General features: G+C 41.9%; 62 protein-coding genes, 2 tRNA genes and 1 rRNA gene. 26 read left to right on the top strand and 39 right to left on the bottom strand.

Going from position 1 to position 85,334, the window contains the following annotated elements:
* Positions 1–402: 402 nt before the first annotated feature.
* Positions 403–663 (top strand): helix-turn-helix transcriptional regulator, encoded by a 261-nt coding sequence (locus JMW90_RS08945; RefSeq protein ID WP_201563344.1) that lies wholly within the window; start codon positions 403–405, stop codon positions 661–663.
* Positions 664–818: 155 nt separating this feature from the next.
* Here the strand turns inward: JMW90_RS08945 and JMW90_RS08940 are convergent, their stop codons facing one another.
* The 3 genes from JMW90_RS08940 to JMW90_RS08925 all read right to left on the bottom strand — a co-directional run bounded on the left by JMW90_RS08940 (position 819) and on the right by JMW90_RS08925 (position 3,627).
* Entirely contained in the window at positions 819–962 is a 144-nt protein-coding gene (locus JMW90_RS08940; RefSeq protein WP_201563342.1) for a hypothetical protein, read from the bottom strand.
* 529 nt (positions 963–1,491) lie between these two features.
* Positions 1,492–3,144, bottom strand: a complete 1,653-nt coding sequence (locus JMW90_RS08930; protein ID WP_201563340.1) for an RNA-binding domain-containing protein — start codon at positions 3,142–3,144, stop codon at positions 1,492–1,494.
* A gap of 72 nt (positions 3,145–3,216) precedes the next feature.
* Positions 3,217–3,627, bottom strand: coding sequence for a DUF3293 domain-containing protein (locus JMW90_RS08925; RefSeq protein ID WP_201563338.1), 411 nt, complete (start codon positions 3,625–3,627; stop codon positions 3,217–3,219).
* 182 nt (positions 3,628–3,809) lie between these two features.
* Here JMW90_RS08925 and JMW90_RS08920 point away from each other — a divergent pair, with 182 nt between their 5' ends.
* Complete coding sequence (locus tag JMW90_RS08920; RefSeq protein WP_201563336.1) at positions 3,810–4,547, top strand: CBS domain-containing protein; 738 nt, start codon at positions 3,810–3,812, stop codon at positions 4,545–4,547.
* 527 nt (positions 4,548–5,074) lie between these two features.
* Here the strand turns inward: JMW90_RS08920 and JMW90_RS08915 are convergent.
* From JMW90_RS08915 to JMW90_RS08870, 10 genes are all read right to left on the bottom strand, one after another.
* The gene (locus JMW90_RS08915; protein WP_201563334.1) at positions 5,075–5,914 is read right to left on the bottom strand and encodes a M48 family metallopeptidase; all 840 of its coding nucleotides are present in this window, start codon (positions 5,912–5,914) and stop codon (positions 5,075–5,077) included.
* A 6-nt stretch (positions 5,915–5,920) separates the two neighbouring features.
* Entirely contained in the window at positions 5,921–9,262 is a 3,342-nt protein-coding gene (locus JMW90_RS08910) for a type I restriction endonuclease subunit R (RefSeq protein WP_201563332.1), read from the bottom strand.
* Between the two features lie 17 nt (positions 9,263–9,279).
* Positions 9,280–10,437, bottom strand: coding sequence for a ComEC/Rec2 family competence protein (locus JMW90_RS08905; protein WP_201563330.1), 1,158 nt, complete (start codon positions 10,435–10,437; stop codon positions 9,280–9,282).
* Entirely contained in the window at positions 10,434–10,571 is a 138-nt protein-coding gene (locus JMW90_RS08900) for a hypothetical protein (protein ID WP_201563328.1), read from the bottom strand. Before JMW90_RS08900 ends, JMW90_RS08905 begins: the two co-directional genes overlap by 4 nt.
* 12 nt (positions 10,572–10,583) lie before the next feature.
* Positions 10,584–11,951, bottom strand: a complete 1,368-nt coding sequence (locus JMW90_RS08895; protein WP_201563326.1) for a KAP family P-loop NTPase fold protein — start codon at positions 11,949–11,951, stop codon at positions 10,584–10,586.
* Positions 11,952–12,089: 138 nt separating this feature from the next.
* Positions 12,090–13,082: a restriction endonuclease gene (locus tag JMW90_RS08890; protein ID WP_201563324.1), complete on the bottom strand. Its 993-nt coding sequence runs from the start codon at positions 13,080–13,082 to the stop codon at positions 12,090–12,092.
* Between the two features lie 212 nt (positions 13,083–13,294).
* Positions 13,295–13,975 (bottom strand): hypothetical protein, encoded by a 681-nt coding sequence (locus JMW90_RS08885; protein WP_201563322.1) that lies wholly within the window; start codon positions 13,973–13,975, stop codon positions 13,295–13,297.
* 729 nt (positions 13,976–14,704) lie between these two features.
* A complete protein-coding gene (locus tag JMW90_RS08880; RefSeq protein ID WP_227691917.1) occupies positions 14,705–15,496 on the bottom strand; it encodes a PD-(D/E)XK nuclease domain-containing protein in 792 nt (263 codons plus the stop codon).
* Complete coding sequence (locus tag JMW90_RS08875) at positions 15,493–16,776, bottom strand: restriction endonuclease subunit S (protein ID WP_201563320.1); 1,284 nt, start codon at positions 16,774–16,776, stop codon at positions 15,493–15,495. Before JMW90_RS08875 ends, JMW90_RS08880 begins: the two co-directional genes overlap by 4 nt.
* 3 nt (positions 16,777–16,779) lie before the next feature.
* The gene (locus tag JMW90_RS08870) at positions 16,780–18,288 is read right to left on the bottom strand and encodes a type I restriction-modification system subunit M (protein WP_201563318.1); all 1,509 of its coding nucleotides are present in this window, start codon (positions 18,286–18,288) and stop codon (positions 16,780–16,782) included.
* Positions 18,289–18,568: 280 nt separating this feature from the next.
* Here JMW90_RS08870 and JMW90_RS08865 point away from each other — a divergent pair, with 280 nt between their 5' ends.
* The 3 genes from JMW90_RS08865 to cls all read left to right on the top strand — a co-directional run bounded on the left by JMW90_RS08865 (position 18,569) and on the right by cls (position 23,269).
* Positions 18,569–20,230, top strand: coding sequence for an RNA-binding domain-containing protein (locus JMW90_RS08865; protein WP_201563316.1), 1,662 nt, complete (start codon positions 18,569–18,571; stop codon positions 20,228–20,230).
* A gap of 721 nt (positions 20,231–20,951) precedes the next feature.
* Positions 20,952–21,746: a YdcF family protein gene (locus JMW90_RS08860; RefSeq protein WP_201563314.1), complete on the top strand. Its 795-nt coding sequence runs from the start codon at positions 20,952–20,954 to the stop codon at positions 21,744–21,746.
* A gap of 83 nt (positions 21,747–21,829) precedes the next feature.
* Positions 21,830–23,269 carry a cardiolipin synthase gene (cls, locus tag JMW90_RS08855; RefSeq protein WP_201563312.1) on the top strand — a complete coding sequence of 480 codons (1,440 nt, stop codon included), beginning with the start codon at positions 21,830–21,832 and terminating at the stop codon, positions 23,267–23,269.
* 202 nt (positions 23,270–23,471) lie between these two features.
* Here cls and JMW90_RS08850 read toward each other — a convergent pair whose 3' ends face one another.
* The 7 genes from JMW90_RS08850 to rsmH all read right to left on the bottom strand — a co-directional run bounded on the left by JMW90_RS08850 (position 23,472) and on the right by rsmH (position 33,012).
* Complete coding sequence (locus JMW90_RS08850; protein WP_201563310.1) at positions 23,472–24,443, bottom strand: putative RNA methyltransferase; 972 nt, start codon at positions 24,441–24,443, stop codon at positions 23,472–23,474.
* Positions 24,444–24,593: 150 nt separating this feature from the next.
* On the bottom strand, positions 24,594–25,712 hold the full coding sequence (gene mraY / locus JMW90_RS08845) for a phospho-N-acetylmuramoyl-pentapeptide-transferase (RefSeq protein WP_201563308.1): 1,119 nt from the start codon (positions 25,710–25,712) through the stop codon (positions 24,594–24,596).
* Between the two features lie 3 nt (positions 25,713–25,715).
* A complete protein-coding gene (locus JMW90_RS08840; protein ID WP_201563306.1) occupies positions 25,716–27,152 on the bottom strand; it encodes a UDP-N-acetylmuramoyl-tripeptide--D-alanyl-D-alanine ligase in 1,437 nt (478 codons plus the stop codon).
* A gap of 103 nt (positions 27,153–27,255) precedes the next feature.
* Complete coding sequence (locus JMW90_RS08835) at positions 27,256–28,977, bottom strand: UDP-N-acetylmuramoyl-L-alanyl-D-glutamate--2,6-diaminopimelate ligase (RefSeq protein ID WP_201563304.1); 1,722 nt, start codon at positions 28,975–28,977, stop codon at positions 27,256–27,258.
* A gap of 71 nt (positions 28,978–29,048) precedes the next feature.
* Positions 29,049–31,124, bottom strand: a complete 2,076-nt coding sequence (locus JMW90_RS08830) for a peptidoglycan D,D-transpeptidase FtsI family protein (protein WP_201563302.1) — start codon at positions 31,122–31,124, stop codon at positions 29,049–29,051.
* On the bottom strand, positions 31,121–31,633 hold the full coding sequence (gene ftsL, locus JMW90_RS08825) for a cell division protein FtsL (RefSeq protein ID WP_201563300.1): 513 nt from the start codon (positions 31,631–31,633) through the stop codon (positions 31,121–31,123). The genes JMW90_RS08830 and ftsL overlap by 4 nt, the downstream gene beginning before the upstream one ends.
* A 212-nt stretch (positions 31,634–31,845) precedes the next feature.
* Complete coding sequence (rsmH, locus tag JMW90_RS08820; RefSeq protein ID WP_227691916.1) at positions 31,846–33,012, bottom strand: 16S rRNA (cytosine(1402)-N(4))-methyltransferase RsmH; 1,167 nt, start codon at positions 33,010–33,012, stop codon at positions 31,846–31,848.
* Between the two features lie 277 nt (positions 33,013–33,289).
* Here rsmH and gltX point away from each other — a divergent pair, with 277 nt between their 5' ends.
* From gltX to JMW90_RS08785, 7 genes are all read left to right on the top strand, one after another.
* A complete protein-coding gene (gene gltX / locus JMW90_RS08815; protein WP_201563298.1) occupies positions 33,290–34,819 on the top strand; it encodes a glutamate--tRNA ligase in 1,530 nt (509 codons plus the stop codon).
* A gap of 119 nt (positions 34,820–34,938) precedes the next feature.
* Positions 34,939–35,304 carry a hypothetical protein gene (locus JMW90_RS08810; protein ID WP_201563296.1) on the top strand — a complete coding sequence of 122 codons (366 nt, stop codon included), beginning with the start codon at positions 34,939–34,941 and terminating at the stop codon, positions 35,302–35,304.
* A gap of 132 nt (positions 35,305–35,436) precedes the next feature.
* A tRNA-Ala gene (locus JMW90_RS08805) sits at positions 35,437–35,512 on the top strand.
* Between the two features lie 157 nt (positions 35,513–35,669).
* Positions 35,670–35,745: transfer RNA gene (locus tag JMW90_RS08800), tRNA-Glu, on the top strand.
* A gap of 233 nt (positions 35,746–35,978) precedes the next feature.
* Positions 35,979–36,632, top strand: coding sequence for a LysE family translocator (locus JMW90_RS08795; protein ID WP_201563294.1), 654 nt, complete (start codon positions 35,979–35,981; stop codon positions 36,630–36,632).
* A gap of 587 nt (positions 36,633–37,219) precedes the next feature.
* The gene (locus JMW90_RS08790; RefSeq protein ID WP_201563292.1) at positions 37,220–39,754 is read left to right on the top strand and encodes an ATP-binding protein; all 2,535 of its coding nucleotides are present in this window, start codon (positions 37,220–37,222) and stop codon (positions 39,752–39,754) included.
* A 5-nt stretch (positions 39,755–39,759) separates the two neighbouring features.
* On the top strand, positions 39,760–41,448 hold the full coding sequence (locus JMW90_RS08785; protein ID WP_201563290.1) for a hypothetical protein: 1,689 nt from the start codon (positions 39,760–39,762) through the stop codon (positions 41,446–41,448).
* A gap of 242 nt (positions 41,449–41,690) precedes the next feature.
* Here the strand turns inward: JMW90_RS08785 and acnA are convergent, their stop codons facing one another.
* Together acnA and JMW90_RS08775 are read right to left on the bottom strand one after the other, a co-directional pair.
* On the bottom strand, positions 41,691–44,531 hold the full coding sequence (gene acnA / locus JMW90_RS08780; RefSeq protein WP_201563288.1) for an aconitate hydratase AcnA: 2,841 nt from the start codon (positions 44,529–44,531) through the stop codon (positions 41,691–41,693).
* Between the two features lie 303 nt (positions 44,532–44,834).
* A complete protein-coding gene (locus JMW90_RS08775) occupies positions 44,835–45,860 on the bottom strand; it encodes a DUF3025 domain-containing protein (RefSeq protein ID WP_201563286.1) in 1,026 nt (341 codons plus the stop codon).
* 114 nt (positions 45,861–45,974) lie between these two features.
* Between JMW90_RS08775 and JMW90_RS08770 the strand changes: the two genes are divergently transcribed.
* Together JMW90_RS08770 and JMW90_RS08765 are read left to right on the top strand one after the other, a co-directional pair.
* Positions 45,975–46,691, top strand: a complete 717-nt coding sequence (locus tag JMW90_RS08770; protein ID WP_201563284.1) for a metal-dependent hydrolase — start codon at positions 45,975–45,977, stop codon at positions 46,689–46,691.
* 44 nt (positions 46,692–46,735) lie between these two features.
* On the top strand, positions 46,736–47,314 hold the full coding sequence (locus JMW90_RS08765) for a YchJ family protein (protein WP_201563281.1): 579 nt from the start codon (positions 46,736–46,738) through the stop codon (positions 47,312–47,314).
* Between the two features lie 10 nt (positions 47,315–47,324).
* Here JMW90_RS08765 and JMW90_RS08760 read toward each other — a convergent pair whose 3' ends face one another.
* The 3 genes from JMW90_RS08760 to JMW90_RS08750 are packed head-to-tail and all read right to left on the bottom strand — an operon-like array spanning position 47,325 to position 49,802.
* Positions 47,325–48,248, bottom strand: a complete 924-nt coding sequence (locus JMW90_RS08760) for a class II glutamine amidotransferase (protein ID WP_201563279.1) — start codon at positions 48,246–48,248, stop codon at positions 47,325–47,327.
* Positions 48,249–48,581, bottom strand: a complete 333-nt coding sequence (locus tag JMW90_RS13735) for a hypothetical protein (protein WP_227691915.1) — start codon at positions 48,579–48,581, stop codon at positions 48,249–48,251.
* Between the two features lie 51 nt (positions 48,582–48,632).
* Positions 48,633–49,802, bottom strand: a complete 1,170-nt coding sequence (locus JMW90_RS08750) for a homoserine kinase (protein ID WP_201563277.1) — start codon at positions 49,800–49,802, stop codon at positions 48,633–48,635.
* Positions 49,803–49,990: 188 nt separating this feature from the next.
* Between JMW90_RS08750 and hisF the strand changes: the two genes are divergently transcribed.
* The 7 genes from hisF to glmS all read left to right on the top strand — a co-directional run bounded on the left by hisF (position 49,991) and on the right by glmS (position 58,190).
* Positions 49,991–50,773, top strand: a complete 783-nt coding sequence (gene hisF / locus JMW90_RS08745; RefSeq protein ID WP_201563275.1) for an imidazole glycerol phosphate synthase subunit HisF — start codon at positions 49,991–49,993, stop codon at positions 50,771–50,773.
* Positions 50,774–50,997: 224 nt separating this feature from the next.
* A complete protein-coding gene (ribH, locus tag JMW90_RS08740; protein WP_201563274.1) occupies positions 50,998–51,519 on the top strand; it encodes a 6,7-dimethyl-8-ribityllumazine synthase in 522 nt (173 codons plus the stop codon).
* A gap of 234 nt (positions 51,520–51,753) precedes the next feature.
* Positions 51,754–52,854 (top strand): transcription antitermination factor NusB, encoded by a 1,101-nt coding sequence (nusB, locus tag JMW90_RS08735; protein ID WP_201563272.1) that lies wholly within the window; start codon positions 51,754–51,756, stop codon positions 52,852–52,854.
* A 2-nt stretch (positions 52,855–52,856) separates the two neighbouring features.
* The gene (gene thiL / locus JMW90_RS08730) at positions 52,857–53,876 is read left to right on the top strand and encodes a thiamine-phosphate kinase (RefSeq protein ID WP_201563270.1); all 1,020 of its coding nucleotides are present in this window, start codon (positions 52,857–52,859) and stop codon (positions 53,874–53,876) included.
* Positions 53,877–53,879: 3 nt separating this feature from the next.
* On the top strand, positions 53,880–54,470 hold the full coding sequence (locus JMW90_RS08725; protein ID WP_201563268.1) for a phosphatidylglycerophosphatase A family protein: 591 nt from the start codon (positions 53,880–53,882) through the stop codon (positions 54,468–54,470).
* A 322-nt stretch (positions 54,471–54,792) separates the two neighbouring features.
* Complete coding sequence (glmU, locus tag JMW90_RS08720; RefSeq protein WP_201563266.1) at positions 54,793–56,169, top strand: bifunctional UDP-N-acetylglucosamine diphosphorylase/glucosamine-1-phosphate N-acetyltransferase GlmU; 1,377 nt, start codon at positions 54,793–54,795, stop codon at positions 56,167–56,169.
* A 176-nt stretch (positions 56,170–56,345) separates the two neighbouring features.
* The gene (glmS, locus tag JMW90_RS08715; RefSeq protein WP_201563264.1) at positions 56,346–58,190 is read left to right on the top strand and encodes a glutamine--fructose-6-phosphate transaminase (isomerizing); all 1,845 of its coding nucleotides are present in this window, start codon (positions 56,346–56,348) and stop codon (positions 58,188–58,190) included.
* Positions 58,191–58,614: 424 nt separating this feature from the next.
* Here the strand turns inward: glmS and JMW90_RS08710 are convergent, their stop codons facing one another.
* The 6 genes from JMW90_RS08710 to recG all read right to left on the bottom strand — a co-directional run bounded on the left by JMW90_RS08710 (position 58,615) and on the right by recG (position 69,569).
* Positions 58,615–59,571, bottom strand: a complete 957-nt coding sequence (locus JMW90_RS08710; RefSeq protein ID WP_201563262.1) for an EamA family transporter — start codon at positions 59,569–59,571, stop codon at positions 58,615–58,617.
* Between the two features lie 289 nt (positions 59,572–59,860).
* Positions 59,861–60,475: a YceI family protein gene (locus JMW90_RS08705; RefSeq protein WP_201563260.1), complete on the bottom strand. Its 615-nt coding sequence runs from the start codon at positions 60,473–60,475 to the stop codon at positions 59,861–59,863.
* A 134-nt stretch (positions 60,476–60,609) separates the two neighbouring features.
* The gene (locus JMW90_RS08700) at positions 60,610–63,705 is read right to left on the bottom strand and encodes an efflux RND transporter permease subunit (RefSeq protein WP_201563258.1); all 3,096 of its coding nucleotides are present in this window, start codon (positions 63,703–63,705) and stop codon (positions 60,610–60,612) included.
* A complete protein-coding gene (locus JMW90_RS08695; protein WP_201563256.1) occupies positions 63,702–65,048 on the bottom strand; it encodes an efflux RND transporter periplasmic adaptor subunit in 1,347 nt (448 codons plus the stop codon). The genes JMW90_RS08700 and JMW90_RS08695 overlap by 4 nt, the downstream gene beginning before the upstream one ends.
* A gap of 541 nt (positions 65,049–65,589) precedes the next feature.
* Positions 65,590–66,711: an OmpW/AlkL family protein gene (locus JMW90_RS08690; RefSeq protein WP_201563254.1), complete on the bottom strand. Its 1,122-nt coding sequence runs from the start codon at positions 66,709–66,711 to the stop codon at positions 65,590–65,592.
* Positions 66,712–67,160: 449 nt separating this feature from the next.
* The gene (gene recG, locus JMW90_RS08685) at positions 67,161–69,569 is read right to left on the bottom strand and encodes an ATP-dependent DNA helicase RecG (RefSeq protein ID WP_227691914.1); all 2,409 of its coding nucleotides are present in this window, start codon (positions 69,567–69,569) and stop codon (positions 67,161–67,163) included.
* A gap of 266 nt (positions 69,570–69,835) precedes the next feature.
* Between recG and JMW90_RS08680 the strand changes: the two genes are divergently transcribed.
* On the top strand, positions 69,836–70,840 hold the full coding sequence (locus JMW90_RS08680; protein ID WP_201563252.1) for a patatin-like phospholipase family protein: 1,005 nt from the start codon (positions 69,836–69,838) through the stop codon (positions 70,838–70,840).
* A 118-nt stretch (positions 70,841–70,958) separates the two neighbouring features.
* Here JMW90_RS08680 and JMW90_RS08675 read toward each other — a convergent pair whose 3' ends face one another.
* Both JMW90_RS08675 and JMW90_RS08670 read right to left on the bottom strand, forming a co-directional pair.
* Entirely contained in the window at positions 70,959–72,752 is a 1,794-nt protein-coding gene (locus JMW90_RS08675; protein WP_227691913.1) for a choice-of-anchor I family protein, read from the bottom strand.
* A gap of 220 nt (positions 72,753–72,972) precedes the next feature.
* Complete coding sequence (locus JMW90_RS08670) at positions 72,973–73,560, bottom strand: hypothetical protein (protein ID WP_201563250.1); 588 nt, start codon at positions 73,558–73,560, stop codon at positions 72,973–72,975.
* Positions 73,561–73,959: 399 nt separating this feature from the next.
* Here JMW90_RS08670 and argA point away from each other — a divergent pair, with 399 nt between their 5' ends.
* The gene (gene argA / locus JMW90_RS08665; RefSeq protein ID WP_201563248.1) at positions 73,960–75,282 is read left to right on the top strand and encodes an amino-acid N-acetyltransferase; all 1,323 of its coding nucleotides are present in this window, start codon (positions 73,960–73,962) and stop codon (positions 75,280–75,282) included.
* Positions 75,283–75,421: 139 nt separating this feature from the next.
* On the opposite strand, the gene JMW90_RS08660 is transcribed toward argA, so the two are convergent.
* Entirely contained in the window at positions 75,422–76,153 is a 732-nt protein-coding gene (locus JMW90_RS08660; RefSeq protein WP_201563246.1) for a BamJ family beta-barrel-assembly machinery protein, read from the bottom strand.
* A gap of 427 nt (positions 76,154–76,580) precedes the next feature.
* Here JMW90_RS08660 and JMW90_RS08655 point away from each other — a divergent pair, with 427 nt between their 5' ends.
* A complete protein-coding gene (locus tag JMW90_RS08655) occupies positions 76,581–78,329 on the top strand; it encodes a mechanosensitive ion channel (RefSeq protein ID WP_201563244.1) in 1,749 nt (582 codons plus the stop codon).
* Between the two features lie 162 nt (positions 78,330–78,491).
* Here the strand turns inward: JMW90_RS08655 and JMW90_RS08650 are convergent, their stop codons facing one another.
* A complete protein-coding gene (locus JMW90_RS08650; RefSeq protein WP_227691912.1) occupies positions 78,492–79,787 on the bottom strand; it encodes a hypothetical protein in 1,296 nt (431 codons plus the stop codon).
* 323 nt (positions 79,788–80,110) lie between these two features.
* On the opposite strand from JMW90_RS08650, the gene JMW90_RS08645 reads away from it, so the two are divergent.
* Positions 80,111–80,908 carry an SDR family NAD(P)-dependent oxidoreductase gene (locus JMW90_RS08645; RefSeq protein WP_201563242.1) on the top strand — a complete coding sequence of 266 codons (798 nt, stop codon included), beginning with the start codon at positions 80,111–80,113 and terminating at the stop codon, positions 80,906–80,908.
* Positions 80,909–81,195: 287 nt separating this feature from the next.
* Here the strand turns inward: JMW90_RS08645 and JMW90_RS08640 are convergent, their stop codons facing one another.
* From JMW90_RS08640 to JMW90_RS08630, 3 genes are all read right to left on the bottom strand, one after another.
* Positions 81,196–81,891 (bottom strand): lysophospholipid acyltransferase family protein, encoded by a 696-nt coding sequence (locus JMW90_RS08640; protein ID WP_227691911.1) that lies wholly within the window; start codon positions 81,889–81,891, stop codon positions 81,196–81,198.
* 145 nt (positions 81,892–82,036) lie between these two features.
* On the bottom strand, positions 82,037–83,923 hold the full coding sequence (parE, locus tag JMW90_RS08635) for a DNA topoisomerase IV subunit B (RefSeq protein ID WP_201563238.1): 1,887 nt from the start codon (positions 83,921–83,923) through the stop codon (positions 82,037–82,039).
* Between the two features lie 110 nt (positions 83,924–84,033).
* Entirely contained in the window at positions 84,034–84,681 is a 648-nt protein-coding gene (locus JMW90_RS08630; protein ID WP_201563236.1) for a YqiA/YcfP family alpha/beta fold hydrolase, read from the bottom strand.
* 187 nt (positions 84,682–84,868) lie between these two features.
* Here JMW90_RS08630 and JMW90_RS08625 point away from each other — a divergent pair, with 187 nt between their 5' ends.
* Positions 84,869–85,129 (top strand): DUF1289 domain-containing protein, encoded by a 261-nt coding sequence (locus JMW90_RS08625; protein ID WP_201563234.1) that lies wholly within the window; start codon positions 84,869–84,871, stop codon positions 85,127–85,129.
* Between the two features lie 93 nt (positions 85,130–85,222).
* On the opposite strand, the gene rrf is transcribed toward JMW90_RS08625, so the two are convergent.
* A 5S ribosomal RNA gene (gene rrf / locus JMW90_RS08620) occupies positions 85,223–85,334 on the bottom strand; the annotation flags it as partial.

The raw sequence follows: 85,334 nt of genomic DNA, 5'->3' as shown, positions 1-85,334 counted from the left end.
GCACTGTAAGTTCTACGTTTGGGTTTGTTAGGTGGTTGTGTTGTCATGTTAGTGTCCACGATTATTAATCGTGGACACTATCTCGCATTTTTTAAGTGAGGGAAAGATGGGATGGTCGGATGCTTACGTTAAAGAATATATTTATAAAGAAGCAAATATCTGGCTAAATGATAGGCTAAGAAAAGCAGGTCGTATTTCGCAGTACTGAAGAGAGTGAGATTATATATTGAGGCAATATATGTTGCTGAAAGCAATTTATTTTAAGGGAGCTGAATATTCAGCTCCTTTTTTTATTGCTTCAATGAAGCCAAACCGTTGGACGGAATGGGATGCCGTAAAAAAATATAGGACTCGGTAACTGTATGAGAGGAAACGCTCTCATACACTTATAAGGAATAAGTCATGGAAAACTTGAATACTAAAAACCAAAATAACACCGCTAATCTCAGTACATTATGCTTACCACGAATGTTGCCATTGAAAGAAGTAACGTACCATACGGGACTTAGCAGTACTACCATTTACGATATGCTAGACAAAAAATCTAAACGCTACGACCCTACCTTCCCTGTTCAAGTAAAAATTTCAAAGGGTCGCGTAGCATGGGTTGAGAGCGAGGTAGCTGGATGGATTAAAGGGAAGATATCTGCTCGGGTTCACTAATCAAGGATAAAAAAGGCGAATCACTCTAAATGACTCGCCTTTTTTTATAGTGATTTTTCTGAACAGATTTTTGAGTGATAACAATCCCAAAAACCTTAAACGATATATCGAGTGAACGCTTAGTAAGCATAGCCACTCAAAGATTTTAAATACTTTTACGGATTTTTATGAACAAAGGTATTGTCTGGCGCATCAGTGTCATCACCGAATAAACCAATCTTAGCTTTCTCCCTGGTAACCTCAGGATCTTCGTTTTGATCATCCTCATCGTCGTTTTGATCATCATATGGATCGCTCATCATACTTTCCTTATAGTCACTAAATAAGAAAGTAGTATCAAATGATTAAGCTAATATTTCAAGCATGTTTTTAACAATTTGTCGAAAAATATTTTTGTTAGGCTCTGTCATAATACAATCTTAAACTTTTCTAAAAACCTTCATTAAGATCATGTTCGGCAGTATGATGTAGCTCATGCAATATTGCATAATCAATGCATTCTTTTGATTTTTTTAGAAGGGTAGATTAATTCTTGAAGCCATTTAATAATTACAATTATGATTATTTTCAATTAAAAAAAGATTATTTAAACCCTCTAACCCTTATATAACAAGGGTTTAAGCCTCTCTCTAGAGATCGCCACTTCTTTATTTTTCTACCGTTTATTAGAAGACTTCCTAAGCTGCGTCAAGTGGAATTATTATAGATAATTTATATTTATAAGTAAGCAGAAGATTGGCGAAACGATAGACTCAGACAGCTACTAGGCTCTTTTTAAAACACTTTAAATAGCTGAACCTAGCTAGGCTTAGCTGTTTTTAGCTATCCTTAGCTATTTGGAAGAGACCAAGACCAACCCTCAGAAACGACTAAACCATCTCGGCGCATTTTCTGTAATAGGTTACGCACTTTATGTTTGCGCTGTTTTTCATCTAACACTTGCGGTAATTTATTAGTCAGCATCTTATCAAAGTCAGCTAATCTCCCTCGCTCAAACGTCTTGAGGTACTCTATAATTAAGCTTTGATAATGCATGTCATCTAAGCCGCGCATCTGCATATACTCTGCCTGTTGCTCTGTATGCCTCGCAACATCAGCGGCTATGATATAGCTATTTTTGCGCCCTTCAATCAGTGACTTTTTGCGTAGTGCTTCTGCTTCGTTTTCAGTAATCGCTTGTCCTTTTTGTACTTTATCAAGCGCTATGATATCGTTTAATGCGAGATTATCGACTGTCGCTAGCTGCTTGGCATACTCTTGATCAAGCACTTTACCTGTGAATTTTACGCGTACTCTTTCATGGGTCAAGTCATAATCTGGTAAAGGAAAAAATCGCTTATACTGAATCTGATACATTTTTTTGATGCCACTACCAATGGTGTCCATCATATTTAGACTAACCATAGCATTAACCAAAAATGGATTACGATAGCTCGCTTCAGGCGCATCTTGTAGCAAGACGTTTTCGATGGTCTTAGGGATAAACTCACCACTATTTTGAAAAATCAGTGTCGAGTCTTCTTTTTCAACCACCGTAATACGTCCACCCAGACGATAGTCTTGATGACCAATGGCATTGCTTAATGCTTCACGGATGATATAGGGATCATACTGCTGCACCTCTTCAGGAAACAGCGTACCAGCAAGCATGTAGCGGTAATTTAGGTTTCGGATTTTGTTATATACCTCGTCCAAGGCTAACAAAAACGGCGGTTCAAAATGCTGATAGTCTTTTTCAAACCCATCAACACCTTTTAGTATCCAAGTAATACGCGCTTGCGCTGGGCTCAGAAAATGAGTGGACTCAGGCAGTCCTAGTAAGATAATCGCCGTGTTGGTGACCTGACCACCAATGGTAATTTTGGCTTTATTTAAAAAGGTGATGTCATCCCATTCTTGGATGTCTTCAGCCAAACGCTTGTTTTTGTCAGCAAAGACTTGTCTGGCAACAGAAATGGCTTTAGGGTCAAGGTCTTCAAGCCTCGCCTCGTGACAAATCTCAGCACTCCAGTCATCCGCTCGGTTTTGCCACAACTTACGGCTTTGATCTGGGTATTGCTTAAGCAGTTTTGTGAAGCTACCAATACGGATATAAGGCTCATGCAAAAAACTAATAGGAATATCGGTGGCTGCGGGAATTTCGAACATTACTACCGCTTTACCATCAATCTGTAGCTCATGAATTGCAAAATGAATCTTAGGGCTTAAACGGCTAACCAGCCAATGCTCTAAGTCTTCGTTGCCTTTGGCTTTTTTTGTCTTCGGGCTAAAGCTTGTACCCACCATGTGATGCGTACCATCCTCTACACCAAAAACCAAGTAGCCAAACTTCTTGTCAGCCAAACAAGCCCCATTGGCAAGCGCAGATATCCGCTTGCCGATCTCATCAGCACTATGAAAGTTATGCTTAAACTCAAGCCATTCTTGCTCGGTGGGCTGTTGAGTCAGACTTAGGACAAGGCCTTGGTAATAGTTGGACATAAGAACACTCTATAACTGACTAATGTAAGTGATTATAGTTAAAAAAACAGATTATAATAAATACTATGATTTTTAAACAAAGCCTGGGTTCAATAAAAGCTCAGGTAGACCGTCTGGGCTAATATAAACCACAGCATTCTGTTTAAAATGGCAACACAAACTCAAGCTAGTATTTTTGTCAACTGGATAAGCACAGAAGCTATCTTCTCGCCATTGTCCATCAGGACTCTCGCCATAACCATCGATTATATTTAAACCTTGCTTGATAAGCTCTTTCTTTAACTCAACATTAGCCCTTCTATTTTCTGTATCAGTAATCTTTTTACCTAATGGGTTCCACGCAGTAATAAAAACTGCGCCTTTGGGTGACGAAGGTTCCAATAAAGTCCTAGCGTCTGTAGAGTATTGCATTATTCTTAAAACAGTAACATTAAAACAATAGTGAGTTTGCTCATAGATTCGGATTAAGGTAGGGCTTAGCATTGAAAAATCTCTTAAAGTTTGAAGATGGGTGTTCAATCAACACTATGGGTTGATTGGAAATATTAGTATTATGTAATAACTATTTGATATAGGATTAACAAACATTAAAAATTTTACATTAATAAAGGAGGTAGATATCAAACTTACCTGCTACAAATAGACCTTAATTCATTAGGAATAATATGAATAATATGAATAATATGAATAATATGAATAATATGAATAATTCTGAAGGTTTTTTAGAGACTTATAACAACCTTGATCAGTATCTTAAAAAAGAAATCAGAGCTGATGATTATGTCAGTTATGCAAATAAAGTAAGAAGTTCAAAGAACACTGTTGTAAATAAATTTAAGGATGAACTGCTATCTTTCGGCAATTTAAGAAACGCAATAGTACATAACCCTAAAGTAGATAATAAGGTTATTGCTGAACCTCATGATAGTACAGTTGAAAGGTTCAATAAAATTTATGAAATGATAACTAACCCTAAAAAAGTAATCCCCACCTTTCAATTTGATGTTTTGGGGGCACATGAGGATGATTATATCAATAATATCCTTAAGGAAATGAAGCAAAAATCATTCTCTCAATTTCCAGTGTTGGGTTCAAATGGAACTATTATAGAGTTAATTAATAACAATACTATCTCACGTTGGTTGGCTTCTAAAATAGATGAGAATGGAGAAATTATCATAGACGGTGTAACCGTCGAAAAATTAATTCCAGAAATTGAATTTAAACGTAATTATAAGTTTATTTCTCGTGAGACCTCGATATATAAAGCTTACGATTTATTCTTGAAGCATATAAACGAGGAAGGAAGAAATCTTGATGCTCTGTTTATTACTCATAATGGAAGAGAAACAGAGAAGCTGTTAGGTTTAATTACTATTTCTGACTTAGCTCTTTTGACATAAAGTGGCTCAAGCTTGTTTAAACCTAATGGTTATGTCAGTCAAGATGCCAATACTATCGCAAATAGCTCTGTCAGTACCAACTGCTGGATATTGCAGTGTGGACGAAGAAACGGGTAATACGGCTTGTTATATTTATAAGGATAATAAGCTTATACAAACCATGAAGTGTAAGTACGATTATACTGAAGGAGCTTCATCTTCATATAATTTTACGTATTTGACCTAAACAGCGAAAGCCTTTAATAATATAGAAATAACGAGTGATTATGATGAGGCTGATGATCTAATTACTTTAAATATTAAACTTGCAATCGAGCAATATCGTCATCCGAAAACCAAAAATATTATCAGCGATGAATACGCACAATCAGGTAAAGACACTTTAATCTGCTATAAAAATATCAAGACAAAATTTGAAACTTGCAGTTAATTATTATTAGGTCTGAAAAATCAATAAAGATAAGCCACTTCATTTACGAAGTGGCTTATCTTTATTGCGAACCATAGACATACTCTTTTAGTCTACTTCACTCATTCAAATAAAACTCGGCCATCCCATCAAGCTTGGCTTTAACCTCTTTCCAATTGGGCATAACTTGCGTCAATAAACGCCAGAATTGCTCGCTGTGGTTGTACTCAGCTATATGACATAGCTCATGCAGGATGACATAATCAATGCATTCTTTTGGTGCTTTGACTAAATGCGGATTAAGTATTAAATTGCCTTTAGTTGAGCAGCTCCCCCATTGCTTTTTCATTACCATTAATTTAAATGAAGGACTATTCTCGACCCATGAAGCCTTATAAATCAATGACTTAAGCCTCTCTCTAGAGATTAATTCAGCTCTATTTTTATACCATTCATTAATAAGGCTTTTCACGAGAGCAGCTCGTTCATCCAAGCCTAATTCAGAATCAATTTGAGACAACTCTACATTCAGCTTACCGCGACTAAGCTTCACAGTGCGGTTTATTGTATCGTCAGCCCCAGAATTAATGATCACTTTTAAGACATAACGACGACCCAGATAAAACTGGGTCTCACCACTGACGTAACGCTTAGGCAATACATGATCTTGTTGCTTGGCAAAATCTTGTAAGCTTTGCCATATCCAGCGAGCACGTTTCATCATCGCATCATATATCATCTCGTCACTAGCATCGATAGGTGCTGTGGCGACCACACGCTGATCAGGATGTACCTTGATAACAATTTTGCGAGGTTTGGTCTTTTCGGTGAGAGGTTTATCGCTTTCGGGCTTACCAACTACTTTCTTGTGAGCGGAGTGTTTGCGGGTAAATTCCTTACGTACTACTTTATAATGGATCTTGTCTTCACCATAATAAAAGTCGCCATTATCAGTCATTGCCTACTACCCTCTTGCTGCTCGTGGCCTACTTGTTTCTCTCGACAGCCCAAGTCGGGTAATCTTTAGCACCTCTTCAATGAGCTGTTGCGCTTTATCGATACCCAAGTCAACAAACAATATTGGCAATAGCTGTCTATTAATCGCATTTTCAATCTCACTGGCATTGATGGAATATTCCGCCACATTGGTTTTAACCACTTCATCAATCTCAAAGGCGTAAGCGACTAGCTTGTCATTATCTAGATCTTTATCCGCTAAGAAGTCAGCGTCAAATAAATACTTAAACAAACCAAAGTATGCCTGAGCATGTTTGTTTAATTTGCCACTATCATCGATAAAGTCATTCGGTACATCAGCGACATCACGGTCTTTGACGGCTTGCTCAAAGTCAGCAAACATCATGTACTGCTTCACGGGTGCATCGAACATCGCCTTAGCTTCTTCAATGGCTTTTTTTAGGAGCTTAGAGAAGTACTCTTGCGCATACGGATCATCAGCCAAATCTTGCTCAATCATTCTAGTGACACGACCAGTAATTTTATCGGTTTGGTTACGGGCTTCATCGTCACTCATCGCTTCAGGCTTAATATTTTTTCCTAGGTTATCGACTAGGTAAACGCCTTTTGCTTCTTTAACCTCAAGCCCTGCAATGTGCTTATCGAGTAAGCTACGAATATCCGCTTCATACTCATCGTAGTCGATGGTTTCATCAGCATCTTCACGGACTTGCTTACGTAGATTGATAAAGGCTTTTAGATCGGCTTTGTAGCGATCACGCTTGCTATCAAATGATTTATCTTCAAAGAAGGACGCTGATTGCAAGGCAATCTTCATAGCGTTAGAAAACTCGGTCAAGGCAGCATAAAAGTCGTCACGCGCTTTAAGCTTGGTATCGACTACTCTGCCGTCGATCTCTTGCATCTTTGGCGCAAGCACCTGCCTTAATGCTTGTCCGTCTTGCTTATTTTTTACTGATGAGAAGATCGCCCACAGCTCGCTATGCAACCTTGGTAGCTGTTTGTATTCGGTATCCATGGCGTTATACAGACCTTTAAGATCTTCGATATCAAAGCCACCTTGCGTACGCTCGGCAAGATCCTGGTATTTCTCAATGGTGATATCCAGCTCTTTTAAGATGCCCCGATAATCAATCAGATAACCAAAGCGTTTTTTCTCATGCAAGCGATTCACCCGCGCAATCGCCTGAATGAGGTTATGCTGCTTTAACGGTTTATCGATATACAGTACCGTGTTTTTAGGCTCATCAAATCCCGTTAATAGCTTATCAACAACGATCATAATGTCAGGACCATCGTCCTGACTAAAGGCTTCTATGATGGCTTTGGTATAGGATTTTTCATCACCGCCGTATTCAGTAGCGACATTATCTTGCCACCAGTTTTGTACGATGTCTTTTGATTCGCCATCGACAGTATCATGCCCCTCACGGGTATCAGGCGGTGACATGGCAACCACTGAGGTCACTTTGCCAATCTTATCTAAAGCGATCTTATAGCGGATAGCTGAGGCTTTAGAATCACAAGCCAGTTGACCTTTTAGATGCTGCTGTTTAAAGTTTTGAAAGTGATCAGAGATGTCATGAGCGATCAGCTCAATACGACCTTCAACCTGATAGATTTGACCTTTTTGGGAGAACTTACGTTTGAGATCACTCTTTTGATCATCGGTAAGCTTTTGGGTGATACGGTCAAACCACGCATCAATGGCTTGGTCATTGGTATTGAGCTCAGGGATACGCTCTTCATATAACAGTGGCGTGACGGTTTTGTCTTTGACCGCTTGCTGCATGGTATAGGAGTGAATGATGCTACCGAATTTGTTTTCGGTCTTATCATCTTTCAATAATGGCGTACCGGTAAAAGCAATAAAGGCAGCGTTTGGCAGGGCTTGGCTCATGCGAATATTATTCTCACCATTTTGGCTACGGTGACCTTCATCGACCATGACGATGATGTTTGGGCTGTCGTTGTAGCATTCCTCATACTTAACGGCTGAGCCAAACTTATTAATAATGGAGAAGATGACGCGCTCATTACCACGACCGATTTGCTGCGCTAGGCGGCGACCAGAGGTTGCCATCGCATCTGTTTTGTCACGATCACTGAGCACACCACCAGAAGCAAAGGTTTTACTAAGCTGAGTTTCAAGATCAACACGGTCGGTGACGACAATAACACGGCACTTCGCGAGCGCTTCTAACCAAATAAGCGCTTTGGAGAAGAACACCATAGTAAAAGATTTACCACTGCCTGTAGTATGCCAAATCACCCCACCTTCACGGCTACCCTTGTCGTCAAAAGTGCTGATACGTTCAATCAGAGCTTTGATACCAAAGACTTGCTGATAACGGGCAACGATTTTGCCCGCCTTTTTATCAAACAAGGTAAACATGCGCATCATTTCAAGCAGGCGTTCAGGCTGCAAAAGACTGATAATTAAGCGATCTTGATCGGTAACGACTAGATCACCGCCATCAATCAATAACTGATATTCTTTTTTAGCAAAAGTAGGACGATGAGCAAACAGATTCTCAATCTGCTCAGGACTGAGCGGTTGGTTTTTTATACGGGCAAACTCAGACTCAGAAATCTCTTCCTCGACCCATTTTGCCCAAAACTTCTCTGGCGTGCCGCAGGTGGCATACAGACCATCATTACCATTAACCGCTAGCAATAACTGGCTATAAGCAAATAGATGTGGGATTTGTTTTTGACCTTGGTTACGGATGTGCTGAGAGACAGCTTGCGCATTGGTCGATTGGCCTTCTCTATTGGAATCAGGGCGTTTGGCTTCAATCACTGCCAGCGGTAGACCATTCACAAAGCAGACGATATCAGGAATGATATTACCTGTACCCTCAGCATTTTGTACGACAAACTCTTCGGTAACGTGAAAGCTGTTGTTATCTATATTTTCCCAATCTATCAGGCCGATGGTTTGGGAGGTTCTTTTGCCGTCGATAAACTCGGTCACGGTCACGCCATAGAGCATGGCGTTATAGAGGGTTTCATTAGCTGTCTGCAAGCCTAAGTTCATGGCTGGATTTATCTCGTGCATGATCTTGTCAATGGCACTGTCTGATAAATGCTGCGGCTTACCTTCAAACATGAAGGTTTGCTTGGCTAAGAACGCACGCATGATGGGCAATAACACCACTTGGTTAGTGGCTTTGTTAATATTCGCCTGATTCGCTAGCAGCTTACTGCTACGCATGGCGTTACATTGGCTAGGCGGAATAAACTCATAGCCTAGCGTAGTAAGCAGTGTTAAGGCAGGGATTTTTGAGGCAAACTCTTCTGCAAAATTAATGCTATGACTACTCACTTACAACTCCCTACATTTTACCCACGGTCAATTAAACAATCAAAGGTCTGTTCAAATTTGGAGTTTTGTTGCTCAGTCACTGATAAAACACTAAAAGGACTGAGGAAAAGCTCTTTTATAACTTCTGCTGATGGATGTCCATAACGATTGTTCGTGCCGTATGAAACAGGACATATTAGATTAGTAAAACCGTCCAATGACTTTAGATCAAAGCTATGTTTAGAACCATGATGAGGTACTTGAGTCACTCCAACATATCTTTTATACGATGAATATATGTTACTTAATTGAATTTTTTTAAAGTCGCAGTCTCCAGTATAAATACACCCAGCTTTGCACAGGTAGGGGTGTGGATCTGAAAGGTCTAACAACTCTGATACGGTTTTACAGCCGCATGAATCCCTTTGATTTATCGTTTCGTCAGGCCCCGAATAAAGCAACATTGAGTTCTCGTTAACAGTTCCATCTAACGAATCATAAATTTTTCTAAGCGTTCTGCGTGTAGTAGGCTTAATTATTTCATGAATAGTATAGGTTGAGTCAGTTTGTAATTTTTTAACGTTAAAATTTTGAAGTTTAAGCTCTTCAACTAATTTGGCATGACGATTTCTATATTTGTAATTATAAGGAACGAAAACCCATCTTGATGCTCTTCCAAGAGTCAAAGGCCTACCGCTATTAATTGTCATAGTGTTCGAGTTTTTTCTGTTAAATTGTGGAGATGGTTCTATAGGAAGTTCTATTAAATCTATAGGATCATCACTCTCATCTCTATCTGGACTTTGACTGGACCTTACTCTAATAATGTTGGTATGCTTACCAAAGAACGATTCAGGGCTATCAATCATCCTCAGAATATTTAGTGATAAAGCACGATTGATATTAACCAGCACGTTTCTATGCTCATCTTTTAATAAAGGAATAATAACAGTACGAATACTGTGAACTGACTTTATCAACGTTGCAATTGCAGAAATATGGTCATAATCGAAATGAGATATAAAAAGGGCATGTATAACCTCTTTTTTAGAGAATGCTGATTTTACTACTGGGTCCGCATGGCGTCTTGGTGTGGATCCACAATCATAGACTATATTAAAGCTATTATGACGCTCAGTATAAAAACCACCTTGCCCTATAGGATGAAATGTACGAGTTACTTTATAGCTTTTCATTCTTCATCAACCATAAACAGCTTCTCACATGTCAATGGTTGGTTTGAACCAAATTGATAGCCCAGCGTAGTAATCAAGGTTAAGGCAGGGGTTTTTGAGCTGAATTCTTCTGCAAAATTAACGGCTGATATCATCACATACTCCTATTATTCAAATGCCATTATATTTGCCGTTTCTAAAATTTCAGCTACAGCTCTATCCCTATATGGGATTTCTTCCATAAAATTCACATGTTTCATGTATGAATTCCATTTTTTCTGCTGATCGTCTGATATAGCATAGTTATCCTTATTTTCATTGAAGTCAGTAGTCAGAGAAGCCATGATAAATTCACATACTTCAGGTATTTCACGACCGTCATCTTCAAGGTAAGGTAATTTTGTTACACCCAAGAAATTACCTAGCAAATCAGCATCAACAACGCCTTTTCTAATCTCTCTTAAAATATCAGGTCTAAAGCAAACTAGCATGACACCAACTAATCTCAACAACGAATAACCAATATATTGGTTAGGAATAAAACGATGCGAATTGGATAGTACTTGTACAACTTCTATATGTAGAACTAATGTCTCTATCTCTCTGAGAGAAAGACCTTGGTGCCTAATAACTTTTATAAGAAATTTTATTAAAAAACTATCTGATAGTAAGTCACTATGTAAGAAACCTTTTTCTCTTATAAGCTGTTGAAAATAAGCACTAGCAGCTAAAATAGGATTCGCCATATGTCGCTGAGAATGCGGTGATAACTCAAATCGAAATTTAATAAACTTATCTAAATAACGCTGTGCATCAACTGCCTGACCATAACAATGATTTATAGACGCTTTCAATTGCTGAGTATTAGTAATAAGTACGAAGCTAACATCTGGTACATCAAACGTATGCTTGATTATCTCGAGCATGTCGACTGCAAAATTTGGTCTACAGCGATCAAGTTCGTCTATAAATATAATAATAGGATCTTGAGATGCAATAGCAGTTAGAGCGGTTTGTAATGTTTTTAAGCTCTTTTCTGCCTCCACATGATCTTTGAGTATTAACTCTGCTGTTTTATCTATTGAATCGTCAGCTGCTTTTTGAATTACCTCATCAAAATCATTTGCAATATCAGCAAAGTCTTGTCTCAGAAGATGAGAAACACCAGCTTTAGCAACTGTTTTCAAAGTGTACCGTACAGCTGGCAATACTCTATTTATAAAAGCCTTTCTACGTGGACCGTCAGGTAAGATTTTAATAATTTCTGCGAGTACAGTCATCAAAGGCTCATCAACATGATCAGCTTTGAAAGCGTCAATATAAATTATATTGTGTGTATTATCTTGCTTCATTAGATTTATAAGTTTATGGCAAAACTCGGTTTTACCTGTGCCCCAGCTGCCATCAATAACCATTGGTGAAATATCTATATCAGACTTCAGAAGCTTAATAACTTTTTCAGCGATACTTTTACGTTGAAACTCATCACGCCCACCTTGTCCATCGAATGTTTTTGCCGTAATGTCCATATCCATTTCACTGTTCCTTTGATTGAACTTAATAAATTATTATTAGAAGTTAACATTAGCGACTGACATCCGTACGATCACTCGATATCTATGAATACTTATGACGGTTTATACAACCCATGTCGCACATACATTTTATCTTTGTTATAGCAACGTAGGTAAGTTCGATATACCAAGTGCTAGAAGGCTTTGTTCTGATAAATGTTCAAGGTTATCAAATATCCAGTTGATAAAATCTGCGCCTGCCAACACCGTCACATCATACAGTTCTGCAAAATCAGTATTTTTAAATTCTGCCGTTGTGATGAGTACTCTATCAATGTGCGTGTAATCATCTTCATTGATCTCGTACTCTGCCACCTGTCTAACACCATGATTCCCTGTTGTACCCTCATGATGTTTTACTTGAATAAAAATGCCTTCTGTTTTATCTGAAAACTCCGATAGACGTGTGGCAATGATATCCACGTCTTGTATGCCCGCTTTTTCATTTTTTGCAGGTATACGAGCTTTGTAGCCTTTGGCTTCTAAAATTTCTTTAATCAGTTGCTCAAGACCGATACCGCCAGATTGTAGATTGATGCCTTTATTATTGCGTAATCTCGTCAGCAGCTGCGCTTTAAACTTCTCTGTGTTTTCTTGTAGTTTCAGCTCCTGTTCGTTATTCCACGTATATAGCTTGTCGTTTTTAATAGACTCAATGTGCTTATACAGCTCTTCTGAGAATTCATTTAAATCACAAATAGTCGTGCGAATCTTCAACCGATTTTGAAGTGCCGTTGATAAACTGCCTCTAGGAATAAAGTAGCCGTCCTTATGCTTTAGATAGCTAACTGTGATTCTATTTTCCCCATATTGAAGCCCTTCTGTGCTCGGATGATAATTTTTTTGCCCGACCACTTCAGCAATAGCGATCGTGCCAGAGAACGGTACAATCACATAGTCATCTTGCTTAAGATTAAAATAGCGCTTTATTTGATTTGTTTGTCGTCCTCTGTCTATACCTTGAAATCCTTGGTCAATTAAATCTTTGACAGTTTCAAATTGAGAGAAATTAACACTCGCCCAACCATAGCCGATCTGACTATCTTTAATGAGCTTCGGGCTTCTGACCATCACAAAGTTGACTTGAGTCATTTACCAATTTCCTTTTAAGTGAGATATAAAAACCAACCGTATTCTATATGTATATTGATGTCCAACCACCAATCCACACTTACTCTTCAATAAGCGCTAATAGTCCAGCTTGGTGAGCAAAGATAAGGCGGAACACTTTGAGCTGAATTCTTCTGCGAAGTTGATGCTAGGGTTGGTCATATTCTTATAGTTATTGCATAATGAACGTAGAGCTAGTCACGACATTTTTTATAAATTGATGAATTATCGTTCCAATCAGCTTTAATACGCACACTCTTATCTGGTAAATATTTATAATTTATCGTGTGTATGACTGGGTCTGCTTCATAATAAAAAGCGCCTATGACATTCAATTCATTCGAAGATATAGGATCTACTTTGATAACGTCGAATCGCTGAGTACCATTTGAAGAACCTTTGTTCTCACTTAAAAATGCTTGCTCGCGACTTGATTTGGGATACTGACATTCACCCCAAGCGCCTTGATACTTCTTAGGAACAATGCTGGACTGCTTAGAATAGACGTAAGAACCGTTAAACGCCCTTTCAGTAGACGTACAATTACTTAAGTTCCTTAGTTGAATTTCGTTAGATAAAAAATCAACCTCGACTCTGCAACCTAAGTTTGATTGATAGTCTAGATAACCACTCTCTGGTACCGTAAAAATAACAGTGCTACCGTCTTGAATAGGCTTAGCTTTGCTAGCGATAACAAAGCTAGAGTCACCAATCATATTGGCAAGAAACAGCTCGTAGTGTTTAGCACCCTCATATTCAAAACTGCTTAGATGTACTCGTTTATTGGTGCCGCTGACATAGACGCCTTCTACTACAGGAGCAGCCATAGCGGTCAAAGGTAGTATGGAAAATATTACTAAAGCTTGTTTTAACATTAAATGACGCCTTTTTAAGATGCACTTTTCTTAATAGTAGTTTAATGGTTCTTACAACGCACCTCTACTCTTCTTTCCAATCGAGACATAGCGTTTGTTTGGTTTTATTTATTGTAGCTGATACTGTCATAAAAAAGACAACAAAAAACCGCCAAGGTTGCGCGTTACCCAAAGGGCTTAGCAGCGTGGCGGTTATATTGAATACAGACTAATCAATAATGGCTATCATATCAATATTTATTAACTCTTGACTATGGTTGGGTCGAATGAATATAATTGCCATATGCTAATGCTTTTGTATAATTTATTAGCAAACGACTTCTCTAGTGGTTGGGTTTACACTTAGTGCTCTCTTACTGATTCCCATGGATCTATCCTTTGAGCTACAAGTCAAAGTGTTGTTTTCTGTACTTAGAACGTATAGATACTTAAAAAGGAGAAACGGCGATGAATAAGTTGAAAAATTACGTAAGTTGGAGCGCGGTATACTGGGAGTGCAGCTGCAAGTAAGCACTAGTGCCAATCCGTTGTGGAGAGTAGTACCGTAGGTGCAATTCCTTAGCTCCCTCCAAATTCAAAACCGCCTAAATTAGGCGGTTTTTCTATTCTGTAATTCAGTGATATTTTAAGGCATCTAACCACGTAACAAGTTGTGTAGAGTCAGTTCAATATACCTAACTAAGAAATTATGAAAATTGAAAGTAAGCGTATTAATTTTTTTGCAATTCCTTACGACTTTGGACGAATAAACACCGACACAGGAATACCATTCGTGTCTTTACTCAAATCGTTCTCTATTCCTTTAGGATTAGCTATAAAACCGTCAGGATCGTAAACAAAACAAATAATCCGTTTGCAATCTGGATGTGCTTGATACCGCTGCGAATCAACAATAAGCTGCTCACCAACCTCTTTCGCTCTAAGCGTTTTACGGCTTTTTTTGAGCTCTATAATAATCTGTTCTTTCTTCAATAAGAAGTCAGTTCGAGAAGCTGCGCCTGCATAACTTGGCGTATATTCTTCAGGTCGAACATCATCAAAATATAGTTTCAATAAAGCATGAAATAAATCTTGTACGTCATACTCATCATTTATATCAAGAGTATCTCTATTGCTATACCTGTGACTTAACTGTCGACATACTTGATGAAAACGGTTCATAATACGTTCAATATTTTCATTTGCTGAAGAATCATCTTCCATATTTTCTTTAGACTCTTTCCAAAATTCTTTAACTTCATCTCTCATAGATTGCAAAATAGTCATTGCTGAAGTAATTCCTTTTTCATAGACTTTTTGTGTATCAGAGCTTGTGGTATTGCCTGTTGCATAGCGTAAAGAATACCTTACTTTCGAAAAATCTATCTTTTGATTTGACTCTTCTCCAAAAATATAACCTATAGTTACTAGAGTATCTCTTTTCCATTTTTCAAAATCTGATTCAAATCTGGTTTTGTTTTTTAAAGATTGTGCTCTTTCTATTAAGCTCTCTAGCTTTTCAATTGCATCTTGTTTTTTCATTTTAATTCCCCATCAACCACCACCCGCTTCTTACCCGTCAACAAAACCTGCATCAACGCCTTTTTCTCTTGCTGCAAATCAGTTAATTGCTGCTCAAGCAACTCAATTTCTTTATCGGCATTGGTTAACACGGTGGCGATTTTTTGTTGTTCAGATAGTGTAGGTATTTTTAATTTGATATTTTTCAGATCTTTCCAGTAAATTGCAGCAACACTGGTACTACCAGCAGACAAAGAGCTGATCAAAGACTTTCCTTTACCATACGTCAGATACAAACACATAAAATCAGTATTGATATTTCGATTAAAAGTTATCCTATTAATATTATTATCGAACGTTGCTTCTACTTGCTGCTCTTTCCAGACAGCCGACTTCCCAACTAATTCAGGAGTGTTTCTCGTATTAAATAAGAAGTCACCATTTTTAAGAATAAGGCTTTCATCTACTTTAGACTTAGGTAGAGTCTCTAATTTGTCAAAACTAAATCCACCCCAAGTTAAATTACCCATTTTTATAAGGGGAATAGTACTTGTCTCTTCTACATCTTTCGTTCTTTCACTAGTACCAAGTTGAGTTTTTATTACAATATCTTCTAGCTTAAGCCTTTCCCACTCACCCTCAAAGCTTTTCCCTGACTCATCAAGCAACCGCTTTTTACCCTTCAGCAACTGCTGCATTAAGGCTTTTTTCTGCTGGGTACTATTGTCAATTAAACGCTCAGTCGTGCTAATCGCTCTATCCCAAGTCGATAGGATTTTGGCGATTTTTTGTTGTTCTGGGAGAGGTGGAATTTGAATTTCTAAATCAAGGTATTCTGGGGTGCGGATGTGGACTTGGGTACTTCCGACCATAATTCTTTGCATTACTTTTCTATAAAAAGACGTATTACTCAAATATGAAAGATACTTTTTATCAAGATCATCATTAAGTTTTAGCCCGTATACTCCTTGAGATAGAATATATTTTTCTTCACTAGTAAAATTAACTACCGTTCCTATAGTTGGTCCGGTTGGAACAAGATCTCGAAGAGTAGTTATAGTATAAGAATTATCGACAATAGAACGCTTGTTATTACTAGCAAATTCATTAGTACAATAGGTAGGGCTTTCAATCAACAATTCGCCAGTAGGCTGGATAGCTTTTTTTGGTATGACAGGAAATCCAACATCACTGAAGTCACTTGGACGTAGTGCAGCACCACCTTTATGCCCTAAAACATAAGAACCTATTTTTTTAGAAGTCCAGTCTAAAGGTGTTTCTTCTTTAGCTAATAGTCGCATAGATCAATACCCCAAACTGTTTAAAGAATCCGCCATCTCAATCTCTAAACTTTCTAATTCAGCCTTTAACTCAAGACGCTCAGCACGCACCGCCTCCAAATCAATCTCCGCCTCTTCCTCAAAGGTATCGACATAGCGTGGAATATTTAGATTAAAATCATTTTCTTTAATCTCATCGAAACTTGCCAGATACGCGTATTTATCGACGCTTTCCCGCGCCTTATAAGTCTCAATGACTTTAGCAATATTATCCTCAGTGAGCTGGTTTTGATTTTTACCGGATTTGAATTCATTACTCGCATCGATAAACAATACTTTGTCATCAGTTTTATTCTTTTTAAACAGTAATATCGCGGCTGGAATCCCCGTCCCAAAGAACAGCTTTTCCGGTAAGCCAATCACCGTATCGAGTAAGTTTTCTTCGATGAGTTGCTGACGAATTTTGCCTTCACTAGATGCACGGAACAGTACGCCATGCGGTACGACCACACCCATTCTGCCAGTGCTTGGCTTTAGCGTTTCGATCATATGACTGATAAAGGCATAGTCGCCCTTGGTCTTGGGCGGTACACCGCGATGGAAGCGACCATAGGGATCACTACTGGCATCTTCATGACCCCATTTATCCAGCGAAAACGGCGGGTTGGCGGTCACCACATCGAACTGTAATAAGTGCTTGCCGTCTTTGTCGAGGAGCAGCGGATTACGGATGGTATCGCCCCACTCGATACGGTGGTTGTCCTCACCGTGTAGGAACATATTCATCTTTGCCAGTGCCCATGTCGAGCCAATGGCTTCTTGACCGTATAGCGCATACTTTTTAGAATTTGAGTTTTTGCGTACCATCGCCCCGCACTTGATGAGTAGCGACCCTGAACCGCAAGCAGGATCACAGATTTCATCACCTTCGACAGGCTCAAGGATAGTCGCCAGTAAATTAGATACCTCGGGCGGTGTATAAAACTCACCAGCCGTCGCCCCACTACTGGCCGCAAAGTGCTTGATTAAAAACTCATAGGCATTACCAATCACATCCAAGCTACCCACGCGCTCAACGCTTAGGTTGAGGATCTCTTTGCCAAAGTCTTCTAATAAATGGCGTAGTAGCTCGTTCTTTTGCTTTTCTTGACCCAATTTATCGGTGTTAAAGCTGATATCTTGGAAGACGTTTTTAAGCTTAGTACCGTTGGCTTCCTCTAAAGCATGGAGCGCCTCATCAATGCGCTGACCATTACCCGGCTGATGACGCTGCTCGTATAGATCCCAAAAGCTGGCACCCTCAGGCAACACAAAACGCTGTTTCGACATCATGGCGTGAATCAGCTCTGGATTGTCGCCAAACTGCTCAACCAGCTTGTTGTACTCATCGCGATAAACGTCAGACAGATACTTGAGAAATAGCATGGTTAAGATAAAGTCTTTATAGGTATCGGCGCTGATGACCCCACGGAAGGTGTCACAAGCGTTCCAGACGGCTTTATTGATATCGTCTTGATTGATTTGGCTGGGCATTTATTATTCCTAGATACTTTTGAAGGGGTGCATCGTTGTAGTGATTAAGGACAGTGCGATCAACTCGCTTTGCTTAGAAGTATAGCGCACATTGCAGCTTCCCATCAGGCGCGATCCGCTACAACTTTTAAGTTTAGAAGAGTTTTATTAGTTGTAATATACGCTGGTAGTCTTTTAACTATTTAGTAGCACTTCTATATATGAATTTACAATTAGTGTCACTCAAGGTTGATTCTCGCTTATAATCGTATTACAAAATTATTTTAGTAATGAAAACGATATGAACACCCAGGATATTAGACATCTTATAAGCCTAGGCGAAAGCTTAACGACTGAATTTAAAAGTGACCTTAGTAAACTACCTGACAACGATTTAGTTGCGGCTGTAGTTGGTCTTGCCAATACGCAAGGTGGATATCTAATAGTCGGGATAGAAGATAACGGTAAGATTACTGGCTTACATAAAAAACACCAGAATATGCAAGGCTTAGCTAGCCTAATTGCTAGTCGTACTGTTCCCTCGTTATCAGTTAAAACTGAACAGATTACAGTCAACAGCTTACCCATTGCCATTATTTATGTTCCAAGCTCTAATACTCTTGTTGCTACTTCTGATGGGCTAATACAAAGAAGGCGCTTGAAAGCTGACGGCTCCCCTGAATCTATTCCTTTTCATCCACATGAGTTTATGCAAAGACAGTCGACTCTAGGTGTAATAGACCCTTCTGCAATACCTATGATGGATATTTCATCTGATGCTTTAGACCCTTTACAAAGACAACGTTTACGCAACGCTATCAAACGATATGGTGGTGACAACGCACTTGCTGCTCTTGATGATGAACAACTAGATGGCGCATTGCGTTTAGTCATTGAGGTTGAAGGTAATAAGCATCCTACACTCACAGGACTACTTTTTTTAGGCACAGTAGAGCTGCTAAGAGATTATTTGCCTTCTCATGAAGTCGCATTTCAAGTATTGAATGGCACTAATGTTAAAGTTAATGAATTTTTTAAAAAGCCTCTGCTCGAAACTTTTGAAGAGGTAGAGCTACTCTTTCGTGCCAGAGTAACTGAAGAAGAAATCCAAATTGGATTGTTTCGTACCCCCATTCCTAACTATGATCGTCAGGCTTTTAGAGAAGCATTTGTTAATGCCTTGGTTCACAGAGACTATCATCGCCTAGGTATGGTACAAGTTAAACTTGATGACACGGGCCTTACCATAAGTAGTGCAGGTGGGTTTGTCGAAGGTGTTAATCTAAATAACTTATTAGTTGTAGCACCTCGATCTCGTAATCCTTTGCTTGCTGACGTAATGAAGCGTATTGGGCTGGCTGAACGGACTGGGCGAGGTATAGACCGAATTTATGAAGGGATGTTGCGTTATGGTCGCCCTGCGCCAGATTACAGTATGTCAGATACTAGTGCTGTGAGCTTATATATGGCTAATGCTGGTGCTGATGTAGAATTTGTAAGAATGATTGTTGAACAAGAAGAAAGAACAGGTAATATGCCAATCGATTCCTTAATTATCCTAAGTCGATTACGAGATGAACGCCGTTTAACCACTGCTGAACTCATACCCTCTATCCAAAAGCCTGAAACACAAGTTAGATCTGTATTAGGACGGCTCACTGAAACAGGGCTTATAGAAGCTCATGGTCAAGGGCGCGGTCGCAGTTACACTCTAAGCAGTCGAGTGTATAAAGAGTTGGGCGAACAGATTAAATATGTTCGGCAAACTGGTGCTGACGCTATCCAACAAGAGCAAATGATAATTAGCTTTGTTAGATTAAATGGCTCAATAAGGCGTGCTGATGTAATGGACTTATGCAAACTAGATAAAGACAGAGCTTCTCGATTATTAAAAAACATGAAAAAAAACAACTTACTAGAGCTACATGGTCGTGGTGGAAATGCACATTACACGGCGAAATAGGATACGCACTATCACGCACTATCACGCACTATCACGCACTAACGCGCACTAACGCGCACTAATCTCGGCTCATGAGCAAACTGCAAAATTGTGTAAGGATGCTATAGAAGACAATATATTTCATTTTTTGATGATAATATATATCTCATCTCTACTGGCTATAGACTCTCGTCCGTGATGAAACCTTATGTAACATTTAGTTACAATTTATTGTAAGATAAATCTTACTATTTATCTTACATCCAACACTTGAATTATGTTGGTCTAATAGTTGGTCTATAATGATTAACATTAATAAAAACCCCTATAAATCAATAACCTGTAACTATAGTTTGACTTCCTCCTTCACCGCCAATCTTATCAGATCTAATAATTTCTCCTGCTTCCCTAGCTGTCTGAACACCGCCTAAACACCTTTTAGAGTGCTTAAAATAAGTATCATAGATTCTTCACACTTATTTTTTAACATTCATCTTCTGCGACTTTCCTATCATTAAACTCACTTTAGTAAACGATTTCTCCAACTTTTAACTGCTCTAACCCTATCTTCTATATTTGGTATGACATCCACCTTTCCTAGTAACAACAATGAGACGTCATCTAAAAACAGGATGCGTTATCATGGTATTCTTTGGTCTCTTATCAGACACTTTATTGTGTCTAAACCCATATCATCGTAGAAGATTCATTGAATATATTGCACTTAAATAATCGTATGCTCATGCCAAAAAATCCAACTATAGTAGTACGAGTTGTATTAACCATTATCGGCAGCGTTATGATTGTCGACTGTTTAGTTTTAATGGTGTTGGGGAAAATTAACTTTGGCTCTGTTGTACCTTTTCTAGTGGGCATGGTATTTGTGATTCATGGTATTTTTTGGCATGACATTGGCAAGTTTGTCCACCAAAGCCGTTGGTTAAGCCTTATGTGGTATGCACTATGGACAATGTTTTTTATCTGGCTTATCAGTTTTGGCGTTTTTATTTATATATTACAGCAGCAGATTAAATTAAGCGCCAAACCCATGCCTGAAGTCGCTGCCATCATTGTGCTAGGGTCAGGTACGGTCGCAGGCAAACCCACACCAACACTTGCCAAGCGCTTGGATACTGCTGCGCCCCTTATCGATTCACAAAAAAGCGCGTTGGTCATTACTAGCGGTGGCATGGGTTTTGGTCAGACACGCAGCGAAGCCCACATTATGGCAACCTACTTGTACGATTCATATGACATTCCTCTTAAGCATATTTTTCAAGAAAGTCAGAGCACAAGCACAGCAGAAAACCTCATTTATAGCCAAGAGATATTAGCGGCAAAAGGCATTTCTATCGCAGCACCCATCGCTATCGTGACCAGTGACTTCCATATTATTCGCGCGGCAAACATTGCTCGCCATCAAGGCTATCAGCAGCCCATTATGCTCGCCAGTCCTACTCCGTTATCAATTCGCTATAACGCGTGGTTTCGAGAGTACTTCGCCTTTGTCAGTGGCTGGCTTTTTGGAGAATACTAGACGGTTTGCATGCCACTTCTCTTCTTGATGAATTAGAGCGACTGAAACTTTTTGGATATAAAACAATAATAAGGGATACCGTTATGATCGTAGATATTTTGTTGACCATACATTTTATCCTGCTGATACTGATTTCTCTACGGGTCTTATCTCGTCATGATTTGACCTCGCCTGCCAGATTGGCATGGATTGTCATCCTATTTATTTTGCCTTATTTTGGCGTGCTGATTTACTGGATGTTTGGTGAGGTACATTTAGGTCATGACTTTGGGCAAAAACGCGACGATATTATTAAGCAATTAAATACTCATAGCCCAAGCGTTCTTGGTCATGAGGCGACGTTAGAGAAGGTTATCAAGCCCGCCTATCAAGCCTCCTTTGCCTACGCGGCAAAAGCCACCGGTTTCCATACCATGGAGGGCAATCAGGCGGAGCTCATGGCAGATGCAAGCGAGACCCGTAGACGCATGATTGCCGATTTTGATGCTGCAACAGACCATATCCATGTACTGTATTACATTTGGCTCGTTGATGGCATGGGTATTGATACCGCGCAAGCCCTCATCCGAGCAGCAAAGCGCGGTGTCATTTGTCGGGCGATGGTCGATGGCATGGGTTCACGGAAGATGGTAAGCTCAAAGATATGGCAAGAAATGAGAGATGCTGGCGTACAAGTCAGTGTCGCTCTGCCTTTGATCAATTTTGTAAAAGTCATGCTGTTTAGCCGTATTGATCTGCGTAATCACCGCAAAATTACTGTCATTGATGGCAAAATTGGCTACTCTGGCAGTCGAAACTGCGCCGATCCTGAATTTATGGTGAAACCAAAATATGCTCCGTGGGTCGATATTATGCTGCGTATCGAAGGACCTGTCGTTGCACAAAACCAGATGCTCTTCGCCAGTGATTGGCTGATTGAAAACCCTGATACTCCGCTTGATAGTTTCTATTATGACAGCACGCCAAAGCCAAACGGCTTCCCCGCCCAAGTCTTTTCAGATGGTCCCACTCAACGTCATGGCAGCACGCCGCAGTTTCTGGGTGCTTTAATTAGTCAAGCCCAAGATACACTGATTATCTCAACACCTTATTTCGTGCCCGATTATTCACTCGTTAGCATCTTATGCGCGACTGCCTATCGCGGGGTTGACGTGACGATGATTTTTCCAAAAAACAACGACTCTTTTATCGTCGCCGCGACCAGTCACAGTTATTATTGGCAATTGCTTGAAGCGGGGGTAAAAATTTATGAATACAGACCAGGATTGCTACACGCAAAGACCCTGACGGTCGATGGTGAGATTGGCTTGATTGGCTCGACCAATTTGGATTTGCGTAGCTTTGATTTGAATTATGAGAATAACATCGTTTTTAGTGATAAAAAACTGACTGCTGATATTGTGGAGCGCCAACATCAGTATATTGCTGATTCAGATGAAGTGACGCGTGAGGAAGTCAAAAGTTGGCCATTGTCTTATAGAATTTGGAACAACATCGTTGCTACGATGGGACCTGTTTTATAGACCATGTTTGATAAGTTACAACTTAATGGAGTCAGTCATAAACAGTCAGTCATAAATAATAGAAATACAAATATTATAGCGCACTACTGGGGTTAATTTCTCTTGCTTGCTATGCCTACGCAAACAAAGTCTGCGAATAATTAATCCCAGTGGCGCTGTACTCTTTTAAAAATGGGTCAACTATAAGCTCAGTTAATCAGCCTTATGCAACCGCTATTTTCTGCAAAACATACACAACAAACTTAGCTTCAGTTATAAATATTTCGGTTGCCACTTTTGCTAATAACGCTTGTCTTTTTTCGCTACGCGCACGATAAGCATAGGGGGTCATGGTCATCAAATCAGCCAAATCATTTATTGCTAATGTCATCTCAGTACTGACATGATACGTATTCATCAGCGTAAAATAGGGTGCTAATTCGTGTAAAAACTTATCAGAATCATGCTCACGGACGTCATCAAACAAAGCGTCACGCATCGTCGCTAAGTGCCCGACATCTGGCTTAGCAATGATTAGATAACCCTCAGCGCTTAGCACTTTATTGAATGCTTCTGGCAAGATAGGACTAAAAATGCTGCTTATCCCCGTCACACTATGCGCGCGTAATGGTAAATGAGCAGCACTGGTTACCAGTGGATAAATCGCTGCTGTTTTAGAGCCGTCAGCTATTTTAGAGCCGTCATGCTGATTTTGCTGATACCAGAGACTACCTTTCGCCTTACTCGCTTTAGCAAGCTCTACCACGGCAGGTTTACTAATGTCTGCAGCAAGGAGAATATCCATGCCAGTTTGTGCCATTGTCTGGGTGTAATAGCCTTCACCGCAACCGATATCCAGCCAAGGAATAGGCTTGTTATTTGTCTTAGCGATTGGGGTATTGACCAACTTATTTTGCGCCAGTAATTCCGTTATCTTTTGACAAATGAGCGCCTGTAATGACTGATAATGTCCTTTATTCAAAAATCGCTTTCGCGCCTCAATAGATGCTTGGCTGTCTCCGGGATCTTTAGAATTTTTTTGTTGCACAGGTAACAGGTTGACGTAGCCTTGACGCGCCACATCAAACGGATGATTAATTTTCTTAGGATTTAGGCTGCCATCACAACGCCACGTATCTAATGCAGGCTGTAGTGGCGATTGACAAAGGGGACAAATAAATAAGGACACAAGCATCTCAAATCATAGCAATATGACTGCCATTTTACCAAAATTCAGCCATGCTAAGTAATATAAAGGTATCAGAAAAATCGATAGAAAATAAACACTAAAAAAGCCATCTCAAATTGATTGGGATGGCTTTTTTATTCATATCTTGTTGACGATTTAACGCAGCTTTAAGGTCATTAAGCCAAGAATGACAAGGACGATGGCGATAATCCAAAACCTTGCGACCACTTGGGTTTCTTTCCAGCCAATCTCTTCAAAGTGGTGATGCAATGGGGCCATGCGAAAGACGCGTTTTTTGCGTAGCTTATACGAACCCACTTGTACTATTACCGACAATGCTTCGGCGACAAAGAGTCCACCCATAATCGCAAAAGCGATTTCTTGACGGGTCATGACGGCAATCGTACCGAGCATCGCGCCCAGTGACAGCGCACCCACATCACCCATAAATACTTGCGCTGGATGAGCATTGAACCATAAGAAGCCAAGCCCTGCACCAATCATCGCGCCGCAGACAATAATCACCTCAGAATTATAGGCAATATAAGGGACATGCAAGTAATCAGCAAAGCGGACGTCACCGGAGACATATGCCATGGCCCCTAAGCCTGCCGCCACTAGAACTACTGGCAAAATAGCCAAGCCATCCAAGCCATCGGTTAAGTTGACGGCGTTAGATGCGCCATTAATCACAAAATAAGTAAAAATAATAAAGCCAATACCAAACGGCACTGCCGAAAATGGAATCATCCAATCTTTAAAGATAGGTATTAATAAATCCTGCATCTCGCGAGTCGTCGCAATATCTGGCTGCAGTGTGGCAATATAATATAAAGAAATGCCGACGAACAATGCGCCCATCGAAAGCCAAAAATATTTTTTGCGAGCGATTAGACCTTTTGGATTCTTATATTTAATTTTGAGCCAATCATCCGCCCAGCCAACCGCGCCAAAAATAATCATGACGATGAGCAAAATCCAGACATACGGATTATTCAAACGCGCCCAAAGCAAGGTTGATACCCCAATCGCACTTAAAATCAACACCCCACCCATGGTCGGGGTGCCAGTTTTGACCAAATGCGATTGTGGTCCATCATTACGAATGGCCTGACCGTACTTCAGCGACCGCAAGCGCCGAATAACGCGACTACCAAAAATCATGCTAAAGGCAAGGGCGGTAACGACCGCCAGTAACGCGCGCAGCGTCAAAGAAGAAACCGCATAAAACGGGGTATAATAATGACCAAGCCAGCTAAACAACCAAACTAACACCGCCTACTCCTCGACTAGCGCATTAATAAGTGTTTCCATTTCCATGGAACGAGAGCCTTTGAACAACACCGTACAAGGCTGAGCCTGCTGCGCTTGTAAATACGCCTGTAAATACTGCAATAAACTGTCTTTATCAGTGAACGCATGGGCACTGATATCAGAAATCTCTTGCGCACCTGCCACAGTATAAGGTGCATATTCACCAACGCAAAGCAGCACGTTAATACCCGTGGTCGCGATAGTCCGGCCCAAGCTTTGGTGCTCGCTAACTGCCGCCTCACCCAGCTCAGCAATATCGCCTAACACCATCACTTGCGTGCCGGTTTGCGCCGCCAATACTTTGGCAGCCGCCCGTACTGAGTGCGGATTGGCATTATAAGTATCATCAATCAAGCGATGCATACCAAGCAACTGACTGTTCAAACGTCCTTTGGCAGGACGTGCGTTTTCAAGCCCGATAACAATGTCACTAACATCAATATTTAACGCATGCGCACAAGCAGCAGCAGCTAACGCATTATTGACGTTATGCTCACCCGCTAGCGGCAAACTAATATCATGTACTTGGTTGCCGATATTCAGCTTAAATTCACTGCGTTCAGGCTCGACATCTAAATGGCTGGCACTGACATCGGTATTACCAAAGCCAATGACATGTGAGGTATAATTTTCCGCAATACGGCGTAGCTGATTGGTAAAGTCGTCTTTATCAGGCACAATCGCAAACTGGTTATCATTCAAGGTATGATAAATCTCAGCCTTGGTTTGGCAAATACCGTCACGGCTACCAAATTCACCCAAGTGCGCCGTTCCAATATTCAAAATACAAGCGACATCCGGCTGCACAATTTCTGTGGTATAAGCAATTTCACCAATATGATTGGCACCCAATTCCAGAATGGCATAGCGATGATGATCGGATAACTCAAGCAACATCATTGGTACGCCCAAGTCATTATTTAGGTTGCCACGGGTAATCAGCGTTGGGGCAAGTCTGCCAAAGATACTACCCAGCATCTCTTTGCAGGTGGTTTTTCCACTTGAGCCTGTAATGGCAATCACAGTCAAATCTTTATGCTGCTGACGACGATAAGACGCCAACTGCCCTAAGGCTAAACGGGTATCACTGACAACCAATTGTGGAATATCAGTAGAGATAGGACGTGAGACGATAGCAGCGACCGCGCCTTTTGAGGCAGCTAGCTCAATATAATCATGACCATCGAAATTGCCACCCGTTAGCGCCAAAAATATATCGCCCGCTTTTATCGTGCGGGTATCAGTGGCGATACGAGTGCTATTAACGCCATTGCTTGATTCTGCTTGCCCTGTCGCTGGCTGCCAATGCCCATCAAGTGCCGCTGTCGCCGCAAGCATATTATCTGCTTGCCAAACATACAGCCCTTGCGACTGAATCGTATTATCGTTTTCGGCTGTCATAATGATTACCTTATATGATGACTACTTAATATAAAATTAGTTATTTTTATCGTTAAATATGAATATGTGCAAATATAAAGAATTGGTTTAATACGGTTATGTTTTATACGCGTCCAGCTTGAGCCAAAGCTTGTTGCAAAATCACGCTATCATCAAAATCATAACGGACGTTATCAATTTCTTGATAAGTCTCATGACCTTTACCGGCGATAACCACGATATCATCGGCTGCTGCTTGACTGACGGCATATTCAATCGCTGTTTGGCGCGCAGGCTCAATATGGGTGCGCTGATATTGCTCAGCACTCATTCCTGCCTGCATATCTTGCAAAATCATATTTGGGTCTTCGGTACGTGGATTGTCCGCCGTCAAAACAACTTTATCCGCGCCTGCCAGCCCTGCTTGTGCCATCAATGGCCGCTTGCCGGTGTCACGATCGCCGCCACAGCCAAACACTGCCCATAACTGACCCTTACAATGGGTTTTTAAACTGGCGAGTACTTGGCTTAACGCATCTGGAGTATGGGCATAATCAACGATAAAGCAGCCATCATTAGACGGTACACGCTGCATACGTCCCACAGCACCTTGCAGCTGCGGGATAACGGCTGCAATGCGCTCAAGATTAATCCCTGTTTTATTACCAAGTGCTACGGCTGCCGCAATAGCGGCAAGCAAATTCGCCACGTTAAAACGCCCCAGTAATGGGCTAACGATATCTAAATGATTAACTTTGCCATCATCGAAATCTGTACGCAAGCTAACCTCAACACCTTGCAGACTTGGCTTGATATCAGCGGCGACAAAGGTAGCCTTTTTTGATGCATCCAAACTATATGTCCACACTATCAATTCGCTGGCGTGCGCCGTATCAAGCATAATCTGCGCATATTCGTCATCGATATTGATAATGGCATGGGTCAAATCTGCAAAATGTGCTTTATCAAAGAGCTTGGCTTTGGCTGCCGCGTACTCTGCCATATCGGCATGATAATCCAGATGATCACGGCTCAGATTGGTAAAAATTGCCACCGATACCGGCATACCTTGCAGACGCTGCTGATCCAAACCGTGTGAGCTGGCTTCCAATGCTAGTAGTTCAGTATTCTCAACTCCCATCTGATACAAGAACTGTTGCACAGCTAATGCGTCACCCGTGGTATGGCTGGCTTGTACCAAAGCACCTAGCTTGCCATTACCCGCCGTACCCATAACCCCGCTGCTCATGCCGGTGAGCTGGGTAAGTTGCGCAACCAATTGACTGATAGTCGTTTTGCCATTGGTGCCCGTCACGGCCACGACAGCTGGCAATGTCACAGGCTGTTGATACTGCAAACGCGCTTGAATCAAATCGCCCAAAAAATTACGAATATTAGGTACATATAAAACTGGGCAAGGTAGCGCTGTGAGTTGCTGCTGTGCGATGGATTTTGTATTATCAGTAGTCAATTCAAGATTAGCATGAGGCGGGACATGAGCGGTAGCAAGCAAAGCTAGAGGGTCGATTTCTGATAGGATAAAAGCCGCATTGTTAGCGGCTTGATACAGGTAGGCACGACTTTTTTGGCAGTTGGCTATATGACTTTTTAATAAGACAAACACATCGTTCGGCTCTAGCTGACGACTGTCTAAACGAAACTGCAGGAATGGAATATAAAGAAACGAATTCATTGGCTTTGAATCCGCCCCAATCAATGTCATCTGAGTCGATATTTTTTGCAATGCCTGCTCTATACCTACACCATGCCTGCTATTGCTGCTAGCTTCAATCAGCTGTTGTAAGGTGACTGTGATACTGCTTGGCGACGAGGGTGACAGGGTCATTGGCAAATCCTAAACGGTTAAGACACATCAAATGGTTAAGAGCTGCATATTAAAAAAACTTACTTTGATATCTACTGAGCTTCGGTTTTGAGCGGCTTATCTAAAGGCACATTATATAAGCGCAATGCCTCTTTCATGACGTTATGAAAAACAGGTGCCACTGTTAAACCAGCATAAATCTGACCTCGCGGGTCTTCGATTAACATGACACCGACTAGCCGTGGATTCGACGCTGGTGCCATACCCGCAAAGACGTTACGATACTGGTCGGTATAGTAGCCACCTTTTGGATTGATACGGCGCGAGGTCCCTGTTTTACCAGCAACGCGGTAACCATCAATAGCCGCCCCTTTAGCCGTACCGCCGTCTTCAGTGACGCTTTCCATCATCTGTACGATGGCCATCGCTTGTTCATGCGCCATAATACGTTTGCTTGGTAGCGCTTTGTCATTTTTATTCAACGTTAGCGGATGCATGACGCCACCTGCCGCCAGCGCTGAATAAGCTTGCGCTATCTGTGCCAGCGTCACCTGTATGCCATAGCCATAACTGACCGTTGCCCGTCTTGAGGTCTCTTTTTCTTCCGGTGTAACTACAAGCCCACTGCCTTCACCTGGGAATTGCAGCGGTGTTTTTGCCCCAAAGCCAAACTGCCTTTGCATGTTGGTAATGCCGTCAGCCGGTAGAGACAAAGCAATCTTGGTCGAGGCGACGTTACTAGATTTCTGTAGTAACGTTGCCATCGTGATCCGTCCTAGATTATTATGGTCACGAATCGTATAACCACGGACACGGATAGAGCCAGGATTGGTATCAATCAAGGTGGTAGCAGTATATTTCCCCGAGTCTAAAGCCGCAGCAACAGTGAACGGCTTCATGACTGAACCGGGTTCAAAGACATCAAGGAGCGCACGGTTTCGCTGATTTTCACCCGTCATCTCATTCAGATTATTTGAGTTAAATGACGGCCATGTCGATAGCGCCAATACTTCACCCGTTTGTACATCAACCACCATGCCCGTCGACCAGCGCGCTTTTTGTAAACGCCCCGCTTTCTCTAACTCTTTATAAAGCAAATATTGCAAACGCGAATCAATGGTCAATGTCACATCTTTGCCTGGTACTTCTGGCTCAACCTGCTTGATTTCTTTAAGGCTGTTTTGTTTGGCATCTTTGAGCACCAACACCTTACCATCGTCGCCCGCCAGCTGAGTTTCATACTGACGTTCGATACCAGCACGCCCCTCGTAACCACCTTCCGGATCGTTGGCATTTTGCCCCATGAAACCTAACAGCTGCGAATTGGGCTGTGGCTGCGGATAATAGCGCTGAAAGAAGTTTTTTTCATTAACACCAGGAAAATCCAGCGAGCTAACGCTTTCTGCAATCTCTGGCGTGACTTTATTCAATAGTGGTAAATAATGCGAGCCTGCACCCGATGGCAGTGCTGCTTTGACCGCTACTTCATCCGTTACATCGATAGTAGGGTCGATAGCCGTCACTCTTTTTAGCTCATCGACTGAGATATTGGCAGCAGCTGCAAGCGTCATCAGATCCATATTATCCAAGCGCTTTTGCATACGTGCGATAAGCTGGGGACTTTCAGGATTGGTGATAATAATACGCTTAAGCTCGTAGTATTCACGGGCATAGTCATGCGGGCTAAAAGAGACCGTCGCAAGTGGCGCACTAACAGCCAATGGCAGATCGTTGCGATCCGTAATCATGCCACGATAGGATTTTTGCGTGCGCACGCTGGTGATCAGCTCATTGCCTTTATCTTGATAAAACTGAGTATGAGCAACTTGAATATAGTAAGCACGACCGATAAGCCCCACTAAAATAAGCAGCGCTATGCCCCAAATCAGACGAAAACGGTTCTTATCCTGCTCAACACCGCCGCGAGAGGAAGCGCCAGATGCCTTACCCAAAAATGCTCTTTTGCTTTTTAGATTTTTAACACTGGTGTAAGCACCCTGCTCTTCATTCTTTTTTAAGCGACCAAAAAGTTTGGCTTTGCGACTGTCTGAGGCGTTGCTGTCGGCTTGCCCCGATTTGGCAGCACTAGCACGGCGTAATGGCTTAGTAACCTTGCCGCTAGCTGATTTTTTGCTGGTCGCTTTAGCATTGGGTTTTTTATCACTCATTGTCCTGCCTCCGCTAGGTCAGAATCGGTAGCAGCAGCCTTAACGGGTACATCACTCACAGCATCAGCTTCCAAAACATCAGAATCATTCGTCGTTACGCTATCTGAAGTACTGGCATCAGGGTTAACCAGCGCAACTGCTGTCGCAGCACCTGGCTGAATAATCAGCTTATCTTTGAGTGTTGGCGAAAACATCCCAAGCTCAGCAACGGCACGACTGGCAATCTGCGGCGTCGCACTAAAAGTCTGCTGTTCAATAAGCAGACGCTGATGCTCAACTTGTAATTTTCGCTCTTGTTTTTTCATGTCTTGCAAGGTTTTATAATCCTGATGATATTGCTGAACACCTTCAGCCGTTTTGATGCCACTCCATACAATACCAGCTGCCAGCAGTACCAATATAGCCACATAGATATTTGATATTTTAAATTTACGCACAAATAAGTCGCCAACATCGGTATTCGAGGGCGTTGCGGCGCGGCGGTTTGCAGGTTTGTCGGATATTGCCATGACAATCTCAAAAAAGTGAACTTCAAAATAGAAAAAGCGATAACCATTTACGAGTTATAAAACTCTTATAAGCCATCAGCACCATCAACAAAAACAATACCAAGCAAAAAAGTAACTGCTGAGCCTAGCAGATAATGTTTACAGCTTTTTAACAGCCGCGTAATCATTAAAACATTCAGTCATATTTAAGCCACATAATTTAATACTATTATTTATGGCTCAATATCTGTTAAATAATCAACATCGGTACGAGTCGCCATGCGTAACCATGCACTACGCGCGCGTGGATTATGGCTTGTCTCTGCTTTACTTGGACCGACGCGTTTGGGCTTACTAAAGTAACGCGGACGCTTGGGCGGCATTGGCAAATTCTCATCTTCTGGATATTGCCCTTTACTATGACGCTGCAAAAACTGCTTAATACGGCGGTCTTCCAACGAGTGAAAGCTGATGACTGCTAGCTGTCCGCCTGATTTTAATATCGGAATACTTTGTTCTAAAAAGTTATCGACATCACCAAGCTCATTGTTAATAAAAATACGCATCGCCTGAAAGCTTTGGGTCGCCGGATGTTTGCCACGTTGCCAATTGGGATGCGCAACTTTTATTACTTCTGCCAGCTCAAGCGTGGATTTATAACTGTCCATCTGCTTAATCGCACGCGCAATACGGCGGCTGTGGCGCTCTTCGCCAAACTCATAAAGCACATTGGCTAAGGTATCATCATCGACCGTCTCAAGCCACTCGGCAACCGACTGCCCGCGACTGGTGTCCATACGCATATCGACCGCACCATCGCGCATAAAGCTAAAACCACGACTGCCATCGTCAATCTGCGGTGACGAGATACCCAGATCTGCCATCAATCCATCAACTTGAGTGATACCCATTGCAGCGAGACTGTCCGTCAAGGTCGCAAAGCTATCGTGAACAACCTGCACGCGACTGTCTGTGCTTGCCAGCTCTTGCGCCACACGAATAGCGGTCGGGTCTTTATCAAAGACAATCAACGTGGCATCATCAGCAAGCTGGCTTAATAGTAGCCTACTATGACCACCGCGCCCAAAGGTCGCATCGACGTAGATGCCACTCATGTTTAAGCTGTTTTGACGATCACTACTTTGTTCGTCACTGCCTGTTTGCTTCGGTAGCGCTTTGACACCCAATACCGCAGCGACTGCTTCTTGCAATAGCACCGCATCATGCACAAAACTTAATTCATCAGGGTTTGCTGGTTCTTTAGCAGACTCTTGCGTGAGATTTTGAGTAGAATTATCTTCTACAGAAGACAGACTCGCCGCTGACATAGAATTATCAGGGTTAGAAGGATGGGTGCTAGCATTTGGCGGTTTTTTTGGCTTACTATTCGATATGGACACAAACAACTCAATAGATGATGGTCAAATTGACCGGTAATAGTAAAAAATCAGATGAAAATAAACAAGTTATGACTTTTCTAACATTATTATCGCAAGGATACACAGGTAGTCAAGCGCTAGAAGGGCATTTCGTCAAAAATATCCCATCTCTCTGTTATACTAGCGCTATATTTTACGCTATTTTTTAATGTTGACTGCCATTCTTTCGTCCATATTTTCACTTTTCACTACTACTTTTCACTGCCACATTCATGAACAATAACATTCTGAGATTTTTATGATGCAACCATCGACTTCTGCTAACAGCACGCGCCCTGTCCGTACGCGTATCGCCCCTTCGCCTACTGGCTTCCCGCACGTTGGCACCGCTTATATTGCCCTATTTAATTTAGCCTTTGCCAAAGCCCATGGCGGCGAATTTATTTTACGTATTGAAGATACGGACCAAACGCGCTCAACGGAACAATCTGAAAAAATGATTTTGGATGCGCTGCGTTGGGTTGGTCTTGATTGGGCGGAAGGTCCAGACATCGGTGGACCGCACGCGCCTTACCGTCAGAGCGAGCGTAGTGATATCTATAAAAAACACGCCGAGCAGCTGATAGAAAACGACCATGCGTTTCGTTGTTTCTGTACCAGCGAAGAGCTAGATGCCATGCGCGCCGAGCAAATGGCCAATGGCGAAACGCCGCGCTATGACGGTCGCTGCGCACACTTAGCCGTAGAGAAAACCAAACAACTGGTCGCTGAAGGTAAGCCACACGTCATCCGTATGCGCGTGCCAACCGAAGGCGTCTGTCAGATACAAGATATGCTGCGCGGTACGGTTGAGATTCCTTGGACGCAAGTGGATATGCAAGTACTGCTAAAAACTGACGGTATGCCAACGTATCATTTAGCCAACGTCGTCGACGATCACTTGATGGACATCAGCCATGTGTTGCGCGGTGAAGAATGGCTTAACTCTGCGCCGAAACATCAGCTGCTTTATGAGTATTTTGGTTGGGAGATGCCAGTACTGTGCCACATGCCATTACTGCGTAACCCAGACAAATCAAAACTCTCTAAGCGTAAAAACCCAACCTCTATCACCTACTATCGTGATGCCGGCGTGCTACCGGAAGCATTGCTAAATTACCTTGGGCGTATGGGCTACTCAATGCCTAATGATGCTGAGAAATTCACCTTGGATGAGATGATTGCCAGCTTTGATATTCAGCGCGTGTCGCTTGGCGGTCCGATATTCGATATCGAAAAGCTTAACTGGCTTAATGCCGAATGGCTACGGGCGCTTACTCCTGAAGAGTTAAAGAATAAAATCTTAGACTGGGCAAGTAACAGCGATAAATTAACGGCTATTGCCGCAGCGATTCAGCCGCGTATCGAATTATTGTCCGATGCGGTCAATTGGAGTGGTTTTTATTTTCAAAACCTACCGGATATCAATGCTGAGAGCTTTACCCATAAATCACTGACGGCTGAGCAAATCATAGAGATGCTTCAGCTATCACTCTGGCAGTTAGAGACCTTACCAACGTGGTCGGAAGAAAATATCTACGCCACGCTAAAAGGTCTTGCGGCGCATCTTGATATTAAGATGCGCGACTTTATGGCGCCTTTCTTTGTCGCTATTGCCGGTAGCACTTCATCGACGCCAGTCATGAACTCTATGGCAATTATCGGTGCTGATATGACACTGACACGCTTGCGTCATGCGATTGATGTACTCGGTGGTTTGGGCAAAAAGAAGCTGAAAAAATTAGAGAAACAAGCGGCAGAATTGCCAGACTTTTTGACAGTAGAATAATCCTTTAGTTAATATTTAATAAAAAGGAGGGGTCAGAAAATTACTGACGCCTCTTTTGTTCCTATCAGTTACTCACTGAAAATATCATTTTTTACTGAACATCTTAATTGGAAATAAATATGGCCGCCAAAACCGTCACCATAGAAAGCAAAGATTATGTCTTTAACACACTCAAAGAAGCACAGAAATACTATGATGCGATTGTAAAAGAGCTTTATGATGCCAAGCTTACCCTCACCACAGGTCAAGATTTTGAAGATTTAAAGTGGATATATACCACTTACTGTAATCATACCAATCATAATTTAGAACGATTAAAAGAATCTGACATTATTGGCTTTAAAGGTATCAGTACAGTACAACAAAAAGGTGGGCAATATATCCCCACAGAATGTTGTGCTATTATTTTCTCTGATGGTAAGGAAGAAGCGTTCTTTACCGATAAAGCCATTAAAGAGATTGCTCTCACGCAAAATCCTCGTTGATTTGGAAATATCAAGCAGGAACTCATCAAGAAAAACAGCGTTAAACAGTTTTTTAGCAATTTTATGCATTATTTTTAAAATAGCAGTTGACAAGACTGCTACTGTTACCTAAAATATGCACACTCTTAGCGAGGGGCTATAGCTCAGTTGGTAGAGCACTTGCATGGCATGCAAGGGGTCAACGGTTCGACTCCGTTTAGCTCCACCATACTATTTACGACAAAGCTCAGTTTACTGAAACTTTAACATAAATACTCGCTAGTAGGACGATATCAGCACCTAGGCACAGTTTGCTCTATTATTCATAGATAAGCTCTCTGATATTGTGAAGTACCGTTGTAGCCACTGGTTATAACACTCTATGCGTCCCCATCGTCTAGAGGCCTAGGACACTGCCCTTTCACGGCGGTAACGGGGGTTCGAATCCCCCTGGGGACGCCACTATACGGCGTCACTTGTTAGCGCTTTTGCTCAGCACCTTTAGGCATCAGGTTAGACTAATAAGCGAACAATAAAAAGCCCAGTCATCATATGGTGACTGGGCTTTTTATTATTTGTCGTTTCTGTAAAGTGCTAGCAAAGCTATATATACCATTAGAAATATTGATAGAATGCAAGGTAAAGGTGCTCTATAAAATAAAGAGCTTAACTGCTATCACAAGGAAGTATTGGCTATGTTTGGTATTGAGAACTATCTTGGATTTATACTTGCTGCCATTTTGTTAAACGTAACCCCTGGTACCGATAGTATGTATATCATCACTCGTAGTATGTCGCAAGGACAAACTGCTGGGTTCTATTCGGTACTAGGGATTACCTCGGGGATTTTAGTTCATACTTTATTGGCTGCGTTTGGGTTGTCCGTATTATTGGCCAGTTCCCCACTTGCATTTACGCTAGTGAAATATATTGGTGCGAGCTACTTATGCTATCTAGGCTTTAAAATGCTGACTAGTAAACAGACGCCTTTACTTGCTAGTAATGCACATGATGAGAAAAAAATGGCAACTGCTCAATCTTTAGATAGATGGCAGATCTATAAGCAAGGGGTTATCACCAATACCTTTAACCCAAAAGTTGCCTTATTTTTCCTCGCATTCTTCCCGCAATTTATTAACCCCAGTTATACCAATAGTATGCTGTCGTTTTTGATACTTGGTCTGACCTTTGCGACAACCGGTTTTATATGGTGCTCGTGTTTGGCATTATTAGCGTCAAAATTCAGTGAAAACCTGCGCAAAAATCCCACGATAGAAGTGATTTTAAATAGAATAAGTGGGGTTATATTTATTGGAATGGGGATCAAGCTGCTGACTGAGAAAGGTTGAATAAGGAACCTAACATTGCAATGTGATATCAAAAAAAATGTTTTTAAGCTAGTAATAACGAGCGTCTAGCAGCGTAAAAGATACTATAGTCGATTCAATTTAAAAAGAATACAGTGCTTCTAGGATAGATTTTTCGAAGCCTTTGGAGTGCGAAGCGCACAGCAAGCGAGGAAAGTTTATACTAGCAGAACGCTATTTTTAACGTACCTCTTTCATATTGAACTGACTATATGTAATCTAGACTGTACTACCTTATTAGAAATAAATTTACCCTGATGTGTACTGTAAACATATTCTTTTACGAATCAATTAACTCTGGCTTGAAGCACGTTCTATCTACTGTAGAGCAAAGATGGGCTAGACTTTTAAAGTTTTCACAGGAAATTATTAAAAGACTTAATCTGCCATGTTATAGCTGAAATTGTATATTGATTAAATCAGGCTAGTAATAACATATTTTTTTAAAATTGTAGATATACAATACTAATAGCAAAATTTTGTTGATTATGGATAGGCAATTTGCCTTTCTATGATATATTAGGTTCAATTTTTAAGTAAATCTAACTATAGATGGTAAGTGTCTAATAATGGAAAATTTATCAAAAGAAGTAATTGTTTATAAGCTTCAGGCTCAACAGAATAAGCCTACTTTGGGTTATTTAAGAGCTGTAGCCGCTAAAGATGGTGACTCTTATATTGAGTTAGATGCTCTAAACTTTTGTCCTTCAAAGAAAATTTTTGTCACGAGAGATTATGAAGAAATAGACAATAAATTCAAAGAATTTGAACTGTTTAAAGTAACTGTCATAGAGTCAATGTATGACTCTGAAGACACTAGGCCTGAAAGAAACTGTAAGTATGTTACAAAGGCTTCAGAAGCTTCTACTTTAAAACCTAGAGAAATGGTTGAAATTATTGTCAATACATTGCCTAACCCTAATGAAATGACAATTGGAATTTCAAAGGTTCCTAGCACCTCATACATATATATAAATGATGATGGCACCTGTTATGGACCGTTCAAATGGGATCAAAATGAGGGCGATGAAAATAATATTACGTTAAGAAAGATCGACTCACCTATGCCCGGTAGACAGCTAGCAGGTGGTAATATTTATTCGGCAAAATTTGAAGATTTAAACAAACATGTATTACATTGCTCTCTAGAGGAGGGTGAAAGATTCTATTTTGAAAACTTAACTGATTTACACAATGATACTCATTTATTGACTACTGACTACTCTTCAGATGAAGATATAGTAAACAATTTTATCAAAATTGCTAAAGATATTGGCTTTAATGATAAAAAAGTTGATTTAGCTTCTATAGAAGCTAAAATAAAAAAATTTCCGAGATACAATCATAAAAGCTTTACTGAAAAGCTCAACAAGCTAAAAGATATTTCTGATACTCATTTACTATTTGAATCTGAGGTTATAGATGGTTTTAGCAAATTCTTACGCACTGAATTAGGTGAGAAAGTTACTAAAAAATATATTGATAAAAATGAAGATAATTACTTATCTAATATCAGAGATAATTATAGAGGACAGCTCGAAGATGAATTTAGAAAAAACAATGGCGAACTTGAAAACCTTCAAGAGAAGATTGAGTTTAATAAGCAGGAATTAATTGATCTAGGAAAGGAAATTGAAAAAGCCAATCACATTAAGGTCAACTCTGATGTAATTGATAATCTGAAGGTAAATGAAGATTTAGATCAAAAAGTTACACAAAAAAAAGAGCAGTTAATTGAGCTAAATGAACAGGTTAAGCCTCTACTAGAAAAGTATAAAAAACTTAGTTCTTTAAATGAATTGGAAAAAAAAATTGAAGAAGCAACTAATGAATATAAGATAGAAGTAAAAAGACAAGGTGAGATTGAGAAAGAAACATCATCACTCAAGGCTTTATTCAATGAGCATGAAGATAAGCTACGTAATAGACTACTTGAACTCAAACCATTCGTAGAAGCTATTAATGGAAATATAGGTCTATCAAATAAAGAAATTTCAAAAAATGTTAGTCAACATGTAACATCTATTGATATGTCAAATAGTACTGCACAAGATATTTTGAAATATATTGATCATAGTATGAGGAAAGAAGATAGAAATTTTTCGATCCTTGACATTATTAATATAACAGTAACTCTACAACAATCTTTTATTTGTTTTCTAGCAGGATTACCTGGTGGTGGTAAGACTACCTTAGCTAGACTCGTCGCTAAAATTTATGGCATTCAACAGCAAAGATTCCTTGAGATTCCCGTTGCAAGAAGCTGGACAGGACAAAAAGACCTGATCGGTTTTTTTAATCCAATTTCTAATAAGTTTCAATCTAGTAGTACAGGGCTATATGAGTTCTTATATGCATTAAGCGAAGAAGATAAGTTGATAGATTTACCAGTTCCTATTTCCCTAGTTCTACTCGACGAAGCAAACCTAAGTCCATTAGAGCATTATTGGTCTTCATTTATGGGTCTAACCGACCCTAAAGAAAGTAAAAAACTAACTTTGGGTGATAATCAAATTCAAATTCCAGAGAATTTAAGATTTATTGCTACTATTAATTATGATAGTACCACTGAGTACTTGTCTCCTCGTTTAATTGATAGATCACCAATTATAGTGCTAGAACCAAATTCAATTACAACAAGTATAGGTAAAGACATTGACGAAGAGCATCCACTAGAGATGCCGATTCCTTATGAAATCATGGAGAAATGCTTTGGTAAAACTAAGAACAGGCCTGAATTCATTGAAAATGAATATAGAATTTATGGAAAGGTTAAGAAAGTACTCGAAGAAAGGAATGGTGAATTAGGTAAACCAATAATTATCAGTAGCCGAAAAGAAATAGCTATTAAGCAGTACTGTAATAGAGCAAGACCTCTAATGCGTGAATTCTCTATAGATGATAAATTATCAGCACTCGATTATGCAGTTTTACAGATGATTCTACCTTTGCTGAGAGGACATGGTAAAAACTTTAGTAAAAGATTAAGCCGCTTGAGAGAAGTTTTATCTGAAGAAGAGTTAGATCGTTCTGTTGATTATTTAGATACTATTATAAGTAATGGAAATGCTGACTTACACACTTATGACTTCTTTTGTTGGTAAATTTAATGATTGATATAAGAGTTCATTTAAGCGGTGAAGAAGTCTTGGTTACACCAGTTATCAATGTATCTGATATGGACACAGTTGAGTTTGAGGTTATTGGACCAAATAGTGAGTACTTTTCTTCAAAAAAAGTTAAGATATTTTTAGAGGACTATGAAGTTCCATGTATAGCACTAGAAAATGGATTAATCTTTAAATCAGAAACCAATCATCTATTTCGTGAAAGCTTTGGGTATAGTAATGTAAGAATATTTATTGACGACGAAATACTTAGTGAACTATTATTTAATGTATCAACTGATGAGAAAAAATTTAAAAACATAAAAAGCATGATGTCATATTTGTTAGAAAATAATGAAAGAATATTGGATTTATGCTTTTCTAGAACAAAATACAAGTCTAAAAATGATGGTGATTTCGAAGCTAGTTTTGATACAATTATTAGTTTAGCTGAAAATATAGTTAGTGTTTTTGAAAAAAGAAGTTCCTACTTACATAAAGAATTGAGAAATAGACTAGATTTAATAAAAGAAAATGCTAACGAAAAAAATTTTTATAATATCAATCCATATGATGTGATTAATAATCTAGATCAACTCTATCAAAGTTATTCTCCGAACTCTCTCACATTGTTCGGTAAAATTTATTCATTAGATAATATACAAAGAGAAAATTATATTGACAGCTATAATTTAGAAGAGAATAAAATTCTACTTGGTGGGCTAGTATCAATTAAAGAAAATCTATTAATTATATCAGATGCTATTGATAAAAAAATATATCGACCAACATATGATAAAGAATACGAAACAATCAAACCATTTTATAAGTTAAACAATTTTAATATTGATGATTTATATGTACAGCTAACAACTTCTGGAATGCAAAAAAGAATCGATTCTGTACTTAATCATACTGATGGATTGTTATATTTCCTTCAAAGAAAGTTAAAAATTAATTTTGAAGGTTTTATTCCTCCTAAGCTAACACCATTCGCAAGGAAGTCTAGTTTCTATTTGACAGTCTATAGTTATTTAGAAGACTGGTACTCATTAGGTAACCCTAACATTGGAATTGATCATGACTTGGCTAAAATTAGGTCGACATCTAAAATATATGAATTATTTACAATGTATAAGCTGATTGACGTTTTACACAATGATGGATGGAAAATTACTAGTTCGGTAGAACATTCTTTTTTTAAACGTTTTATCCCATCTCAAATTAATTTTCGTAAAGAAGATTCTTTGTTAAATCTTTATTACGAGAAAAAAATTCTCGGATTCAACGAGAATACTCAACATAATGACTTAGTAGCTTTAAACAAGAACAATCCAAAAAGTAAATACAACTACTACAATCCTGACTTCGTTCTAGTAAAACAAGAGCAAGATGATGTAAGTTATTATATATTTGACTCTAAATACAGCAGTTCAAACACATTAAGAAATTATAAAGTGTTAGATAGCTTATACGAAAAGTATTTTAGTAATATGGCTACCTATGACCAATTCAACAATATATTGGAAAAGCACTCTATTAAATGTGTTAATGCCATACATCCCTTTGGGGACAATTCACTAACAAAGTGGTCAAATCAATTGCCACAAATAACTCCTGATATATCTTCCATATTATTATCACAAGATGTAAATAATCTTAGTAAGATTCTGAGCTTAATAAATAAGTAATTTATAATTTTTTCCGACACTTTTCAATCTTTATTTAGTATTGCATCTAAACGTATTTTAGATATGACCCTCGCTATATCCGTTATGATTGAGAAGGTTGCCAGAACTCAACTGAAGGTAATATCTCTTCAACAGAAACGCCAGATATAAGCGGATGACAATAGTCACTCCTTTTATCTTAAAATATGAAAAAACCCAATCTTTGCGATTGGGCTCTTTGCCATACTAAGTCTAATCAATTATTACGCAGCGTCTTTGCTCTCAGCTGCCAGTTGACGTAGCACATAATGCAATACACCGCCGTGACGCACGTATTCGCGCTCTTTTGGCGTCTGTAACATGACATTGACGTCAAAGCTCTCAGTTGAGCCATCGGCACGTGTGGCAGTGACTTTTGCTGTTTTGCTTTCGCCATTATCTAGACCAGTGATACTAAGCACTTCTGAACCGTTTAGATTATAAGTCCCTGCATTCTCACCGTCTTTAAAGGTTAATGGCAACACACCCATACCGACTAGGTTTGAACGGTGAATTCGCTCAAACGAGCTGGTCAATACCGCTTTTACCCCAAGTAGAATAGTACCCTTCGCTGCCCAATCACGACTAGAGCCCGAACCGTACTCTGCACCACCAAGAACGACGAGCGGACGCTTTTCTTCTTTATACTTCATAGCCGCATCATAGATGGACATCTCTTCACCGTCTTGTAGCGTGGCGCTATCGCCGTTGAAGTAATAGGTATAGCCGCCCTCTTTGCCAGCCATCATGGCGTTTTTGATACGGATATTGGCAAAAGTACCGCGAGTCATGACTGCATCATTACCACGGCGCGAGCCATAACTGTTGAAGTCAGCTTCCATTACACCGCGCCCTTGCAAGTACTTACCCGCAGGAGAGTCAGCATCAATATTACCAGCTGGTGAGATATGGTCAGTGGTGATTGAATCACCGAATAGACCTAAGATACGCGCGCCTTGGATATCAGGGATACCTTCTGGCTCCATGGTCATGCCATCAAAGAACGGTGGGTTCTTAATATAAGTAGACGCTTCGCTCCATGGATATAACTGACTATCGGCTGAGCTAATGGCGTTCCATGCTGCACTACCTTTAAATACTTCACCGTAGTTTTTGCGGAACATGTCAGCGTCAATATTATTGGCAATCAGCTCGTTAATTTCTTCTGACGTCGGCCAAATGTCTTTGAGATAAACATCATTACCCTCTTGGTCTTGTCCTAGCGGATGCGTGGTCAAGTCAATATCAACGGTACCTGCCAGCGCATAGGCAACCACCAATGGTGGCGACGCCAAGTAGCTGGCTTTGACATGCGAGTGAATACGACCTTCAAAGTTACGGTTACCTGAGAGTACGGCGGCAGCGACCAAGTCGTTTTCTTCAATACCCTTTTCAATACTCTCAAGCAGCGGTCCTGAGTTACCGATACAAGTGGTACAACCGTAACCCACTAAGTAAAAGCCCGTTTTTTCCAGCTCATCCATCAGTTTGGTTTTTTCAAGATAATCGGTCACGACTTTTGAACCTGGTGCTAATGACGTTTTAACCCAAGGCTTAGCTTTTAGACCTTTTGCCGCAGCTTTTTTGGCAACTAACCCTGCACCAATCATAACGGCTGGGTTTGAGGTATTGGTACAAGACGTAATAGCGGCGATAACGACGGAACCATCACGCAGCTTATGGTCTTTTTCCTCGATACTGACGGTAGAGAACACGCCATTTGCAGGCTGATATCCATCATTTTGATTGTGATCGATTTTTGGCTGTGCGGCTAAGGTCTCGGCTTGCTCTTGCTCACCGCCTTCTTGGTCAAAGCGCACTTTACCTTCGACTTCCGATTTGCGATCTTTATTCATTTTTTCTAACGTTTCGCCAAATTTTTCGTGCATGTCAGATAGATTAATACGCTGCTGTGGCAAATTCGGACCGGCAAGGGCTGGCTGTACTGATGATAAATCCAATTCCAACTTGCTTGAATAAGTCGCCGCCGGCGTGTCTGCATCATGCCACAAGCCTTGCACCTTGGCATACTTTTCAACCAGCTCAATTTGCGCCTCAGTACGACCTGATAGACGTAGATAATCAATCGCCATTTGGTCAATCGGGAAAATACCACAAGTTGCACCATATTCCGGTGCCATATTGGCAATGGTGGCACGATCTGCAAGCGGCATGCTGTGTAGACCTTCGCCGTAAAACTCGACGAACTTACCAACCACACCATGCGCACGGAGCATCTCAACCACGCGTAAGACCAAATCCGTTGCAGTAACACCTTCCATTAACTTACCCGTCAGCTCAAAACCAACCACTTGTGGAATCAGCATCGAGGATGGTTGCCCAAGCATTGCAGCTTCCGCTTCAATACCGCCCACGCCCCAACCAAGCACACCAATACCATTAATCATAGTGGTATGACTGTCCGTACCAAATACCGTATCAGGATAAGCGGTCAGCTCAACCCCATCGCCATTATCGACTTCAGCAGCCATTACGACGCGTGCTAAATACTCTAGGTTCACCTGATGCACAATACCCGTGGCTGGTGGTACCACAACGAAGTTTTTAAAGGCGTTACGACCCCAATGCAAGAACTCATAACGTTCATTATTGCGCTTAAACTCAATCTTCTCGTTAAGATCTATCGCATCTTCGCGGCCATAGGCATCAACCTGTACAGAGTGATCAACGACCAATTCACTTGGAATAAAGGGGTTAATTTGCTCCGCTCTACCGCCAAGCTCAACCACCGCATCGCGCATCGCGGCCAAATCGACCACCGACGGCACACCAGTGAAATCTTGCAAGACGACACGGGCTGGCATAAAGGCGATTTCTTTTGACGCTTCGGCGCCTGCATCCCAGTTGGCAACCGCTTCAATATGATTCTTGCCGACCGACTGACCGTCATCTTCATTACGCAATAAATTCTCTAAAACGACTTTCATGCAAAACGGCAGCTTGCTAATGTTTTCGTAAGTTTCGGTTAATTTTGGCAAGCTGTAATAGGCATGTTCCTTGCCATCGACCGAAATGGTGTCTTTTACATCAAAAATATCACTCATGGTAGCTTCCTTATCTATGTTGTGAACTATTATGAAATCCGTATTGATAACAGGTGGCTAAATGCGTTAATGCAGTAAATTTTTTGTCATAGTAAATTTGTATTTTCTTAAAAAACAGCTAATAGAAATATTTGATTAAATGAGTAGCGCCAAGGATATAAGGCGTAGATAACAAGCACTGTTAACAATAACTTGCTATAACCATAACAAATTAGCATAGATTTGTTAACGCCAACTGGTTAGAGAATCGTGGCAGAATAGTAACTGTGACAATAGCTTAAGCATTTAAATCAGTAAATTCATTTATATTTTCTTACGGCGACCACTTCGAAACACTTGGCTGTCCTCATAAAAGCTAGGAGTGGCATTTTCAGCCCAAAAGTATGGCACACCCAAAATAGGTAATGGAGACAATTTGCGCGCTGTCACATCCGATTGAGATAATAAGGTATCCATATAATCAGCTACTTTCTGATCTAAATAACAGATACGCTCAGCTAGCGTTAAGGCAAAAAATTCTTGGGTCACATAGATAACGATACTATGGGCGCATAACGCTTTGCGCGGTTGTAGTAGCTTCTCAAGCAGCGCATGACCAAAAACATAAACCGCAGCTTGAGCGTTTCCATCAAGTTGTTTTGGACTTTCCCACTGCGCACGCGGCTCTACCAAACTTGCCTGCCAATCAAAGTCAATCAATGCTTCACCAATACGAGGCTCAGACGTCACTAACACTGCACCGTTTTCATCAAATACCGTGATGGTATCGCGGACACGCCCGCGACTGCTCCCAATACCCTGCCGATCAATCTCAAGCATATGATAGTAGTTGAGCAGCGCTTTGGTTTTGGGAAAAGTCAGCCAAATACTGCCGTTAAATAAGTCATGCAAGTTATCACGCGTTGGAATATTGCCAGTCGTGGCGATAAAGCTTTCGTACGCCTCGCCTTCTGGCAATGCATCTTGCGAGACAAACCTCAAGGTTTGGGGGTGGTTATTCAGCGCAGGTTTGGTTTGCGGCAGCGACTGTTGCAAGCTGTCAACCTGTTGCTGCAATCCTACATTTAAAACCTTGGCGATGATATTGGGCGTATTTTTGTTGTTATCTGGCTGAGCACAATCATCTCTTAAGACACTGAGGTGTGTGATGCCTTTACTAATATAGCTTAACTGGTTTAAATGACATAGCCATGGCGCTTGCCAGTCAATGGCTGCAAAGCTGTCATCAAGTTTACTATCAAATACAGACGGCTTATTAAAATCAGTATCAAAAGGTGCATCACAAGAGGCATGGAAATCGGTTTTAACAGGTAAATAAGTGGCGGTCATATTTATTATCTCTATTAGACGACTGGCTTGTCTATGGTATCATGGAGCGCTTTTTTACGGCTAGACGAGCGGCTCGAAATACCGTTTTCGCGCGCTATTTATTGATGAGTTTTTATGGCAAATTTTAATACCCACTTAAATGTCGCATTCATGGTCAGTGGTACGCTGAGTTTGACGGTTTATAAAGCCGGATTGATTGATGATTCTGGGTTTTTGATGTGCGTGGCGCTCGGTACCATCGGGGGATTATTGCCCGATTTGGATTCTGATAACTCAACACCGATTAAACTTGGCTTTAATATTACCTCGTTTATCTTTGCGTTTGGTTTGGTCATGCATTGGCGTAGCGAGCTGAGTTTACTGGCACTGATAGCGTTATGGCTGGCGGGCTACGGCTTTATGCGTTATGTAGTGTTCTCTATTTTTACCAATATGACCGTGCATCGCGGCGTGATTCACTCTGTGCCATATATGGCCATACTGGGGCTTGGGCTAACTTATTTAAGCTATAGTATTTTAAACTTACCGTTAACGGCTAGCTGGTTCTACGGCTTGTTTTTATTCGGTGGGGCGATGGTGCATTTGGCATTAGACGAGCTATATAGCGTCAATTTGATGGGCATGAAAATGAAGCGCTCATCAGGCACGGCGATGAAGTTTTATCAGCATAAAGATAAATGGTGGTATCTGCTGCTCTATGCAGTACTTGCGCTACTGGTATTTTTTGCGCCACCGTTTGATGCGTTTTGGCAGCAGCTGCGTGACCCAATGCCTTGGGCTCAGCTTAAAGTCGGTCTTTTACCAGAAATGATAGAAAACATGTACCGTTAAAACTTATAGAAATGCTAAATTCAAGACGATAATGAGAGTTAAACATGCAACTTTCTACACAGACCTGCCCTTGCCAAATTAATCCGTCATCGAACGTTATAAGCGCACCGTTACTTTATAGCGATTGCTGTCAGCCTTATCATGATGGCATATGTGACAAAGAAGCTAATGAAGAAGCTAATGAAGAAACTGACAAAGCAAAAGGTACAAAAGCGGATTCTGCTGAGCGTCTAATGCGGTCGCGTTATAGCGCCTTTGTCTTGGTCAAGCCAGAATATATTGTCCAGACCACACTACCTGCACAGCAAAAATTGTTGGATATTCAGGCGATTGAGTCGTGGGCAAAAGAGACAGATTGGGCAGGATTAGAAATAGTCGCGCATACGCCAAAGCTAGGCAAACGCCATGCGCAGGTTGAGTTTAAGGCTTATTTTAATATACCTGACGGCTTGCAGGCGCATCATGAGCTGTCTGCTTTTGTACAAATGAAAAGCAAAGCTAATAATGATGCGCGCTGGTATTTTTTAGACTCAACGGTCGAGATGAATATCAGTCAGAAACAGCCGTGTATTTGCGGCTCTGGAGAGAAGTTTAAGCGCTGTTGTGGGGTTTATTTGGGGTAGTAGTCTAACTTTAAACACTCGCTCCAACCGCCCGTGCCACCGCAACCCCTTCCTCAATTGTCAAAAACTTACGCTGACTTGGGCTGTCTTTAAACAGAATATCACCATCTTGAAATATCAAGCATTCATTGACCGCCAGCTGTTGCCATTTCTCATTTTCAGTCAATGGCACAGTCACTAGTATCGTGACTTTGTCTTTATCTGTAGTGACGTCGCCAAAATTAATCGCCAAATCATCATCAGCCAGTTTTGCCTCGCCAAACGGCGCTTGGCGAGTCAGATAAAACAATAAGCTCCCAGCATAGGCTAATTGCCATCTGCCGTTTGATATCAAACAATTAAACAATCCATTAGCCGATAAATAACGGCATTGGGTGGTCAAAAAATTAAACAGTGTTTGGTCATCAGGGCGCGTTTTAAAGCTACTTTTCAGGCGATTGACCAAATAACAAAACGCCATTTCAGAGTCGGTTGAGCCGACTGGCTGGCAATGCGTCGCGTTACCATTATCTTGCAAGCGCTGACAGCGTTTAATAAACTCGCTGTTCATCTGCCCGTTATGAGCAAACACCCACTGCTCGCCCCAAACTTCACGAACGAAAGGATGAGTATTTGCCAAGCAATTCTGCCCTTGCGTGGCTTTACGAATATGCGCGATAACATTTATGGCTTTGATCGGATAGTTATTGACCAAATCGGCAACAGGCGATAAATGGCTTGGTTTATTATCATGGAATAAACGCAGACCAGTCGAGGCATTGTCCGACTTTTTATTATTCAAGCGGTCATTATTCGAGCAGTCGCTACGTTCAAAAAACGCAATACCAAAGCCATCTTCATGGCTGTCCGTCATACCACCGCGACGACGAAACCCTGCAAAGCTAAAACCAATATCCGTTGGGGTATTACAGTTCATACCTAAGAGTTGACACATTTATGCTTTACCGCCTTTATTATAGTGATTGTCTGCTGCGCCATGATTGAGCTGACTGCCTGACCCAATACCAAGTTCGACATCACTCATACTAGCCAATAAATCCGCCCCAGTATTGTCGTCGCTTTCAACACCATTTAGGATGCGCTGCGCTTGTGCTAAGTCCGTGTTTTCTACCCATAGAACGACACCAGAATTCATCCCTGGAATGGCGCTTAGCGGTTGTAGAGAAACCGTGATACCGTTGTTACGCAACAGATTGGCATGCAGCTCGCCTTGCATATTGGTATCGTAGCGTGCCAGTTTGTGCCAGTTATCAACGTGATCGGTCATAGGATCGCCTTTATAGTTTTTGATACAAAATTAATCGAAAACAACTTATACTCATTGATCGAGCGTATATTCTTTAATGACAAACTCACTGCTATTGCTTAATTTATCACGCGCTTGTTCAGCTTGGGTGCTATTGCTAAAAATGCCCACTATTTGAGTGTCTTTCTGAGACACGAGCGTATTATCTAGCAATGCAAATACCGTATTTTGCGCTTTTACGACATGTGACCAATGATAAGCCGCCAATCGCTTCATCAAGTCAGGGTTTTTGACCATGATATTATCGCCGGTACGCCCTTCGGTACGATTGTAATGAATGACATTTAGGCGTAATAACCAAAAAATAACTGCTGCTTTGGCGAGCATCACTGGCAAGGCGCGTTTTTCATCTTCACCAAGTGTGCGCTTAGATTCATAGCCTTGTAAAAAGGCCGCCATTTTGCTGCGGTCAAAATTCACCGACTCGCCTTGCTCAGCATCGCCCCACGTGGTACAAAAGTCATTAATGGTAATGGCAATATCCATCACATAATGCTCAACGCTGACTTCGGTAAAGTCCAATAGACCTGTCAGACGCTCTTCGTCTTTTTGGCTATTCGTTAACGATAAGTCCCATAAAGTATTGTCAGCAAACATATCTAGATGACATAAGCCTTTTGGTAAAGTTGCAAGCGGCAAATCTGTATAAGACTGCCAAATATCACTCATCAGCTTAGCTTCGTCAGATGGCATGAACTGACTTTCACGGTCGCGCACATCACTCCACGGATACAAAGGTACGCCATATTGTTCGCTTGGCTGTAGTGCTTGCAACGTCTCATGAAGCAGCGCTAAAGCGGCGCCAATCTCATGACACATCGCTTGCGTGGTCTGCTGTGGATGCAAGCCTGCCAAACATGGCACTAGCGTAATGGCTTTATTATCATACTGAATAACATAACATTTTTCTGCACTATCAACGAGTGATAACGGCGCCGCTACCGGCAATTTACCATCCAATTGATTTAAGATAATCGCCATTTTTTCGATATCTTCCGGTGGACGCTCCTCAAATAGCGTAAACACATAAGAGTGCGCGCCATCCACATCGTCAGTCGTCTGAATAAACCAGTTAGAGTTTTTGATACCTTGGGTAATCGGAATCGCACGCGCAAACGAGACGCCAAAACGTTGGCAAAAGGCGGCAAACTGATCATTGGTTAACTGGGTATAGACGGACATGACATCTCACTTTTGGCAATTAAATAAAAAGTTAAATAGGCTGAATGTAAACAGCAATGGCGACAATTGTAACGCGCATGAGCAAACGATAGCGAAAAGCACATTAATCTTGCGAAAACCTGCCTGAGATGGCGGTGATTTTGCTAGACTAGCGCATTGAATGAATTGATTATAAGGTGAAAGACCCTATGTTAGCAAAGCGTATCATTCCTTGTTTGGACGTTGATAATGGTCGCGTGGTCAAAGGCGTACAGTTTGTCGATATTAAAGACGCTGGAGATCCCGTCGAAGTCGCCAAGCGCTACAACGAACAAGGCGCTGATGAGATTACTTTTTTAGACATTACCGCCACCAACGATGAGCGCGATACCACCTATCATACGGTTGAGCGTATGGCAGAAACGGTATTTGTCCCATTAACCGTCGGTGGCGGTGTGCGTAAAATCGCCGATATTCGCAATTTGCTCAATGCAGGCGCCGATAAAGTGGCGATTAACTCAGCAGCCGTATTTACCCCTGAGTTCGTCGGTGAAGCGTCTCAGAAGTTTGGTAATCAATGTATCGTTGTGGCTATCGATGCCAAACGCGTCGCGGATATCGAGGTTGAAGGTATTATCATGCCACGTTGGGAGATTTTTACTCACGGTGGACGTAAGCCAACCGGTATCGATGCCGTTGCTTGGGCAAGCAAAATGGCTGAACTTGGCGCTGGTGAATTACTGGTCACCTCAATGGACGGCGATGGTACCAAAAAAGGCTATGACTTGGCACTGATGAAGCAAATTACCAGCCAAGTAAATATCCCTGTTATTGCCTCCGGCGGCGTCGGTAATTTACAGCATTTAGCCGAAGGGGTATTAGAAGGTGGCGTCGATGCCGTACTTGCCGCCAGTATTTTTCACTTTGGCGAGTATACCGTTCAGGAAGCCAAAGAATATATGGCAGCGCAAGGCATACAAATGCGCTTATAACGCCTTTGTAAAATGCAAATGCAGCTGCAAAAAATGTTATCATAGCGCTAACTGCTTATTATCATTTGATTTTCGTTCATTTAATTGCCTATTTATCTGGTCACTAACCAGTTAATTTATCTAATCACTAGCCAGTTAAATAGGCGGTTTGAACCTAGCAATATACTTAACTCCTTATTTATCCCTATATTTCTATTAAAAGCCCATTCGGCAAAGGATCTTTTATGTCAAATTTACAACAGCAACGCAATAACGTGACCCATATTGATGGCAATTTACATCAGAATGAAGACGTGCGTATCGGTATCGTCGTTGGACGTTTTAACGGTTTTGTCGTTGAGTCATTGGTTGATGGCGCGATTGATGCATTGCTTCGTCATGGCGTATTGGGTAGCAACATTACTGTCATTCGTGTACCTGGTGCGTTTGAGTTGCCATTGGTTGCCCAGCGCGCTGCTGAGTCTGATCGCTTTGACGCTATTGTTGCTTTGGGTGCGATTATCCGTGGTAGCACGCCGCATTTTGACTTTGTCGCAAGTGAATCTGCTAAAGGCTTGAGCAGTGTTGCCATTGATTATAATATTCCTGTAGCAAATGGTGTATTGACGACCGACAGTATCGAGCAAGCGATTGAGCGTGCGGGTACTAAAGCTGGTAATAAAGGCTCAGAAGCGGCTATGGTTGTGTTAGAGATGCTTGCTGTACTGTCACAGCTAGATATCGATGATAGTAGTGATGACGCTTAATTGCTCTCGCGGCTAGCTGCACTTATTAAAAAATATTATTTATGGTTTGAGATGGGGCTATGGTTATAACGATAGCCCTCAGCACTCAATATTAGCATTAGTATTTGACATTATTATCGAACAGCCATTTCCAAAACTGACTGGTAAAATTTGCCAGCCGACTACTATTTAACATTTTATTTTTAAACTTATTATCTTAAAACTTATTACTTTAGAATTAGGTATAGACCCCTTATGACTGACCAACTCAAGCGCGCTATTAGTGCTGCGAAAACCGCACAAGTTAATGACCAACAAGCTGAAGCCACGCGTATCGCGAGCAGCAGTGCGGGCGATCAAACCTTTGATATGAGTGAGTCTTCTTATAAGACCAGTCACACCGCTATCCGTAAGGCGCGGCGCTTTGCCATGCAAGGTCTATATGAATGGCTCGTCACTGACCGCCGCTTTGATATCGATGGCAAGCTTGGCTGGAAGGCCAATGCCCCGCATGATATTGCTGCTCGTACACGCGCGACCAATGCCATGCATACCGTACATATTGGCTATTACCATGAAATGATGCGCGATATTCCAGAGCAGATTGAGGCGCTAGATGCGCTTATTAGTCAGCATCTCGATCGTGAAATCGATAAACTTGATACGGTTGAACACGCCATTCTTTTAATTGGTGCTTACGAGCTACAAAATCGCTTAGAGATTCCGTATAAAGTGGTGCTTGATGAGGCGATGAAGCTGAATAATCACTTTGGCGCGACAGATGCGCATAAACTGATTAATGCCGTCTTAGATAGAATGGCGATTGAGCTACGCGATCTCGAAGTACAAGCCGATAGCAAAGCCAATCTACGTACGTCGCAAAAAGCAGCAGCTAAGCCTGTAGTCAAAACTGATAACAGTGCAAATAGCAGTACCGACACCGATACGAATACCATTACAGAAAAACCAACGGCTTCAAGCAAAAAGCGTATCAGTGCCAATAATGCCAGCGTTAAACGCAATAGCACCAGTAAAGCCTTGGCAAATATTACTGATTACAAAGCCAGTAAGCAGAACGATACTCAAAATACGCTTGAAGAAACTATTATTGAACCAGTGAGCATTGAATCAGTGAGCGCTGATAAAGCGAACGATATTGCAGCTAGTGCCGAAAACATCGTCAATGATAAGCCTGTAGAAGAAGACGTCACTGACAGCAATGACAGCAATGACAGCAATGACAATACTGCAGCGGATGTTGAATCAGTTGATTCTAAGATAGTTAATGTTGATATAAAAGATGATAAGTCAGATAGCGTTGAATTAAACGATACTGATGAAAAAAGCCAAGACTAGCCATGAATGAGTTTGAGCTGATTGAGCGCATATTTTCACAGATGCAAGCGGCACAATCCTTGCCTAATGATGTCGAAAAAGGCATCGGTGATGATGCGGCAGTGATGGCGTTGCCTATAGGCTCGCGCTTGGTCAGCTGCATTGATACGCTGGTCCAAGGTCGACACTTTAGCGCTGATTGGGAACAGGTGAATAAACTGGCATTTGCGATTGGTTATAAAGCAGTAGCTGTTAACGTCTCGGACATTGCGGCGATGGGTGCCACGGCGCATAGTATTCTGCTGGCATTAGCATTACCTCAGCGCCTTGCCAATGAGCAGTGGCTGACCGAATTTGCCAAAGGTTTATTTCATGCCTGTCAGTTATTTGGCGTGACCCTTATAGGCGGTGATACCACGCGCAGTGATAATTTAGTACTAAGTGTCAGCGCGCAAGGATTACTAGCTGCAGATATTCCGGCTGTTTATCGTTCAGGAGCGCAAGTCGGTGATAAAGTGTATGTATCAGGCACACTTGGTGATGCCAGTTATGCGCTACATCACCTTGACAATGCTGTCGGTATTGAACTGGCGCATCGACTTCATATGCCAACCCCACGTATTAGCTTAGGTGCCACATTAGCAAAAATTGGTGCAACTTCAATGATAGATATCTCTGATGGTCTGTATCAAGACCTTGGTCATATCTGTCAGCAAAGCGGTGTGTCTATGCGATTGAATCTTGAGCAGCTGCCTACTAGTAAACCCTTGGCAAGCGTTGATTTATCTGAGCGGCTATTGTGTCAGCTGGCTGGTGGCGATGATTATGAGCTGGCTTTTACCTTGCCTTCTCATATCGAGCCGCCGATTGGTAATACGACTGTGACTTATATCGGTGATGTGATAGCAGTGACAAACAAAACAGATGTTGCTACGAATTTACGTCCTGAGCTTTATTATGAAGGACAGCCAGTCACACCAACCCATCCCGCACCATTCACTACTTGGCCCAATCTTACGGGTTACCAACATTTTGCAGGTTAATCCATGACCGATCACGACCTAGTCAAGCCCGATATTCGTAAAGCCAATGATTGCCCTCCTCTGCCAGTCAATGCCACCATGCTTGACCGCGCAGTTTATTGGTTGGGTCTCGGCTTGGGTAGTGGTTTACCGCGCCGTGCGCCCGGTACTTGGGGGTCGGTTGGTGGCTTGATTGTCGCGATACCGCTGCTTAGCTTAGGTTTCGCGCCTTTTCTGATTATTACGGTTTTATCTTGCATCATTGGCATCTGGATATGTGGACGCACCTCTGATCTGATGGGTGGTCATGACGATCCACATATCGTTTGGGATGAGTGGGCAGGTATGTGGATTACCTTATTGCCTTTGTCTTATATGGGCATTGCTCATGGCAATTTTTGGCATAATATCTTGCAACCTTTTTCTATCGCTGCTCTGATTATTGCTTTTATACTGTTTCGCTTTTTTGACATTATTAAACCGCCACCGATTAACTGGGCGGACAAAAAAGTTGCAGGCGGTTTGGGTATTATGTTGGATGATATTATCGCAGGCATTATGGCGGCGGCGGTTTGGGTCATTATTTATAATTTAATCTTTTACTTTGCAGATTAGTAGCACATTTATTTTATCTTTTAACCAAACAGTTATATAGTGAGTTTACTACAAAAGTGTTATAGCGCTATTGGTATGAATTTTACGCAGCCTCTGGGAACGCAGCACGCCAGTAAAATTTATACCAATAGCGCGTTTAAACTTTCATAACATTTTTATTTTCATCTGACTATAACCAAACAGCGTGCATCATTGAGCAGTGCTATTAGCGATAGCTCAATTACAAAGAGCTCACGACATAGCGTTTTGGTCAAATGATAATTTACGCTATAATCCTATATTATATTTTGTTACATTTGTAGGGCTCTTTTTTAGGAATACTATGACATCTCCTCTTTCAGTAATCATCCTCGCTGCTGGTAAAGGCACGCGTATGCAGTCGGCTAAGCCAAAAGTGCTACAGACATTGGCTGGCAAGTCATTACTAGGTCATGTATTGGACACCTGCCATCAATTGACAGTTGATGACACCATCATTGTTCATGGTTTTGGCGGCGAGCAAGTACAGGCGCACATTGCCCATCGATACGCACATTTGCCCATTACTTGGGTCGCCCAGACTGAGCAGTTAGGCACCGGACATGCGGTAAAAGTGACCTTGTCTGAGCTACCAAAAGAGGGTCAAAGCCTCATTCTTTATGGTGATGTACCCTTGGTGAGCTGCCAAACGTTAGCGACACTACAGGCTGCCAATACTGACGGCATGTCGATGCTGACGCTCACCGTAGACAATCCATTTGGTCTTGGTCGTATCAAACGTGATAAAGAGGGCAACATTGAAGCCATTGTTGAGCAAAAAGATGCCAGTAGCGATGAGCAGCAGATACAAGAAATCAATAGCGGTATTTACTGCGTAGACAATGCCCTACTACACAGATTTTTGCCCAAGCTATCAAATGACAATGCGCAGCAAGAGTATTATCTGACCGATATCGTCAAAATGGCAGTCGCTGACGGTATTAATATTGTGGCGATTGAGCCTGAGCATACCTTTGAGATTGAAGGCGTGAATAACCGCCAACAGCTTGCTAGCTTAGAGCGTACATGGCAAGGTAAATTGGTCGCTGATTTACAAGAAGCAGGGGTCCAGTTTGCGGACCCTACTCGTGTCGATATCCGTGGCACCTTGAGCACAGGTCAAGACGTCTTTGTCGATGTCGGTGTGGTGTTTGAAGGTGATTGCATCTTGGGGGACAACGTTTATATCGAAGCCGGCTGTATCATCAAAAATGCCCAAATTGGCAATGCTTGTCATATCAAACCTTATTGTGTGATTGATGAGGCGACAGTCGGTGCAGGCGTTGATGTGGGTCCTTTTGCGCATTTACGTCCTGAGACGGTACTCTCCAACAACAGTAAAGTTGGCAATTTTGTCGAAATTAAAAAATCAACGATCGGTCACGGTAGCAAGGTCAATCACTTGAGTTATATCGGTGATGCGACCATTGGTAGTGGTGTCAATGTCGGCGCTGGTGTGATTACTTGCAATTATGATGGTGTGAATAAATCGCAAACCATTATTAATGACAATGCTTTTATTGGCTCAAATTCTAGTTTAGTTGCACCTGTGACCATTGGCGATACCGCTACTATTGCTGCCGGTTCTGTGATTACCAAAGACGTTGACGCTAGTGCATTAGCCTTTGGCCGCGCGCGCCAAATACAAAAAGATAATTTTCAACGCCCGACTAAAAAATAACGGCAGCTTTGACAATTAGTTCAATAAAGACGGATCTCAGCGAACTTAGGCAGTACGACAATAATTTGTGGTGCTGCTTATTTATATTTACAGATTAATCAAAAATTGTCATGTATCGAAATACCATCATATATTAAAGTATCGAAACATCTAAACATCGAATTTAAGGAATAGTTATGTGCGGAATAGTTGGAGCAGTGGCTGAGCGTAATATCGCCAATATCTTACTTGAGGGACTTAAGCGTCTGGAATATAGAGGCTATGATTCTGCTGGTCTGACTGTCATTCGGGATGGCGAGCTTCACCGTGAGCGCCAAGTGGGTAAAGTTCAGGCGTTAGTCGATGCCGTCGCAGTCAACCCAGAGTTTTTCGATGGTCATATCGGTATTGCCCATACACGCTGGGCAACTCATGGCGAGCCCGCTCAGCGTAACGCGCATCCGCACGTATCAGGTAAAATCGCTGTGGTACATAATGGTATCGTAGAGAATTACGCCGAGCTAAAAGAAGAATTGATTGCCAAAGGGTACGAGTTTACCTCGCAAACCGATACCGAAGTCGTCGCGCATCTGATTAACGATATCTATAAAGCAACGCCTGACTTATTGGAAGCCGTTCGCACTGTCATTCCTTTATTACATGGTGCATTTGCTCTTGGTGTTATCCATGTTGATTGCCCAGAAGAGCTGATTACCGTACGTCTAGGCTCCCCTTTGGTGATTGGCGTCGGTATTGGTGAGAACTTTATCGCCTCCGATCAATTGGCACTTCTACCAGTGACCAATCGCTTTATGTATTTAGAAGAAGGCGATATTGCCAAATTAACGCGTCATAGCATTCAGGTTTATGCTGATGGTGTCGAGGTCACACGCCAAATCCATGAAATTGACGCAGCACAACACAATGCGGACAAGGGCGAATTTAAGCATTATATGCTCAAAGAAATCTACGAGCAGCCAGATGCCGTCGCTCGCACTCTCGAGATGGCATTAGATAATGATGAGCCAACTAAACTGCGTGATGATTTTCTGCAACGTCATGAAACGCAATTAAAAGGCATTAAGCACGTACAAGTGATCGCTTGCGGTACCAGCTATCATTCAGGTCTGGTCGCAAAATACTGGTTTGAGAGTCTTATTCGTGTGCCTTGTTCGGTTGAAGTTGCCAGTGAGTTCCGTTATCGCAATCCAGTCGTCATTGATAACTCCTTAGTGATTTGTATTTCTCAATCGGGCGAGACTGCTGATACTTTATCTGCGCTACGTGATATTCAAAAACAGTCTCCTATTGGACTGGTTAGTTTGGCATTATGTAATGTACCAACCTCATCATTGGTACGTGAAACAGATATCTTTTTACCAACGCTTGCCGGTCCCGAGATTGGCGTGGCATCTACCAAAGCCTTTACCACTCAGCTTGCAGCATTGATGTTATTATTGTTAAAGGTAGGTGTGACCCAACAGCGCATGACTGCTGAAAACTTGAGCACACTGCTTGGTCAACTGCAACAACTACCGGGTCAGCTTCATGCCAGCTTACACCTTGATGCGCCTATCAAGATCATGAGTGAGCATTTTCAATATAAAAAGAGCTGCTTATTCTTAGGTCGTGGTTTACAGTTCCCAATCGCGCTAGAAGGCGCTCTAAAGCTAAAAGAAATCTCTTATATTCATGCCGAAGGTTATGCGGCAGGCGAGCTGAAGCATGGACCATTGGCATTGGTTGATAAAGACATGCCTATCGTGGTGCTAGCGCCTAAAGACAGTATGTTTGATAAATTAAAAGCCAATATGCAAGAAGTTCATGCCCGTCATGGTGAGTTGTTTGTATTCGCTAGTGAATCCAGTCAAATGGTCGCAGCAGATAGATTGCACGTGGTATATGTACCAGATGTTTGTGAGACGCTTGCGCCGATTGTTTATAGCGTGCCAGTGCAGCTGCTGTCATATCATGTGGCGGTGATGCGCGGCACAGACGTCGATCAGCCACGTAACCTCGCAAAATCAGTTACAGTCGAATAATGTTTACTAAATTATTTTATTTTTTTGTACGCGTGAGCGAGTAATAAAGTATCATACTGAGTAATAAAGTATTATCTTTAGTATTCGACTATGAGCCCTGCTATTATTGATTCAATACTAGCAGGGTTTTTTATGCGCTCAAAAAATAAGAAAAATGGCTTAAGAAAGGTAGAGGTCAAGGTGAGCTTGCCGATTATATAGTTAAAATATCTCAAAAACGCTACCGTGCTGCTGGTATAAATTTTTTGCAGCCTCTGTCTGCATAGGCACAGCAAGCAAGAAAAATTGATATCAGCAGTACTTGATGTACCGATATTACTTTTTTCTGACTATATAAACCGTGGATAAAAATCTCTGATATATCATCATCAGGTCGCTCTCATAGAGTTTTCGGTCATAAAATCAATTGTAGAAACATTGGCAACTAGCAGTGGGCTAATTGCGACCTTCTACCTATTTTCACATTTGCCAGTACCAGTCCTGACAAGATCAATAGCATTGCCAGCATCTTCCACCACGTTACAACCTCCCCTAGAAGCAGCACTGAAGTCGTCATACCGAATACCGGCACTAGTAGAGCAAATGGCATAACCTTAGAGGCAGTATTTTGACTGAGCAAATGCGCCCACAATCCGAAGCCTATCAATGTTGAGATGTATACGATAAACCCAAGCGACAGCCAAGACTTACTTGACGCCTGCGTAAACGTTGCTAACTGCCAAGCGTCGGTCTCAAATATAAGAGAAGATATCGTCAAAATTACACAAGCGATCAAACCGCCCCATACCACAAGAGCTAGAGCAGATAGCGCGGATGCTTTATTCTTTTGAGTGTTAGGTGAAGCAAGTGACACGTCAGATGCCTGCTGAGTAGTTTTTATAGCAGCCTGCGTTGACGCCTGCTTTGAGGCGATATTGCCAAAGCTCCAGCCTATTGCCGCAATCAAGATACAGACAAACCCAATTAAGGGCATATCACCGCCAAGGTTTAGCGCGATCACGCCCAGTCCTAGTACACCAACCAACATACCGATGATCTGCATACGACTCACGCCCTCACCTAAGATGACATACGCCAGTAGTACCGTGATAAATATCTGAACTTGTAGCAATAGCGCTGTTAACCCTGCCGATGCGCCCAAATGCATCGCAGTAAATACAAAAGCATACTGCATGACAAACGTACCAATGGCATAGATAAATAGTGTACGGTTAAACTTGGGCGGCTTGAGAAATAAAACCAGCGGCACGGCAGTAAAGAAAAAACGTAGCGCAGTGAGCATTAGCGGCGGAAAGCTTTCGAGCGCCCATGCAATGAAAGTAAAGTTTACACCCCAAATAAAAGCAACTAGTACTGCTAAGGCGATGTGGATTGGGGTCATATGGTTGGCCTAGATTATGACTGGTTACTATAGTGAGTTTACTACAAAAGTGTTATAGCGCTATTGGTATGAATTTTACGCAGCCTCTGGGAACGCAGCACGCCAGTAAAATTTATACCAATAGCACGTCTAAATTTTCATAACATTTTTATTTTCATCTGACTATAAATCTATCAATTGGTTGAGATATCGTGAATCTCATATAACATGAATCTCACATAAAAAGAAATCGCAGACAACAACCAAACTGAGTAGAAAATACAGAGAGCTTTTTTTAAACTTAGCAAAACTACTGCTTTGCCGCTTCAATCTGAATATCCAATTGCACTTTTTCAGTCATCCCTAACAAAGTATACTTACTAATTCCCCACTTCCTGCGATCGATAATCGTCGTAAAATCGCCCCCACAAACTGACTTTTTAAGTATCGGACTAAAGTAACAATTAAATTTTGTAGCGGTTAATGTAATTGGATTGGTCTTGCCATGTAGCGTTAACATGCCCTCTACTTTAGTAATGTCTGAGCCTTTTTTATCGGTCGAAAAATGCCACTTAGTAGAATTAAATTCAGCCAACGGAAATTTCTCAATATCAAAAAAATCAGCACTTTTAAGGGCAATATCAAATGCCTCATTACCGGAATTTAAGCTATTTAAAGGAATGACGAGTGAGATATCACCCATCTTAGTCATTGGGTCATACTCTAACTGACCTGTGATGTTATAAAATCCACCCGTGTTGGTAGAGGTATTAAAATGGTCAATGGCGAAGCGCACATTGGTATGGGTTGGATCGATATTATAAGTCTGTGCATGACTACTAACGATAGCTAAAGTACTCAGCAGCAAACCGACCATAGGCTTGCGATAAGAGACTATGATTTTTAAAAGTGAAGCTCGACTCATGATGACACTCCTTTGCAACAGTCAATGATTGCTCAGTCACATCCTTTGTGACCTAATACGTTTTTACATAATGACGTCAAAACCAATCTTAATCAATATGGTTTGGATGATTATATAAAAACGCCATACTAGACTTACTGGTTAGTCGTTGAGTGCCCTTTACCCTGCGGCTTCAACCACTTACTAAACCATCCTGACAAATCATCCATTAAGGTATAAACCACTGGAATAACAACTAGGCTCAATAAGGTTGAGGTGACCAAACCACCCAATACCGCTGCTGCCATCGGGCGACGGAAGGTCGGATCGGCATCGCCCCAACCAAAGACCAAGGGCAACATGCCAGCGCCCATCGCAATGGTGGTCATGATAATGGGACGTGCACGCTTACGACAAGCATCGATAATCGCCTCAAAACGTGTTAGGCCGCGCCGCTGCGCAATCAATGCATAATCGACCAAAAGAATAGAGTTTTTGGTCGCAATGCCCATCAGCATAATAAAACCAATCATCGAGGGCATCGATAAGCTGCTATTGGTAATCACCAAGCCGACAAAGGCACCGCCGATAGACAGTGGCAAGGCCATCAGAATCGTAAAGGGCTGCAAAATACGCCCAAATAGTAATATAAGTACGCCTAAAATACAGACCACGCCGACTGACATCGCAATCACAAAGCCGCTAAATAACTCGGCCATGTTTTCTGCTTGTCCTTGATCGATAATGGTAATAGAGGCTGGTAGCTGTTGCATACTAGGTATACTCTTGACCGCTTGTACCAAATCACCAAGCTCACCATTGGCAGGCTGAACAGTAATGCTAATCGCACGCTCACGATCAAGGCGACTGATTTGCGCAGGTCCAGTACCAAAGTCGAGTGTCGCAACTTCACCAACACGTACGCCCTGTCCTGCTGGTAGCGCACTTGGTACATATAAGCCTTCTAGTTGACTGACGTTCTGCTTAGCGATATCTGGCAAGCGTACCACTATCGGTATCTGCCGCGTGTCTAAATTCAGCTTGGATAAACGTTGCTCATAGTCACCAACGGTCGCCACACGCAATGTCGTAGCGATGTCTTGCGTCGTTACCCCTTTATCCGCCATTGCTAGCCTGTTTGGCGTGACGGTCAACTCTTGGCGCGGTAGGCTACGATCACTCGTGACAGCACCGGCACTTGGTAACTCACGGATCTCTAACATCATCTGCTGTACGGTTTGCTCAAGCAGTTGCGGGTCGGTGCTGGTCAAAGAAAAATTATAACCGGTCTCACCGCCACTCGATAACCCAACCGTAAAGCGCGCACCGGGTACTTCTGCCAAAATAGTACTCATCTTACGCTCAATCTCTTGCTTAGAGCCACGCTCTGCTCTTGGCGCAAGTACAATATCTAGACCTGCTATATTTTCTGCCTTGCCACCGCTAGAGCTTGAGTCCATTGTCGCCTGCGCCTCACCTACCGACGTAAAGATATTGGTCACTTCAGGCATGGCCAATATACGCTCACTTGCCAGCGCGGCAACGCGTTCCGTGTCCGCTAACGCCACATCAGGTGTCAGCTCAATCGCTACCCGTGTTTGGTCAATATCATTATCAGGTATAAAAGATGTGGGTAATAATTTTACCAGAGCCAACGAAGCCACAAACAATACCAAAGTAGCACCTATCGTAATCCAGCGATGATCTAGCGTCCATGAGACCACTTTGAGATACCAATCCATCAGCGCGCTCTGCTTTTCAACGTGCTTTTTTTCTGGTTTCAATATATATGCTGCCATCATCGGTGTGATGAGGCGCGCGACCATTAACGAGGCAAATATTGATAATGCCGCCGTCCAGCCGAACTGCCGGAAAAACTGCCCAACAATTCCGCCCATAAACGCAGTCGGTAAAAACACGGCAATCAGGGTAAAAGTAGTGGCAACAACCGCCAAGCCAATCTCGTCCGCTGCTTCCATTGCCGCCTCATAAGGCGTTTTACCCATACGCAAGTGACGAATAATATTTTCAACTTCTACAATGGCATCGTCGACCAATACACCAATGACCAGCGACAATGCCAATAAGGAGATAATATTAAGACTGAAACCAAACAGATACATACCCAAAAAAGTAGGTATGACGGACAATGGCAATGCCACAGCAGCCACAAAAGTCGCGCGGATATTGCGCAAGAATAAGAACACCACGACTACGGCAAGCAGACCACCTTCTATCAGCATCCGTAATGACGCTTGATAATCTTCAGCGACTGGCGTTGCTCGATCATAAACCTTTTCAATACTAATATTGCCCACATCTGCTGACAGCTTGGCAAGCTCAGCGTCAACCAGAGCCATGACTTCTACTTCACTGGCACCACGCGAGCGCGTAATGTTGAATGCAACCACCGTTTGCCCATCGAGCTTGGCAATAGAGCTGGGATCAGCCGCGCCATCCGTAATTTGTGCCATGCGTCCAAGCGCTTGCGTACCGCCGGTAGGGACGGCTATTTGCAAATTATTCAGCTCGCTTGAGCGCTCAACAGCACCAAGTACACGAATGGTCTGCGTGGTTTTGCCGACTTCGGCTTCACCGCCTGAGCTGTCTTGCTGAATACCGGTGATTTGATTGGATAATTGTATGATAGAAAGCTTTAGACCACTCAAGGTAATAGGGTCAGCGGCAACCGTAATCTCACGCTGCAGACCGCCGATACGGCTGACAGTACTGACACCGGGTATATCAGATAAACGCTTGGTGACGGTATCATCGACGAACCAAGACAAGTCTTCTACATTCATGTTTTCAGCAGCGACAGAGTATGTGACGACTGGGAATCCTGATGTTGAGACTTTGGTAATGATAGGGTCATTGGCAGCGGCAGGTAAATCACCACGTACCTCACCGACTGCTGAACGTACATCGTCAACCGCTTCTTGGATGTCTTTTTCTAAGACGAACTCAGTAACCATAGTAGCGGCGCCCGTCTGTAGCGTTGTACGAATGTGTTTGACGCCCTCAATACTGGTGAGCTTATTTTCCACCTTTTTTGCAATATCGTTTTCGAGCTGCGATGGTGCGGCACCCGGTAAAGTAACCGTGACCACCACCGCTGGCAGGTCAATATCAGGAAACTGCTGCACCTTCATTTGCATAAAGCCGTAGATGCCGCCTAATGTCAGCAGCACAAACAGCAAGATGGCCACTAATGGATTTTTAATCGAGTAAGCGGAAACATTTAAACTCATGAGCGCGCCTGCGTGTCAGTGCCACTAGCCTGCTTAGCAGTTGCTTGCCCATTAGCATTCGCTTGCTTGCCAGTTTGGCTGAGAGCATCAACGACACGTACCAAGTCACCATCATTTAAGAAACTACCGCCTTGCTTTACAAGTCGGCTCTCTGCAGGCAAGGGTTCTGTGAGCATAACATTATCGCCAAAGCGCTCTCCTAAGGTCACGCGCTGTTGTTTGATACGACCTATGTTTTTACCGTCTTTAATACTTATGTTGGTCACTAGCATCACATAGTCATAGCCGTCATTGCTGACGATAGCGCTATTAGGCACCGTTTGAGCACTGATACTGCCCAATAAAAACTCGCCCGTTTGATACATGCCTGCCCGCGCTTTTGCGTTAGCAGCGAGGCTAGCATAAATGGTAATTTGTCTATTATTATCCGCAGTTGGTGCAATGCGACTGACTTGCCCCATGACAGAATCACCGCCTGGTAAGCTGACGCGTACTGGGGTGCCGACATTAACCTCACCGATCAGCTTAGGATCGATATCCGCGCGCCACTCTAAGATGCCGCCTTTAATAATGGTGAATAGTGGATCACTGCCAGCAACCACACCAACTTCAGCCATTTTCTCACTAATCACACCGCTAACCGGTGCAACCACGTTGGCATTGCTCACACTCAAGCGCTGTGTACTCAGTCGAGCTTTAGAGGCTTGCAGTGATGCCTGCGCTTGCAGTTTAGAGGTGCGATAGCGATCTGCTTCTTGTCTACTGATGGCATCTATATCAATGAGGGGCAGGACACGTGCAGCATCGGCGGTAGCATTAGCAAGGGTCGCTTCTGCTTCGGCAACATCGGCTTCTGCTTGCAAGACTTGCTGCTGCATCGCATCGGTATCAAATACAGCCAGTATTTGACCAGCTTTAACACGCTGACCTTCTTCGACCAATATCCGCTCAATCGCTACGCCATTGACTTTGGCGCTGACATTAGCGATGTCTTTGGCATTGATGGTTCCATCAGCACTGAGCGTATTGCCAATATTATCTTGGCTTGGCATCACCGTTTCGACCGACAGCACGGCTTGTTCGGTATTGACGTCGCTTGCATTTTCGCTATCGCTTTGCGTATTAGTAGAAGCTGACACATCAGTTGTTGCTACTTTATCGCTACCCCAGTACTTACCAACCAAAACGCCAATAACGAGCACAATAGCCAATACTGGCAATAACCACAAAGGAAATTTTGATGATGGCTGATTTGATGATAGCTTAGACGCTCGCGCCTCAGATTGGCGGTATAGGGGTAGCTCAGATTCAACTGGCAGCTTGTTGTCTTCAACATCGCTCATGATAACTCTCTGTCAATACAGGCAATAATAAGAATGGTATAAGGATATAGTCGATCCTAAATAAAAGACATACAAATGTTATAAAATACGACTGGGGTTAATTTTTCTTGCTTGCGGTGCCTACCTAGACAGAGTCTGCGAACAATGAACCCCAATGGTTCTGTAACCTTTTAAAAGTGGATTAACTATAACTGAAAAATAATAGGTAAAAACAGGCTAGCGTTACGTGAAACCAGCGTCTTTATGTGGTTAAACACTGTTTGTAGCCACAATAGTCTGTAAATTTATTGAGGATAGCATATATTAAGCCATCATCTATTTATATATAGTGTCTGAGCTTCGTAAGTTTAATATTGACTCAATATAGGCAGGTATAAAAATTCTCCAAACGAACATTATAAAAATGATGAACCATACATATCGCTCAGTAATGAATTTGACGGGATATAGAGTCTGTTTATAGCTTAGAAAGCACAACGCACACTCCTAAGAATGTGCGCTATATTTACCCCATTATCTTAGAGTTATTATAAATCGTCTATTAGAAGCGATATCCTATACCAAGATAGCTAATATATGGGTCGATATCAAGGGTCGTGCTCGAACGGACTAACTCTTCGCCTGCATCGTTTTTAACTGTAATAGTGTTTTCGCTATTTAACTTAGCGTAAGACACAGAACCTACGCCAAACCACCTGTCATTAAAGTCATAAGTCGCGCCAACGGTGACGATAGGCGCAAATGAGTCGCTCGCTTCCACATCGACGTTCATCTCTCGATTGGATTGCACATTTTCTAGCGCAGCACCAGCTTGACCATCTTTAATATTTTGAATCTGATGACCTGCAGCTTCTAAATCTTGACGGATGCCAGAATTTAGTTCGATGTCATTAAAGTAGGCGTAGATCACCCCAGCTCCGACATAAGGACGGAATTTGTTTACCCCAGACTTACCGAATTGGTAATGTACCTCAGCCGCTGGCAACCATGCTCGAGCACTTGCAGCCACGCCATTACCTTGCTCTAAATCGGTGATGGGAATATCCTTTTTGATCCCAAACTCTCCTATTATAGGTTTTGCCAGCCCTCCAGGAGTAACCGTGCCAGTCAACGGCGCAAAAACTTGCCCTTTGCCTAATATATCTACCGTTGGTGGTATGCCAGCTTTAAACTCTACCGACCAATTGTCGTTAATATAATAGTTAAATAACAAGCCTACCGTATCCGCATCATCAGCTTCAAGCCCAGAACCGGGAGCGGACGCGAAACTCTCCAGGCCGTTAATTTCCACTGTACCTGATACGTCGCCTAATGCGGTGTTGGTCAAATCAGTATTTTCGCCTTTAAAAGGAGGTAATGCACCTATAAGGGTTAAATTTGTATTTACTTTAACTTTAGTGAGTTCACTTTGATTAGGATCAATAACCTCTCTGACAGTGCTGACTTTAACACTGCCGTTTTTAGCGACAGTAACATCTTTAATGGCTGTCGTATTTTGCAATGGATTAGGGTCACCTTGCGGAGTAGCATGTAACAAACCAGCGGAGACCGAAAAGCGTTTGAAGCTACCATCGGTTTTAAAATAATCAAAAGCAGCAAAAGCAGACTGGCTAAATAATAATGGTGTGGCGATAGCACAAACGAAGGTTAACGTCTTTTTCATGAAACATCCTTGTTAATAAATTCAGACCGTTGATGAACAGCATGAATGGCATAGTAATGGCATAGTAATCGTTAAACAGATCAGATAAAGCTGCCAATAGTTAGCCAATCAAGCTCTCATTCTAACGTCCCGTTAGAATCGGTAAAGCGACTAGAAGTACGCTGGTTTTAAAGACATATGATTATAAAAAATATGTCTTTATTCGACATTCTGGTAAATAAATGGAAGGCGCTTTGGCAATCCATTGCCGTAAAGTGCCATACTAATAATGATATATCAATAACAATTCACGAACCAAATAGTCAATATTAGTTGATTAAATTTTGAATATGGTATTAATTATTGGCTGACAAATAGCTTATAAAACCATAAAAAAAGCCATTATTTCCTAAAAATAATGGCTTTTTTTATGGCAATCAGTACCAGAAAATGGATTCAGCCAACCCGCATCAAGCATTGGTATAACGACTTGCCTCTGGCATCCAGCGATGGATAAGCTGACTGACATCCGCTTTACGGGTAGAGTCGGCAATAAGATGTTTTGCGAGCCGCTGAGCAATGGCAAATAATTGCTCATCCCGAATAAGATCTGCCAAATAATAGCCAACATTACCCGTTTGGCGTTTACCAAGCAGCTCACCAGGTCCGCGCAGCTCCAAGTCTTTTTGCGCAATGACAAAGCCATCGGTACTATCACGCAATACATTTAAGCGCTCAGTACCTGTCTCCGACAACGGCTTCTGATACAGCAGCACACAATAGCTTTTGGTTGAACCGCGCCCGACGCGTCCGCGTAGTTGATGCAATTGCGATAGCCCCAATCGCTCTGCATTTTCAATAACCATCAGAGAAGCATTTGGCACATCGACACCCACTTCAATGACCGTGGTGGCTATCAACAAATCAAGTTGCCCAGCTTTAAACGCTTGCATGATGGCTTGTTTGTCAGCCCCTTTCATTTTGCCATGCACCAGCCCAATACGAATATCTAAGCGCTCACTTAAATCTTCATAAGTCGCCTCGGCAGCTTGCGCATCCAGCACGCTTGATTCCTCCACCAGCGAACAAACCCAATACGCTTGCTTACCAGCTGCACAATTAACCGCAATACGTTCAATCACGTCATCACGGCGATTACGGTCGATGGTGACAGTGGTAATCGGCGTGCGTCCCGGTGGTAATTCATCAATAATAGAGGTATCCATATCGCCATAAACACTCATCGCCAGCGTGCGCGGAATGGGCGTTGCAGTCATAATCAGCTGATGCGGCGTGCTATTGGCCACGCCTTTATTGGTCAATGCCATACGTTGCTCAACGCCAAAGCGGTGCTGCTCATCGATAATGACCAAGCCCAATTTGGCAAACTGCACTGTTTCTTGAAACAATGCATGAGTACCGACAACGATTTGCACCGTATTTTCGCTCACCGCTTCTAACGCCTCACGGCGCTGCTTCGCCGTTTGTTTACCAGCCAACCAACCAACACCAATACCTAACGGCTCAAACCATTGTTTAAAATTAACCAAATGCTGTTCTGCTAAAATCTCAGTCGGTGCCATAACCGCCACTTGCCAGCCACTATCAAGGGCATAGCCAGCGGCACCTGCGGCGACCAATGTCTTACCGACACCAACATCGCCTTGTACCAACCTCAGCATTGGGATTGAAGTCGCCATATCAGCGGTAATATCTTTCATCACTCTTTTTTGCGCACCCGTTAAGTCAAATGGCAGCGCGCCAAACAACTTATCCGCCAGTGGGCTTTGAGTGGCACATTTTGGTGCTTTAAACTGGTGTAATTGCTGACGGCGATATAATAAACTGAGCTGATGCGCGGTCAGCTCCTCAATGATTAAACGCTGACATGCAGCATGCGTACGAGCGCTTAATTGTGTCAGCAGCTGATACTGCCGACCAGCATCAGTATAAGTGGGCGGCGTATGCAGTAACACTAACGCTTCAAATATGGTTAAATTGTAGACGTTATTATTAGCCATATTTGTAGTATCGAGATTGGCATTATTGCTTGTATTATAAACAGATGGCTCAGCTCTATTGACGCTATTGTTACTGCTATCACTAACACTGCTGTTACCAAAACTGCTATCACTAAAACTGCTATCACTAAAACTATTGTCAGGCACACTACGCGCGAGTGTTGAGAATATATCATCTGGGAAATCAGTTTCTGACATTTCTACTTTAGCAGGTTTAAAAGGCGCTAGCGGCAAATCTGCCACGACTGAAAAATCCTCAGACGTAAACAAGGTCATCGGCAAGCCTTGAGTACGAACCGTTTGTAGTGCAAGCTTGATTAAGGTACGCAATTTATTTTGATGTAAGCCTTTAACGCTAGGATAAATCGGCTGCAGCCCCGTATTAACGACAGCTTCATCACTACTAATAACCTGATATTCAGGATGATGTATCTGCTTACCATAACGGCTGACTTTGACTTCACCAAACAGTTGCAGATGGGTGCCAACGCTCATCGTTTGGGCAAGACCTTGGTAAACTTTAAAAAAACGCAGCGATATCGTACCAGTATCATCATCGACAATCACCGACATACCACTGCGCTTGGTATCAACATGTACCACCCGCCCAGTAATTAAAGCGGCTTGCCCGTGAGCCACATCGCTTATCGATACCAGTCGACTACGATCTTCGTAATCACGCGGTAGATGCAACAGCAAATCGAAAATACGAGTAATACCCAACTGGGCTAGTTGCTCCGCTACTTTTGAACCCACACCCGCCAGCGCTGTCACTGGCATATCGAGTGCCGAAACGGGCATATCAGATCTGATATAGTCTGATGGATTCACTGTCGTATGCGTAACCGATATGGGCATCAATAATCCTAATGATATTAAAGTAAGTACTATCTAATGATAGTACTTACTTTAAAGCTTAGTTTCCAACGTCTATACATTTTATAAACGTTATAATCATCAAATTCTTATAAAACATTCAGTCATGATGATTATAAAGGACAAGTGTCTTGCTTATGCTAAGCTATTTAGTAATACGGCGTCTAGCTGATTTCTACGTAAGCCATTAGTGAATAGCTTATTACGCATCCTTTTATTCTATATGATGATTTTTGATAAGGTTTTTTATGTTTTCATCTGCTGGCTATTACTCATATCGTCATTTATCATTACTACGATTCAGTATGCTTAGTATATTGGGGTTGTCCATGACGGCTTGTCAGAGTCTGACGCCAATCGTCGAGACAATCACGCCTGCCAATAATCAGCCAAAAGTCGCGTTAGTATTGGGTGGCGGCGGTGCTAAAGGTTTCGCTCATATCGGCGTGATTAAAGCATTAGAAGCAAACGGTATCAAACCAACCTTGGTCGTTGGCACAAGCGTCGGCAGCTTGGTTGGCAGTTTATACGCCAGCGGCTATACGGCAAAAGAGCTCGAGCGCTTGGCTCTGACAACCACCGATAGCGAATTAACAGACTTTACCTTATCAAACCAAGGTTTTATAGAAGGCATTAAACTTAAAAACTTTATTAATGCAAGAGTCGGTGGTCGTCCTACAGAATCCTTTCCCATTCACTTCGCTGCGGTCGCGGCTGAGAAGCACACATTAAAAAAAGCGGTCTTTACCACTGGCGATGCTGGACTAGCCGTTCAAGCGTCTTGTAGCATACCGAATATTTTTATTGCCCCGCGTATTCCTGAAAAAGTTGGCAAAAAATATATCGATGGCGGTGTGGTCAGCCTCGTGCCTGTGGATAGCGCACGCGCTTTAGGTGCCAATATTATTATTGCCGTTGATGTGACTGCGGCTAACACTAATACATCGACTCCCAATCAAAAATCGACCATTAGTTCATTAACCAGTTTTTGGGGCTTTCTTGAAAACAGTTTGATCGCTAATGCAGCCTATAACGCGAAAGCATCTCCGATTAATCATAACGCTGCATCAATGCGTCATGAGCGTGATCGTGCTGATATTGTGATTATTCCCACTGTCGGTCATATCAGCTCATTAGATACCAGCCAGCACCAAGCTTTAATTACTGCCGGCACGCAAGCCACGACGCCACAAATCAATGCGATTAAGCAGTTAATTAAAGATAAAACGAAGAATAAATACGCCACGCTTTAAAAGTATATTTGAATTATTACTAACATAAAAAATCCCCATAAATTGTTAATTTATGAGGATTGGTTTAAATGATATTTTTTATGACTGACAGCCCAACGAAAAGATAACGGCGAAAGCTTTATTCCGCAAAGTCTAATTCAAACACCCTTGAGGTGCCGCTGACTTCAAACCCAACCAATAATAGCGGTTTTCCTGATGGCGAATCTGTAGCAGAGATAAAGGTCAAGCCTTCAGGGCCCAAGTCACCATCGGCATTAGCTGCAGCGGTGCCATTTTTGGCCATCTCCAATTTGGCATCGTCAAAGCTACGCGTATTAATCTCTCCGAGCAATTTGACGTTCATAGGGTCGGTCACATCAAATGCCATGACGCTAGAAATACGCTCAAGCCCTACAAAAGCGATGGTTTGCGAACCCACTTGACCAATAGTGACGCCTTCCGGTTCCACGCCTTTATTGTCACTACGATTATCGAAGTCGTTTTTATCGTTACTGGCGTTAAAGTTATCAGCGTATTTATCCGCAGTGTAGTTTGCCATTAGGCTGCCACTGTCATAAATAGGCCTACTCATATTATCAGTATCCCAAATACTAAATGAGCGGGCGCCAAAGCTATATAGAGTCTCATAGACACCATCATTATTAGCGTCACCCATTACCGATGAGAAGTCTGATTTACCCAGTGCTTTTTCATCGTTACAGTCGAGTTCATGACAAGCAAAAGAAGTGTATTTGGTGGTATCAACTTGGACGTCTTTAACATTCATCACCTCACTAAAGTCACCCCATTCACGAACGTCGCCTTCGTTGGCAGTCACGATGTAAGTCTTGTCACCGATAGAATAAGTGTCAATGGCATCTGGCATATACATACCCATAATCGGCCAGGTTGTGATATTAATAGCATTATCCTTATTACTAACATCCAGCTCATTACCGACTTGTGAATGATCCTTAGCACCGAGCGCCTTGATGTCGGTTACGGTGGCACTGGCAATATCAATGATGGCAATAGCATTATTCTCCTGCAAGCTGACATAAGCCGTCTTACCGTCTTTGGCTACTGCTATATATTCCGGCTCTAAATCCTCGCTGACTGAACTCATCGTGCCATCGGCTTTTTGACCAAAAATACGCACGCCAGAATCTATTAAGCGTTGCTTTTGTGAATTATAAGCCTCAAATGTTGCTTTTTTGACGATAGGACGATTGATATCGACAATATTAATGATACTCACAGACCCTTCAGGATCAACTTGATACTCATCATCAGGTTCACCCTCATTGGCTACCAATAGCGTCTTGCCATCTGGACTAAAAGCCACCATATCTGGTAGGGCACCCACCGCAATACTATTAATGCGCTCTAAAGTATTGGCATCATATAACACGACGTAACCATTATCGGTCTTAACATTGGCTTGCACCGCCAAAGCGACGATATCGCCATGAACGGCGACACTATTCACAGTGCTACCAATATCTGCGACATCGAGCGACTGTACTAACACAGGGTTATGGATATCTTTTAAATCAAGCACATCAACTTTCTTATTTTGCGCATTGACCACAAAAGCACGTTGAGACGCGGGATGAAAGGCCGTAATTTCGGCTGCTGATTCATCAAAGCCGCCATGAACGTAGCTGCCAGCAGGGACAAAAGCAACCTGAGAATATATGCTGTCGATGGGATCTTTAACGGCGCCTGAACCATTCTTATTGTCGTCATCATTATTGCACCCGGTTAATCCCGCTATCAATACCATTGGTATCATCACCGCCATGCCAGCTCGGCTTACTTTATTCAATAACGTTTGACCCATTAGGCTATTGTTCTGTCGCTTATTATTGACGTGGTCGTTTTTAATTGAGTTGTTATTAACAGTAATTTGGCGATGATTGGCGCTATACATGAGCCGTGTCCTTATTCATTAATAGTTGATCACTATGATTCATAGCGTGACCCGCTATCGTAGCGTATGGATATGAAAGTCTTGTGACACCGACCGTATTAACCAAGAGTACTTATGGGTTTTTCAAAATAACGTCCACTAAAAAAGCACCACAATCATAAATTGCAGTGCTTTTTCATCGGCTAAAAACTTATCGGCTAATAAAGTATTAAAATTAGCTTTATTTAACACGGGCACGGTATTTTACTGCGACTGTGTCATTAAGACCAACGCCTTCCAAATCCCAGCGTACTGCACTATAAAACTTTAAAGGAATCTCTTGCAGCTGATTGTCAACCTTTCCGCGTAACGGCATACGGGCAAAGGTATTGCCATCCGTACTTCCGTAAGGAAAATCAGGAGAGACGGCTCGCAACAATTCTACTTGTTCAGGGATGCTCATCGTCACGGTCATTTTACGAACACGGTCAGTATTGGTATTGGTAAAATAGCCTTGATACTCTAAGACATTACCTGACTGCAAACGCGTATTTGCATCGACAGGAACCAGCACTTCTTTACCATTGGCATCAACACTAATTAATGATGCGGTGATTCTACTGTTGACCGCTTGCGCATTTGACTGGCTGTTTTGATTAAAGTTTGACTGAACAGTGACTGAATCATTAACGGCTTGTTCTGGTGTGGGTAACATCGCTGATGCTTGCGTTACAGCCATTACGCCAACGAGCGTACCGGCGACAACATGAAACAAGCGGTGTCCACTCCATGCACTGAATGGATTCGCAAAATGGTTACTTTTCTTCATGACATTCATTATCCCTAGTTAATGTATCGGTAAAAGCTGGTAAAAACGAAGCTAATAAAACTTAATGGTTTTTAAAAATATATGACGGTCAGCAATCTATTATCGTATATGGTCATACTTAGTCATGTTAATTCATAAACGTTATTATTTTTATCAATTATCTGCGCAAGCTACCGGTAAAGCAATAGCGCTTAGCATAACAAAAAGCATTTATACGCACATTAACCCTGTGTTGAGGTTATGTATATCGTTAATCTGCCATAAAAACTCTTTGATGCTACTGAAATAAAAGATAGCTCATAACGACGTTTTTTGCTATGGTAAATCTTTAACAATCCTTTAGCGACAGGCATTTTCTGTCACGCCCTTTTTCTTATTCTAACGACTATTGCTCCCATTATGACTACTAGCGCCATGCCCCAGATTAACCCTGAATACGTCCATTGGTTCCGTAATTCTGCCCCCTATATCAACACCCATCGCGGCAAAACGTTCGTGATTATGTTTGGCGGCGAGGCGGTCAATCATCCAAATTTCAGTACACTGATTCATGACTTTGCTTTATTGCATAGCTTGGGTATTAAGCTAGTATTGGTGCATGGGGCGCGACCACAAATCGAAAAAAACCTCAAAGATGCTGATATTGAATCGCCCCTGCATCAAGACATTCGTTTGACACCTCGCATCGCGATGCCTTCTATATTGCAAGCCGTTGGTGCTATTCGTTTGCAGATTGAAGCTCAGCTATCGATGGGGCTTGCGAACTCACCTATGTACGGCTCACGTATTGATGCAGTTTCGGGCAATTTTGTCACTGCGCGTCCTTATGGTATCCGTGATGGCGTCGATTACCAGATGACCGGCGAAGTACGCTCTATCGATATTGAAGCGATTAAAAACAATCTACTACATGACCATATCGTGATTTTAGGCTCTATGGGCTATTCGGCAACTGGTGAAGTTTTCAACTTGCTCGCTGAAGATGTTGCCCTTAGTGCAGCCGTAGCACTTGGTGCGGATAAGCTAATTTTCCTAGGCGAAGAAGTGGGTATCAATCATAATGATCGTTTATTACGTGAGATGATTCCAAATGAGGTCGACCGCTTCTTACGTGACCGTGATTTAAATTGTGAGATTAATTACTTCTTAAGCTGTGCTAGTAATGCTTGTCGCCAAGGCGTTCATCGCACGCATATTATCTCTTATGCCAAAGATGGTGCGCTACTTGAAGAGCTATTTACCCGTGATGGTTCTGGTACGCTCATTAGCCATGATCCTTATGAAGAGATTCGCCGCGCTGATATTGACGATGTGGTAGGACTGATAGAGCTATTATCACCGCTAGAAGAGCAAGGTATCTTGGTCAGCCGCTCACGAGAACGCTTGGAGCAAGAGATTGATAATTATAGCGTCATTGAGCGCGATGGCATGATTTTAGGTTGTGCAGCACTATATCCATTAGAGGCAGATTCAGCCGAGGTTGCTTGCGTTGCGGTACATCCCGATTATCGTAGCGGTAGCCGCGGCGCTGATTTACTGGCATTTTTGGAGCAACAAGCACGCAGCCATGGTCTACACAAGTTGTTTGTCTTGACCACTCGTACAGCACATTGGTTCGTCGAACAAGGGTTTGCTGAAGTTGAGGCAAGCGCCCTACCTGAAGCGCGACGTGAAAAATATAATAACGGTCGTAATTCTAAAGTTTTCCAAAAGAACCTTTAACCCATTCCGATGGCTCATACCTTATCAATGTTAAAAAGCCAAAGGTTAATATCTTTAGCAAAAAAAGCCCTCTTAATGTAAGAGGGCTTTTTTTTGACGTCTGTTATATCAATGCTAAATAATCATTACTTACTGCTAATTATTTTACTTTTAACAGCTCAACCGTAAAGATTAAGGTGCTATTTGGATCAATACCTTGGTTACCGGCTTCGCCATAAGCGAGGTCTGATGGGATATAGAACTCGTATTTACCGCCCTCTTTCATCAACTGTAGACCTTCAGTCCAGCCAGCGATAACTTGATTCAGTGGGAATTCAATTGGCTCACCGCGCTCATATGAGCTGTCGAATACAGTACCGTCAATCAATTTGCCTTCGTAGTTTACTTCAACCACATCCGTGGCTTTTGGTGATTTACCAGTACCCGCGGTCACGACTTTATATTGTAGACCAGAAGCAGTGGTTTTTACGCCAGCTTTCTTACCATTTTCTACTAAGAATGCGGCGCCTTTGGTTTTGTTTGCCCCTGCTTTAGATTCCATGTCTTTCACAAACTTCGCTTCCTGTTCTTTTTGATAGGTCATTAGCACTTCTTGCATTTGCTCTTCTGTCAATGCCGCTTTTTTACCTTCATAACCATCACGGAAACCTTTTTCAAAAGTATCAAGGTTCAGATCCCCAACCGCTTCTTTATTACCTTCTGCCATCATATAGCCCAAGCTATAACCTACTTTTTCCTTGGCAGGACTTTGTTCCGTAACTGAAACACTTTTGGCAACGGTTTCTTTATTACCGTTGTTTGCGCTACAGCTTGTCATTAATAACATAGCACTAGCAAGGGCGCTGATGCTTAGGGTAGTGATTTTTTTCATAAAATGCTCTCAAATTGTAATAATAGTGGCGAGATGTCACATTTTCCTATAATAGCAAATCTTGGTTTTGCCTGCTATGACTCACTTGAAATTATCGGTCAAATGTACAGTCTATGTTAATATTTACCACAAAAATAACAACTTATCACACAACTATAGTAAGACGTTAAGCTTTCTATCTTTAAATCCATGATTACATAAGTTAAGCTGATTTGGTTAAGGAAAGAAATAACAAAAGGTAAGTTTTGTTAATAATGACTACTGATTGTTAAGTAATCATTTCTTATAAAAGCACTAAAATCATATTTTCGAATAACTTTAATCAAAAATACTAATAAATAGGTGTGTGTTTGTCTCAAATAAAACGCTTCACTCAAAGTGATTTTATTATCGTATAGCAGACACATGATCATTAGAGGAGGACAGGATGAATCCAATGTTTACATCGTTCAACGGTTATCTGGGTGGCCCTATCGGCTCCATTATCGGCGCTATTCTTATTTTTATCATTGGTTGGCTTGTCGCCTTGGGCATTGCTGCTCTAGTACGCGGCGTGCTGTCTAAAATTAATCTCAATCAACGTATGAACTCTTCAACGGGTAAAAGCTATGATTTAGAAGGCATTATATCCAAGATTGTCTTTTGGTTTATCTTCATCATCGCCATTTCCGGCGCGTTAAGTCAGTTAAACCTAAACTCTATTTCAGCGCCATTTGCTAACATGGTCAACCAAGTATTGACCTTTATCCCTAATCTCATTGCTGCAATCGCAGTTGGTGTGATCGGTTGGGTTATTGCAACGGTTGCACGTACTGCCATCAATGCTGCGCTCTCAAAAACCTCAATGGACGAGCGTTTAAGTGAAAAAGCTGGCGTTAAACCAATGAGCAGCACCATTGCTGACATGGTTTATTGGTTCATTCTACTAGTAGTATTGACCATGGTCTTAGGTCAACTAGAGCTTGACGGTTTGTTTGCCCCATTGACCAATATGGTTGATAAAATCTTCAGCTTTATCCCTAATATTCTGATTGCTGCTGTGGTATTCGTAGTCGGTTACATCATCGCCAAAGTGGTACGCGGCATCGTAACCAATCTTGTTTCTACTTTTGATGTACAAAAGCTTGCGACCAAAGCGGGTTTAAGTGAACAAAACAGCTTGCCTAACATTGCAGGTTCTTTAGCATTTTTAGTGGTCATTATTCCAACAATCATTGCCGCTTTAAACGCCCTAAAAATTGATGTAATTGCACGCCCTGCCACCAACATGCTTAACAAAATCATGGAAGCCTTGCCAAATATTTTTATGGCGATTGCTATCTTGGTTGTGACTTTTTATGTTGTACGTATGGTTGCAAACATCATCAAAGGCTTGCTTGAGAATACACAAATCAATCAGTTACCTGCCAAAGTCGGTCTACAACAGACTATGGGTAATAAAAAGGTTTCTGACTTAGTTGGCTATGCGATTGTATTTTTTGCCATGCTATTTGCCTCTATCGCCGCCGCTGACTTATTAGGTTTTGAGCCTATCTCAGCCATCATCGCGATGTTTATTGCTTTCGGTGCCAATATCATCTTGGGCGCGATTATCCTGTTTATTGGTTTTTGGCTTGCCAACATCATCGCTGGTGTTGTTGAGCGCTCTGAGCAAGGTTCACAGTTCCTAGCAAATATCGTGCGCGTTTTGATCATGGGCTTAGTCCTTGCCATGGGTCTAAAAGCGATGGGTATTGCAGACTCTATTGTTAACCTAGCATTTGGTCTAACCTTAGGTGCGGTTGCCGTAGCATTTGCCCTATCGTTTGGTCTAGGTGGTCAAGAAGCAGCAGCACGTTTCTTACGCAAAATGCAGGACAAAATGGACAAAGAACGTGACGAAGCAAAAGCAAAATCTGCTTTGACGCCAAACTCATCAACTCAAGATAAGGTTGCTGCTTCAGTACGCGAAAATACGCCAAGCACAGCTACCACACCGGTTGCGCCACGTACTTCTACTTCGCCTATCGGCAGCACAGAGACTGATACGTTTGGTAAAAGTATAACGCAAGTAGATAATAATACCATTACGCCCAATAATTTAAGCTCGACCAGTGATGTGAATTCTTCTACGGTTGATATCAATCATATTTCAACTGACGATAGTGATATCAATGGTCCTAATAATCTAAACTAATGTATCTTTATCACTTTATTTTATAAAAAAAGACAGCTTAGGCTGTCTTTTTTGTGTTTGCTTATAAGCAATTTTAGTTAGAATAATTAGCGCGAGATGGAACCGAGATATTTAAGTGAATCTATGATAGCTGATTAGAATCCGTAATTTCCTTACTATTTTTTATGGTTTAGCTGGACTACTCTGATTATTTTGCTGTAGCTGCTGAATCTTTTTAGTCAGTTGTCGTTCACGCTGGGTCATGGCATTGACTGGCTGAATCCATAAATCAATATCCATAAAAGCATCTTCAGCCTCTATTATAAAGTCTATACCCAATACAATCACATGGTGGAGTTCTGCGATTGGTAATCGTGTCGCCACATCTAAGGCAATATTTGCTAAATTTGGACGTATAGCCGACTTACCATGCTGTCCTTCTGCATCCTGTCCATAAAATATCAATACATAATGACGCCCCAAACACTCATAAGAATGTTGGTGGACGACATAGCCTTGTTGCTGTAATTGCTGTGCTTGCTTGGGATGCTTATATAAAGTACGAATCAACTCATGGCGTGAAAACAAAGATTCATCCACTATTTGTCGTTGCCAGTGAGAAAAGTCCGCTTCAGTACACTTATCTGACGATGTTTTTTGTTTAATGAGACCGGAATTTTTACAAACTGCCTCTAACATCTGTACGCTAAGTTGTGACCATAAGACAGCGGCTTGCGCCAGATGCTGTTGATACATAGACCTAGTTGGGCTATTGGTTTTGTGCGCCAGCGACATGGCTATCAATGCCGAGTTGGGCTCATTTTGTAAGCCATATTTTATCAACGCATTATCTATGGCGATAGCAGGTGCAAAGAAGTCGGCATCGTTTAGAAACCCAGTAACACTATCGTTTTCAGAATTTGTTATATAATCCTTAGTACTATGATGTAACTGCCCTAAACGATGGTATAAAAATCGCCATAGCTCGCAAGGTGTCTGTAATTTATTTAAATGAAGATGCCAGTCATGCCAGCTAAATATTTGCAATGGCTGAGTATCGGCACTCGTATCAATGACCGAAGCCTCTATTAAATCACTGTTCGCAAAACGATGTGCTATCCGCTGAACAGGACTATTTTGGTATAACTTATCATCAATATCATGTCCATTATTCATCCTACTTTGACATTGGATATCCAAAACCAGCACGTCAATGCTAGGCGACTGGCTGTCTATAGGTTTAGATAGATGCATCTTGCGCCATATATTTACAGCGTTGAAAGCTGCTCTACATAGTGTCTCAATATCAGCGGATAATATGTCATCGGGCAAATATAGCACCAACTCTACTAGGTTAAGTTGACCCAGTGGTAGCTGGTACTGAGAATATTGCGCTTGATGGTTGCTCTCAACCACTGGTATATCCGTCAAAATTATCTTTAAGGTATCTGCTCGCAAATAACAAGCCATTTCATTCATAAGATAGTTTCCATTAGACATTACTGTCGTTGAATTACTGGGCACAGTCACCACCTTTTTGTCTGAAGAAATAGGCTACTGTAAGCGGCGCAATTGATATACAGCGCATAAATGCACCTGCTACTGCAAGACTATTTGATAAGAAATAAACTACATAATAGCAATTATACACGGTCGCTTTCAGCACAGTGACTTGTTATGATGAATATAAAAGCGGTATTACTCGCGTACTCAGGAATGAATTGATGCGCATGCTACCTTACAATATAATTAGTCTATTTATTTATAAAATGACTCTCTGATGATAACAAGGACTGCCCATCATGAAACGCTTTAAAGAAAAAACAGTCGTCGTAACAGGTGCGGACTCACGTATCGGTCGTGCAACTGCCATTCGTTTTGCAAATGAAGGTGCCAACGTCATACTCGTCGGACGCTCTGCTGATACATTAACCCAAATCACTGAAGGGTTTCCACAAGACCGCACATGGATTCATAGCGACAATTTTTTGACCATTGCTTGTGACATTGGTGTACAGAGTCAAGTACAAGAGATGGTAAAAAGGGTCATCGATAAATTCGAAAAAATCGATGTATTGGTGAATAATGCAGCCCAAACGACGCAAGGCGACAATGATGGGTTATCTACTGAACAAAAGCATCCAGACGTTGATGATTATTTAAGCGAAACCTTGTATGTCTGTCAAACGGCGATGCCTTACTTAATACAAAGTAAAGGTAGTATTATTAACGTCCCTTCATTTGCAGCTGGTAGTAGCGATCAGAGTGCAGCAACTTATGATGCTGCCACCTTAGGTATCACCGATTTGACCCGTACATTGGCTTCAGCACACAGTGCAGATGGCGTGCGCGTCAATGCAGTAAATCCAAGTGTCACTCAGACCGATATATCAAATGCTATTCAGAGTACTGATATAACAGATCTTCAAGCGAACAGTGATGAATCGTCAGATCATAGTCCATTAGGACGCTGTGCCATGCCAAGCGATATTGCCGCGGTGATTACTTTCTTAGCGAGCGATGATGCTGCGATGATTACTGGTACCAACTTGCCCGTTGATGGCGGTGTAAGCACTTCTAACCGTCAGCCACCTTTATAACCATTTTAATTATAAGCAATTTTATTTTGATAAAACCCTTATGTATAACAGCTCAAAAGTAATAAGCGTAAATGAAAAATCCCTGATACTCAATATCAGGGATTTTTTTATAAATATTATGAGCTACTATATAGTCAGATAAAAATAAAAATGTTATGAAAATTTAAACGCGCTATTGGTACAAATTTTTTGCAGCCTCTGTCTGCATGGGCACAGCAAGCAAGAAAAATTGATACCAGCAGTACCTAATGTGTCGATATTACTTTTTACTGACCATACTTAAAAAACTAATCTTCTGCTTTATTAACGTCCTGTAGTGGCTGCGATAAGCGCTCAGGATGTCTTGGTATCACACCTTGATACTGCGCATATATTTTTGGTAAGTCGGCTTCGATATCTCCGGTAGGATAGACCAAAGGCATAAAGCGTATCTCTTTCGTATTGTAATCCAGCGCAACTGGCAAGATAGGCACACCCGCACCCACGGCTAAATAATAAAAACCTGTTTTCCACTCTTTTTTATAATCACGAGTGCCTTCTGGCGATAACCCCAAAAACAGTGGCTCACCTGTTTTAAACTTATCAATACTCGCTTGTAGCACTGAACCCTTATTCCCACGATTGATGGGAATAATACCCAACCATAGTAATATCTGTGCAAGTACTGGGATTTTAAATAAAGTATGCTTACCCATAATGCTAACTTTTAAATCAATAGCGAACAAACCGGGCAATGCATAGAGGCCATCCAAATAAGAAGTATGCGGCAAAGCCAAGACGACTGCTTGCGAAACATTTGGGATATCGCCAACGGTACGCCAGCCTAATATTTTCAACAAACGTGCCCCAATCACTGGCGTAATAGTACCGCCACGCTTGGGAATTAAATCACCCAAATCTTTTTTGCCAAGTTTTGGTAAAATTTTAGAGCGTACAGACTGAGAAACAACAGTTTTAGAGCGATTAAGAAATTTCGATGTCATGACGGCACCATACAGTAAAAGATATCCATATAATACCATCAAGCTTGTATCACTAATCTGGATTTTAGATGCTTTTGTTATGTTATAGCTTACTCAATCATAAATATAAGCAATGCTAAAATAAACCTAATCGCCTTTAAAATAGCTATGATATATCAGCTAAGTTGCCTTTATCTTCCAGCCACATCTTACGATCAGCAGCACGCTTTTTAGCCAAAAGCATGTCCATCACACTGTTGGTCAATACCATGTCATCCATATCCAACTGGACCAGACGACGAGTATCACGGTTCATGGTCGTTTCACGCAGTTGCTCTGCACTCATCTCACCTAAGCCTTTAAAGCGAGTGATTTGGGCTTTTTTATTACCTGGTACATTGGCTAAAATATGCTGAAGCTCCGTTTCATCCAACGCGTAATGCACATCTTTAGCCACATCGACGCGATATAACGGCGGCATTGCCACGAATAAATGACCTGCATCTACCAAGGCAGGAAAGTGCTTAACGAATAAAGCACAAATCAAAGTCGCAATATGCAGTCCATCAGAATCAGCATCCGCTAAGATACATACCTTATCATAACGCAGCTCAGACAAATCGTCAGACGCCGGATCAACACCAATCGCAATCGCAATATCGTGAATCTCTTGACTAGATAGCACCGTATCTGATGACACCTCCCATGTATTTAAAATCTTACCACGCAGCGGCAATATCGCCTGATAATGACGGTCACGTGCTTGCTTCGCACTACCACCCGCAGAGTCCCCTTCTACTAAAAACAGCTCCGCGCCATCACGTAAATCACCACGGCAATCAGCAAGCTTACCGGGTAAGGCTGGGCCTTGGGTGATTTTTTTACGGGCGACTTTTTTAGCCGATTTGAGACGGCGTCCTGCTTTGTTAATTGCCAGCTCGGCAATTTGAGTACCCATATCCGCATGCTTATTTAACCACAAACTAAAGGCATCCTTTGCCAGTGTTTGTACCGCCGCTGCCGCCTCACGACTTGATAAACGCTCTTTGGTTTGGCCTGAAAACTGCGGCTCAGAAAATTTAAGCGATAAGATATAATTCACCCCATCCCACACATCTTCTGCCGTCAGCTTGACACTACGCGGCAATAAGTTATGAATATCACAAAACTCGCGTAATGCTTCTAAAATACCAGTGCGCAAACCGTTAACGTGAGTACCGCCTTGAGCGGTCGGGATAAGGTTGACGTAGCTTTCTTGAATCGGCGTGCCACCATCAGGCAACCAAGATAATGCAAAAGTAATACCAGCTCGCTCGCCTCTCTTAGCATCGTAATGATAATAAAAAGGCTCAGGCGGCAACGTCTCAAGACCGTCTAGCTGCTCACTTAAATACTCAACGACCCCATCCGTAAACTGCCAAACGATTTTTTCATTATTGATATCGTCAACAAATTCAATCGTCAGTCCAGCTGCTAGCACCGCTTTGGCTTTTAAATTGTGTTTAAGCTGCTTTACGTTAAATTTAGGGGTATCAAAAAAGCTACCATCCACCCAAAAGCGTACTTTGGTACCACGTTTACGCTTATTGGGACTAATGGTTTCAGTCAGAGGTGTCACTGGTGCACCATTTTCAAACGCCATCTCAAACTGCGTACTATCCCGCCAAACCGTGACTTCCACTCGTGTCGACAGGGCGTTGACGACGGAAATGCCAACGCCATGTAAACCGCCCGACACTTCATAATTAGAGGTTGAAAACTTACCACCTGCATGCAAACGGGTCAAAATCAGCTCAATACCCGATTGACCATACTCAGGATGAATATCTGTCGGCATGCCGCGACCATCATCCTCAACCGATAACGAGCCATCGCTATGCAGCTGAACCTTAATAATTTTGGCATAACCGCCCAATGCCTCATCGACGGAATTATCAATGACTTCTTGCGCCAAATGATTGGGGCGCGTGGTATCCGTATACATGCCTGGGCGACGACGTACCGGCTCAAGCCCTTCTAAAACTTCTAACGATTGCGCATTATATTCACTCACAAATGCATCCTTAACGATTCATGTCTGATTAATTCTATTGAACCATTATAACCAAAAATAGCGACGGTAACGTTAATTGTCGGTCGCTCACGTCAGATAGTGTCGTCTCTTTAAATTGATAACAGACGCTGTAGTATACTAATGACCATCGGTAGCTGCTCACCAAAATCAGTAAACCTATGATCACCCCCTGTTTGCACAGTCACTGTTACTCCATGCGCTTGATAAAAATCTTTTGATAGCTCAGAATTTAGCAGCTCGTCACCCTCTTTGAGCAAGACCGCAATCTGATGCGGATAATCAATGGATACCAATTGATGGTTCGCAAACCATTGTAGATCCGCAGGGGTAATATTCCAACCGCCAGCAGTTGTATGGAGAATTTGATTCTCTGGCACTTTATATTCGCTTTCATCTTCACCACTAGCACTCTTTAACAGCAACTCATTAGCAAAGCGCTGTAATGTCACATGTGGCTGAGTACTAGGATTCAATAGTAAAGCTGGACAACCTGTATGATTGCTTATCAAGGTTGAAAAATAGCCACCTAACGAACTACCAACAATTACGGTTTTATCTTCTCTATTGAGCTTATTTACCAATTTTAACAACTGCTCAAAGACTTGCTCAGGAGTGCTATTAAGGTCAGGACGATATACACTAATATCAGCATCATGCTGTTGGCAAAACCTTTCTAATAATATGCCTTTGGTCGAGTTGGCGTCACTATCCAATCCATGAATATAAATAATGTTCACGTATAATCTCACTTATTAATTTTGTTATGATTGTTATATATGGATAATAAAAACTCAGCATAGCATTGAGTCAATAAAAACAGTAACAATAAAACGGCACACGATTATTCATTATTTGCGCCATAATAGTATTTTACAATGAGATTAGGCAAGTTAAAGGAATAACGATAAGCGCGATGGAGCCGCCATGAATCAACAGTTTGAACTGTTCGATATCACCAATCCATGTATTGGTGTATGCACGAGCAATAAAAAAGGCTATTGCTTTGGTTGCTTGCGTAATCGAACTGAGCGCCAACTATGGCTCAGCATGACTAATGAGCAACGACGTGATGTACTAAGGCTAATAGTAGGACGCAAACAGCGTATTGAGCAAATGAGACAGCGTAAAAGCGAGCAGTTGGGCTTTGATTTTGAAGAGGTACTTGAACATAATAAGTTGTTTTAGCATATTTTGAGTTTTACTACATTACTTATCCAAAACCGCACACGAAAGAAAACCCCCTTTGACATAAGTCAAAGGGGGTTTTCAGGAATAGAGAGCTGACGATGACCTACTCTCACATGGGCGAACCACACTACCATTGGCGCGACGATGTTTCACTTCTGAGTTCGAGAAGGGATCAGGTGGTTCCATCGTGCTATTGTCGTCA

Origin of the sequence: Psychrobacter glacincola, from assembly GCF_904846215.1 — a bacterium.
In the GTDB taxonomy this organism is placed as follows: domain Bacteria; phylum Pseudomonadota; class Gammaproteobacteria; order Pseudomonadales; family Moraxellaceae; genus Psychrobacter; species Psychrobacter glacincola.
This window is presented reverse-complemented; position numbering and strand designations above follow the sequence as displayed.

Bases quoted from the DNA above. Each gene is read 5' to 3' on its own strand.
- JMW90_RS08945 (WP_201563344.1), top strand. From the start codon at position 403: ATGGAAAACTTGAATACTAAAAACCAAAATAACACCGCTAATCTCAGT.
- JMW90_RS08940 (WP_201563342.1), bottom strand. From the start codon at position 962: ATGAGCGATCCATATGATGATCAAAACGACGATGAGGATGATCAAAAC.
- JMW90_RS08930 (WP_201563340.1), bottom strand. From the start codon at position 3,144: ATGTCCAACTATTACCAAGGCCTTGTCCTAAGTCTGACTCAACAGCCC.
- JMW90_RS08925 (WP_201563338.1), bottom strand. From the start codon at position 3,627: ATGCTAAGCCCTACCTTAATCCGAATCTATGAGCAAACTCACTATTGT.
- JMW90_RS08920 (WP_201563336.1), top strand. From the start codon at position 3,810: ATGAATAATATGAATAATATGAATAATATGAATAATATGAATAATTCT.
- JMW90_RS08915 (WP_201563334.1), bottom strand. From the start codon at position 5,914: ATGACTGATAATGGCGACTTTTATTATGGTGAAGACAAGATCCATTAT.
- JMW90_RS08905 (WP_201563330.1), bottom strand. From the start codon at position 10,437: ATGAAAAGCTATAAAGTAACTCGTACATTTCATCCTATAGGGCAAGGT.
- JMW90_RS08900 (WP_201563328.1), bottom strand. From the start codon at position 10,571: ATGATATCAGCCGTTAATTTTGCAGAAGAATTCAGCTCAAAAACCCCT.
- JMW90_RS08895 (WP_201563326.1), bottom strand. From the start codon at position 11,951: ATGGATATGGACATTACGGCAAAAACATTCGATGGACAAGGTGGGCGT.
- JMW90_RS08890 (WP_201563324.1), bottom strand. From the start codon at position 13,082: ATGACTCAAGTCAACTTTGTGATGGTCAGAAGCCCGAAGCTCATTAAA.
- JMW90_RS08885 (WP_201563322.1), bottom strand. From the start codon at position 13,975: ATGTTAAAACAAGCTTTAGTAATATTTTCCATACTACCTTTGACCGCT.
- JMW90_RS08880 (WP_227691917.1), bottom strand. From the start codon at position 15,496: ATGAAAAAACAAGATGCAATTGAAAAGCTAGAGAGCTTAATAGAAAGA.
- JMW90_RS08875 (WP_201563320.1), bottom strand. From the start codon at position 16,776: ATGCGACTATTAGCTAAAGAAGAAACACCTTTAGACTGGACTTCTAAA.
- JMW90_RS08870 (WP_201563318.1), bottom strand. From the start codon at position 18,288: ATGCCCAGCCAAATCAATCAAGACGATATCAATAAAGCCGTCTGGAAC.
- JMW90_RS08865 (WP_201563316.1), top strand. From the start codon at position 18,569: ATGAACACCCAGGATATTAGACATCTTATAAGCCTAGGCGAAAGCTTA.
- JMW90_RS08860 (WP_201563314.1), top strand. From the start codon at position 20,952: ATGCCAAAAAATCCAACTATAGTAGTACGAGTTGTATTAACCATTATC.
- cls (WP_201563312.1), top strand. From the start codon at position 21,830: ATGATCGTAGATATTTTGTTGACCATACATTTTATCCTGCTGATACTG.
- JMW90_RS08850 (WP_201563310.1), bottom strand. From the start codon at position 24,443: ATGCTTGTGTCCTTATTTATTTGTCCCCTTTGTCAATCGCCACTACAG.
- JMW90_RS08840 (WP_201563306.1), bottom strand. From the start codon at position 27,152: ATGACAGCCGAAAACGATAATACGATTCAGTCGCAAGGGCTGTATGTT.
- JMW90_RS08835 (WP_201563304.1), bottom strand. From the start codon at position 28,977: ATGACCCTGTCACCCTCGTCGCCAAGCAGTATCACAGTCACCTTACAA.
- JMW90_RS08830 (WP_201563302.1), bottom strand. From the start codon at position 31,124: ATGAGTGATAAAAAACCCAATGCTAAAGCGACCAGCAAAAAATCAGCT.
- ftsL (WP_201563300.1), bottom strand. From the start codon at position 31,633: ATGGCAATATCCGACAAACCTGCAAACCGCCGCGCCGCAACGCCCTCG.
- gltX (WP_201563298.1), top strand. From the start codon at position 33,290: ATGATGCAACCATCGACTTCTGCTAACAGCACGCGCCCTGTCCGTACG.
- JMW90_RS08810 (WP_201563296.1), top strand. From the start codon at position 34,939: ATGGCCGCCAAAACCGTCACCATAGAAAGCAAAGATTATGTCTTTAAC.
- JMW90_RS08795 (WP_201563294.1), top strand. From the start codon at position 35,979: ATGTTTGGTATTGAGAACTATCTTGGATTTATACTTGCTGCCATTTTG.
- JMW90_RS08790 (WP_201563292.1), top strand. From the start codon at position 37,220: ATGGAAAATTTATCAAAAGAAGTAATTGTTTATAAGCTTCAGGCTCAA.
- JMW90_RS08785 (WP_201563290.1), top strand. From the start codon at position 39,760: ATGATTGATATAAGAGTTCATTTAAGCGGTGAAGAAGTCTTGGTTACA.
- acnA (WP_201563288.1), bottom strand. From the start codon at position 44,531: ATGAGTGATATTTTTGATGTAAAAGACACCATTTCGGTCGATGGCAAG.
- JMW90_RS08775 (WP_201563286.1), bottom strand. From the start codon at position 45,860: ATGACCGCCACTTATTTACCTGTTAAAACCGATTTCCATGCCTCTTGT.
- JMW90_RS08770 (WP_201563284.1), top strand. From the start codon at position 45,975: ATGGCAAATTTTAATACCCACTTAAATGTCGCATTCATGGTCAGTGGT.
- JMW90_RS08765 (WP_201563281.1), top strand. From the start codon at position 46,736: ATGCAACTTTCTACACAGACCTGCCCTTGCCAAATTAATCCGTCATCG.
- JMW90_RS08760 (WP_201563279.1), bottom strand. From the start codon at position 48,248: ATGTGTCAACTCTTAGGTATGAACTGTAATACCCCAACGGATATTGGT.
- JMW90_RS13735 (WP_227691915.1), bottom strand. From the start codon at position 48,581: ATGACCGATCACGTTGATAACTGGCACAAACTGGCACGCTACGATACC.
- JMW90_RS08750 (WP_201563277.1), bottom strand. From the start codon at position 49,802: ATGTCCGTCTATACCCAGTTAACCAATGATCAGTTTGCCGCCTTTTGC.
- hisF (WP_201563275.1), top strand. From the start codon at position 49,991: ATGTTAGCAAAGCGTATCATTCCTTGTTTGGACGTTGATAATGGTCGC.
- ribH (WP_201563274.1), top strand. From the start codon at position 50,998: ATGTCAAATTTACAACAGCAACGCAATAACGTGACCCATATTGATGGC.
- nusB (WP_201563272.1), top strand. From the start codon at position 51,754: ATGACTGACCAACTCAAGCGCGCTATTAGTGCTGCGAAAACCGCACAA.
- thiL (WP_201563270.1), top strand. From the start codon at position 52,857: ATGAATGAGTTTGAGCTGATTGAGCGCATATTTTCACAGATGCAAGCG.
- JMW90_RS08725 (WP_201563268.1), top strand. From the start codon at position 53,880: ATGACCGATCACGACCTAGTCAAGCCCGATATTCGTAAAGCCAATGAT.
- glmU (WP_201563266.1), top strand. From the start codon at position 54,793: ATGACATCTCCTCTTTCAGTAATCATCCTCGCTGCTGGTAAAGGCACG.
- glmS (WP_201563264.1), top strand. From the start codon at position 56,346: ATGTGCGGAATAGTTGGAGCAGTGGCTGAGCGTAATATCGCCAATATC.
- JMW90_RS08710 (WP_201563262.1), bottom strand. From the start codon at position 59,571: ATGACCCCAATCCACATCGCCTTAGCAGTACTAGTTGCTTTTATTTGG.
- JMW90_RS08705 (WP_201563260.1), bottom strand. From the start codon at position 60,475: ATGAGTCGAGCTTCACTTTTAAAAATCATAGTCTCTTATCGCAAGCCT.
- JMW90_RS08700 (WP_201563258.1), bottom strand. From the start codon at position 63,705: ATGAGTTTAAATGTTTCCGCTTACTCGATTAAAAATCCATTAGTGGCC.
- JMW90_RS08695 (WP_201563256.1), bottom strand. From the start codon at position 65,048: ATGAGCGATGTTGAAGACAACAAGCTGCCAGTTGAATCTGAGCTACCC.
- JMW90_RS08690 (WP_201563254.1), bottom strand. From the start codon at position 66,711: ATGAAAAAGACGTTAACCTTCGTTTGTGCTATCGCCACACCATTATTA.
- recG (WP_227691914.1), bottom strand. From the start codon at position 69,569: ATGCCCATATCGGTTACGCATACGACAGTGAATCCATCAGACTATATC.
- JMW90_RS08680 (WP_201563252.1), top strand. From the start codon at position 69,836: ATGTTTTCATCTGCTGGCTATTACTCATATCGTCATTTATCATTACTA.
- JMW90_RS08675 (WP_227691913.1), bottom strand. From the start codon at position 72,752: ATGTATAGCGCCAATCATCGCCAAATTACTGTTAATAACAACTCAATT.
- JMW90_RS08670 (WP_201563250.1), bottom strand. From the start codon at position 73,560: ATGAAGAAAAGTAACCATTTTGCGAATCCATTCAGTGCATGGAGTGGA.
- argA (WP_201563248.1), top strand. From the start codon at position 73,960: ATGACTACTAGCGCCATGCCCCAGATTAACCCTGAATACGTCCATTGG.
- JMW90_RS08660 (WP_201563246.1), bottom strand. From the start codon at position 76,153: ATGAAAAAAATCACTACCCTAAGCATCAGCGCCCTTGCTAGTGCTATG.
- JMW90_RS08655 (WP_201563244.1), top strand. From the start codon at position 76,581: ATGAATCCAATGTTTACATCGTTCAACGGTTATCTGGGTGGCCCTATC.
- JMW90_RS08650 (WP_227691912.1), bottom strand. From the start codon at position 79,787: ATGAATGAAATGGCTTGTTATTTGCGAGCAGATACCTTAAAGATAATT.
- JMW90_RS08645 (WP_201563242.1), top strand. From the start codon at position 80,111: ATGAAACGCTTTAAAGAAAAAACAGTCGTCGTAACAGGTGCGGACTCA.
- JMW90_RS08640 (WP_227691911.1), bottom strand. From the start codon at position 81,891: ATGACATCGAAATTTCTTAATCGCTCTAAAACTGTTGTTTCTCAGTCT.
- JMW90_RS08625 (WP_201563234.1), top strand. From the start codon at position 84,869: ATGAATCAACAGTTTGAACTGTTCGATATCACCAATCCATGTATTGGT.